Below are 99,328 nucleotides of genomic sequence, written 5' to 3' on the forward strand. Positions count from 1 at the left end.
GGTCTACGACGACCCCACGCCACCGGACGTGCTGGTGGAGCTCCGGGAGGTGGCCGGCGACAAGCTGACCCTCGAGCGGTTCACCCGCCCCTTCAACTACAGCGAGAAGATGAACGTCGGGTGCCTCCGGGCGTCCGGCGAGCGACTGGTCTTCCTCAACGACGACGTCGAGGTGATCTCGCACGGATGGCTCGAGCAGCTGGTCGCGCCGCTTGACGAGCCGGACGTCGGACTCACCGGCGCCCGGCTCTACTTCAGCGACGCCACTGTCCAGCACGCCGGGCACGCCTACGCCGGTGGCCACTACCTGCACCCCTACCGGGACCTTCCGCGCGACTCCTATGGGCCGTTCGGCTCCCTCATCGTCAATCGAGAGGCCAGCGGTGTGACCGCAGCCTGCGCGGCGATGCGCCGCGACACGTTCGTCGAGATCGGAGGCTTCTCGGAGGCCCTCCCGGCCAACTTCAACGACGTGGACCTCTGCTACAAGGTGCGTCAGACGGGCCTGCGCATTGTCTACGTCGCGGCCGTCGAGCTCTACCACTTCGAGTCGCGCTCCCGCGAGCGTGCGGTCCACGACTGGGAGCGCAACCTGGTCCGCGGCCGTTGGGGGATTCCGCTCGACGACCCCTACGTGCCCGGGCTGAGGCGCATCAGGCCTGCGAAGAAGCGCCCCGGCGCCCGCAACGGAGCCAGCGACGAAGCCAGCAAGGGCCGAGCGAAGGGGCGCGCCTGACCGCCGTCGGCGTCGACGGGGTCGCCACCTAGGATCGCGTCTCGTGTCCTCGAGCGATTCGTCCGCGAAACCCAGGTCCCTGGTGCCCGTGCTGGTCGCGGCGGGGACGAGCGGCGTCGCCGGCTACGTGGTGCTGGTGCTCGCCGCACGGGTCCTCGACCCGGCGACGAACGCAGCGTTCCTGGTGTTCTGGGGAGCGATGTTCGCCGTCTTCGGTGCCCTGGTCGGTCTGACGACCGAGACCACGCGTGCGGTCTTCTCGTCCCATGGGACCGGATCCACCGCGGTCCTTCCCGCCGTGGTGGGACTGGCGGTCTCGGTCGCGTTCGCGGTGGGTGCCTCAGGGCTGGCATGGGCCCCGCTGCTGTTCGGCGACCCCTGGCCGGGCCTGCTCGCGGCGATGGTGGTGGGGATCGTGCTGTTCGGCCTGCAGCAGGGCCTCAACGGCGCCGCGGCCGGGACCTCCGCGTGGAGTGCGTACAGCCTCTTCGTGGGGTCCGAGGCCGTGATGCGCCTGGTGCTGTGCGCCCTGGTGGTGGTGGCCGGGGGACACCTGCTCGGCCTCGCCTGGGCCGTCGCGCTGGCGTGCGGCACCTGGGTGGGTTGGCTGCTGCTGAGTCGCGACCACCGCGGTCTCGTGCACGTCCGAGTCTCCGGCACGGCCCGCGGGCTGGTGCGGCGCATGCTCGTGGCCTGCTCGGCAACGGGTGCGTCCGCACTTCTCCTCGTCGGCTATCCCGTCCTGCTGCGGGTCACCACGCCGGCCGAGGTGTTCGCGGGGGCCGCGCCCATCGTCCTGTCGGTCTCCCTGTCCCGGGCGCCGCTGCTGGTACCGCTGGGCATCTACCAGAACGTCCTCGTCACGCGGGTGATCCGCGACGGGCTCCGCGTGCTCCGCCCGATCCTCGGCGGGCTGGTCGTGCTCACCGCCTTCGGCAGCCTGCTCGCCTGGTGGGTGGGCCCGTGGCTCCTCCACGTGATCAACCCGACGTACGACGTGTCAGGGGGCGTCTTCGCCGGTCTGGTGCTGGCCGCGGGTCTGGTCGCCGCACTGACCCTGACGGGCGCGGCCACGGTCGCGCTCGACCGCCATGCCGTCTACCTCGCCGGGTGGCTGGCCGCCACGGCAGCGTCGTGGCTCGTCCTGCTCGCGCCCGGCAGTCTCGAGAGCCGGGTCCTCGTCTCCCTGGCGGCTGGTCCCGCGGTGGGCATCGCCGTGCACGTGGGGTGGGGGCTGGTGCGTGGAGCCGCCGCTGGCACCCGGTCCTCCCGGTAGCCTCGACGAGGAGGGACGGCGCGTCAGCCGACGGCGTGCCTCAGCACCTGTCGGACAGCCCCTGTCCTGTCCTTGCGCGAGCGCAGGGCCGCCGGCAGGAGGGTGAGCCCGTGCAGCCGCGACGTCCATCGGCGTCGAGCCTCGCGCTCGGCGCTGGGCCAGCCCATTGCCCGCATCTGTGCGGCCGCATCGGCGAAGTAGCGCCGATCCTGGGCGAACCTGCTGCCGTCACTCAGGGCGGTGCCTGACAGGCTGGTGGCGTGACGTCGGTAGGCGAAGGTCACGTCGGGATCCAGCACGAGGGCTGAGCCGTCGGCGACCATGTCGAGGACGAGCGCGAGGTCGAGGATGATGGGGAGGTCCTGCCGGAAGGCGTGGCGCTGGACGCTCTTCGTGCGGAACACCAGCGACGGCCAGTAGAGCCAGTTGCCGCGCAGCAGGCTGGCGGCGAGGACCTCGCCCGAGAGGACCAGGGGACCGCGGGTGCGCGGCCTCAGCCACGACTTGACCCGGTCGCCGAGGGGCACCACCTGTCGGCCCGCGGAGTCGATGACCTGCACCCCGGGCTGGAAGATGTCCGCGTCGGGGAACGCGGCCAGGAGCTCGTGCGCCCGAGCGACGTAGTCGGGGAGCATGACGTCGTCGCACCCGAGGAACACCACGGCCTCGCCCGAGGCGAGGTCGAGGCAACGCTGGAAGTTGCCCGCGATGCCGAGGTTCTCATCGTTGCGCCGGTAGCGGATGCGCTGGTCGCTCTCGCGGGCGAACTGCCTGGCGACGGACGGATCGGGGTAGCAGTCGTCGACGACCGTCAGCGTCCACCGCGGATCGCTCTGCGCGCGCACGCTGTCGACCGTCGTCCTCAGGAGGTCGGGATCCCCCCAGTAGGGGACGAAGATCTCCAGTGGTGCAGCGACCGGGCCGGTCAACTCGTCGGCTCGTCGTTCGAGGACGCCTGCGGCTGCCGGGACTCGCGGTCTCGCTCGATCTCGAGCCGCACCAGCGCCAGCTCCTCGGCGAGGGTCCGGGTCCGCTCCTCGAGCCGGCTCAGCTCGGAGCTGTGCTGGAGCGTCAGGACGAGGATCACGATCGCCGCGCAGAAGAAGAGCAGGTTGGTCGGGACCGCCAGCCCGACGGCCTCGGAGGCCTGGTAGAGCAGGATCGGGAACAGCGCCACGGTGATGACCGCCACCGCCACGAGCGCCCAGATCAGCGCGTACTTCTCGCGCAGCCGGTGCCGGCGCATCATCTCGAACAACGTCAGGAGGATGACCGCGGAGCCCGCGATCCCGAGGATGGTGCTGCCGCTCATGGTCGTGCCTCCGGCTGCGCGACGGGCCGCTGGGCGTCGGTGGTGGGCTCAGTGGTGGACGTGCGGACCTCCGCCTCGTCCTCGAACTGCGCGGGCCAGTCGCGGACCAGGGCCAGCAACAGCGCGACCACGGCGCGGCAGAGGTAGATCGCCGCCTTCACGGGGGAGTGCGAGGCGCGGCCGGCGGTGCGGGCCCGCATCGTCACGGGTTCCTGGGTGATCCGGCAACCCGCGCGTGCCGCGATCACGAGGGACTCCACGGTGTCACCGAGGTACTCGGCCGGGTAGTGCTTGGCGAAGAGCGCGATCGCCCGTCGGTTCGAGACACGGAACCCCGAGGTGACGTCGGTGAGCCGGGACTTCGCCAGGCGCGAGAGGACCCAGGCGAGCAGCACCATCGCCCAGCGGCGCGGTCCGCGGACGACGTAGGGGTCGTCCGCCTTGGCGAAGCGGGCGCCGATCACCACGTCGGCGCCGTCGAGCCGTTCGACGAGGGCGGTGAGGAAGCGGGGATCGTGCTGCCCGTCGGCGTCGATCTGCACGGCCACGTCGTAGCCCTGCCGCAGGGCGTAGCGGTAGCCGGTCCGCATGGCACCGCCCACGCCGAGGTTGAACGGCAGCCGGCACACCGTGGCCCCGGCCGCGACCGCCACATCGGCCGTGCGGTCGGCAGAGCCGTCGTCGACGACCAGCAGGTCCGCCCACGGGACACACGCGTGGATCTCGCGCAGGGTCTCGGCGATGCTCGCCTGCTCGTTCCACGCGGGCACGATGACGAGAACTCGGAGTCCCTGCGGTCCTGTGGACACCCGCGCGATGCTACCAAGCGGACGGTGTCGGTCCGGGCCCATCAGGCCTCGCCCATCATCAGCGCCAGGCCCCACGTAACGACTCCGAGGGCGAGGAAGGTGTAGCGCAGCCACGGACGAGGCCTGCCGACGAGCAGTGCGGCCGACAGCAGCGCCCATGGCAGCAGCGAGTGCGCGTAGCGGCTCGGCAGCGGGACGTAGATGTTCTCGACGACGCCCACGACGATCGCCAGGGCCGGGGCAGCCACCACGGCCACCAGCACGGTGCTGACTCCGACGAAGCGGCGCAGCGGGGGCAATCCGGCGGACAGCGCAAGGCCGACGGAGCCTCCGATCGCGAGCGCGGTGGCCACGGTGTACACGGGCAGCGTGGCTGTGCCGGTCGCATAGGGCGCCAGCGCGCCACCTCCGAGAGCCGGCAGGAAATTGCCCAGCTCCACGACCAGGTTCTTGCCCTCGAGCGGCGCGCCGAAGCCGAACTTGGGCTGCTCGCCCACCGCCAGCGCCGACCGCAGCGCGATCCAGCAGGCCTGGGCGACGATGGCGGCGACGACGGTCGCCGCAGCAGAGATGGTGCGGCGGTCGGTGACGAACGTGCGCACCCGGGACTTCGCTCCGCCGGCCTGACGCGAGGCGCCGTACGCCGCGGCGAGCACGAGCACGAGCGCTGCTGCGACGAACCCGGTGAAGTTCTGCAGCTTGAACAAGGTGGCCAGCGCCGCCGCCGCTGGGAGGAGGAGCAGCGGGCGCCGCGCCCCGTCGATCGCCTGCATCGTCAACAGTGCGGCGAGGCCTCCGGACGCGAGTGCGGTGGSGTCCGTGGATATGTAGGTGTTGCCCCAGTAGGCAGCCAGCGAGCCCACCATCACCAGGTTGAATCCCACCGCGACCGGGATCGGGACCTTGCCACGGCGCATGGCGAGATAGAGGAACACGGCGCCGAGCGCGAGCCAGAAGCCACCGACGAGGCGTCCTGCACTCACGAAGTCGACGCCCGCCCAGACGAGCGGCTGGGCGAGCACACGGGTCGCGCCGAAGTACAACGGTGTGTAGAGGTCTGCGGTGGTGCCGCCCTCGATCGGGTACCCCACGCTGTTGGGCTTGCGACAAGCCGCCGGGTTGGGCGGCATCTCGGGAATGTTGCGCACCCCGTTGCAGACCATGTACTTGCGGGCGAAGAACGGCATCGCCTCCCCTCGCCTCACGATGCCGTGGTCAGCGACCTTCGCGTAGTAGCCGACGTACTGGTACTCGTCGATCGGGGACATCATCTCGTGCTCCGTGACCTGGTCGGTCGTGAAGACGAACGACGCCACGATCAGTGCCAGGACGGCGAGGAGGTCGCCGCGCCGACGCCACCAGGGGGTTCTCGGTTCCGACGGGGCCACCGCGTCGGCTTCTGCGCTCATGGGAGGGGACCCTAACCAAGCGGCAGGGCGCCCATGAATTCGCCGTTGCCGGGCCCCGGATTCGTGCACCGTCTCCGACGAACGGTGCCGGTAGGGTGCCGCGCATGAACGGCTCCTCGGCTGAACTGCCCGATCCCCACGTTCCGGACACCCGGTCGCACGAGTACGCCGACCGGCTGCGCGACCTGAGTGGTGCTCGGTGGAAGGAGCTCCTCGACGTCCAGCGTCCGTACCGGTGGAACCTCCGTCGCCAGGGTCTGGGGCGCACCCTCGACGTGGGCTGCGGCATCGGCCGCAACCTGGTCAACCTCCGCCACGACTCCGTCGGGGTGGACCACAACCCCGAGTCCGTCGCGGAGTGCAGGGCACGCGGTCTCGAGGCCTACACGACCGAGGAGTGGCAGTCGGCCCCGGACGTCGCAGTCCCCGAGTCGTTCGAGGGCATGCTCGTCGCCCACGTCCTCGAGCACGTCCATCCCGAGCACTGGGAGGGTCTCGTCACGGCCTACCTGCCCTACCTCAGGCCCGGTGGGCTGGTGATGATGATCTGCCCGCAGGAGAAGGGCTACACCACGGACAGCACGCACGTGCACTTCACCGACGGCGTGCAGATGGCGGACCTGGCTCGACGCGTCGGCCTCGAGGTCGAGAAGAACTACAGCTTCCCCTTCCCGAGGATCGCCGGCCGCGTCTTCCCCTACAACGAGTTCTGCCTCGTCGCGCGCAAGCCGGCCGGGCGGTGACGGCACCCATCGGCGACCTCCGGCGCGTCTGCGTTCCGCGCACGGAGAGATAGTCTCCTCAGCCGTGCCCCAGCAGCAACCCGAGCAGCAGGCCCCACCCGTCCAACGACTCCGCGTGCGCTACGCCAAGCGGGGGCGGATGCGCTTCACCAGCCACCGCGACTTCAGCCGCGCCTTCGAGCGTGCCGTCTTCCGCGCGCGGGTGCCCATGGCCTACTCGTCCGGCTTCAACCCGCACCCGCGCATCTCCTACGCCGGAGCCGCACCGACGGGGTCCGCGAGCGAGGCGGAGTACCTCGAGCTGGCCCTCGCCCAGGTCGTCCGGGCGGACGACGTCCACGCGATGCTCGACGAGGCGCTCCCGCCCGGGCTGGACGTCCTCGAGGTCGCCGAGTCGCCCGGCGGGTCGCTGGCCGACCTGCTCGAGGCCAGCCGCTGGCGGATCGGGCTGAGCGCCGACCACGCCTTGGTCGCGGACGCCGTCGCGCGGTTCCTGGCAGCCGACGAGGTGCTCGTGGAGCGGATGACCAAGAAGGGGATGCGCGAGTTCGACGCGCGCGGCGCAGTCCTCTCGCTGGTGGTCGACGCGGCCGACGAGGCCGCCCCCGGACGTACGTCGATGGACGTGGTGCTGCGGCACGGGACCCCGGCCGTGCGTCCCGACGACGTCCTGCGCGGGCTCGAGGCCGTGGCCGGCCTGCCGATGGACGAGGCGCCGCTGATGACGCGGCTGGCCCAGGGCCCCCTGATCGGGTCGGACCAGGTCGGCGACCCGCTGGCGGATCGGGCATAGCGCCACTCCGGTCGCGGTGTGCGATACTCGCCACGTTCGACGCCCTGACCACCGTCGGGATCCGTCGAGCCGACGACGTTCTCGCCGGCCGCACCAGCGGTCGGCACCCCGGATGGGTGGACGTCACCGGACCGCGACGCGGCCACACGAGTCGGTGACAGCGACTCAGGGGCCCGGCGACCGCGGCGGGTGGCGCACCGGCCGACCGGAGACGCACCCGCGGAGGGGGTCGCCGCCACAGAAGCTTTGCGTCCGCGCCGATCGTCCTGCGAGAGGGGCGGACGCCGTACCGGCACCGTCACGGTGCCCGAGGAGCACCACATGCTCAGTGATGACCAGAACGACCAGCCCGAGCGCACCGAGTCGGAGGCGGGCCAGCCCACCGAGGCCGCCGCGCCCGCCACGCCCGTCGTGACCCGTCGGACGCGCAAGGCGCCTGCGAAGAAGGCGGCCGCCGCGCCCGCCCCGGACGCCAGCGAGACCGGCGACACCGGAGACACCGGCGACACCGACGCCCCGGTCGTGCAGAAGACCACCTCGCGTCGAGCGCCCGCCAAGAAGGCGCCGGCGCGCAAGAGCGCCGCGAAGAAGACCGCCGCGACCCCCGAGCCCGACGCTGCCGTCGCGCCGGCCGAGTCCGTCCCGGCCGACGAGGCGCCCGCCCCGGCCAGGAAGGCGGCTGCCCGGAAGTCCGCCGCCGCCAAGGCGCCGGCCAAGAAGACCGCGGCCAAGCGCACCGCCAAGAAGACGGCAGCCGCACCCGAGCCGGCAGCTGCTGACGCCGACGAGACCGCCGAGGCAGCCGGGACCGCTGAGGCCTCCGACGCCGCCACCGGTCACGCCGTGCTGTTCCAGGCGCCCGTCGTCACCACGACCACCCGCCGCACCCGCAAGAAGGCCGCGCCCGTCGCGGTCGAGACGGCCGACGCCGCGGAGTCCACCGAGACGACCGAGTCCACCGACGCCGCTGGCGTCACCGAGGACACCGAGGCCGCGGCTCCGGCGAAGAAGTCGGCCGCGAAGAAGTCGGCGGCGAAGAAGTCCGCCGCTGACCGGCCGGCCCGGAAGCGGTCCGGCAAGAAGGCCGCCGCTGCTGTCGAGGAGGCGCCCGTCGCCGACGAGGACGAGGAAGCCGCCGCAGCCCTCGCGGAGGCCGAGGCCACCGAGGACGCTGAGGGCGCCGAGACCAGCACGGAGACCAGCACCGAGTCCGACACCGGGACCGACACCGACTCCTCCGAGTCCGCTGACGACACCGAGGGTGACGGCGAGGGCGGCGGCCGTCGGCGTCGCCGCCGCGGCGGCCGTCGTCGCCGCAAGTCCGGCGAGGGTGAGAGCGAGGGTGCGGCCGAGTCCGGCTCCGCCGACACGGCCGACGACCCCACCGAGGCCCCCGCGAGCCCCGCCTCGGCGGACGCGGACTCCGACACGACCGACGGCGCCGGCGAGGGCACCTCGCGCCGTCGACGCCGTCGCCGCCGCTCGGGCGACGAGGGCTCCTCCGACGACGCCGAGCCGAACACCGTGACCCGGGTCCGCAAGACCCGCTCGGCCGAGGACCAGATCACCTCGGTCCAGGGTTCGACCCGTCTCGAGGCCAAGAAGCAGCGCCGCCGCGAGGGCCGCGAGGCCGGTCGCCGCCGGGCCCCGATCGTGAGCGAGGCCGAGTTCCTCGCCCGCCGCGAGTCGGTGGAGCGGATCATGGTGATCCGCCAGCGCAAGGACCTGATCCAGATCGGCGTGCTCGAGGACAAGGTCCTCGTCGAGCACTACGTTGCCCGGGAGTCCCAGACCTCGCTCATCGGCAACGTCTACCTCGGCCGCGTCCAGAACGTGCTCCCGTCGATGGAGGCCGCCTTCATCGACATCGGCAAGGGCCGCAACGCGGTCCTGTACGCCGGCGAGGTCAACTGGCAGTCGCTCGGCCACAAGGAGGGCCAGCCCCGCAAGATCGAGTCGGTGCTCTCGAGCGGCCAGATGATCCTCGTGCAGGTCACCAAGGACCCGGTCGGCCACAAGGGCGCCCGCCTGACCAGCCAGGTCAGCCTCGCCGGTCGCTTCCTCGTCTACGTCCCGGACGGCACCACCTCCGGCATCTCCCGCAAGCTGCCCGACACCGAGCGCAGCCGCCTGAAGACGCTCCTGAAGGAGATCGTCCCCGACACCGCCGGCGTCATCGTGCGCACCGCGGCCGAGGGTGCCAGCGAGGACGAGCTGACGCGGGACGTCGAGCGCCTGAAGGCTCGCTGGGAGGACATCGAGAAGAAGGCGACCCACAAGGGTTCGGGCCCGCAGCTGCTCTACGGGGAGCCCGACCTGACCCTGAAGGTCGTGCGTGACCTGTTCACCGAGGACTTCGCCAAGCTCGTCATCGAGGGCGACGACGCCTGGGACACCGTCCACGGCTACGTCGAGTCGGTCGCCCCGGACCTCGCCGAGCGCCTCGAGAGGTTCGAGCGCGGTGCGACCGGTGGCGACGTGTTCGCGACGTACCGGATCGACGAGCAGATCCACAAGGGACTGGACCGCAAGGTCTGGCTGCCGTCGGGCGGCTCCCTGATCATCGACCGCACCGAGGCGATGACCGTCGTCGACGTCAACACCGGCAAGTTCACCGGGTCCGGGGGCAACCTCGAGGAGACGGTCACCAAGAACAACCTCGAGGCCGCCGAGGAGATCGTGCGCCAGCTCCGGCTGCGCGACATCGGCGGCATCATCGTGGTCGACTTCATCGACATGGTGCTCGAGTCCAACCGTGACCTCGTGGTCCGGCGGCTGGTCGAGTGCCTGGGCCGTGACCGCACCCGCCACCAGGTCGCCGAGGTGACCTCGCTCGGCCTGGTGCAGATGACCCGCAAGCGGATCGGCACCGGCCTGGTCGAGGCGTTCAGCGAGAACTGCGAGGCCTGCCACGGCCGCGGCGTGGTCATCAAGGACCAGCCCGTGGACCCGGACGCGCGCTCCGACGACGGCGAGGGTCGCCGCAGCAACCGTCGCCGCGGTCGTCGCGGCGCGGGCAACGACGACTCCGGCAACGACAACGGCGGCGGCAACGCCGACGCGAAGACCAGCGAGCCGCACCACGCCCACTCGTCCGCCCCGTCGCCCAAGGACGTCGCCGCGATGGCGCGCCACGAGCGCCCGGTCGAGGAGGCGTCGTCGGACGCCGCCGACGTGTCGGGCGAGCAGTCGGGCGACGCCCGGTCGACCGAAGCGGCCGCGGACGAGGTCGCCGAGGCACCGCGCGCCGAGGCTCCGCGCGCCGAGGCTCCGCCGGTCCAGGCACCGCCCGTCGACGCGGCTCCGGCCAGCAGCGAGCCGGCTGCCGAGAAGGCCGCCGAGTCGGCCGACGAGGAGCCTGCCGAGGCGCCGCCGGCCGAGCCCGAGAAGCCCAAGGTGGTGACGCGGACACGTCGCCGGTCCGCCAGCCGCCCCGCCGGTCCGCCGTCGGGAGCGGGCACCGTCCCGCAGACGGGTGTCGTCGAGCCCGGCACCGCGGGCCTCGAGCCCGGCACCGGTACGCCGTCCGGTGACGCCGTCGCGCCCACCCCGGTCGACGGGGCGGACACCGCTTCCGGTGCGCCGGACGAGGCGCCCGTCGTCGAGCACGTCCCGATCAAGAAGAAGGGCTCGCGCAAGCGATAGGGCTCGGAAAAAGGGGGTGGCCGACCTCGTTTTGCCCGGTCGGCACCCGATCCCGTAGTCTTGACCCTCGGTGTTCGACACACCATCCCTGCGCGCCCGCCACGCGGCGTACTCGCCCGAAGTTCCAGGCGGTGTCGTGCGCAGACCCCCAGTTCTGAGACCAGTAGTTCGTATCGAGGAGAGTGACTCGCCGTGTACGCAGTCGTGCGCAGTGGCAGCAAGCAGCAGAAGGTTGCCGTGGGCGACGTCATCGAGATCGACGCGATGGCTGCCGCCGGTGACACCCTCACCCTTCCTGTGGTGATGGTCGTCGACGGCGACAAGGTCACCGCGACCGGCCTCGACAAGGCGAGCGTGACCGTCGAGGTCACCGGCCGCACCAAGGGCCCGAAGATCATCATCCAGAAGTACAAGAACAAGACCGGCTACAAGAAGCGCCAGGGTCACCGCCAGAAGTACACCCAGGTCAAGGTCACCGACATCTCCCTCTGAGCGCCGGCTCGAGGTCGACCACCAACTCTTCGTTCCAAAGGACTGAACAATGGCTCACAAGAAGGGTGCTGCGAGCACCAAGAACGGCCGTGACTCCAACTCCCAGCGCCTCGGCGTGAAGCGGTTCGGCGGCCAGGTCGTCGGCGCGGGCGAGATCATCGTGCGCCAGCGCGGCACCCACTTCCACCCGGGCACCGGTGTGGGCCGTGGCGGCGACGACACCCTGTTCGCCCTGCAGGCCGGCGCCGTCGAGTTCGGCACCCGCCGCGGCCGCAAGGTCGTCAACATCGTCCCCGGCGAGTGACGACGCGACACTGAGCACTTCAGCACTGAGCTCTCTTGCGAGGGGCGTCCCTGTCTGGGGGCGCCCTTCGTGCTTTCACCCCCCGCTCCACACCTGACAGGAACCCCCATGGCCATCCCCACGTTCGTCGACCAGGTCACGCTGCACCTCGCGGCCGGACGAGGTGGCAACGGCGTGGCCTCGGTCAAGCGGGAGAAGTTCAAGCCGCTCGGCGGTCCCGACGGCGGCAACGGCGGCCAAGGCGGGTCGATCATCCTCCAGGTCGACACGAGCGTCACGACCCTCGTCGACTACCACCACAGCCCGAAGCGCCGCGCCGACAACGGTGGCCAGGGCGCCGGTGACCACAAGAACGGCGGCAACGGCAAGGACCTGGTCCTCACCGTCCCCGACGGCACGCTCGTGAAGGCCGAGGACGGCACCGCGCTGGCCGACCTCGTCGGCAACGGGACGACCCTGGTCATCGCCGCCGGAGGCCGCGGCGGCCTCGGCAACGCCGCCCTCGCCTCCTCCAAGCGCAAGGCTCCCGGGTTCGCGCTGCTGGGTGAGCCCGGCGACGAGCTCGTCGTACGCCTCGAGCTCAAGGTCGTCGCCGACATCGGCCTGGTCGGCTTCCCGAGCGCCGGCAAGTCGTCGCTGATCGCCGCGATCTCGCGAGCGCGGCCCAAGATCGCCGACTACCCGTTCACCACCCTCATCCCCAACCTCGGCGTGGTCACCGCCGGCGAGACGACCTTCGTGGTCGCCGACGTGCCCGGCCTGATCGAGGGTGCCGCCGAGGGCCGTGGCCTCGGCCACGACTTCCTGCGCCACATCGAGCGTTGCGCCGCGCTGGTCCACGTCGTCGACACGGCCTCCATCGAGCCCGGCCGCAACCCCCTCGACGACCTCGAGGTCATCGAGGGCGAGCTGGCCCGCTACGGCGGCCTCGAGGACCGGCCGCGGCTGGTCGCCCTCAACAAGGTCGACGTCCCGGACGGCCAGGACATCGCCGACATGGTGGTCGAGGAGCTGCGCGGTCGCGGCCTGCGCGTCTTCGAGGTCAGCGCCGCGTCCGGTGCCGGCCTGCGCGAGCTGACCTTCGCCATGGCCGAGATCGTCGTCGCGTCCCGCGAGGTCGCTCCCGCGGCCGAGCCCGAGCGCATCGTGCTCCGGCCGAAGGCCGTCGACAGCAGCGACGACTTCGAGGTCGTCGCCACCGACGACGGCTGGCGGGTGCGCGGCACCAAGCCCGAGCGCTGGGTGCGGCAGACCGACTTCAGCAACGAGGAGGCCGTCGGCTTCCTCGCGGACCGCCTGAACCGGCTCGGCGTCGAGGTCAAGCTCGCGCGGATGGGTGCCGAGGAGGGCGACACGGTCCTCATCGGGGCCGACGACAACTCGGTCGTCTTCGACTTCAAGCCCAGCGTCGAGGCCGGTGCGGAGATGCTCGGCCGTCGCGGTGAGGACGAGCGGCTGCGCGAGGCCCGTCCCGCCCGCGACCGCCGCCGCGAGATCGCGGAGGGCATGGAGACGAAGGCCGAGGAGGAAGCGCGCGCCGACGTCGCCCGCCGCCTCGACGAGGACCGCAGGAAGAAGGGTCCCAACCGCAGCTCGGGCAGCTCCGGCGTGGGCCCGATGGCCTACGAGATCGGCAGCAAGGACGACCCCGACTGGGACGGCAGTGACGACTGACCGCTCGGCCGCCCGGCTGAGCCTGGTCACCGGTGCCCGACGCATCGTCGTCAAGGTCGGCTCGTCGTCGCTGACCACCGCTGCCGGCGGCATCGACCCGGCCCGCGTACGCCAGCTGGTGGAGGTGCTCGCCGCCGCCCACGGTGGCGGCGCGGAGGTCGTCCTGGTCTCGAGCGGCGCCATCGCCGCCGGCCTGGCCCCGCTCGGGCTGACGAAGCGCCCGCGCGGCCTCGCCGCACAGCAGGCGGCCGCGTCCGTGGGGCAGGGGCTGCTGGCGCACCGCTACCAGGAGGAGTTCGCCCGGCACGGGATCGTCACGGGCCAGGTGCTCCTCACCGTCGACGACGTCACCCGGCGTGCGCACTACCGCAACGCGCACCAGACCTTCGCCAAGCTGCTCGAGCTCGGGGTCGTCCCGATCGTCAACGAGAACGACACGGTCGCCACCTCCGAGATCCGCTTCGGCGACAACGACCGGCTGGCGGCTCTGGTGGCCCACCTCGTGCACGCAGACCTGCTGGTCCTGCTCTCCGACGTCGACGGCCTCTACGACGGCCCGCCGTCGCGCCCCGGCGCGCGGCTGGTCCCGGTCGTGCGGTCCGAGGAGGACCTGGCCGCGGTGACCGTCGGGTCGGCCGGCTCCGCCGGCGTCGGCACCGGTGGCATGACGACCAAGGTCGACGCCGCCCGCATCGCGACCGGCGCCGGCATCGACGTCCTGCTGACCTCCGCCGATCAGGCCGCCGCCGCGCTGGCCGGCGCCGAGGTCGGCACCCACTTCGAGGCGACCGGCAAGCGCCGCCCCACCCGGCTGCTGTGGCTGGCCCACGCCACGTCCGGGCAGGGGACGCTGTCCCTCGACAGCGGTGCCGTGCGTGCCGTCGTCGAGCGTCGCGCCTCGCTGCTGGCGGCCGGCGTGACCGGCGTCGACGGCTCCTTCGTCGCAGGCGACGCCGTCGACCTGCTCGACCCGGACGGCGCCGTGGTGGGCCGCGGGCTCGTCAACTTCGACGCCGACGAGCTGCCCGCCCTCCTCGGCCGCTCGACCGGCGAGCTCAAGGCGGCCCTCGGGGCGGCGTACGAGCGCGAGGTCATCCATCGCGACGACCTCGTCCTGCTCCAGCCATCGCCATGAAGGCGGCGCCCGAGATGATCAGTTGCTGCGCCAGGCGCGGAGCATGCGGTGGGTCAGCCGGGGCTCGATGCCGTTGGCGGCCGTGACGCTCCTGCGCGTGGAGCCGGGCAGGCGGATGCCGCGAACGACGCCCTCGCCGATGGTCTGGCCGGTTCGCGGGGCGAACGCGACCCAACGGATGGCGCGGCGCTCCACTCGCTGGGTCCTGTGGGTGCCGGGGGCCAGCCGGACGCGGCCGTCGGGTCGGTCCTGGTCGAGGCCCCCGTAGATCACGACCGCGCGGCTCGTCCGAGGGTTGGTGAATCGGAGCCTGCCCGGGCGGTCGACCTTGCGCACGGTGACCTCAGGGGTCTTCGTGACCGTCACCGTGACCGTTGCCGGCGTGAGGTGCTCGGTGTCGCAAGCCCAATAGGTGAACTGGTACGTGCCAGCGCGGTTGGCCCAGGACAGAACGACGAGTTGCTCGCGAGCGCCCTCCTCGAACGATCCTCCGCTGACGCCAGAGCTGTAGGCGGCTTCGGGGGTTTCAATGGTGAAACCGCCGTCGGGCTGGGCCTCGGCCACCGAGAGCCCGCGCTCAGGCGCCTGCACGCGGCAGATCTCGAGCACCTCGCCATCTGCAGCGCTGTCGTTGGCAAGGACGTCAATGAGGGTGACGCCACCGAATTCTGTGCTGCGCGCCTCGACGGTGACGACGTCATCGCCGGCAACGGGAGCCGGGCTGTCATCGGCCATCGCGGGCACGGACGTTCCGAGGCCCACCGTGGTGGTCACCACCACCGACGCGGTGGTCAGGACGGCTAGACGCAAGACGCGAAGAGGCACAAGAGGCTCCCAAGAGGTGCGGCCGAAGACGGCGCATGGATGACAGCGCACCCTACGACGCCCTACGGTCCGGCGTCCGGGAAGTCGAGGACATGGCGCACTGGCGTCCTCGTGATTCCACACCTGGACCTCGTCATCGCCACCCAGGCTCATGAAGAACTGGTGACCGGTGCCAGCGTCTGCGAAGAAGACCAGGGCGGAGGAACTAGCGTCACCTCATGCCCATCGTTGAGGTCACCCACGATCCTCTGATCGCGACCGCACTGTTGCGGACCCTCGCCGAGACTCTCCCGAACGCCGTTTCGCTCGCGGTTGAGTGTCCCGAGGAGCCGTACGACGGCATGCTGCAGCCGGGCGACGTGGAGATCCGCTTCCGCCCACGAGGCCCGCACGACCTCGGTGGGCTGGACATCGTCGTCGAGGTGCGGTCGAAGTGGTTCGCCAGTCGTGCCGTGACGCGTCAGGAGCGGTGTGACCAGCTCCGTGACGCGGTGGTCGAAGTCAGCGGAACAAGGGAGGTTGGGGTGTACCTCTCCTTGCCGGTCGCCGCCTGGGCGCAAGGCGACTGACACGCTCGACGTCGAGACCGTCGCTCAGGCACAAGCTGCGGGTCGGCGACTTTCCGCGGTCACTCGGCCGCGGCCCACCCAGTCGCGGATGCGGTCGAGAGGCGAGCACGCGAGCGCCACGTCCGGACAGCAGCTCCGAGGCGGCCAGGTCAGCGAGATCGCTGAGGTGGCCCACGGTGGTTCCGCGCCGGGCTCAGTCCCCGGCGAGCACCTCGTCGAGCTCGTCCATCGTGCTCGTGAAGGCAGCGGCGAGGTCGACGTCGTACGCGTCGGCGAGGGTCAGAATGCTCCACAGGCAGTCGGCGAGCTCGTGGGCCAGCGCCTCGTCGAGGTCCTCGCGCGGCCGGATGCCGGCCTTGCCCTGCACCAGCTTGGCGAGGTCGCCGACATCTCCGAGGAAGCCGAGCATCACCTCCTCGGTCGTCCACGACCGGCCGTACGTCGACGCCTCCACCTCGGCGTACCTGCTCCGCACTGCGCGGGCCCGCTGTTGCATCTGCTCGAACTCCATGGCCCGATCCTGCCTCAGTCGAAGCTGCGGGGCAGGTCCAACGCGGCGGCCAGCCGGTCGGCGTGCGGCCTGCGCTCCTCGGGTGACGGCCACCGGGTGCTCGGGTGCTGCTCGTACAGCCGGTCGCCGGCCCACCGCGGGAAGACGTGGACGTGGAGGTGCCACACGTCCTGGCCGCCGGCCGGCTCGTTGTGCTGGCGGGTCGAGATCCCGTCGCAGTCGTACGCCGACCGCATCGCGACCGCGACGCGCTGGGTCAGGTCCCAGACGGCGTGCCCGACCTCGGCGGGCAGGTCGTAGAGGTTCTCGTGGTGCGGGCGCGGGACGACCAGGACCGCGCCGTCGTTGGCCGGCCACCACTTCGGCGAGATCCGCGCGAACGCGAGCCCGGTGACCGCGACGACGTCCTCCGGCCGGTTGTGCTCGTTGTGGACGCCCCTCTGCAGGCGGCAGAACGGGCAGTCGTACCCCTCGGGCTCGTGTGTGTGCACGGGCGCGACGCTAGCCTGCGGGAATGCACTGGGAGCCCTCGGCGAACGACCTTGCCGAGGAGGCGACGTTCCGCCGGCTCTACGGCGAGTGGCAGGCGCTCGACCCGGCCGGACTGGCCACCTTCATGGCGACGTACGACGGCGAGTGGTGGGTCGTCGGTGGGTGGGCGATCGACGCCTTCACCGGACAGGCACGGCGGCACGAGGACATCGACGCGGTGATCTGGCTGCGGGACCTGCCGCGCTTCCGGGCGATGGTGGGGGACCGGCACCACCTCTGGAGCGCCGGTGCCGGCGCGCTCCGGCCGGTGAACGACGACTTCCCCGGACCGCACGAGGGCTCGGGGCAGGTCTGGCTGCGCGACCACGCGCAGGCACCGTGGTTCCTCGACTGCCTGCTCGCCGAGGACCGCGACGGGCTGTGGGTGTCGCGCCGAGACCCCGACCACGTGGTTCCGCTGGCAGACGTGACATGGGTGGCTGGCGACGGGATCCGCTACATGCGCCCGGAGGTGGTGCTGCACCACAAGGCCCGGCTCAACCGGCCGAAGGACGACGCCGACCTCGCGGTGGCGTGGCCGCTTCTCGGCGCGACGGAGCAGGACTGGCTGCGCGAGGCTGTTCGCAAGGAGCGCGCCGACCACCCGTGGCTCGAGCCGATGGGCTGAAGCCTCAGGCAGCCCGCGCCCAGGCGAGCGCCTGCGCGCTCAGCTCCTTCGTCGAGAGCCCGAGCTCACGGCGTACGACGCCCTCGGTCTGGGCCCAGGAGAAGAATCGGGCCGTGCGGAAGCTGCGGACCAGGTCCCACAGCGCGGCCTCGCCCCTGGTGGTCGCGACGTAGTCGCACACCACCGCAGCCAGGTTGTAGCTGAGGGTGGCATCCCCCGTGTAGAAGCTCCTGGTGGGCTCGAGCGTGCGGGCGGACGCGCCGACGAGCTGGAACGCGGCGATCCGGCGGCGGTCGTCGACGGGCATGGTCGAGCGGGCGACGTACTCCGCGGCGCCCTCCATCAACCAGACGGGGGAGCGGTCGTCGGTGGCACCCAGCGCGACGTGCGCCAGCTCGTGGCGGAACACGAGGCCGCGGGAGACGACGTCACCGACGACGGTGGGGTTGACCGCGAACCGGTACGCGGCCACCGGGCCGTCCGGGCGCGCCAGCACGGGGAACGCCACGCCCGCGGTCTGGTCGACGGTCATGCCGCTCATCTCGGCGATCGCGGTGGTGTCGGAGGCGCCGTAGGCGACGTAGCGGCCCGACCAGTCCGGGAAGTGGCGTCGGACGACCGCCGTGGCGTCGGCGAGGTCGGACATGACATAGGTGGCGTGCTCGCTGGTGTCCTCGTCGAAGACCGCGAGGATGCCACCCGAGCGGCGCACCTCGACGTGGGCGAGGTCCCACGGAGCCGGGATCCACCCGTTCACCAGGTCGACCTCCTCGTTGCGGTCGCCGACGAGGAGCACGTCGTCGTCCCTGTGGACGAACGTCCACACCATCATGTCCGTGACGGGACGGCTGTCGAAGCCGCGCAGCCGCATCGTGAACTCGACGGGGAGCCGCAGCTCGCCGTCGTCGAAGTCGTCGGCGAGGGCGTCCTCCTCGCCGAGCTCGAAGGACACGTCCGCCATGGGGAGCTGGGCCAGGTTGTCGAACCAGCGGGCCTGGGTCGCGGAGAAGCCGAGCTCGTCGGGGTCGACGGTGGCGAGGAACGCCTCGCGGTCGCCGTCCGCCAGCGCCCGTTCGCGCTCGTCGAGGAGCGCGAGGGCCTGCTCGCGCAGCGTCTCGTCCCTCGCGCCCGGTGCCGCGGACCGCTCCTGGCGGTCCGCCGCAGGGGAGTCCTCGGGCGGCTGGCCGCCGGCCCGGCACGCGAGGGTCGGCAGCAGCAGGAGACAGGCGAGCCAGGCCCGGGATGCGCGCACGGAGCGAGCCTAGGTGTGAACGTGGCCACGCGGGGCGGGTTGGCGCACGTCGGCACCGTAGGCTTGGCAGGTCATGAACCACTCGCTCGTCTACCTCGACCACGCCGCGACCACGCCGATGCTGCCGGCCGCGATCGAGGCGATGACGCGCCAGCTCACCGGCGTCGGCAACGCGAGCTCGTTGCACGCCTCCGGACGCGGTGCCAGGCGGGTGGTCGAGGAGTCGCGCGAGACCATCGCCGGGGTGATCGGCGCCCGGCCGGGCGACGTCGTCTTCACCTCCGGCGGCACCGAGTCCGACAACCTCGCGCTCAAGGGGATCTTCTGGGCCCGCCGTGCCGAGGACCCCCGTCGCACGCGTGTTCTCTCCACCGCCATCGAGCACCACGCGGTCCTCGACCCGCTCCACTGGCTCGCCGCGAGCGACGGCGCCGACGTCGAGCTGCTGCCCGTGTCGCCGGAAGGCGTGCTGGACCTCGAGTCGCTGAAGGACTCGGTCGCCAGGGACCCCGAGTCGGTGGCGCTCATCTCGGTGATGTGGGCCAACAACGAGGTCGGGTCGCTGCAGCCGATCGACGAGGTGGTCGCGATCGCCGCCGAGCACGGCATCCCCGTGCACACCGACGCGGTCCAGGCCCTCGGGCAGGTGCCGGTCGACTTCGCCGCCTCCGGCGTCGACGCCCTGACCTTCACCGGCCACAAGGTCGGCGGCCCCTACGGCGTCGGTGCGCTCGTCGTACGTCGTGACCTGGCCGTCAGCGCCCTGGTGCACGGGGGCGGGCAGGAGCGCGACATCCGCAGCGGCACGCTCGACGTGCCGGCCATCGCCAGCCTCGCCGCCGCCGTCGAGGAGTCGGTCAAGAACCAGCACGAGCACGCCGTGCGCGTCGCCGCCCTGCGCGACGACCTGGTGCGCCGCGTCGTCGAGGTCGTGCCCGACGCCCACCTGCACGGGGCGCCGGCCGGGCCGCAGCGGCTCCCGGGCAACGCCCACCTCGGCTTCCCCGGCTGCGAGGGCGACTCGCTGCTGATGCTGCTCGACGCCCGTGGCATCGAGTGCTCCACCGGGTCCGCCTGCTCCGCCGGCGTCCCGCAGCCCTCCCACGTCCTGCTCGCGATGGGCTGCGACGCGGACCAGGCGCGGCACTCGCTCCGCTTCTCGCTGGGCCACACCACCACGCCGGGCGACATCGGTGCCCTCGTCGAGGCGATCGGCCCGGTGGTGGAGCGCGCCCGCGCCGCCAAGGCACGCTGAGGTCGGTCGGGTGGAGTCAGGGATGAAGGTCGTCGCCGCCATGTCGGGCGGGGTGGACTCCGCCGTGGCCGCCGCCCGCGCCGTCGAGGCCGGGCACGAGGTGACCGGGGTGCACCTCGCCCTGAGCCGCAACCCGGCGTCGTACCGCTCCGGGGCGCGCGGGTGCTGCACCATCGAGGACAGCAACGACGCACGCCGCGCGGCCGACGTCATCGGCATCCCGTTCTACGTCTGGGACCTGTCCGACCGCTTCCACGAGGACGTCGTGGAGGACTTCATGGACGAGTACGCCGCCGGGCGCACGCCCAACCCGTGCCTGCGGTGCAACGAGAAGATCAAGTTCGCCGCCGTGCTCGACCGCGCGCTCGCCCTGGGCTTCGACGCTGTCGCGACCGGGCACTACGCGCAGCTGCGCACCGGGGCCGACGGGCTGATCGAGATGCACCGCGCCACCGACCACGCCAAGGACCAGTCCTACGTCCTCGGCGTGCTCGACCAGCAGCAGCTGCGGCACTCCCTCTTCCCGCTGGGCGACACCGACAAGACGGCCGTGCGCCGCGAGGCCGGGTCGCGCGGCCTGCTGGTGGCAGACAAGCCCGACTCGCACGACATCTGCTTCGTCGCCGACGGCGACAACGCCGGCTGGCTGCGCGAGAAGCTCGGCGACCGGGCGCCCAACCACGGCGGCGACATCGTCGACGCGACCACCGGCGAGACGGTCGGCAGCCACACCGGCACCTACGGCTTCACCATCGGCCAGCGCCGCGGCCTCCACCTCGGCGTGCCCGCCGCCGACGGCAAGCCGCGGTTCGTGCTCGACATCGAGCCGGTCAGCGGCACGGTCACGGTCGGACCCCGCGAGCGCCTGGCTGTCGACCACGTCGCCGGCGTCCGCCCGCGCTGGTGCGGCACGGTCCCCGAGCGGGTCGAGGGCACCGTGCAGATGCGCGCCCACGGGGCGGAGCACCGGGCGGTCGTCGTCGTGTCCGGGGACCGCGTGGAGATCGACCTCCTCGACCCCGCCGAGGGGATCGCACCCGGTCAGGCCGCGGTGATCTACGACGGCACCCGGGTCGTCGGCTCGGCGACCATCGAGTCGACGCGTCCCGTCGAGGTCCACGCGTGACGCGAGCCACCGGCGTGGGCTCGATGCCCGGCACCACCGACGCCCACCACGCCGAGGCGACCCGCCTGGTCCTGGGCGAGCTGCCCGACCTCCCGCACGTGGCGGAGGTGCCCGGCCGGGGCGTCACGGCCGCGATGACAGGTCGCGGGCTCGCGATCGTCTCCGGCCTCGGCGCGGACCTCCAGCCCGCCGGCTGGCGGCTGACCGACGCCAGCGGGGTCGACCACCGGCGCGCACGATCACTGCTCGCCCAGGACCTCGACACCGTCGAGGAGGTGGCGCAGGACTACCGGGGCGCGTTCAAGACCCAGGTCGCCGGACCGTGGACCCTGGCCGCCACGGTCGAGAAGCCGCGCGGCGACAAGGTGCTCTCCGACCACGGCGCCCGCCGGGAGCTCGCGCAGGCGCTCGCAGAGGGCGTCCGCACCCACCTCGCCGACCTGCGCCGACGCCTCCCCGGCGTCGACCGCTGGATCGTGCAGGTCGACGAGCCGGTGCTGGCCGAGGTCGTCGCCGGCCAGGTGCCGACCGCCAGCGGCTTCGGCCGGCACCGCAGCGTCCACCTCCCCGAGGCATCGGCGCACCTCGAGTGGGTCGTCGCGGCGGTCGTCGACGCCGGGGGCGAGGCGTGGGTGCACTCCTGCGCCCCGAGCACGCCGTGGTCGCTCGTCGCGGGGACGGGGGTGCACGGCCTGTCCGCCGACCTCGACATGCTCGGCCCGGCCGACCTCGACACGTTCGCGGAGGTGCTGGAGTCCGGCCGCACCGCCGCGCTCGGCGTCGTACCGTCCACGGCGCCGACCGCCGATGCCTCGGAGGTGCGGACCACCGAGCGGGTGCAGCGGTGGCTCGACATGCTCGGCCTGGACCCGGACGGCGTGGGGGAGCACCTGGTCCTCACGCCGACCTGCGGCCTGGCCGGTGCGTCGGCGGAGTGGGCGGGCCGGGCCGTCAGGCTCTCCGCGACGGTCGCCCGGAACCTCTGAGCCCCTGCCCGACCGGCCTGGGCGGGCCGTGGCACGCCCCGTCAGCGGCCGGCGCGCGGGACCTGGGCGGCGACCACGTCGAGCACCGACGCGAGTGCCACGTCGTGCCACTCCTGCGAGCCCGCGAGCATGTAGTGGCCGAGGCCGCCCATGTCGTGGAGCTCGGCGCTGCTCGCCACCGCGCGCGCACGATCGACGTAGCGGGTGGTCTCGCGGAACGACGTGATGCGGTCCCGGCGCCCGTGGGCGGCCCGCAGGGCGCGGCCCGCGAGGGTGGAGACGGGGTCGTCCCCGGACCACCACGGAGCGAGCCCGACGACGCCGACGACCGACGCGTCGTCGGCGGCGTGGACCGCCACCCGGGCACCCATGGAGTGGCCGAGGAGCACCACCGGCACGTCGCCGTGGGCGGCCCGGATCTCGTCGAGCGCCCACCGGGCGTCGGCCACCGGGCCGGCGCCACCGTTCCACCCGCGCACGCGGTAGCGCGCGAGCCAGACGCCGACGCCGGCCTCGTGGGCCAACGGCACGATCGCGCGCTGCAGCCACGCGGCCCGGTGCCACGACGCGCTCGTCGAGCCGATGGCCCGGTCCGACCGGGGCTTGCCCCCGTGGAGGACCAGGACCATCGCTCGCGGGTCGCCCGGGACGTCGTCGGTCGTCAGGAGGGGATCGGTCACGACTCTCCTTCGAGACGGCGACGACGTCGGATGGCTCGGTGTGCCGGCTGGCTCAGTGGACGCCCACACCCTCGGGCGCGGACTCGGTGGCCAGCTCCTCGTGCTTGACGTCGAGGAACAGCCACACGATCGCCGAGGCGCCGAGCATCATCAGCGAGCCCACGAGGAACGCCATCGTGGCGCCCTCGGTGAACGACCCGAGCGAGGCGAGCTGGCCCAGCGCCGCGGAGTCGAGCTGCGGAGCGGCGGCCGCGATGGCCGGCGCGATCTCGTCGGCCCGCGTCTGTGCGAAGTGGAGCGACACCGTGCTGAGCGTCGCCAGCCCGAGCGCGCCACCCACCTGCTGCATCGTGTTGAGCACGCCGGACCCGATGCCGGTGTCCTGCGCGCGCAGGTGGTGCACCGCGACGAGGGTGAGGGGCACGAAGTTGAGCCCCATGCCGAAGGCCATCAGCACCACGAAGGGCAGCACCTGGGTCCAGTAGCTGACGTCGCCGCCCAGCGCCACGCCCTGGCCGCCCATCGACGCGGGGAGCGAGCCGAGGATCGACGCGGGGTCCTCCGGGACGGTGATCCGGCTGAAGCCGTAGAGCGCCGCAGCCGAGAGCAGCGTGCCGACCCCCGACAGGTAGCGCGGGTCGACGAAGGCGATCAGCTTGGAGGCTGTCGTCGCCGAGATGATCATCGCGATCGAGAACGGCAGGAACGCGATGCCCGTGTGGAGCGGGGAGTAGCCCACGACGAGCTGGATGAAGAGCGAGAGGAAGAAGAACATCGCGAACATCGCAGCCGGCACGATCATCATCACTGCGAAGGCGGCCGCGCGGTTCTTGCTCCTGAAGATCCGGAACGGCATCAAGGGGTGCTCGACCCTCGACTCGACCAGCAGGAAGATGGCGAGCAGCACGACACCGAGGACCAGGCTGACCACGGTGCTGGTGGCGTCCCACCCGTAGTCCTGTTGGCCGGCCCGGGAGAGACCGAACACGATCGCCAGCAGGGCACCCGTTCCGGTGATCGCACCGGGGACGTCGAGCCACCCGGAGTGGCGCTCGGACTCGTCGAAGAAGCGGGGGGCGAAGAACGCCGCCGCCAGACCGATCGGCACGACGATGAGGAACGTGTAGCGCCAGCCCTCGAGGCCCAGGATCGGGTCGAGGCCGGTGAGCCAGCCGCCGAGGATGAGGCCGACCGCGGCACCCACGCCCGCCATGGCGGCGTAGACCGCGAACGCGCGGTTGCGCTCCTTGCCGGCGGGGAACGTGGTGGTGATCAGGGCGAGGGCGGCGGGGGAGGCCATGGCGGCGCCGAGGCCCTGGAAGGCCCGGGCCGACAGCAGCATGGCCTCGTTCTGGGCGAAGCCGCCGATGAGCGAGGCGAGTGCGAAGACCAGCACGCCCACCATGAAGATCAGCCGGCGCCCGTAGAGGTCGGCCAGCCGGCCACCCAGGAGCAGGAACCCCCCGAAGGTCAGGGCGTAGCCGGTGACGATCCATTGCAGGTTGGCCTGGTCGATGTCGAGGTCGGCGCCGATGAAGGGGAGGGCGATGTTGGCGATGGTGCTGTCGAGCACCACCATCAGCTGCGCGAGCGAGATGAGCACGAGCGCCCAGCGCAGGCGCTTGTGCTGCTCGGGGGTCACCTCGTCGGCAACCACGGTGCTGTCGGTCATGGAACGTCCTTCTGGATCGTGGTTCAGGTCGAGTCGAGCAGAGGGGTCCGACAGCGGGTGCCGGACGTGGCAGTCAGTCAGTGGTCGTGAGTCAGTGGTCGTGCGTCAGTGGAGGTGGTCAGCGGTCAGGTGCGGAGGGTGCGGGTCCGCGCAGCGCGGCGGGGAGGATGACCTCGTCGAGCACCCGGCCGACGAGCTCGGGCGTGACGGCGTCGCCGAGCAGGAAGGCCCGGTGCAGGACGATCCCGGCGAGCGAGGGGGCGAGGATCGAGAGGTCCACGTCGGGGTGGACCTCGCCCCGCTCGCGGGCCCTCTCGTAGATCGCGCGCGAGGTGGCGACCTTCGGCGCGATGAAGTCGCGGCGGTAGACCTCGGCGAACTCCGGGTCACGGCCCATGGCGGTGACCACGGCCGTGAGGACGGTCTGCGCCATGGGGTCGTTGAGGCCGCCGCTGCCGCAGTAGGCGGCGAGCAGGTCGCCACGCAGGGTGCCGGTGTCGGGGACGACGGCCTCGCCCTTGTGCGCCATGATCGCGGCCACCACGAGCTCGGGCTTGCCCTTCCAGCGGCGGTAGAGCGTGGCCTTGGACGCCTTGGCGCGACTCGCCACGGCGTCCATGGTCAGCAGGTCGTAGCCCACCTCGTCGAGCACCTCGAGGGTTGCGTCGAGGATCTCGAGCTCACGCTCGCCCGCCACGCGGGGGCGGGTGCCGGTCTCGGTCGGGGTCACGCGTGCTCCTCGGTCGACGTGCTCGTGATGAAACGGAACGGTTTCGTTCCACAACGCCACCGTAGGCAGATCCATTCCGATGGAACAAATGAGTTCCATCCGGTCCAGACCGGGGGTGCGTGCCGTGCCGAGCACCTGTCGGACCCGACCGGCAGACTGTGCCCATGAGCACGTCCGAGCAGCCCGACCTCGAGGCCACCGACGCCACGGTGGAGTCCGCCCCACCCGAGGCGCGCGAGCGTCACCGGGAGGTCAGCGAGCAGGTCGACGACGCCCGCTGGCGCTACTACGTGCTCGACGACCCGACCCTGTCGGACGCCGACTTCGACGTGCGGCTGCGCGAGCTCGAGTCGTTGGAGGACCGGTTCCCCGAGCTCCGCACCCCCGACTCGCCGACCCAGAAGGTCGGTGGAGCGGTGTCCACCGAGTTCACCGCGGTCGACCACCTCCAGAGGATGGAGAGCCTCGACAACGCGTTCACCTACGACGAGCTCGAGGGGTGGTACGCCCGTCTGCAGCGTGAGGGCCTCGAGGCGCCCGACCTGCTGTGCGAGCTCAAGGTCGACGGCCTCGCGATCAACCTCCTCTACGAGGACGGCCGGCTGGTGCGGGCCCTCACCCGGGGTGACGGCCGCACCGGCGAGGACGTCACGCCCAACGTCAAGACGATCGACTCCGTGCCCCACCGGCTGACGGCCGCGGACGGGTTCCCGGTGCCCGGGCTGCTCGAGGTCCGCGGCGAGGTGTTCCTGCCCGTGGAGGCCTTCGAGCGCCTCAACGTGTCGATGACGGAGGCCGGTCGGCCCGCCTTCGCCAACCCGCGCAACGCGGCGGCGGGGTCGCTGCGGCAGAAGGACCCGCGGGTCACGGCCAGCCGCGCGCTGGGGATGGTCTGCCACGGCATCGGCGAGCGCCGCGGGTTCGAGCCGAAGGCCCAGTCGCACGCCTACGAGGCGCTCGCGGCGTGGGGTCTGCCCACCTCCGACCAGGTGCGGGTGGTGCCGTCGCTGGCCGACGTCCAGGCCTACGTCGAGAACGCCGGGGAGAAGCGCCACTCGATCGTCCCCTACGAGATCGACGGCGTCGTGGTGAAGGTGGACGACGTCGCGCTGCAGCGGCGCATGGGCTCCACCTCGCGGGCCCCGCGGTGGGCCATCGCCTTCAAGTACCCGCCGGAGGAGGTCAACGCCAGGCTGCTCGACATCCGGGTCAACGTCGGTCGCACCGGGCGGGTCACCCCCTACGGCGTCATGGAGCCGACGAAGGTGGCCGGGTCCACCGTCGAGAACGCCACCCTCCACAACCGCTACGAGGTCGAGCGCAAGGACGTCCGTCCGGGCGACACCGTGGTGCTGCGCAAGGCGGGCGACGTGATCCCCGAGATCGTCGGCCCGGTGCTGGGGCTGCGTCCCGAGGGGCTCGAGAAGTGGGTGATGCCGGAGGACTGCCCGTCCTGCGGCACGCGACTGGCCGAGCAGAAGGAGGGCGACAAGGACCTCCGCTGCCCCAACCACCAGCACTGCCCGGCGCAGGTCCGCGAGCGGGTCTTCCACGTGGCCGGTCGAGGTGCCTTCGACATCGAGGGCCTGGGCTACGAGGCGGCCTCGGCCCTCATCGACGCCGGGGTGATCACCGACGAGGGCGACCTGTTCTCCCTGACCCGCGACCAGCTGGTCAGGGCGCCGCTGTTCACCCGGGCGCCCAAGAAGGACGAGGACGGGCCGCAGCTCTCCGCCAACGGCGAACGGCTGGCCGCCAACCTCGACAAGGCCAAGCAGGTGCCGCTGTGGCGGGTGCTGGTCGCGCTGTCCATCCGACACGTCGGCCCCACCGCGGCCCGGGCGCTGGCCCAGGAGTTCGCGTCGATGGCCGCCGTCCGCGCCGCCAGCGAGGAGGAGCTCGCGGCGGCCGAGGGGGTGGGCCCGACGATCGCCGAGGCCGTGATCGCCTGGTTCGAGGTCGACTGGCACCGCGCGATCGTCGACGCCTGGGAGGCCGACGGCGTGTCGATGGCCGACGAGCGCGACGCGTCGATCGCCCGCACGCTCGAGGGCCTCACGATCGTGGCCACCGGCTCCCTGGAGCACTACACCCGCGACTCGGTGAAGGAGGCGATCATCAGCCGCGGCGGCAAGGCGGCGGGGTCGGTGTCCAAGAAGACCGACTACGTCGTCGTCGGGGACAACGCCGGCTCCAAGGCCGACAAGGCCGAGCAGCTCGGCGTACCCGTGCTCGACGAGGACCAGTTCACGCTGCTCCTGGAGAAGGGACCCGACGCCCTGGCCTGACCGTCCGCGGGCGCCCGGGAGGTTTGAGGTGCCGAGTTCGGGGCCATCAACCCTGCAACGAACCACTTCTTGGGAGTCAGCATGCGCCTCGTCCGTCACCTCCTGCCCGCCGTCGTCGCGACGGTCGGCCTCGCCGCACCGCTCGCGGTCGCGCCGACCGCCCACGCCGCCCCGAGCTGCGCCGGCCTCAAGGCCACGATCGTGGGCAACGACGAGGCCAACTCGATCACCGGCACGCCCCGGCGTGACGTGGTGGTCGCCCGCGGTGGCAACGACACGATCCGCGGCCTCGCCGGCAACGACGTGATCTGCGGGGGCGACGGCGCCGACACGATCCTCGGCGGCGAGGGCAACGACCGGCTCTACGGCGAGACCGACCTGGTGCGCCTCGACCAGTTCGGCCGGGTGGTCAAGAAGGGCGACACCGTCTCCGGCGGCACCGGCGACGACACGGTCGACCTCGGCTACGACCCGCGCCCCGCCGGCGAGGGCACCACCGTGGTGCTCGACGGGGTGACCTACGTCAACGCACCGGCACCGGTGGTCGTCGACTTCCGCGCCGCGCGCACCGTCCCGATCGCCGCCGACGGCAACGACACGGTCACTGGGTTCGACGGCGGCATCCGGCTCGTCGGGTCGCCGTTCGGCGACACCGTCAAGGGCACGAACTCCGCCGACGTGATCGCGGCACGGGGCGGTGACGACACGATCTTCGGTCGGGGCGGCGACGACACGATCACCGCCGACGCCTCAGGCACCCTCGGCAACGACCGGCTCTACGGCGACGCCGGCGACGACCTGCTCGTCGGCACCGTGGGCATCGACACCTTCGTGGGGGGCAGCGGCGGCGACACCTTGTCGACGACGTCGGAGAGCCACCAGGTCTGGCGGGGCGGCAGTGGCAGCGACACGATGACCTTCCCGATCCCGGCCGAGTCCGGGTTCGTCGCCAAGGGCTACGGCGGGCAGGACAAGCTGCGCATCGTCGCCAGCTCCAACCCCGCCCTCAAGCCGACCCTGCGCATCGACCAGCTGAAGAAGACGACCATCCGCGGCCTGCAGCCCTTCACGCTCGAGGGCAAGATCACCGGCTTCAGCGACGTGGTCCTGCCGGCCCGGGCGCTGTCGATCTTCAAGGGCAGCAACGACTCCGAGATCGTCACCGCCAACCCCGACTACCGCGTCAAGCTCTACGGCCGCGGCGGCGCCGACGTGCTGACCGGCTCCGACGAGCCCGACCGCCTCGACGGCGGCAAGGGCTTCGACATCGCGCGGGGACGCGGCGGCAACGACACCTGCAAGGCGGCCGAGAAGCGCTCGAGCTGCTGAGTCGCGGCTGACCGGCCGGTCAGCGCGGCTGCTTCCCCCGCAGGCGCAGACGGGGGCACGATGCCTCCATGGCGCGCACCAGCAGGCTGCTCGTGCTCGCAGTGGCCTGGGCGGTGCCGCTCTGCTGGACCGTCCTCGCGCTGCTGGCCGGGCCGTCCGACGGCACCAGCCTCTCCTCGAGGCTGCTGCCCTCGGCGAGCGAGCGCTGGGGCGACACGGTCCACGTCCGGGCCACCTACGGCGAGACGGCGCTGCGACCGGGTGACGAGGTCCAGGCCGTCGACGGCCGCGCGCTGGCCGACTGGGCGAACGGCACCGGCGACCTCGACGGCGTACGACGCGAGGTGGGCGACGTCCTCCGCTACGAGGTCCGCCGCCCCGGGGCGGGCCTCGACCTGATCCAGCAGGTCGACGTCACGCTGCATCGGTACCCGCTCGCCGCCGCGGTGCGGGCCGCGCCGCACGTGGTGCTCCTGCCGGTCCTGCTGCTCGCGCTGGGCTCCCTCGTCTTCTGGGCGAGGCCGTCGACAGCGCCCGCGTGGGCGTTCCTCGTCGCCGCTGCGCTGCTGCCCGCGACGCTGACGTCCACCCCGCTGGGCCTCGGTGTCGTCGACCTCGCCGGTGCGCGCGGCACCTGGCCCGCGGCCGTCGGCGAGGCGATGGCCGCCCTCGGCCTCGTGGCGCTGATGCTCGCGGTCGCCCTGCTGACCCGGCCGGAGGGCCGCGGCCGGTGGGTGACGGCTGCGCTGCTCACCGCCCCCGCGGTGGGGTACGCCGTCTGGGTGGCCGCGTTCGCCGACGGGTCAGACTCGGCGCTGGAGCAGCAGTGGGTGCTGTCGTCCGTCTGGGCGCCGGCCCTCTGGGCCACCGTCCCGGCCCTGCTCGCGATCGCGACGCTCGCCCACCTGCGGGCCCGCGGGCGGTCCGACGTGCTGGCCACCAGGCTCGCCCTCCTCGGCGTCGGCGCCGGTGTCGGCGCGTGGCTGGTGCTGGGCCCCGTCCCCGACCTCCTCACCGGCGCGCCGTTGCTGCGCGAGGACGTGCTCGTCCTGCTGGGTGGCGGGCTCGCCGTGGCCTGTGTCGCAGCGGCCGCGGGGCGCTACCACCTCGGCGAGATCGAGCCGCGGGTCCGCCGCGGGCTCGTCCAGGCGCTCGTGCTGGTCGTCGTGGGAGCCGCGTTCGCCGGCGCGGTGCGGGCGGTGGATGCCGCGGCCGACATCTCCGCCGGCTCGATGCTGGCCGGCGGGCTGCTGGCGCTGCTGCTCCTGCCCGCGGGCGTCGCGGTCCAGCGGACCGTGCGGCGGGTGGTCTACGGCGACCGCGAGTTCCCGGACCGGGTGGTGTCGGACCTGCGCCGACTCGACGCGCTGACCGCGCCCGAGGACGCGCTGCGCGAGGCCCTCGAGCTGCTCGCCCGGCGCCTCCACCTGTCGTACGCCGCCGTCGACGTGCTGGCCACGCCCACCTCCGGGCCGATCGCCGCCGCCATCGGTGCCCCGACGGGCACGCCCGCGACCGTCGACCTCTCCGTCGGCGGCACCACGGTCGGACACCTCCGGGTCGAGGTCGATGCCGGCCACGACCCGTTCGGACCGGGGGACCGTCGGCTGCTCGAGGACGTGGGGACCCAGGTCGGCGCCCTCGTGCAGGCGGTCACCGCCAACCGTGAGCTCCAGGTCTCGCGGCAGCGGCTGGTCGCGGCGCGGGAGGAGGAGCGGCGGCGGCTCCGGCGCGACCTGCACGACGGCCTCGGCCCCTCGCTCGCGTCGCTCGCGATGCGCCTGGAGGCGGCCTCCGACCTCATCGACGACGACCCGGAGCAGGCGTCGAACCTGGTCTCGCGGCTCTCCGACCAGGCCCGCGAGGGCATCGGCGAGGTACGACGACTGGTGGAGGGGCTGCGACCACCCGCGCTGGACCAGCTCGGCCTGGTCTCGGCGCTGCGCCACCGGGCCGCCGAGCACGGGTCCGCCGGTGCCGGGGTGCCGTGGTCGGTGGAGGCCGGTGACGACATCGAGCCGCTCCCCGCCGCGGTCGAGGTCGCGGCCTACCGCATCGTCGTCGAGGCCGTCACCAACGTGCAGCGCCACAGCGGCGCCGACCGGTGCGTCGTACGACTGGCGCGCGAGGACGGCGACCTGCGCATCGACGTCTCCGACACGGGATCGGGGCTGGCTCCGGACCGGCGCCCGGGTGTAGGCCTGTCCTCGATGCGGGAACGCGCCGAGGAGCTCGGCGGGTCGTTCGAGGCGGGGGACCGCACCGGTGGCGGCACCGTGGTCCAGGTGCGGCTGCCGCTCGACCAGGGACCACCAGTGTGAGCAGAGCAAGCGTGAGCAGAGCAAGGAGGAGCCGATGGACGGCCACCGGGTGTTGATCGCCGACGACCACGACGAGTTCCGGCGCGGGCTGGAGGCCCTGCTGGCCGCCACGCCGGACGTGGAGGTGGTGGGCACCGCCTCCGACGGCGCGATGGCGATCGCGCTTGCCCTGGACCTCCAGCCCGACGTGGTGCTGATGGACCTGCACATGCCGCGGGTCAACGGCATCGACGCGACTGCGCAGATCGTCGCCTCCTCGCCCCACATCGGGGTGCTCGTGCTGACGATGATGGAGGACGAGGAGTCGGTCTTCGCCGCGATGCGGGCCGGCGCCCGCGGCTACCTCCTCAAGGGCGCGCGTCGCGGCGAGATCCTGCGGGCCGTCGAGGCCGTGGGTGCCGGCGAGGTGATCTTCGCGCCCGGTGTCGCCGACCGGGTGATGGACTACTTCCTGGGGGTGCGCAACCGGCCCGTCGCCGACGCCTTCCCGGACCTGACCGAGCGCGAGCGCGTCGTGCTCGGCCTGATCGCGGAGGGCAAGGAGAACGGCGAGATCGCGCGACAGCTCGGGCTGTCGGTCAAGACGGTCCGCAACCATGCCAGCAACATCTTCGCCAAGCTGCAGGTCGCGCACCGTGCGCAGGCGATCGTCAAGGCGCGCGAGGCGGGCCTGGGCTGAGCCCGTCCGGTCAGCCGGACCCGTCGCGGCAGCCGCCCTGGAGCCGCGCGTCGTCCTGGGCGTCGCGCCCCACCGCCCGCGCCTGCTCCACGTCGGGGTAGACCACCGAGGCGCCGTTCTCCACCCCGAACGTGCCGACGATGATGCAGGCGTCCGTGCGATCCGGGTCGACCGTCGTCAGCGCCTGCACGAGCCGGTAGACCTGCGGGGGCGACATGTCGGTCTGCAGCCCGCCCAGCGCGGACAGCGTGACCGCCTCCATGAAGCCGGCCTCGTCCTCGGCTTCCCGGAGCCGCTCGAGCACCCCGAGGAGCAGCCGCTGGTGGTTGGCCGCCCGCTCGAAGTCGCTGCCGCCGGGCAGCGTCTCGCGGGTGCGGGCGTAGTAGAGCGCCTCGTCGGGGTCGAAGGTGTTGGGGCCGCGCCGCACCTGGACGTCGCCCTCCTCGGTGGTGAAGGCCAGCGGCGAGTCCACCTGGACGTCGCCGACGGCGCCCATCATCGACAGGAACCCGTCGAACCCGGTCACCGCGACCACGTCGGGCTCGATCCCGAGGAGGTCGTCGACCTCGCGGGCGACCCCCTCGGGCCCCTCGTCGCGCAGGGCGGTGTTCAGGCGGGCGCGGCCGTCGCTCATCTCGACGTAGAGGTCGCGGGGGAGCCCGATGGCGACGGCCCGGCCGGTGTCGAGCTGCACGCCGATGAGCTGGATCGCGTCGGTCAGGCCGGTCGTCACGTCGTCGCCGGAGGCTGCCTCGGAGCCGAGGGCCAGGACCCAGACGATGCCGTCGCCCGCGTCGACGGCCTTGGCGGTGCCGATGGTCGTCAGGCTGATGCTCGTCGGGTGCACGGAGGCGGCCGGAACGACGACTGCGGCGCCGGCGAGGACCGCCACCAGCACGGCGACGCGCCGCACCCACCTCGTGCCGCGCCGTGCGCTCCAGCTCATGCCCCGTCTCCCGACTCCGCCTCGGCGGGCGTCTCGTCGCCGTCGTCGAACTTCACGTCGTAGCCGAAGATGGACCACGAGCCGTCGTCGTCGGCCTCCAGCATGAAGCGTCCGTCGAGCACCAGCGGTCTCGTGGTGCCGTCCTCCATCGTCGCGTCGAAGGCGAAGTGCACCGCGGCCGTCCCGCCGAGCACCTCGCCCCCCTGGGTCAGGAACGAGATCTTGGCGTCGAGGTCGGTGGCGCGCACGGCGGTCGCGTCGCGCGCCGTGGCCGCGGTGAGGTAGTCGATGTCGCGGGTCGCCTTGCGTGCGGCCACGCTGGTGAACGGCTCGAAGGCCCGGACGAACTCCTGGCGGGGGAACTCGCCGAGGAAGGCGGCCACCACGTAGTCGGAGAGGACGTCGCCGACGGCCCCCTCGACCTCGGTGCGGGTCTGCTGGTCGAGCCGCTCGGCGCCGGTGACCGTCTGCACCCGGAGCGCCGCGGACTCGGCCGTCGGGGTGGGCTCGTCGTCGGGCGGGCTGCCCGTCGAGCAACCGGCGGCGAGCGCCGCCACGGCGACCGCCGCGCCGACGCGCGCGGTCCACCCCGCGCGGCGACGAGAGGAGCCCATGGCGATCATCATGACCGACTCAGCCTGACCTGTCTCAGCTCGCCGGGACCGTGTTGACCGTGGAGAGGTCGAACTCCTCGACGTTGTCCCGGGCCGGGTGCCGGGTGCCGACGGGGCCGCGGGCGAACTCCGTCACCAGGGTGCCGGTCACCGTCCGGGTGAACTCCTGCGTGACGGCGCCCAGCGGGCGCTCGCACCGGTCGACCATCGCGCACCCCCAGCGCAGCGTGCCGGCGTTGAACACCCCGGCCCCCGAGCCGGCCGTGTAGTAGACCGACTGCGTCGTGGTGGTGACGCCCCGGCAGGAGTACGGCGAGTGACTGAGCACCTGCAGCGGCCGCGGCAGCCGGCCGTCCGGGTAGACCCGGTCGGCCTCCGGACCCACCAGGCCGGGGACGTGGTCGCCGCGGCGGACGCCCGTGCCGCGGAACCCCCACCAGCCCGGGCTGGCGACGACGTAGTCGGTGTCGACGGGGTAGCACTCGTACTGCATCCCCAGCAGGTCGTGCTCGGGGCGCGGCACAGGCGGCTCGCGGAACGTCGCCGTTGCCTCGACGGACCCCTGCGCGTACAACGGGTCGAGGTGCGCGGAGTGCCGGTAGCCGACGACCACGCGGGCCGGCCCTTCGGAGCCCGGCTCCAGCCGGATCCGCCAGTACATGGTGTTCGCGCCCAGGAAGGCCAGGTTGGTACCGGCGTCGCGGGCCCCGAGGACGACGTCGCGCATCGTGTTGGTCCAGTACTCGTCGTGCCCCATCGAGACGTAGCCGCGGGCGCCCGCGAGCGCTCCCGGGGTGGTGTGCAGGTCGACGTTGGTGAAGTAGGACAGCGGCACGCCGGTGCTCTCCGCCCGCACGACGACCGGGATGGCGGCCGTGCGGTAGTCGTTGGCCCCGGTCGCCCCGTTGTAGGGCCGGTCGAAGCTCACCGCGTGGCTCGGGGTGTCCCCGTTGGCGCCGGCGTACAGGCTGTAGCCGCCCCACTCGTTGTAGGCCTGCCACGTGGTGACGGGCGCGACCAGCGCGACGGTGCCCTCGGCCGACTCGGAGGTCACGACGTACGGCACCTGGGTCTCCCACCCGGTGTCGGTGCGCAGCCGGAAGACGTAGAAGCCGGGCGTCCACGTCGAGGTGTCGACGGTCAGGTCGCGCTCCCAGGGCGCGACGACCGTGCGCCGCTCGTACGACGAGTAGCGCGGCGCCGACTGCTGCCGACCCCGCCGGAAGCCGGACTCCCAGACGAAGGCCCCGGTGCCACCCTCGTAGGACCCGATCCGGAACGCCGCCGCCTCCCAGCCGCCCTCGGTGGTCGACACCTTCAGGCCCACCCGCGTGCCCGGGACGCCGCTGGCGTGCGTGGTGTACGCCGCGACCTCGCCGTGGAAGGAGGTCCTGCTCACCCGCCAGTCCTCCGACCCGCGCGGCTCGGGGGCGGGCTCGGGCTCCGCCTGCTCGGTGGCCTCCGCGTCCGCCTGCGCCCGCGGGATGCCGATCGCCGCCCCGCCCTCCCCGTCCCGGCCCGCATCCCTGCCCGCGTCCCTGCCCGCCCGCTCGGCCGAGGCGCACCCGGTCCCCAGCACCAGGACCGCCACCACGACCACTGTCCCGAGCCTCGCCCACCGTGTCCGCATCGCCATCTCCTCGGCCGTGGCGTCGGAGGGTCCCGTCGCCGTCATGACGACGTTCGTCCGGGGGCACCTCCCGGCACATGGGGCGGCGATCCCGGGAGGTCGGGACGATCAGGACCACCGTCCCGACCGGGCGCCGGAGCCGAGTGGGCGGGGACCTAGGATCGACCCCATGCCCGAGATTTCCCGGGACGAGGTGGCCCACCTGGCCATGCTCGCCCGCATCGACCTCTCCGACGCCGAGCTCGACCACCTGGCGCCCCAGCTGAGCGTCATCCTCGAGTCGGTGGCCTCGATCAACGGGGTCGCGGGTGACGACGTGCCGCCCACGTCGCACCCCCTCCCGATGACCAACGTGTTCCGGGAGGACGTCGTCGTGCCGGGCCTGACGGCCGAGGAGGCGCTGTCCGGCGCCCCGGCCGTCGAGGACCAGCGCTTCTCCGTCCCGCGGATCCTGGACGAGGAGGCGTGATGAGCGACCTGACCCGCAGCACCGCTGCCGCGCTCGCCGACGGGCTCGCCGCCGGCGAGGTCACCTCCGTCGAGCTCACCGAGGCCCACCTCGACCGGATCGACGCCGTGGACGGCGCCGTCCACGCCTTCCTCCACGTCGACCGCGACGGCGCCCTCGCTGATGCTGCCGACTCCGACGCCCGCCGGGCCCGCGGCGAGGCACGCGGCCCGCTCGACGGCGTACCGATCGCGGTGAAGGACGTCCTCGCCACCCGCGGACTGCCGACCACCTGCGGCTCGAAGATCCTCGAGGGATGGGTCCCGCCCTACGACGCCACCGTCGTCACGCGCCTGCGCGAGGCCGGCCTGCCGATCCTGGGCAAGACCAACATGGACGAGTTCGCGATGGGCTCCTCGACCGAGCACTCCGCCTACGGCCCCACCCGCAACCCGTGGGACCTCGACCGCATCCCGGGCGGCTCCGGCGGCGGCTCCGCGGCCGCCGTCGCCGCCTTCGAGGCGCCGCTCGCCATCGGCACCGACACCGGCGGCTCCATCCGCCAGCCCGGCGCCGTCACCGGCACCGTCGGGGTGAAGCCGACCTACGGCGGCGTCTCCCGCTACGGCCTCGTGGCCCTGGCCAACAGCCTCGACCAGGCCGGCCCGGTCACCCGGACCGTGCTCGACGCGGCGATGCTCCACGACGTGATCGGCGGCCACGACCCGCGCGACTCCACCTCGATCCAGCAGGACTGGCCCTCCTTCACCGAGGCGGCGAGGGCCGGCTCGACCGGCGACATGAGCGGTGTGAAGGTCGGCGTCATCACCGAGCTGGCCGGCGAGGGCTGGCAGGCCGGTGTCATGGCCCGCTTCCAGGAGTCCGTCGACCTGCTGGTCAAGGCCGGCGCCGAGGTCGTCGAGGTGTCGTGCCCCTCGTTCGTGCACGCCCTTGCGACGTACTACCTGATCCTTCCCGCCGAGGCGTCCAGCAACCTCGCGAAGTTCGACGCGATGCGCTACGGCCTGCGGGTGACCCCCGAGGGCAACCCCAGCGCCGAGGAGGTCATGCGGGCGACCCGCGACGCCGGCTTCGGCGACGAGGTCAAGCGCCGCATCATCCTCGGCACCTACGCGCTCTCGAGCGGCTACTACGACGCCTACTACGGCCAGGCCCAGAAGATCCGCACGCTGATCAGCCGCGACTTCGACGCCGCGTTCGCCGACGTCGACGTGCTGGTGTCGCCGACGGCCCCCACCACGGCGTTCAAGCTGGGGGAGAAGCTCGACGACCCGATGGCGATGTACCTCAACGACCTCGCCACCATCCCCGCCAACCTCGCCGGCGTCCCGGGGATCTCCGTCCCCAACGGCCTCGCCGACGAGGACGGCCTGCCCAGCGGCTTCCAGGTGCTCGCGCCGGCGCTGGCCGACGACCGCGTCTACCGTGTGGGCGCCGCGCTCGAAGCCCTGTACGCCGACCAGTGGGGCGGCCCCCTGCTCGACAAGGCACCCGCCCTGGCCGGCGCCGCGACCGCCGAGGTGAAGTGACGTGACCGAGACCCTGATGCCCTTCGACGACGTGCTGGCGGCCTACGACCCCGCCCTCGGCCTCGAGGTCCACGTCGAGCTCAACACGGCCTCGAAGATGTTCTGCGGCTGCCCGGCCGTCTTCGGCGGCGAGCCCAACGCGGGCACCTGTCCGACGTGCCTGGGCCTGCCCGGCGCGATGCCGGTCGTCAACGGCAAGGCGGTGGAGTCGGCGATCCGCATCGGCCTCGCGCTCAACTGCGACATCGCCGAGTGGTGCCGGTTCGCCCGGAAGAACTACTTCTACCCGGACATGCCGAAGAACTTCCAGACGTCCCAGTACGACGAGCCGATCTGCTTCGACGGCTACATGGACGTCGACGTCGACGGAGAGACGTACCGGGTCGAGATCGAGCGCGCGCACATGGAGGAGGACACCGGCAAGTCGCTGCACGTCGGCGGCTCCACCGGCCGCATCCACGGCGCCGATCACTCGCTGGTCGACTACAACCGCGCCGGCATCCCCCTCATCGAGATCGTCACCCGCCCGATCCTCGGCGCGGGGGAGAAGGCACCCGAGGTCGCGAAGGCCTACGTCGCGCAGCTGCGCGAGCTGATCGTGGCGCTCGGCGTCTCCGAGGCCCGGATGGACCAGGGCAACCTGCGCGCCGACGTCAACCTCTCGCTGTCCCCGAAGGGCAGCGGCACCCTCGGCACCCGCACCGAGACGAAGAACGTCAACTCGTTCCGGTCGGTCGAGCGGGCCGTCCGCTACGAGATGCAGCGGCACGCCGTGATCCTCAGTGGCGGCGGTTCGATCCTGCAGGAGACCCGCCACTGGCACGAGGACACCGGCATCACCACGAGCGGCCGGGAGAAGTCCGACGCCGAGGACTACCGCTACTTCCCCGAGCCCGACCTCGTCCCCGTGGCCCCGAGCCGCGAGTGGGTCGACGAGCTGCGAGGGACGCTGCCGGAGAACCCGACCGTGCGTCGCGCCCGGCTGCAGGCCGACTGGGGCTTCAGCGACATGGAGATGCGCGACACGATCGGCGCCGGCGCGCTCGGCCTGGTCGAGGAGACCATCGCGGAGGGGGCGGCCCCGCAGGCCGCGCGCAAGTGGTGGCTCGGGGAGCTCGCCCGCCGCAGCAACGAGGACGGCGTCGACATCGTCGACCTGCCGATCACCCCGGCCGACGTGGCCCGCATCCAGGCGCTCGTCGACGAGAAGGTCGTCAACGACAAGCTCGCCCGCCAGGTCTTCGAGGGTGTCCTCGCGGGCGAGGGCACCCCGGACGAGGTCGTGGAGAAGCGCGGGCTGGCCGTGGTGTCCGACGACGGCGCGCTCGGCGCCGCGGTGGACAGCGCGATCGCCGCCAACCCCGACGTCGCCGACAAGATCCGCGACGGCAAGGTCGCCGCCGCTGGGGCCCTCATCGGCGCGGTGATGAAGGAGATGCGCGGCCAGGCCGACGCCGGCCGGGTACGCGAGCTGATCCTGGAGAAGCTGTCCTGACCCCTACTTTGGTCGGAACATGCACCCCGCGGCGCGGTCTAGACAACTTGTTAGGGTTCTCGCGAGTCCCATTGGTCACATCACCAACCAACGCTCGCAGCATCGGGGGAGTGGTCGGCCGCGGCATGCGGCCGTGACGACCTCGGCGAGCGGGAAGGAAGTCATGCACCATCGCATTCGACCTGTCCGCACGGCTCTGGTCGCCCTGTCGACCGCAGCACTGGGGGTCGGCGTACTCGCCGCTCCCCCCGCGTCGGCCGATCCCTCGTCCGCGCTGCGCTCCGCCAAGGCCGCGGTCAACACCGACAGCACCCCCTCCACCATCGCCGCCGAGTGGATCGCCGGAGAGCTCCGGGACGGCCTCATGGTCGGCTCCTCGGGGCCGGACTTCGGCCTCACCATCGACACCGGGATGGCGCTCACCACCGTCGCCAGCCAGAGCGGGACCGTCACGGCGATCAACAACTCCCTCGAGCCGCGCATCGCCGAGTACGTCGGCGACGGGACCAAGGAGTCCTACGCCGGCCCGCTGGCCAAGGCCGCCGCGTTCTCCCGCGTCGCCAAGAAGAACCCGACGAGCTATGGCGGGATCAACCTGATCACCCGGCTCGAGGAGCGCACCGCCAACGTGCCGGCGGACCCGACCAAGGAGCCGCAGGCGGCCGCGTTCGCGGGGCGCATCTTCGACAAGTCCGAGTACGGCAACTACGCCAACGTGGTCGGCCAGTCCTACGCCGTGCGCGCGCTGACGCTCGCGAACTCCAGCGAGGCCGGTGCCGCACGCGACTTCCTGCTCAAGCAGCAGTGTGCGTCGGGCTACTTCCGCGCCGACTTCGACAAGGCCGACGTGCCCAACCAGTCGTGCACCGAGGGCGTCGCCGGCAGCGCGGCCGACCCGGACGCCACCGCGCTCGCGGTCATCAACCTGGTCGAGTCGGGCGACAAGAGCCCGGCCGTCGTGGGTGCCCTGGCCAAGGCCGGAACCTGGCTGGCCGACCGGCAGCGGGGGAGCGGCGCGTTCCGCGCCGCGGCGCCGGTCAGCAAGATCAACACCAACACCACGGCGCTCGGCGGCTACGCCCTGGGTCTGCTGAAGAACCGCAACGCGGCCCAGAAGGCGGCGCTGTGGATCCGCAAGAACCAGCCGGTCGACAAGTACAAGTGCCGCACCGCGCTGACCAAGGACACGGGTGCCGTCGCCTACCGCAAGGACCGGGCGACCGGTGCCAAGACCAGCGGCATCCCGGCCGACGCCCGTGACGAGTGGCGCCGCGCCACCTCGCAGGCGATCCTCGGGCTGCAGTTCGCCCCGGCGAGCAAGGACCAGCTCCGCATCGTGTCCGTGCGCAAGCAGGCCCGTGCCGGCGAGCGCGTGCAGTTCCGCGTGTTCGGCCTCGCGCCGAGCGAGAGCGCGTGCCTGCAGGTCAAGGGCGACTTCGTCCGCGTGAAGGGCAAGAAGACGGGCGACAAGATCGTCCGCAAGCTGCAGCTGCCCACGGGCAACCAGCGCCGCGTCGCCCTGGTGAAGACCTCGGACGACGAGGCCCGTACGTCGCTCCGCGTGCGCAACTGACGCGTAGCTGACGGCTTTCCACGCACCACCAGCACCACCCCCTCGGCCCGGCGCCCACGGAGCTCATCTCGTGGCGCCGGGCCGAGGTGCGTGCGGGGACCGACGGGGGTTACGCTTCGCAAGCCGCGCCCGTCCGGGCCGGCACCACACACGCCCGAGCTGGGGAAAGCCGGTCCGAAACCGGCGCTGACCCGCAACCGTGGGCACGGGAGCGATCCCGTGCGAGCCGGAAGACCCACCTCGACGCGTCTTGATCACCATCGTTGTCGAGGAATGCAACGGGGCGAGCCGGTGCATTCCGCCTCCCTCGTTGTCGCAGCGAGGGAAGGACACATGAAGATCTCCGCGTCGAGGACCGCCCTGTCGGGTCTCGCTCTCACGGTCGCCGCCACCGCGCTGGCGCAACCCCTGCTCGCTCCCGCGGCCCAGGCCGCGACGGACGTCCCGGCCACGAGCGCCGCGCGCGCCGGCACCGGGTGGCTCGCCACCCAGCTCACCAACGGTGTCATCCACAACGACACCTACGACTTCGACGACCTCGGCATGACGATGGACATCGGGCTCAGCATGGACGAGGTCGGAGGCGACCAGGCCATGGTCCGCCAGATCCGCTCGGCGCTCTCGACGCGGATCGCTGAGTACGCCGCCCCGTCGGCCGGGGAGCGCTACTCGGGCTCGCTGGCCAAGTCGCTCGTCTTCGCCCAGGTCTCCGGCGCCGACCCCCGGACCTACGGCGGGCTCGACCTCGTCGCGGAGACCGAGGCGCGGGTGACCGCCAGCGGTCCCAGCGCCGGTCGTCTCGCCGACCTCTCCGCCTACGGCGACTACGCCAACAGCTTCGGCCAGGCCCTGGCCGTGCGCGGCCTGTCGATGGCCGGCTCCGCCAAGGCCGCCGCAGCGACGGACTTCATGCTGAAGCAGCAGTGCTCGTCGGGCTACTTCCGGGTCTTCTTCACCACCGACGCGGCAGCGGCCGGGCAGTCGTGCGTCGAGGGCACCGACCCCACCGACACCGACACCACGGCGTTCGTCGTCAACCAGCTGGCGGCCACGTCGCCGCGCACCGCAGCCGTGGACGCCGCGATCACCAAGGCGGTCGCCTGGCTCGCGGCCACGCAGAAGGCCGACGGCTCGTTCGTCGGCAGCACCTTCACGCCCGACCCCAACACCAACAGCACCGGGCTCTCCGCGAGCGCGCTCGCGGCGGCCGGGACGTGCGAGCAGGCCGGCCGCGCAGCCGAGTGGGTCACCTCGCTGCAGGTCGGTCCTCAGCCCGCCAGCTCGCCGCTCGCCGGCGAGGAGGGTGCCCTCGCCTACGACAAGGGCGCGATGGACAGCGCCGCCGCCAGCGGCATCGGTGCAGGCCGTGACCAGTGGTGGCGCGCGACCGTCCAGGCCGTCGCCGGCCTGACGCACGCCCGCGGCTCCGCCAAGGCACTCACCGTGACCTCGTCCGGCACCGCGCCCGGCAGCACCGCGACCCTCACCGCGACCGGGGGCGCCGTGGGTGACCGGTTCTGCCTCACCGGCCCCGGCATCCAGGGCAGCCGCACCGTCGTCGTCGGCTCCGACCGCACGCTGACGAGCAAGGTCGTCCTCCCGGCTGCGTCCGGCGCGGCGACGTACACCCTCACCGGCCGTGACGGCGCGACCACGCACCGCGTCGCCGTGCAGCCTGCATCCCAGCCCGACTCCGCCCGCGGCTCGGTCGCCGGGGTCCGCCTCACCGGCCCCGCAGGCTTCCGCAAGGCCGGCAGCAAGGTGGCCCTCGAGGTCGTCGGCGCCGCCCCCGGCGCACGCTTCGTGCTCCGCGGACCCGGCCTCGCGGACACCACGGTCGTGGCGGCGTCGGACGGTGTGCTGACCCGCTCGGTCACCCTCCCGAAGGCCACGACGACCGCGGCCTACGTGCTCGTCGGCTCCGACGGCCAGGTCGGCGTCGACGCCCGCGTGCTCGGCAAGCGCACGCTCAAGGTCTCCACGCTCGCCAGCGACGGTCCCCGCACCCGCGTGCTGGTCCGCCGCCTCGCCGCCCGCGAGAAGGTGAAGGTGATCGTCGCCGGACGGACGCTCGCCAAGGGGCGCGCCAACGCCAAGGGTCGGTTCCTCACCCGCGTCGCCCTGCCGGACGGCCGGGCCAAGGTGCGCGTGCGCGCCGTGGGCCAGTTCCCCGCGCTGCGCTCCGGCTCCACGAGCGTGACGCTGCGATGACGACGTACGCCGTGCGCCGTGTGCTCACCGCTCTCCTGCTGGTGGCCGCCCCGGGGCTCGTCCTCGGGTCGGCCACCGCGGCGAGCGCCGCCACGTGCGCGACCTCGGGCGGCGTCAGCGTCGTGGTCGACTACCGCGAGCTCGGCGGCGGCACCGTCACCGCCTGCTCGGCCGACGGCGGCGGCAAGAGCGCCGCGGCGGTCTTCGCCTCCGTCGGGGTCGACATCACCTACGCGACCCGCCAGCCCGGGTTCGTGTGCCGTGTCAACGGCGTCCCAGCCAGCGACCCGTGCGTCAACACCTCGCCGTCCAACGCCTACTGGGGCCTGTGGTGGGCCGACGGCTCCAAGGCGTCCTGGACGTACTCGTCCTACGGCGTCGGCTCGCTCACCGTCCCGGCCGGCGGCTCGGTCGCCTGGTCGTGGCAGCAGGACCGCGCGGCCGGCTCGAGCGTCCCGCCGGATGTCGCGCCGCCCGTGACCAAGACGTCGACCCCCACCTCGACGCCCACCCCGTCACCCACGTCCTCCCCGTCGCAGACCTCGTCGCCGACCTCCTCGCCCAGCCCGGGCGGTGGCTCCGGCGGCGGCTCCGGCGGCGGCTCCGGCGGCGGCTCCGGCGGTGGCAGCGGCTCAGGGTCGGGCGGCGGGTCCCAGCCCAGCAGCTCGCCCTCGCCCTCGCCGTCCGGCGGCTCGGGCGGTTCCGGCGGCTCGGGCTCCAGCCCGTCGTCGAGCCCGTCGTCCAGCCCGTCGTCGTCCTCCTCGCCGTCTGCGTCCGGGACGCCCTCCGAGTCGCCGATGGCCAGTGAGTCTCCAGGAGACTCACAGCGCAGCGCAGGCCCGGGAGGGGCCGGCGCGAAGGGCGACAAGGGGTCCGACAAGGGTTCCGGCAAGGGGTCCGCGAAGGGCTCCGACGACGATGAGTCTCCCAGCGACTCACCGTCCAGCGCCGCGGACGATCCCTCCACTTCCGGCTCTGAGTCTCCAAGAGACTCAGTGACGAACGCGTCCTCCGAGGCGACCGACCCGCAGGCGGACAGTCCCGCCCGCGTGCCGGCCGCCGTCACCTGGGGCGTGCTCGGGCTTCTCGTGGTCGCCATCGCGGGGAGCGCGGTCGTCGCGCGTCGTAGACGGGGGGTCTGACGCGCGTGACCGGACCGGCGGCCCTGCCGCGTGACCTGCACCCGCTCGCCTGGTGGGCCTGGGCGATCGGGCTGGCCACGGCGGCATCGTTCACCACCAACCCGTTGCTGCTGCTCCTCATCATGGGGTCGGCGACGGTGGTGGTGATGGCGCGTCGGTCCGGTCATCCCTTCGGCCGGTCGTTCCGGCTCTACGTGCTCCTGGCGGTGTTCACCGTGGTGATGCGGGTGGTCTTCCGGCTCATCTTCGGGGGCCAGGAGATCGGCCACGTGCTCCTCGACCTGCCCGAGATCCCGCTGCCGGACTGGGCAGCCGGGATCCGGTTGCTCGGTCCGGTGACGAGCGAGGCGCTGCTGGCCGGCCTGTACGACGGGCTCCGGCTCGCCGCGATCATCATCTGCGTGGGCGCCGCCAACTCGCTGGCCAACCCCAAGCGCGTGCTCGCCTCCGTACCGCCGGCGCTCTACGAGATCGGCACGGCCCTCGTCGTCGCGGTGACGATCTTCCCGCAGCTCGCGGACAGTGCCCGCCGGGTCCGGGCCGCCCAGGCCCTGCGCGGCGGCGCCACCACCGGCGTCGGGCGGCTCCAGCGCTTCCTGGTGCCGGTCCTCGAGGACGCGCTCGAGCGCTCCCTGTCCCTGGCGGCCGGCATGGACACCCGCGGCTACGGCCGTTCCGGCGGTGCGACCGTCCGCGAGCGGTGGATGACCGGGTCGCTGCTGCTCCTCGCCCTCACGGGCATCTGCGTCGGGACGTACGCCTGGCTCGACCCGACGGCCCCGCAGGTCCTCGCACTGCCCATGCTCGGCGCGGGCGTCGCGGTAGCGGTCGTCGGACTGATCAGCGCCGGACGGCGTGTTCAGCGCACCCGCTACCGGCCCGACTCGTGGCGGGGGGCCGAGCTGTTCACGGTCGGTATCGGCATCGCCGTCGCGGTGCTGGGCTACTACGTCAGCCACACGCAGCTCCTCGTCGCCTACCCCGGGGTGACCGTCGTCCCGTACCTGTCGCCGCTCGCCCTCGCGCTCGGCGTGCTCGGCGCGCTGCCCGCCGTCGCGACCCCCGTCCCCGCCACTGCCCCCGTACGACGCGAGGTGACCGCATGAACGGCCACGGCGTGATCGAGCTGCGCGACATCGGCTTCCGCTACGCCCGGCACCAGGTGCTGGACGGCGTCGACCTCTCCCTCGAGGAGGGCGAGCTGGTCCTCGTCTCCGGCCGGACCGGCGTCGGCAAGTCCACGCTCCTCGGCATCGTCACCGGCCTCGTGCCGCGCTTCACCGGCGGGGTCCTCACCGGAGACGTCCTGCTCGACGGGCGCAGCATCGTCGACCAGCCGCCGCGCGAGCGGGCGCACCTCGTCGGGTACGTCGGCCAGGACCCGCTCGCCGGGTTCGTCGCCGACACGGTCGAGGAGGAGCTCGCCTACGGCATGGAGCAGCTCGGCACCGCTCCGGAGACCATGCGCCGCCGGGTCGAGGAGACGCTCGACCTGCTGGGCATCGCCGACCTGCGCGCCCGCGACCTGCGCACCCTCTCGGGCGGCCAGCAGCAGCGCGTCGCCATCGGGGCGGTGCTGACCACCCACCCCCGCGTCCTGGTCCTCGACGAGCCCACCTCCGCCCTCGACCCGACGGCGGCCGAGGAGGTCCTCGCGACCATCACGCGTCTGGTCCACGACCTCGGCCTGACGGTCCTCCTCGCCGAGCACCGGCTCGAGCGCGTGGTCCCGTTCGCCGACCGGATCTGCCTCGTCACCGGCGACGGCGGCATCCGGGTCGACGAGCCCCGCGGGATCCTCGTCGACTCGCCGGTCGCGCCGCCGCTCGTCGAGCTCGGCCGCCTCGCCGCCTGGGACCCGCTGCCCCTGACCGTGCGCGACGCACGCCGGCAGGCACGCTCCCTGCCCGAGATGGCCCCACCGGAGCCGCAGTCGCCACCGGCGAGCGACCCGTTGCTGGTCGCGCGGGGCGTGACGGTGGTGCACGGCTCGCACGTCGCCGTCCGCCAGCTCGACCTCACGCTCTCCCCGGGCCGGGTCACGGTCCTGATGGGCCGCAACGGCTCGGGCAAGTCCAGCCTGATCTGGGCGCTGCAGGGCTCGGGCAGGAGGCGGTCGGGGACGATCAACGTGGCTGGCGACGACCCGGCCGACCTCGCCCCCGCCGAGCGTCGTACGCACGTCGGGTTGGTGCCGCAGACCGCCGCCGACCTGCTCTACCTCGAGACCGTCACCGACGAGTGCGCAGCCGCCGACACCGGCGCCGACGCCGAGCCCGGGACCTGCCGCGGCCTGCTCGACCGGCTCGCCCCCGGCGTCGACGACGCCATCCACCCGCGCGACCTGTCCGAGGGGCAGCGGCTCGCGCTGGCGCTGTCCATCGTCCTCACGGCCCGGCCGCCGGTCGTGCTGCTCGACGAACCGACCCGCGGCCTGGACTACGCCGGCAAGGCGGAGCTCGCGCGCATCGTCGCCGACCTCGCCGCTGACGACCACGCCGTCCTCCTGGCCACGCACGACGTCGAGTTCGCCGCCCACGTCGCCGACGAGGTCGTCGTGATGGCCGAGGGAGAGATCGTGTCGCACGGCACGCCACGACGGGTGCTCGCCGAGTCGCCGTCGTTCGCCCCCCAGGTCACCAAGGTCCTCGGACCGCCGTGGCTGGTCGTCGAGGAGGTCGCGGCGGCGCTGGCGCAGGCAGGGGCGGGACGCGCATGAGCATCCTCGAACGCACACGTTCCACGACCCAGCCGGAGGTCGCCCTGCCGATCGGGCCGCGGACCGCCGCGGTGCTGGTCCTCGCCTCCGTCGTCGGCCTGATGATGCTGTGCTGGCCGCTGCTGCTGGTGGCCCAGCCCGGGGACCGGGTCGAGCCGCCGTTCATGTTCCTCGCGCTGCTCCCGCTCGTGATGGTCGTCGTCCTCGCCGAGATGGGCGAGGGCGGCATGGACTCACGCGTGCTCGCCGTCCTCGGGGTCCTCTCCGCGATCAACGCGGTGATGCGCGGGCTCGGCGCCGGGACGGCCGGCATCGAGCTGGTGTTCTTCCTCCTCGTGCTGGGTGGTCGAGTGTTCGGGGCCGGCTTCGGCTTCGTCCTGGGCTGTACGTCGTTGTTCGCCTCCGCGCTGCTGACCGCGGGCGTCGGGCCGTGGCTGCCGTTCCAGATGATCTGCGCGGCCTGGGTCGGCATGGGCGCGGGCCTGCTGCCGCGACGGGTGAGCGGCCGCGCCGAGATCGTGATGCTGATCGTCTACGCGGTGGTCGCGTCCTACCTCTACGGCATGCTGATGAACCTCAGCTTCTGGCCGTTCACCCTCGGCATCGTGGTCCCCGGCCACGAGGGCGCGCTGGCCTACGTCGCCGGGGCGCCGGTGCTGGAGAACGCCCACCGGTTCCTCGTCTACACGCTGCTGACCTCGACCGGCGGCTGGGACACCGGGCGCGCGATCACCACCGGCATCGCGATCGCCGTGCTCGGCCCGGCGATCCTCACCACGCTGCGCCGGGCGGCCCGTCGCGCCGTCGTACGCCCCGGCTGACGCCACGGGCATCGCCACCCGCCCCGGTCAGGGCTGGATGCGGATGATCCGGTCGTCGTCCGGTGTGGGCTCGCCGCGCCCGTCACGGTTGGAGGTCGTCAGCCAGAGCAGCCCGTCGGGTGCGACGGCCACGGTGCGCAGCCGCCCGTACTCCTCACCGAAGAACGCCCGCGGCTTCGACGCCTTCCCGTCGGCGGAGACCGCGATGCGCCACAGGCGCTGGCCGCGCAGGCCCGCCATCCACAGGTGGCCGTCGGCGAAGGCCAACCCACTCGGCGAGGCCTGGTCGACCGGCCACACCACCTGCGGATCGATGTACGACGCATCGCCGCCGACACCCTCGACCTCCGGCCAGCCGTAGTTGCCGCCCTTCTCGACCAGGTTGAGCTCGTCCCACTCCGAGTCGCCGAACTCCGAGGCCCACAGGCGCCCCTCGTCGTCCCACGCCAGGCCCTGGACGTTGCGGTGGCCGAGCGACCACACCGGAGAGTCGGGGTCCGGGTTGCCGGGGGCGGGGTCGCCGTCGGGCGTGATGCGGAGGATCTTCCCGGCCAGGCTCTGCGGGTCCTGGGCCAGGTCGGGGTTGCCGGTCTCGCCGGTCGTGACGTAGAGGTGGCCGTCGGGGCCGAAGGCGATGCGCCCGCCGTCGTGGATGAAGCCGGCTGGGATGCCGTCGAGGACGACTGTCGTACGTCCGAGCCGAGAGCCGTCGAGCTCTGCTCTGACGACTCGGTTGTCCGTGTCGGTGGTCAGGTAGAGGAACAGCGTCCGGTCGGTCTCGAAGTCCGGGGACACGGCGACGCCGAGGAGGCCGGCCTCGCCCTGGGGCACGGCGCCCGCGACCGTGCCGAGCGGCGTCACCTCGCCGTTCGTCCCGACGCGGTCCACGCGCCCGGAGATCCGCTCGGTGACCACGGCGTCGCCGTCCGGGAGGAAGTCCACGCCCCACGGCACCTCGAGTCCCTCGACGAGCGTGTCGACCACCTCGGGCGGGCCGCCGGGGGAGCCGGACGACGTCCCGGGCCCGGACTCGCTGTCGGTCGGGGTGTCGGTGGGGGTCGGCTGGCTCGGCAGGTCGGTGGGCTGGGTGACGCGCGGGATCGGCTCTGCGTCGGTGCCCGAGCAGCCACCGGCCGCGGCGCCGAGCGCGAGCGCCAGCGCCGCGAGGGCGACCTTGGATGTCCTGTCGCCCCCGGTCATGTGGCCAGTGTGCCGTGGGCCGCCGAATGGTCGTCGTCGTGACGGCCCCGTGGCTCGCTCGGGTTCGCTCCCGAGCGGGTCGCGCCGATCGACGCGGCGACGACGCACCCGATGGCCAGCCACTGGAGGGGGGACAGGTGCTCCTGCAGCACCACGATCGCGGCGAGCGCCGCGGCGGCCGGCTCGAGGCTCATCAGGATGCCGAACACCGCGGGTCGCAGGCTGCGCAGCGCGACCAGCTCGCAGCTGTAGGGGATGACCGAGCTGAGCAGCCCGACGAGCGCACCGATCAGCAGCACGCGGCCGTCCCACAGCGACGTACCCGCGCTCAGCAGCGCGGGCACGGTCATCGCGACCGCGGCGATGATGCTCGCCACGGCGAGACCGTCGAAGCCCGCCCACCGCCGCCCGGTGCTCGCGCTGAGCAGGATGTACGCCGCCCACGCGGCGCCCGCGAGCAAGGCGAACGCGACACCGACGAGGTCGAGCCCGGTCCGCTGGAAGCCGAGGAGGGCGACCCCGACCGCGGCCAGCAGCACCCAGACCAGGTCGCGGGCGCGACGCGAGCCGAGGAGCGCCAGGGACAGCGGGCCGATGAACTCGATCGTCACGGCGATGCCGAGCGGGATGCGGGAGAAGGACTGGTAGATCGCCCAGTTCATCGTCGCGAGGCTAGCGCCGAAGCCGAGCACCACCAACCAGTCGCGCTGCGTCCGGCCGGTGAACCTCGGTCGGGCGACGGCGGCGAGCACGAGCGCGCTGGTCACCAGGCGCAGCCACACCATCGCGGTGGGGGAGATCTCGCCGAAGAGGCCCTTGGCGATCGCCGCGCCGAGCTGGACCGACAGGATCCCGACCATCACCAGGCCTACCGGTCCGAGCAGGGTCGGGCTCGGTCGCTGGGTCACCGGGCAAGCCTATTCAGCCCGCTGCGCCCTCCTCGAGGCTGTCCAGCGCACGGCGGGCGTGGCGTCCCTCGGCGGCGAAGTAGTCGAGCCCCCAGTCGGCGACCAGCGACGGGAACCGGAACGGCTCGCCCGGCCGGTCCGCGCCGCGCAGCGCCTCCCGCACCTCGGCGAGGTCGGTCGTCGCCCGCTCCAGCTCGTCGAGGTAGTCCTCCAGCATGCGTCGGGTCTGCTCGGGCTCGCTCGCGTGGCCGATCAGCAGCCGCAGCAGCACGGTGTGCTTGAGGACCGGGAACCCGGCGGGCGTCTGGTCCATCCAGTCCCGGAGCGCCTGCTGGCCCTCCTCGGTGATGGCGTACGTCGTCACCGCGCGGCCGTCGTCGGGACGCGCGTCCGCCCGCACGAGGCCGAGCCCGGTGAGGCGGCGCAGCTCGGTGTAGATCTGGCTCATCGCGGGGGAGACCCAGTAGAAGCGGAGCGTGAGGTCGGCGCGCTGCTTGATCTCGTACCCCGTCAGCTCGTCGCCGAAGGTGAGGAGGCCGAGGATCGCGTAGCCCGTCACCGGGACGTCTTGACTCATCGCCCTCCGAGAGTAGTGTTCCTAATCGGAATAGTCACCCAACTCGCCGTCGCGGAGGCCCCGATGTCGCGCACCCTGCTCATGGTCGGAACCCGCAAGGGCATGTGGCTCGGGACCTCGGACGAGTCCCGCACCTCGTGGGACTGGACCGGGCCGCACTTCCCGATGGAGGAGGTCTACTCCGTCATGGTCGACACCCGCGGCAGCACGCCACGCCTGCTTGCAGGCGCCTCGTCGAGCTGGCTCGGCCCCCAGGTGTGGCGCTCCGACGACCTCGGCGCGACGTGGGACGAGACGCCCAACGGCGCCGCTCGCTTCCCCGAGGACACGGACACGACGTTGGCCCGGGTGTGGCAGCTGCAGCCCGGCACCTCTGCCGACGGCGGTGACGGCGTCGTCTGGGCGGGCACCGAGCCGGGCGCCGTCTTCCGCTCGGAGGACCGGGGCGAGACGTTCTCGCTCGTCCGCGGCCTCTGGGACCACCCGCACCGACCCGAGTGGAACGAGGGCTTCGGCGGGCAGGCCTTCCACACGATCCTGCCCCACCCCTCCGACCCCTCACGCGTCCTCGCGGCGCTGTCCACGGGCGGGGTGTACACCACCGAGGACGGCGGCACGTCGTGGAAGGCGTCGAACACCGGGGTGAAAGCCGAGTTCTTCCCCGGAGAGCGCAACTACCCGGAGTTCGGCCAGTGCGTGCACAAGGTCGCCCGGGACGCCGCCGATCCCGAGCGGCTCTACCTGCAGAACCACGGCGGCGTCTACCGCTCCGACGACGGCGGCGCGTCCTGGCAGGACATCGCCCCGGGGCTGCCGACCGAGTTCGGCTTCGCCATGGTGGCCCACCCGCACCGCGCCGACACGGCGTACAACTTCCCGATCACGGGCGCCGAGGCCCGCTGGCCCGTCGACGGGAAGGCGCGGGTCTACCGCACCACCGACGCCGGCTCGTCCTGGGAGCCGCTGGGGGAGGGGATCCTGCCCGACGGCTACTACACCGCCGTCATGCGCGACGCCCTCTGCGTCGACGACCACGACCAGCCCGGCCTCTACTTCGGCGGCCGCAACGGCGGTGTCTGGGCCTCGCCCGACGAGGGGGCGTCGTGGCAGGAGATCCACAAGGACCTGCCGGACGTCCTGGTGCTCCGTGCCGCGCGGATCTGACATGACCCTGACGAACGCGCCGACCGAGGTCTAGCCTCACGCCATGGCCGACTTCTCCCTGTCGCGAAGCACCCGCGTCCACGCGTCCCCTGACCGCATCCATGCGCTGCTGGACGACTTCCGCGAGTGGCAGAAGTGGTCGCCCTGGGAGGGCGTGGACCCCGACCTGGACCGGAAGTACTCCGGCCCCGACCACGGCGTCGGGTCGGCGTACCACTGGGCAGGCAACAAGAAGGCCGGCGAGGGCGAGATGGCCATCACCGAGTCCACCCCGACGTCGGTCGTCGTCGACCTGGTCTTCCTCAAGCCCTTCAAGGCCACCAACGTCACCCGCTTCGACCTCGCCCCCGTCGGCGACGCCACCGACGTCACCTGGACGATGACCGGCACCCGCAGCGCGATCATTTCGGTGGGCGGCAAGCTCTTCTTCGACAAGGCGATCGCCAAGGACTTCGACCGCGGCCTCGCCGACCTCAAGACCCAGGCCGAGCGCGGCGCCTGACCCACCCCCTTGCCGGTGAGTCTGTCAGCGACTCAAGGTCCTGGCGGCCTGTCCGGCCTCTGCTGCCGCCGGCAGTTGCCGGTGAGTCTCTGAGCGACTCACCGGCAAGGGAGGGCGGGAGGAGCCGGCGAACCAGGGAGCGCGGGACCGGCCTCGCCGGGCCGGTCGGATGGGGGCCACGAATCGTCCACAGACGACCTCATGACGGGGTCCTGGGTCACGGTTGTGGACGAGGGCCGACCGCTGTGGGTGCCGGTGGGTGTGCTGGGAGTACGAGGTGCCCGACCGCGGGTGCCGGTACGAGAGGTGGGGCAGTGGATCTGGTGAGTCGCGAGGACGAGGACCAGCAGGGCGGTACGGCGGAGGTCGACGGATCGACCTGGGACTGCTTGGCGAACTGGACGCAGGCCGAGAGGGACTACTGGTTCATGGGCCCGTTCGACGGCGGCATGCCGGGCATGGTCCGCCGGATCAGGCGGATCCTGGACGTGTCCCAGCGTGGGCTGGCCGCGATCCTGGAGGTGTCGCAGTCGGTGGTGGCGCGGTGGGAGACCGGGCGTACGAGTCCGCGGGCGTCCATGGTCGAGCGGCTGCTGCGGCTCGCCCACCTGCGGGTCACCGTCCACGACGAGGACGGGAGTGAGGTCGGGCCGATGCGTGCTGACGGGGCGCGGACCTACGGTGGCAGCCGTTTCCCGGCGCACGTCGACCTGCGCGCCACCGGGTGGTGGGTCCCGCGGAGGTTGCGGGCGATGACGTCCGTCGAGGCGTTCACCTGGCGCGACCGGTCCAGGCGGCTGGGGGACCCGGCGATGCGCTACCACGTCTCGCGGTTCCGGAAGGAGATCGAGCGGGAGCTGCACGGCACACCGGACGACCACCCGGCGTCGCACCAGCTCGCCGCCGAGGTGCGCTTCCTGGACGAGCGACGGGAGGCGTGGAGACCGCGGCGGGCGGCCTGACGGACCAGGCGACCGGGATGAGACACCGCGAAGCGGCGACGGGCGCGCCGACTAGCCTGCAGCCATGACCCATGCAGCCGACGGACCCGACATCAAGCCCCGCAGCCGCGACGTCACCGACGGGCTCGAGAAGGCCGCGGCACGGGGCATGCTGCGTGCGGTCGGCATGGGCGACGACGACTGGGAGAAGCCCCAGATCGGCGTCGCGTCGAGCTGGAACGAGATCACCCCCTGCAACCTGTCCCTCGACCGGCTCGCCAAGGCCGTGAAGAACGGCGTGCACGCGGGCGGTGGCTTCCCCCTGGAGTTCGGCACCATCTCGGTCTCCGACGGCATCTCGATGGGTCACGAGGGCATGCACTTCTCGCTCGTCAGCCGCGAGGTCATCGCCGACTCGGTCGAGACCGTGATGATGGCCGAGCGCCTCGACGGATCGGTGCTCCTCGCCGGGTGCGACAAGTCGCTGCCCGGGATGCTCATGGCCGCCGCGCGGCTCGACCTGGCCAGCGTCTTCCTCTACGCCGGCACGATCATGCCCGGGCAGGTCGACGGCAAGGACGTCACGATCATCGACGCCTTCGAGGCTGTCGGTGCCTGCCTGGCCGGCAAGATCACCCGCGAGAAGGTCGACGAGATCGAGCGTGCGATCTGTCCGGGTGAGGGCGCCTGCGGTGGGGCCTACACCGCCAACACGATGGCCAGCGTCGCCGAGGCACTCGGCATGTCCCTGCCCGGCAGCTCGAGCCCGCCGGCGGTCGACCGCCGCCGCGACGGCTTCGCGCACAAGTCGGGCGAGGCCGTCGTCAACATGCTCCGCCATGGCATCACCGCCCGCCAGATCATGACCCGCCCCGCCTTCGAGAACGCGATCGCGATGGCGATGGCGCTCGGCGGTTCGACCAACGCCGTCCTCCACCTGCTGGCCATCGCCCGCGAGGCGGAGGTCGACCTGACCCTCGACGACTTCACGCGCATCGGTCGCACCGTCCCGCACCTGGCCGACATGAAGCCGTTCGGTCGCTTCGTGTGGACCGACTTCGACCGCGTCGGCGGCATCCCGGTGCTGCTCCGCGCCCTGCTGGACGCCGGTCACCTGCACGGCGACGTGCTGACCTGCACCGGCAAGACGATGGCCGAGAACCTCGCGGAGCTCGACCCCAAGCCGCTCGACGGCGAGATCCTGCGCCAGCTCGACCGGCCGATCCACGCCACCGGCGGACTCACCATCCTCAAGGGCACGCTCGCGCCGGAGGGGGCCGTGGTCAAGAGCGCCGGCTTCGACGACTCCACCTTCACCGGCACCGCCCGGGTCTTCGACGGCGAGCGCAAGGCGCTCGACGCCCTGGGCGAGGGCGCCATCACCGCAGGCGACGTCGTCGTCATCCGCTACGAGGGCCCGAAGGGCGGGCCGGGGATGCGCGAGATGCTCGCCATCACCGGGGCGATCAAGGGCGCCGGCCTCGGCAAGGACGTCCTGCTGATCACCGACGGCCGCTTCTCCGGCGGCACCACCGGTCTCTGCGTGGGCCACATCGCCCCCGAGGCGAGCGACGGCGGCCCCATCGCGTTCCTCCGCGACGGCGACCAGATCACCCTCGACGTGGCGAACATGACCCTCGACGTGCACGTCGACGAGGCCGAGCTGGCCGCGCGCGCCGAGGGCTGGGAGCCGTTGCCGCCGAAGTACACCCGTGGCGTGCTCGGGAAGTACCGCAAGGTCGTCCAGAGCGCCGCCCACGGAGCGGTCTGCTACTGACGTACGGCCGGGCCCACTGGAGGGTCCGGGCGGCGGATAGGTTGCCGTGGTGAGCACTCCGATCCAGCTGGGCGCAGCCGAGCGCGACGCCGCCGACCCCCTTGCCCGTTTCCGCGACCGGTTCGTCGGGGCCGCGAGCGACCTCGTCTACTTCGACGGCAACTCCCTCGGCCGCCCCGTCGCCGCGACGGCCGGCCGGCTCGGCGCGTTCGTCGAGCAGGACTGGGGCGGCCGCCTCATCCGCGGGTGGGACGAGCAGTGGATGGACCTGCCGACCACGCTCGGCGACGACCTGGCGCGTGTCTGCCTCGGCGCCACCGCGGGCCAGACGGCCATCGGCGACTCGACCACGGTGTGGCTCTACAAGCTGATGCGCGCCGCCGTCGACCACGCCGTGCGCACGGATCCCGGCCGCACCGAGATCGTCATCGACACCGACAACTTCCCCACGGACCGGTACGTCGCCGAAGGCATCGCCGCCGAGCGTGGGCTGACGCTGCGGTGGATCGAGGTCGACACCTCCGAGGGCGTCACCGCCGACCATCTCCGCGAGGCGGTCGGCGAGCGCACCGCCCTCGTCGTGCTCAACCACGTCGCGTACCGCTCGGCCTGGCTCGCCGACGCCCCGGAGCTCACCCGGATCAGCCACGACGCCGGCGCCCTGGTCCTCTGGGACCTGTGCCACTCCGCGGGCTCGGTGCCCATTGCCCTCGACGAGTGGGACGCCGACCTCGCCGTCGGCTGCACCTACAAGTACCTCAACGGCGGCCCCGGCTCCCCGGCCTTCGGCTACGTCAACGCGCGCCTGCAGGACCAGCTCACCCAGCCGATCCAGGGCTGGATGGGCCACGCCGACCCGTTCCTGATGGGGCCGGGCTACACGCCCGCTCCGGGCATGCGGAGGTTCATCTCCGGGACCCCGCCGATCCTCGGCATGGTCGCCATGCAGGACATGCTCGCGCTGGTCGAGGAGGCGGGCATCGAGGCGATCCGCGCCAAGTCCGTCGCACTGACGTCGTACGCCGTCGAGCTCGCCGACGCGACGCTGCCCGACGTCACCCTCGCCTCGCCGCGCGACCCGGCCCTGCGGGGCGGCCACGTGACCCTCCACCACGACCGGATGCGCGAGGTCACCGCGCTCCTGTGGGAGCGGGACGTGATCCCGGACTACCGCGACCCCGGCGGCCTGCGGCTGGGGCTCTCCCCGCTGTCGACGTCGTTCGACGAGGTAGAGCGCGGCATCGCCGCCGTGGCCGAGGCCCTGCGATGACCGGGCCGGTGGGGGTGCGGTTGTCGGCGACGCGGACCCGGTCGACCAACGACCACGGGCAGCCGCTGGGCCGTCCGGTCGAGTGGACGGGTGCGACCGCGCCGGCGAAGGACGTGGTCCTCGAGGGCCAGGGTGTCCGCCTCGAACCGATCGGCGCCCAGCACGCTGACGACCTGTTCGCGGCGCTGTGCCGCGAGGACGACGACGCGCTCTGGACGTACCTGGCCTGGGAGCGCGCGCGCGACCGCGTGCAGATGGCCGCGCTCGTCGAGCAGCTCGCGACCGACGACGAGCGGGTGTTCGTCGCGATCGTGCCGACCGAGACCGGCCGGGCGGCCGGCTTCTGCGGGCTGATGCGCATCGACCCGCAGATGGGCTCGATCGAGGTGGGAGCGATCGCCTTCGGTCGCCAGCTCCAGCGCAGCCGCGCCGCCACCGAGCTGCAGGCTCTCCTGATGCGTCACGTCTTCGACGACCTCGGGTACCGCCGTTACGAGTGGAAGTGCGACAGCCTCAACGCGCCGTCGCGTCGCGCAGCGCTCCGGCTCGGCTTCATCTGGGAGGGCCGGTTCCGCAACGCCCTCGTCTACAAGGGCCGCAACCGCGACACCGACTGGTTCTCGATCACCGACGGCGAGTGGCCGCGCGTGCGCACAGCGCTCGACGCGTGGCTCGACGACGACAACTTCGACGACATGGGCCGCCAACGCACCCGCCTGGCCGCCCGGGCCCCGCGACCCGACCAGCAGGAGGCCTGAGATGGACCAGCGCGTCAGCTTCATCACCCTCGTCGTGACCGACCTCGACGCCACCCGGCGCTTCTACGTCGAGGGCCTGGGCTGGGAGCCCGAGATCCACGTGCCGGGGGAGGTGCTCATGTTCAAGGTCGCCGACAAGGTCGTGCTGAGCCTGTGGACCGAGAGCGGCTTCGTCGCCGAGGTCGGCCAGGCGCCGGCGCGCGGCGGCGTACCCCCCGTCACGCTGTCCCACAACCTCGCCACCACGCAGGGCGTCGACACCGTCCTCGAGCAGGCCCGGGCCGCCGGGGCGTCGCAGGTCGGCGAGGCGAGCGGGCGCGACTGGGGTGGCTACTCGGGATACTTCGCCGATCCCGACGGCTTCCGCTGGGAAGTGGCCTACAACCCGGGCGAGATCGGGCAGTCTGTGCTCCCGTGAGCACCGCCAGCGCCGGGAGCACCGGACCCGCCGTCCCCGGGTGGGACGACTACTTCCTCGGCATCGCCGACGCCGTCGCCGCCCGGGCCAAGTGCACGCGCCGACGGGTGGGCGCCGTCCTCACCATCGACCACCGCATCATCGCCACCGGCTACAACGGCGCCGCGCCCGGCGAGGACGACTGCCTGGCCGGCGCATGCCCGCGCGGGCAGCTCGGGTACGACGAGGTGCCGGGGCTCGGTGACTACGACCGGCCGGGCACGGCGGGCTTCTGCATCGCCATCCACGCCGAGGTCAACGCCCTGCTGTTCGCGACCCGCGACACCAAGGGTGCGACCGCCTACATCACCGACCCGCCCTGCCCGGGCTGCCGCAAGGCGCTCGCCGCTGCCGGCGTGATCCGCGCTATCTGGCCCGACGGCGAGCACGACCGCGAGGGCCTCACGACCTGGAGTCGGTAGCCCCGGTTGCCCGTGAGTCTCCAGGAGACTCAAGGTCCAGCGCCTTCTTCTCCTCGGCCTTGCGTCGGCGCTTGACCTCGCCCCGCGCGATGAAGAACGCGATCAGGATCGGGATGGCGAACTTCCGTACGGTGTCGACCCACGGCGGCAGGTCGGGCAGGTTCACGTCGGGCCGCGGGATCGCCGGGAGGCGGATGTCGGGCCACGGGATGGAGGGCAGGTCCGGCCACGGGATCGACGGCAGGTCGACGTCGGGCCACGGGATGCTCGGCCACGGGACGAGCGTCAGCAGCCAGATCACCAGGACGGGTACGCCGACGCCCGCCGCCGCAATGGCCGTCTGCCGCGCGGTGTGCAGGTGGGGGTGCGCACCGATCCACTCGGCGCGCTCGGCCGCCTTCGACCCGGCCTCGGGCTCGAGGTCGGTGCCTCCGAGGCCGGTGTGCGCCTCGGTCTCGGAGTCGTGCAGCGTGACACGGCGGGTCGGCCCGGTCACCCCGAACTTGAGTCGGACGGCCCCGCCCACGCCCTTCGGCGCGACGACGAAGGTCTCGTCCGAGGTCTTCTTCCGCCCCGCCTCGACGCCGTCGCGGGTCCAGACGGCCTCGCGGACGAGTGCGCCCCGCTCGACCGCGACGGCGTGCTCGTGGCCGTCGTGGACGAGGTGCCAGCGTTCGGTGTCCCCCATGCGTGCAATACTAGAGCATCCACTCCAAGAAAGGGCGTGACGGGTGGCCCGCACCGTTGACCCCGAGCGCCACCTCGCGCGCCGGCTGGTGATCATCGACGCCGCCCTCACCTGCTTCGCCGCCACCGGCTACGCCGGGACGTCGACCGCGGCGATCTGCCGCGAGGCCGGCATCGGCTCCGGCACGTTCTTCCACTACTTCCCGACCAAGCAGTCGCTGCTGCTGGCGATCCTGGCCCTCGGCACCGAGGAGACCCGGGCGTGGTTCGACGCCCGCGCCGAAGACGCCGACGCGCTCGCGGTCGTCGAGGCCTACGTCGACCACACGGCGGAGGAGATGTCCGAGCCTCGGCTTGCCGGGTTCGTCCGGGCGGTCGGCGCGGTGATGGGGGAGCCGGAGGTCGAGGCCGCCCTGGCGCTCGACAGCCGGGTGCTCCAGGAGGGGCTCGAGCCCTGGGTCGCCCGCGCGCAGGAGGCCGGACAGGTGCGCACCGACCGCTCCGCCCACGACCTGACGGCGTGGCTGATGGTCGTGATCGACGGCTTCCTCGGCCGGCTCGCGGTGGACGCGGACTTCACGGCCGACGCCCAGCGGGCCACGCTCGTCGACGTCGTACGACGACTGCTCGCGCCCGAGGCGCAGTCCTAGCTGGGACGGACCCAGACGATCTCGCCCGACTCCCACATGCCCAGGGCGACGGGGACCAGGCTGCTCATCGCCTCCGACGGCGTCAGCCCCGCCAGGTCCTCGGCGTGCTCGGTGCCGTAGGCCTGGCCCGCCGCGTTGTTCTGCTCGTCGACGCTGGAGTCGCGACGGTTGCGGGTGCCGGCCTCCTGCGCGGCCGCGATCGAGCGGGCGACGTCGACCCCGAAGCGCGCAGTGAGCGTCGCCTGCCACATGAAGTGGCGCATCGCGTTGGTGCGCCCCGGGACGCCGCGGCCGTGGGTCGCGGCCGCCTTCAGGGCGGCCTGCGAGACGCGCAGCACCTCGAAGGCGCCCGAGGGTCCGAGGCCGGCCCTGGTCGCGGCGGCGTACAACCGCGGGACCCCGGTCCCGGCATGGATGGCCTGCTGCACGACGTCACCGAAACCCATGGACACACAGTGTCAGACTCGTGACATGTCCCGACCACTCCGCTTCCCGGCCCCGCTACGCCCCGGTGACCGCATCGCCGTGACTGCTCCGTCCGCCGGCGTCACGGGCGCCTCGGCGGCGCGGATCGAGTTCTGCCTGGACTGGCTGCGTGGTCGCGGGTACGACGTCGTGGTGGGGGAGTGCCTCTACGGTGACGGCCTCACCTCCGCCCCCGCGGAGCAGCGCGCGGCCGAGCTGACCCGCATGCTCGCCGACCCCGACATCCACTGCGTCGTGCCCCCGTGGGGCGGCGAGACCGCGATCGACATGGTCGACCTGCTCGACTGGGACGCGCTCGCCGAGGCCGAGCCCACGTGGCTCGTCGGCTACTCCGACATGTCCACCCTCCTCCTGCCCGTCACGACCCGCCTCGGCTGGGCCACGCTCCACGGCGACAACCTCGCGGACACGCCGTACTCCGTCCCCGACGGCCTGCTGCACTGGCTCGACCTGGCAGGTGAGCCGGGGCCGTTCGTGCAGCGCGACTCCGGCCTGGTCGCGACGTGGGTCCGCTTCGAGCAGGACGCGCGGGCCACCGAGTGGACGCACGTCGGACAAGGCCGCTGGGAGGTGGAGGGCGGGGGTCGGCTGGACGTCGCCGGCCGGCTGATCGGCGGCTGCGCCGAGACGGTCGCCAACCTCGCCGGCACGCCGTACGGCGACGTGCGCGCGTGGGCCGAGGACCTCGACGAGCCCACGATCGTCTACGTCGAGGCGTGCGAGGAGAACGCGATCAACATCTGTCGCTACCTCCACTCCCTGCGGCTGGCGGGGTGGTTCGACCGGGCGGCCGCCGTGCTGGTGGGCCGGACCAGTGCGCCCGACCACGAGGACCTGACGCAGCGCGAGGCGGTGCTCGACGCCCTGGGTCGGCTGGACGTCCCGATCGTGTGGGACCTCGAGATCGGGCACGTGCCGCCGCACCTGCCGCTCATCAACGGGGCGCTCGCCCGGGTCGTCGTCGACGGTGAGACCCGCGAGATCACCCAGTCCATCGCCTGAGGTCGGCGACGGCCGGCGACACGAAGGGGCTGGTCGCCGTCGGTGGACGGTGGCAGGGTCGGTGCCATGAGCGATGCGACCACGGACCCGAAGGCGCGCCTGAGCCACGACGAGATCCTCGAGGCAGGTCTCGACGACTGGCGCAAGGTGCTCAACCGGCTCCGGGCCCGCTTCCGGACCGGTGACTTCGCGACGGGCGTCGCCCTCGTCGACCGCATCGGGGCCGCCGCCGACGAGGCCGACCACCACCCCGACGTCTCGCTGACCTACCCCGAGGTCATCGTCACGCTCAGCAGCCACGACGTCGGCGGGATCACCAGTCGCGACGTCGACCTCGCTCGGCGGATCAGTGGCTTCGCGGCCGAGCTCGGCGCGAGCGCCGACACCTCCGGGCTCACCGCCCTCGAGCCCGGACTCGACACGGCCGCGCCCGAGCGGCTCGGCGCCTTCTACGCCGCGCTCCTCGATGGCGAGGTCGCGGACGGCGAGCCCGTCGACCCGAGCGGTCAGGTGCCGGGGCTGTGGTTCCAGAAGGGCGAGCGCGGCGAGTCCACCCTTCCCCCGCAGGAGCCCGAGCAGCGCTGGCACTTCGACGTGTGGGTGCCCCACGACGAGGGCGAGCGGCGGCTCGAGGCGGTCCTCGCCGCCGGTGGCCGGCTGGTGAGCGACGCCGAGGCGCCGTCGTTCTGGGTGGTCGAGGACGCCGACGGGAACCGCTCCTGCATCTGCACGCCGCTCGACCGCGGGTGACCGGACCGCCTTCCCGGAGCGCGCCGCGCCACATGGCGAGACTCCCGTTCCATATGCTGGGACGCCTGTCACACTTGCTTGACGCCGGACCACCCCGGCGACGACGGTTGTCGCATGCGCACCGAGATTCTTGTACGCACGCGACGCGTGAGCTGAGGCCAGTCGGCCAACGCACGCGCGTCACCCCTCGTCGCCCACCGGGCCGAGGGGTTTTTTCATGGGCTCATCGCCGGACATCGCACACGCAGGAGAGAAGGACATGACACAGCAGGGCGCACAGGGAAGCGGATCGGTCACGGGCGCGCAGAGCCTCGTCACGTCCCTCGAGGCGGCCGGTGTCACCGACATCTTCGGGATCCCGGGCGGTGCGATCCTCCCGGCCTACGACCCCCTCATGGACTCCACGCGGATCCGCCACATCCTGGTCCGCCACGAGCAGGGTGCCGGGCACGCCGCCCAGGGCTACGCCGCCGCCACCGGCCGGGTGGGTGTCTGCATGGCGACCTCCGGCCCCGGCGCGACCAACCTCGTCACGCCCCTGGCCGACGCCCACATGGACTCGGTGCCGATGGTGGCCGTGACCGGGCAGGTCGGCGCCGCGATGATCGGCACCGACGCCTTCCAGGAGGCCGACATCCGCGGCATCACGATGCCGATCACCAAGCACAACTTCCTGGTCACCGACCCCGCCGACATCCCGCACACGATCGCCGAGGCCTTCCACATCGCCTCGACCGGCCGTCCGGGCCCGGTGCTCGTCGACGTGGCCAAGTCGGCCCTGCAGGCGCAGACGACGTTCGCCTGGCCCGACGAGCTGCACCTGCCCGGCTACCGGCCTGTGACGACGCCGCACGCCAAGCAGATCAAGGAGGCCGTCCGGCTGATCCGCGAGGCCCGGCGCCCGGTGCTCTACGTCGGCGGCGGCGTCATCCGCGCCGGCGCGTCGCGCGAGCTGGCGCAGCTGGCCGCGCTGACGGGCATCCCGGTCGTCACGACGCTGATGGCGCGCGGGGCGTTCCCCGACAGCCACCCGCAGCACCTCGGCATGCCGGGCATGCACGGCACCGTCGCCGCGGTTGCCGGCCTGCAGAAGAGCGACCTGATCATCAGCCTGGGCGCGCGGTTCGACGACCGGGTGACCGGCAACCTCGACTCGTTCGCGCCGAACGCGCTCGTCATCCACGCGGACATCGACCCCGCCGAGATCGGCAAGAACCGTCACGCCGACGTGCCGATCGTGGGCGACTGCAAGGAGGTCATCGCCCAGCTGGTCGCGCTGCTCACGACCGAGGGCGCCGACGGCGACTACGAGGCGTGGGTGGCCTTCGTCGCCGGGCTGAAGACGCGCTACCCGCTCGGCTACGACACCCCGGCAGACGGCTCGCTCGCCCCGCAGTACGTCATCGAGCGGCTCGGCGCGATCGCCGGCCCCGAGGCGATCTACGCCTCCGGTGTCGGCCAGCACCAGATGTGGGCGGCGCACTACGTCGGCTACGAGAACCCCAACACGTGGATCAACTCCGGCGGCCTCGGCACGATGGGCTTCGCGGTGCCGGCGGCGATGGGAGCCAAGGTCGGCCGGCCCGACAGCACGGTCTGGGCGATCGACGGCGACGGCTGCTTTCAGATGACCAACCAGGAGCTCGCGACCTGCGCGATCAACGACATCCCGATCAAGGTCGCGATCATCAACAACGAGTCGCTCGGCATGGTGCGGCAGTGGCAGACGCTCTTCTACAACGAGCGCTACTCCAACACCGACCTGCACTCCAAGCGCATCCCCGACTTCGTCAAGCTCGCCGAGGCCTACGGCTGCGTCGGCCTGGCCTGCGAGTCGCCCGAGGAGGTCGACGCGACCATCGAGAAGGCCATGGCGATCGACGACCGGCCGGTCGTGGTCGACTTCCGCGTGCACCGTGACGCGATGGTGTGGCCGATGGTCGCCGCCGGCACCAGCAACGACGAGATCAAGTACGCGCGCGACCTGGCGCCCCAGTTCGACGAGGACGACATCTGATGACGAGCCCCAGCAACAAGCACACCCTGAGCGTGCTGGTCGAGAACAAGCCGGGCGTCCTGGCCCGCATCGCGAGCCTGTTCTCGCGCCGCGGCTACAACATCGACAGCCTCGCCGTCGGCCCGACCGAGCACCCCGAGATCTCGCGGATGACCATCGTGGTCAACGTCGACGAGTCCCCGCTCGAGCAGGTCACCAAGCAGCTCAACAAGCTCGTCGAGGTCATCAAGATCGTCGAGCTCGACGGCGCCGCATCGGTCAACCGCGAGCTGCTGCTCGTCAAGGTCCGCGCCGACGCCACCACCCGTGGCGCGGTGCTCGACGCCGTCCAGCTCTTCCGGGCCAAGGTCGTCGACGTCGCACCCGACGCGGTGACCGTTCAGGCCGTCGGCAACGCCGACAAGCTCGCCGACCTGCTGCGCGTGCTCGAGCCCTTCGGCATCCGTGAGCTCGTGCAGTCGGGCATGGTCGCGATCGGTCGCGGGTCGCGCTCGATCAGCGAGCGCACCCACCGCCCCGTCGCCGTACCCGCCCCCGTTTCCGCAATCGCCAACTGACCCAGATCTCGATACGCCGCTCGTTCCTCGCGGCTACTCGATCACCGAGTGAACCACCAACATGAAGGAGAGCCCCCAGTGGCTGAGATGTTCTACGACGACGACGCCGACCTGAGCCTGATCCAGGGCAAGAACGTCGCGGTGATCGGCTACGGCAGCCAGGGCCACGCCCACGCGCTGTCCCTGCGCGACTCCGGCGTCGACGTCCGGATCGGCCTGCAGCCCGGTTCGAAGAGCCGCGACAAGGCCGAGGCCGAGGGCCTGCGCGTCCTCACCCCGCGCGAGGCGGCGGAGGAGTCCGACCTGATCGTGATCCTCGCCCCCGACCAGCACCAGCGGAAGCTCTACGCCGAGGAGATCGAGCCGGCGCTGACCCCGGGTGACACCCTCGTCTTCGGCCACGGCTTCAACATCCGCTTCGGCTACATCACCCCGCCCGAGGGCGTCGACGTCTTCATGGTCGCCCCCAAGGGACCCGGCCACCTGGTGCGTCGCGAGTACGTCGACGGGCGCGGCGTGCCCGTGCTCGTGGCGGTGGAGAAGGACGAGTCCGGCAAGGCCTGGGACCTCGCGCTCTCCTACGCCAAGGCGATCGGCGGCCTGCGTGCCGGCGGCATCAAGACCACCTTCACCGAGGAGACCGAGACCGACCTGTTCGGTGAGCAGGCCGTGCTCTGCGGCGGCGCCTCCCAGCTCGTGCAGTACGGCTTCGAGGTGCTGACCGAGGCCGGCTACCAGCCCGAGGTCGCCTACTTCGAGTGCCTCCACGAGCTCAAGCTCATCGTCGACCTGATGTACGAGGGCGGCATCGCCAAGCAGCGCTGGTCCGTCTCCGACACCGCCGAGTTCGGCGACTACGTCTCCGGTCCGCGGGTCATCACGCCCGACGTGAAGAAGAACATGGAGGACGTGCTCGCCGACATCAAGAACGGCGCGTTCGCCGAGCGCTTCATCACCGACATGGACAACGGTTCGCCGGAGTTCACGGAGTTCCGCAAGAAGGGCGAGTCGCACCCGATCGAGCAGACCGGCCGCGAGCTGCGCAAGCTGATGGCCTGGGTCAAGTCGCACGACTCCGACTACACCGAGGGCAGCTCCGCCCGCTGATGCGGTCGGCGTAGACCCGCGACGACGCCAGTGACGGCCTCGGAGGTTCCCGTGAGCACCTACACCCACGGGCACGCCGAGGCCGTCCTGCGCTCGCACCGCTGGCGGACCGCCGCCAACTCGGCGGCGTACCTCCTGCCGCACCTGCACGACGGCCAGCGCCTGCTGGACGTCGGGTCGGGCCCGGGCACCATCACCGCCGACCTGGCTCGGCTGGTGCGGGAGGTCGTCGCCCTCGAGGTCGACGACCAGGCGGCAGCGCTCACCCGAGCCGAGCTCGACCGGCAGGGCGTCACCAACGCGACGGTCGTGGTGGGCGACGTCCACGACCTCGACGTCGACGGGCTCGGCGGGGTGTTCGACGTCGTCCACGCCCACCAGGTGCTGCAGCACGTCGCCGACCCGGTCCGCGCGCTCCGCGAGATGCTGCGCGTGACCCGTCCCGGCGGCGTCGTCGCCGCCCGGGACAGCGACTACGGCCACTTCTCGTGGCACCCCGCCAGCGAGGGGCTGGACCGCTGGCTCGAGCTGTACGACGACGCCGCCCGCGCCAACGGGGGAGAGCCGTACGCCGGGCGGCTCCTCCTGGCCTGGGCACACGCCGCCGGAGCTGCCCAGGTGGACGCGAGCTCTGCCACGTGGTGCTTCGCGACGCCCGAGGAGCGCGCGTGGTGGGGCAACCTCTGGGCCGACCGGCTCACCTCGACCGCCCTCGCCCGGCAGCTCGTCGACGAGGGCCGCGCGACGACGCGCGAGCTCGTGGCCGTGGCGGCCGCCTGGCGGGCGTGGGCCGAGCATCCCGACGGCTGGTTCTCGGTGCTGCACGGCGAGGTCGTCATCACCGCGTGACCCGCCCTGAGTTAGGTACGCCTAACCTAAGGTGTAGGGTCCTGCGCTGTGCTGGCGAACTACCTGATCGGGTTGCACGAAGGGCTGGAGGCGGCCTTGGTCGTGAGCATCCTCGTGGCCTACCTCGTGAAGACCGACCGTCGGCACCTGCTCCCGCGGATCTGGGCGGGCATCGCACTCGCGGTCGGCGTGAGCCTCGCGTTCGGCGCTGCGCTGACCTTCGGCCCCCGCGGGCTCACCTTCGAGGCGCAGGAGCTCATCGGCGGAGGCCTGTCCATCGTCGCGGTCGGCTTCGTGACCTGGATGATCTTCTGGATGGCCCGCGCCGCACGCGGCCTGAGTGGTGAGCTGCGCGGCCGCATCGACGTGGCCGCGGAGGGCAGCCGCTGGTCACTCGTGGTCGTCGCCGTGCTCGCAGTCGGCCGCGAGGGCCTGGAGACCGCGCTCTTCCTCTGGGCCGCCACCCAGGCCGGCACCCGCGACGCCGTCGGCGCCGCCACACCGACGTGGCAACCCCTGCTCGGCGCCGCGCTCGGGATTCTCACCGCGGTCGCGCTGGGCTACCTGATCTACCGCGGCGCCCTTTCGATCAACCTGTCGCGCTTCTTCACGTGGACCGGCGCCTTCCTCATCGTCGTCGCCGCCGGGGTGCTCGCCTACGGCGTGCACGACCTGCAGGAGGCCCGCTTCCTCCCGGGGCTCCACGACCTCGCCTTCGACGTGTCCGACTCAGTCGACATGAACACCTGGTACGGCGCCCTGCTCAAGGGGATCTTCAACTTCTCGCCGGCCACCACCAAGCTCGAGGCCGCCGCGTGGCTGCTCTACGCCGTGCCGGTGATGGCCCTCTTCCTGGTCGGCGCCCGCCGACGCTCCACCACCCCGGCCGCGCCGTCGCGTGCGGCTGCCTGAGAAAGAGGCACCTGTCCATGCGCAAGACCTTCGTGGCCGCCCTCCCGCTGCTCGCGGCCTGCACGCAGAACGCCGACACCGGCTCCGCCGGCGGGTCCGGCGACGCGGCCGACCCCCGCGCGCTCACCGTCGACTCCTCGGCCGACTCCTGCACGCTGTCGGCGACCGAGGCGCCTGCCGGAGCGCTGACGTTCGACGTGACCAACTCCGGTGACCAGGTCACCGAGTTCTACCTGCTCGGCGATGACGGCCTGCGGATCGTGGCGGAGGTCGAGAACATCGGCCCCAGCATCTCCCGAGCCCTGACGGTCAACGCTCCGGCCGGGACGTACGTCACCGCCTGCAAGCCGGGCATGGCCGGGGAAGGCATCCGCGGCGAGTTCACCGTCACCGCCTCCGACGAGGACGTCGAGGTCTCCGCCGACGAGCAGGAGCTCGTCGAGCAGGCGGAGGCCAACTACGCGGCCTACGTCGAGGACCAGTCCGCCCAGCTGCTCGAGAAGACGCAGGAGTTCGTCGAGCTCTACGCGTCCGGCAACGACGACGCCGCCCGGGCGCTCTACCCGGTCGCGCGCACCCACTGGGAGCGGATCGAGACGGTGGCCGAGTCCTTCGGCGACCTCGACCCGATGATGGACGCGCGCGAGGCCGACCTCGAGCCCGGCCAGAAGTGGACCGGCTGGCACCTCATCGAGAAGGACCTTTGGCCCCAGCGCGCCGAGGGCTACACGCCGCTGACCGACGAGGAGCGCGCGACCTACGCCGACGACCTGCTCGCCAACACCGAGGAGCTCGACTCGCGGGTGCAGGAGCTCACCTACACCGTCGACGCGATCGCCAACGGCTCGCGCGGCCTCCTCGAGGAGGTGGCCACCGGCAAGGTGACCGGCGAGGAGGAGTACTGGTCGCGCACCGACCTGTGGGACTTCCAGGCCAACGTCGACGGCGCGAAGGTCGCGTGGGAGGGCGTGCAGCCCATCGTCGAGGAGAAGGACCCCGAGCTCGCCGACCAGCTCACCACCCGCTTCGACGAGCTCCAGGCGCTGCTGGACGCCCAGCGTGAGGGTGACGGCTTCGTGACGTACGACCAGCTCACCCCCGAGCAGGTCAAGGAGTTCTCGAACTCCGTGAACGCCCTGTCCGAGCCGCTGTCGCGGCTGACCGCGGCGGTGCTGTCCTGACCGACCAGCCGACGACCACCGGACTCAGCAGGCGCGGCCTGCTGGGCGGGGGAGTCGCGCTCGCAGGCGTCGCGGGCGCCTTCGCCGCCGGTCGTACGACCGCGCATGCCGACGCGGACGTCACGGGGGTCGCTCCCGGCGACGGGCGGGAGGAGTCGTACGCCTTCCGTGGCGAGCACCAGGCCGGGATCGTCACCCCGGCCCAGGACCGCCTGCACTTCGCCGCCTTCGACGTGCTGACCGACGACCGCGAGGCGCTCATCGATCTGCTGCAGCAGTGGACCGTTGCCGCCGAGCAGATGACCGCTGGGCAACCGGCCGGGGGCGGCGCGATCGGGGGCGACGTGCGCCTGCCTCCCGACGACACCGGCGAGGCGCTCGACCTCCCGGCGAGCGGGCTGACGATCACCTTCGGCTTCGGGCCGTCGTTGTTCCGCGACGGCGAGGGCAAGGACCGGTTCGGCATCGCCGCTCGGCAGCCGGCGTCCCTGCGCGACCTCCCGCACTTCCCGGGCGACGTCCTCGACCCGGCGCGGTCGGGCGGCGACCTGTGCGTCCAGGCGTGCGCCGACGACCCGCAGGTCGCGGTCCACGCGGTCCGCAACCTGGCGCGTATCGGCTTCGGCACGGTGGCCGTGCGGTGGTCGCAGCTCGGCTTCGGCCGCACCTCGACCACCTCGACGTCGCAGTCGACGCCGCGCAACCTGTTCGGCTTCAAGGACGGCACCGCCAACGTCAAGGCCGAGGAGGCCGCCGCGCTCGACGAGCACGTGTGGGTCGCCGCCGCCGACGACGAGGCCGGCTCGTGGCTCGCGGGCGGGTCCTACCTGGTGGCGCGCCGGATCAACATGACGATCGAGGTCTGGGACCGGCAGCCGCTGGGCGACCAGGAGATGTTCGTCGGCCGGACCAAGGCCACGGGCGCACCGCTGTCGGGTGGCGAGGAACACACCGAGCCCGACTTCGCGATGCCCGGCAGCAACGACCAGCCGGTCATCCCGGTCGACGCGCACGTGCGGGTCGTGCACCCGGACCAGCACGGCGGCGCACGCATGCTGCGGCGCGGCTACAACTTCGTCGACGGCTCGAACGCCCTCGGCGGGCTCGACGCGGGGCTCTTCTTCATCGCCTACGTCCGTGACCCCGACACCCACTTCGTCCCGCTGCAGCTGGCGATGTCGAAGACCGACGCCCTTGTCGAGTACCTCAAGTTCACCGGGTCGGCGCTGTTCGCGGTCCCGCCGGGTGTCGGCCCCGGCGAGCACGTAGGTCAGTCGCTGTTCGCCTGACCCGCCGCGCTCCGCACCGGCCCCGCTTCTCGCGCTTGGCTCCTGAGCCCCGGGTGCGCGACGATGCCGTCATGAGCAACACGACCACGCCCTCGTCGGGGCTGGAGCAGACCCGTCGGCTCGGTGTCGAGACGACCGGCATCGAGATCATCGAGGAGTCCGAGCGGACGGCGCGTCCGCGGGACCTGTTCTGGCCGTGGTTCGCGGCCAACGTGTCGGTGTTCGGCATCAGCTACGGCTCGTTCGTGCTGGGCTTCGGCATCTCCTTCGTCCAGGCGGTCGTCGTCACGGTCGTCGGCATCGTGGTGTCGTTCGCGTTGTGCGGCGTCATCGCGATCGCCGGCAAGCGCGGTTCGGCGCCCACGATGGTGCTGAGCCGGGCCGCGTTCGGCGTCAACGGGCAGAAGGTTCCCGGCGTCGTCTCGTGGCTGGTGTCCATCGGCTGGGAGACGTTCCTCGCGATCCTCGCCGTCCTCGCGACGGCCACGATCTTCGACCAGCTCGGCTGGTCGGGCGGGACCACGACGCAGGTCGTCGCCACCATCGTCGTCGCGCTCCTGATCGTCTCGGCCAGTGTCGCCGGCTACCACGTGATCATGCGGATGCAGTCGGTGCTGACGTGGATCACCGGCCTCGCCACCATCGTCTACGTGCTCCTCACGCTCGACGAGATCGACTGGTCGGCGGTCAGCGCGATCCCCGACGGCAGCGTGCAGCAGATGGTCGGCGCGCTCGTCATGGTCATGACCGGCTTCGGCCTCGGCTGGATCAACATCGCCGCCGACTGGTCGCGCTACCAGCACCGTGACGCCCCGGGCGCCGCCATCGTCGGCTGGAACACCTTCGGCGGCGCGGTCGCCCCCGTGTTCCTCGTGGTGTTCGGGCTGCTGCTCGCGGGCTCGTCCGAGGAGCTGTCCGCCGGGATCGTCGCCGACCCCATCGGCACCCTCGGCACCCTGCTCCCGACGTGGTTCCTGGTGCCGTTCCTCCTCGCCGCGATCCTCGCCCTCGTCAGCGGCGCGGTGCTCGGCATCTACTCCTCCGGCCTGACGCTGCTCTCGCTGGGCGTGCGGATCCCGCGGCCGGCGGCGGCGTTCGTCGACGGCGTGATCCTCACCCTCGGCACGATCTGGGTCGTCTTCTTCGCCGAGGACTTCCTGGGCCCGTTCCAGAGCTTCCTGATCACCCTCGGCGTCCCGCTGGCCGCGTGGGCGGGGATCATGATCGCCGACATCGCGCTGCGCAAGAGCGACTACGACGAGGAAGCGCTGTTCGACCCCGCGGGTCGCTACGGCTCGGTCGACGTCCCCGCGCTCGCCACGATGATCGGCGCCTCGGTCCTCGGCTGGGGCCTGGTCGTCAACAACTTCGCCACCGACGCCACGTGGAACAACTGGCAGGGCTTCCTCATCGAGCCGCTCGGTCTCGGCACCTACGTCGACGACCCGGCCGGGCCCTACTGGGAGGGTCCGTGGGCCTACGCCAACCTCGGAGTCCTGCTCGCGCTCGTCCTGGGTTTCGGCGTGACGTTCGTGGCCCGGCGCGCGAAGGTCCGCCGCCAGGAGTCCTGAGCGCGACACGCCCGGGACTGGCCGTTGAGTCTCCTGGAGACTCACTGCACAGTCCGCCGGGGAACACGCAGGTCAGACGGCGTGTTGGGGACGACGTGAAGATCGAGATCTGGTCCGACGTCGTCTGCCCGTGGTGCTACATCGGCAAGCGTCGCATCGAGAACGCCCTGGCCGAGTTCGAGCACGCCGACGAGGTGGAGGTGCACTGGCGCTCCTACCAGCTCGACCCGGGCGCGCCGACCGAGCCGACGGAGAGCACCACGACGATGCTGGCCCGCAAGTACGGCCAGTCGCCCGACGGTGCCCAGCAGATGCAGGACCGCGTCGAGGCGGTCGCCGCCGAGGAGGGCCTGGTCTACCGGCTCTCGCAGACGCTGCACCTCAACACCGTCGACTCCCACCGCCTGATCCACCTCGCCCACGAGCAGGGTGGCAACGAGCTCCAGGGCCGGGTCAAGGAGGCCCTCCTCGCGGCCTACTTCACCGAGGGCCGCAACGTCGCCGACCACGCCGTGCTGCGTGACGTGGCGCAGGCCGCGGGCCTCGACGCCGCCCGGGTCGAGGAGGTGCTCGGCTCCCGGGAGTTCGAGAACGACGTGCACGCCGACGTCGCCCAGGCCCAGGCCTACGGCGCCAGCGGTGTCCCGTTCTTCGTCGTCGACGAGAAGTACGGCGTCTCCGGGGCGCAGCCGACCGAGGTGTTCACGCAGGTGCTCGAGCGGGCGTGGGCGGAGTCGCAGCCGAAGATCGAGGTGCTGGCGACCGGTGCCGACGGGCAGGAGTGCGGCCCGGACGGCTGCGCCATCTGACGCCTGCGCGTCACTGCGCCTTGATCCCCTGAGCCGCCTTCTCCGCCGTCGTCGAGATCCGGACGGCGCGCGTCTCCGGCCGCTTCGCGAGCACGATCCACGTCAGGATCAGCTTCTGCGCCGAGGCCGACCACGACTCCCAGTGCTCGCGCGCGCCCGGGTTGCGGTCGAAGGCGGCGGCCAGGTCGTCCGGCACGATGCAGTCCTCGACGTCGTCCATGAGGGTCCACATGCCCGTCTCCTTGGCGGTCGCGATGGCGGCCGCACCGGCGGGCTCCATCAGACCGGCCTCCTCGAGGCGGGCGACGCGCCCCTTGTTGATGCGGGTCCACATGCTGCTCCGTCGGCGCGGGGCGAACCACTGCATCGAGCGGAGCTCGTCGACGGGCTTGACGGTCGAGTCGACCCAGCCGTAGCGCAGCGCCTCCAGCACGGCCTCCTCGTAGGAGAAGGCCCGCTCGGCGGCCTTGCGCGGGCTGACCAGCCACACGCCCTGCGGCTGCGGGTGGTGGTCGCGAAGCCACGCGCTCCACTCCTCGACGGTCGCCGGCTCGAGCCGCTCCGCGTCGTCCATCGCGCCCATGCCTGGATCGTAGGCGTCGGGTACGACGTCCGGATGCTGGGGCGATGGGACTCGTGTCCCACTCGCGGGTAATGTGAGCCGGGCACAGCGTCGTGCAGTCCCCGAACACACCATTGATCACCCGAGGACCCCGCTGTGAACGCACACGCGAAGCCTGTCGTACTCATCGCAGAAGAGCTGAGCCCCGCCACGATCGAGGCGCTCGGCCCGGACTTCGAGATCCGCAGCTGCAACGGTGCCGACCGCGCCGAGCTCCTCCCTGCGATCGCCGACGTCGACGCGATCCTGGTCCGTTCCGCCACCAAGGTCGACGCCGAGGCCCTCGCCGCCGCGCGACGGCTCAAGGTCATCGCCCGCGCGGGCGTGGGTCTGGACAACGTCGACGTGAAGGCCGCCACCCAGGCAGGGGTCATGGTCGTCAACGCGCCGACCTCCAACATCGTCAGCGCCGCGGAGCTCGCCGTCGCCCTCATGCTCGCCGCGGCCCGCCACATCAGCCCGGCCCACGCCGCCCTCCGTGGCGGAGAGTGGAAGCGTTCGAAGTACACCGGCATCGAGCTCTACGAGAAGACGGTCGGCATCGTCGGCCTCGGCCGCATCGGCGTCCTGGTCGCGCAGCGCCTCAGCGCCTTCGGCATGAAGGTCATCGCCTACGACCCCTACGTGCAGGCCGGCCGCGCCGCGCAGATGGGTGTCCGCCTCGTCGACCTCGACACGCTGCTCGCCGAGTCCGACTTCATGAGCGTCCACCTGCCCAAGACGCCGGAGACGGTCGGGCTGATCGGCGTCGACCAGCTGGCCCGCGCGAAGTCGAGCCTGGTCCTCGTCAACGCCGCCCGCGGCGGGATCGTCGACGAGGCCGCGCTCTACGACGCCCTCAAGACCGGCCAGATCGCCGCCGCCGGCCTCGACGTCTTCGCGAGCGAGCCGTGCACCGACAGCCCCCTCTTCGAGCTCGAGAACGTCGTCGCCACGCCCCACCTCGGCGCGTCGACCGACGAGGCCCAGGAGAAGGCCGGCGTCGCCGTGGCCCGCTCGGTCCGGCTCGCCCTGAGCGGCGAGCTGGTGCCCGACGCCGTCAACGTGCAGGGCGGCGTCATCGCCGAGGACGTACGTCCCGGGATCCCGCTCACCGAGAAGCTCGGCCGGGTCTTCACCTCCCTGGCCGGCGAGGTCGCGCAGCAGCTCGACGTCGAGGTTCGCGGCGAGATCACCGAGTTCGACGTCAAGGTGCTCGAGCTGGCCGCGCTCAAGGGCGTCTTCGCCGACATCGTCGAGGAGCAGGTCTCCTACGTGAACGCGCCGCTCCTCGCCGCCGAGCGCGGCACCGAGGTGCGCCTGGTGACCGAGGCGGAGAGCCCCGACCACCGCAACCTGATCACCCTGCGGGGGACCCTCGCCGACGGCACCCAGGTGTCCGTGAGCGGCACGCTCGTGGGGCTCGCGCAGAAGGAGCGGCTGGTCGAGGTCAACGGCTTCGACGTCGACATCGAGCCGACGACCCACCTGGCGTTCTTCACCTACGAGGACCGTCCCGGCATGGTCGGCCTCATCGGAGGCATCCTGGGCGACGCCGACGTCAACATCGCCGGCATGCAGGTCTCGCGCCAGGACAAGGGCGGCGCGGCGCTCGTCGCGCTCAGCGTCGACTCGGCGATCCCGTCCGAGACCCTCACCGAGATCGAGGCCGCGATGCAGGCCGCCTCGGTGCGCGCGGTGGACCTGACCTGACGGATCGCCCCTAGGCGACCATCACCCGGCCGGCAGCGCGACTCACTGCCGGCCGGGCTGCGTCGGTGTTCACGTGCTCCCACGCTGCGGCGAGGCGTCGTACGGCCTCGGTGAGGTCGTCGGGGGAGGCGGTCCAGGGGATCCGCACGAAGCGGTCGAGGCCACCCTCCACGGCGAAGACCGGACCGGGGGCGACGACGACGCCCCGACGCTCGGCCTCGGCCGTCGTCGCGGTGCCGAGCGCCTCGGGCAGCTCGCACCACAGGGCGAGCCCGCCGTCGGGCACGCGGAAGCGCCACGACGGGAGGTGCTCGCGGACGGCCGTGACGAGGGCGTCGCGGCCCGTGACCAGCCGCTCGCGGTGGAGCGGGAGCACCTCGTCGGCGCGGTCGAGCAGGTCGGCCAGCACCAGCTGCTCGAAGACCGGCGCCCCCAGGTCGAGGCCGATGCGGGCCTGCAGCAGCCGGTCCATGTCGGCGAGCGGGGCGCGCACCCAGCCCAGGCGGAGGCCGCCCCAGAACGACTTGCTGGCGCTGCCGATCGTGATCGCGTCGTGGGCATGGGCCGCGAGCGGCCGCGGCATGTCGTCGGCCAGCCCGGGCGCGAGCGCGAGCGCCTGGTGGGCCTCGTCGGCGACGACCGTCGTGCGGGTGCGGGCGAGCGCGTGGGCGAGCTCCTCGCGCTGGCTGTCGCTCATCAGGTGTCCGGTGGGGTTCTGGAAGTCCGGGATCAGGTACGCGAGCCGAGGCGAGGTCTGGCGCAGCGTGGCGGCCAGCGCGTCGAGGTCCCAGCCGTCGGGGTCGACGGTGGCCGCGACGAGCCGGGCGCCCGCGTGCCGCACCGCCTGGGTCGCGTTGGGGTACGTCGGCGACTCGACGACGACCCGCTCCCCGGGAGCGGTGAACGCCTGCGCCACCACCGACGCCGCCGCCAGCGCGCCGGCGGTGACCATGACCTGCTCGGGCACGGTCGGCAGCCCCCGTGCCTCGTAGGCCGCCGCGATGCGGGTCTGGAGGGCGGGCACCCCGAGCGGGAAGTAGCCGGGTCCGCTGAGGTAGGCGGGAAGCTGCTCGGTGGCGCGCTGGTAGGCCTCGACGAGGCCGGGCGGTGCGGAGTGCGCCGCGCAGTTGAGGTCGATGACGTCCTCGCCGCCGGTGCCCGGCATCAGCGACCGGTCGTGGGCGCGGCGCTGCCCGCCCGGCACGGTGGTGAACGTGCCGGACCCGCGGCGCGCCTCGGCGTACCCCGACTCCCGCAGCACCTCGTAGGCACGGGTCACGGTCGTGCGCGAGACGTCGAGGGAGGTGGTGAGGTCGCGCTCGCTGGGCAACCGCACCTCGATGCCGATCCGGCCGTCCCCGATGAGCACGCGCAGGCTCTCGGCGAGGCCGAGGTAGGCGGGGGAGCGGGGGAAGTCACCGACGAGGGTGGCCACGCGCTGGGCGCTGACGATGCGGCTCATGCAGGCCACTGTTCCATCATTGGCTATGTCGGACAAGGCCACTTGGGGATCAGGATGGGGTCATGACCAGCACGACCCCCACCGGAACCGTCCACGCGCCCAGCGGCGTCCTCGTCGACCTGGGCCCCGTCGCCCAGCTGCGCGCCGGACGCCTGGCGCGGCGCCTGCCGCAGCTCTACGTCGGTCTCTTCCTCTACGGCGTCTCGCTGGCGATGATGGTGCGCGGCGCGCTCGGCCTGGCTCCGTGGGACGTGCTGCACTCCGGCTTCATCCGCCACGTCCCGATGACCCTCGGCCAGGCCGTCGTGCTGTTCAGCTTCGTGGTGCTGGTGCTGTGGATCCCGCTGCGGGAGGTGCCGGGGCTCGGCACGATCAGCAACGCGATCGTCGTGGGCCTCTCCGCCGACGCGACACTGGCGGTCCTCGACCGCCCGGAGGCGATGGCGGGCCGGCTCGGCCTGATGGTCGGCGGCGTCCTGCTCTGCGGGCTGGCCAGCGCGCTCTACATCGGCGCGCAGCTCGGCCGCGGGCCGCGCGACGGCCTGATGACCGGCCTGGCGCGGCGCACCGGGCTCTCGCTGCGGCTCGTCCGCACCGGCCTCGAGGTGGCCGTGGTCGTCATCGGCCTGCTGCTCGGTGGCGTCCTGGGCGTCGGGACCGTGGTCTACGCGCTGGCGATCGGTCCGCTCACCCAGCTGATGCTGCCGTGGTTCACGGTCGACGTGATGGGTCCCGACGCGGACTGAGCCGTCAGCGCTTCTGCTTCTGGCCCGGCTTCTGGCCCGGCTTCCGGCCCTGCTTCTGGGCGGGCTGCTGAGGCGGCGGCTGGATCCCGTCGGAGGTCAGGAACGCGATCACGCCGATGCTGATGACCGACGAGAAGAGCATGCCGCCCTGGCCGAACATCAGCGGCAGGGCAGTGATGGCCCACACGTCGAAGCCGCGGGCCACGCTGAAGATGACGCCGGTGGGTGCGCCGCCGGCGGGGGTGCTCACCATCGGCGCCGCGTAGTTCGGCGGCTTGCCGGTGATCCACCGCACGGTCGCCGCGACGGAGGAGAGGCCGCACGCGATCGCGAGGTTGATCGCTCCTCCGCCCTGGACCTCCCCCACGAGCGTCGGTGTCGTCGCCAGCGCGAAGAGCATGAGCGCGCCGCCCGGCACGACGACGTGGGCGAGCAGCAGGGTCTGCCGACGGAACGGCATCATCCGCGCCAGCCCCTCGGTCCTCACGACCACCCGCAGCCCGGAGCAGAGCGCAGGACCACCGAGCAGTCCGGCGAGCGTCGTCGCCAGCACGACCGCGCGGCCGGCGTCGGCCTCCGCGGCGGCGTAGGGCACCAGCACGAGACCGGCCAGAAGGACGTAGGGCTGCGGGGCGCGGATCGCGCGGCGGAGGTCGCGGTGGACCAGGGCGCCCCAGCCGAGGGGACCGCCGGTGTGGCTGCGCACGTGCGCGCCACGCCCCCAGCGGCGCGCGAGCAGGACGTCGTACATCAGGCCGAGGTCGACCGACGACAGCGCGCCCGACAGGCTGGGGGAGAGGTGCTCGGTCTGGCCGAGGACGCGTCGCGAGACCGTGCCGACCGCGAGGGCCGAGCGCCACGCGAGCAGGACGGCCACGACCGTCATCGCGACCGCGACCGCCAGGACCGCACCCGACGGCACGTCCGGCAGCCTCCCGAGCTCCTGGGTCGCGGAGAGCCCCAGCACGGCCCACAGCGCCAATGTGACCAGCCAGGTGAGCCAGCGGGAGGCCTGGTGCTCGCGCACCTGTGACAGCGCGGCCACCCCCACGCACGCCAGCGCGGTCGTGCTGCCGGCGACGACGTAGACGACCGCCTCGTGCCACGCGAAGCCGCCGAGGACCGCCGGGGCGACCAGCAGGAGGGCGGCCCCGACGGTGGTGAGGACGGTGGTCCGCACCCACCCGGGCCGCAGCAGCGCACCGCGGTCGACGGGGGAGCTCAGCACCCAGCTGTTCGCGGCGGGCGGGCTGAAGACGGGTCCGAGCAGGCGGGCCAGGCCGAGCGCGAGCAGCGTCACCGCGAGCGCAACCAGCCAGGGCGCGGCCGCGCGCACCTCGCCGCAGCTCGCGGTGCAGGTCTCGTCGGCCAGGCGCCGGAGGTTGAGCACGACGTTGCCCGCCATCGCGCCGACCATCACGGTGCAGAAGAGTCCGACGTAGGCGTTCGAGAGCACCTCGCCCCACCTGAGCTCCGCGCGACCGCGGCGCCAGTCCCGGATCTCCTGCCGCACCTCCCGTGCCGACGGGACCTCGGTGCGCTCGGGGGCGACGTCAGTCGACATCGGCCGGCTCCGGAGCGGGCCCGAGGCGTACGACGCGGTCGCACACGCGCTCGACGAGCCGGGGGTCGTGGCTCACGAGCAGCACCGCGCGACCGGCCTTCTTCTCCGCGACCAGCTTGTCGCCCAGCCAGGTCACGCCTTCGACGTCGAGCCGGGCCTCGGGCTCGTCGAGCACGAGCAGCTTGCGCGGGCGGACGAACGCGCTGGCCAGCGCGAGTCGTCGTCGCTGGCCGGAGGAGAGCGTCGAGGGCAGCTGCCCGGACACCTCCATCAGGCCGACCTCGTCGAGCACGACGTTGACGACCTCCTCGGCATCCGCCTGCGAGTGCGCACGCGCGACGAGGTCGAGGTGCTCGACCACGGAGAGATCGGGGAAGAAGTCGATGTCGTCCATCACGATTGCCAGGTCGGCACGGATCTCGGGGCGGCGCTCGTCGAGGACGTTGCCCGCCAGCGTCGACTCGCCCGCATCGGCCTCGTCCGCGCCGACGATGCAGCGCAGGAGCGTCGACTTGCCGCTGCCGTTGGGCCCCACGACGCCGACCGCCTCGCCGGCGCGCACGTCGAGGTCGACCCCGCTGAGGATGGTGCGCTCGCCGAAGGTCCGGATGATGCCGCGGACCGTGAGCAGCGCCGGCTTCGCGGCGGCTGCCTTCTTCTTGGCCATGCCAGTCATCCAAGCAGCCGACTACGACCCGGCGCGTCGAGCACCCTCGCGACGCCCTCGCGTCGCGGGTCGGCGACCGCTTCGAGGGTCCCGTCGGCCCGGGTGAGAGCAGCGCCGACGCCGCCGAAGTACATCGTCAGGCCCTCCTCGCGGCGCACGTCCTCGTCCGGCAGGCCCGCGCGGTGGACGTGCACCCGGGGGTGGGCCACGGCGTCCTCGAGGTCGAGGCCGCCGTTGACGAACCCGGCCAGGGCGCAGACGACCGCCGTCGTGATGCGGTCGGCACCCGGCGAGCCGATCGCCAGGGTCGACCCGTCGTCGTGGCGCCCGACGACCGGCGCCATGTTGGACAGCAGGCGCGAGCCCGGTGCCACGTCGCGGGCGGGAGGGTTGAGCTCCTGCTCGCCGAGGCAGTTGTTGAGCCAGATGCCGGTGCCGGCGGCGATCATGCCGGCGCCGTAGCCCGACGACACCGTGAGCGAGCACGCGGCGCCGTCGGCGTCGGTGACCGACACGTGCGCCGTCGAGCCCGACTCGAGGACCGCCCGGTGGTCGGCGTCGACCCGGTCGAGCCAGGCGCGCGACGCGGCCGGGAGGTCGGCGGCGACCTCCAGGACCTCGCGCCGGTGGCCGAGGACCGCGCGCTGCACCCGGACCAGGTGTTCGACGTCGTCGGCGTCCCACACCCCCCGCGGTCGATCCTCGAGGAGCCGCAGCATGGCTGCGAGTACCACGCCGCCCACAGACGGGGGCGTCGTCGTCGCCAGGCTCCAGCCGCCGACGCGGGTGGTCAGGGGCTCGCGGACGACGGGAGCGTACGCCGCCAGGTCGGCGCGCCCGAGCAGGCCGCCGCGGGCGCTGACGTCGGCCGCGATCGCGTCGGCGAGGTCGCCCTCGTGGAGGGCTCGCGGGCCGTCGTTGGCGATCTGCTCCAACGTCGCCGCGAGGTCGGCCACCACGACCCGATCCTCGGTGAGCCGACCCGCCGCGTCGTGCAGCGCCGCGTGGCTCGCCGGGTCCCACCCGAAGATCGACTCGTGCACGTGGCGCAGGTAGTAGCGCGACGCCGAGCCCAGGGCGAAGCCGTCCCGCGCGACGTCGACGGCCGGTGCGACGAGCTCGGCCCAGGGGAGGTGCCCGTCGCGCGCGTGCGCCTCGCCGAAGGCGGCGAGGGAGCCGTGCGTCGCCACCGATCCCGCACCGATCGTGATCTCCACCCCGCCGCCGTACTCCGTCGAGACGTCCCACGTCTCGGGTGTGGGCGCGCCCGGGGCACGCCCGACGCCGGGCCGGTCCATCCACCCGTCCACGGTGTACGCCGACCCGGTGGCGGGTTGCACGGTGACGAAGCCGCCGGAGCTGAGCGAGACGAGCCCGACCTCGGTGACCATCGCCACCAGGGCAGCCGCGATCGCGGCGTCCACGGCGGAGCCTCCCGCACGGGCGATCGCCTCGGCGGCGTCCGCGGCCTCGCGGCTCGGGGCCGCGACGGCGAGGGGTCTCACAGGGGACCGGTCGCGGTGCTCAGCGCCGGGTGGCGATGACGGCGGACGCGTCGGCGGCCACCATCACCTCGACCGCGGTGAACCGCTCGTCGGTGAGCCACTGCTCGCGCAGCGTGTCGACGCGCCCGTAGGTGATCGGCGGCCACGACTCGCACGGCGCGAAGTCGTCGAGCACCACGATGCCGCCGGGCTCGACGAGGTCGATGACGGCGTCGACGCCCACCTCGGACGGGGTGCCGGAGTCGAGGAACAGCAGGGAGAAGGGACCGTGCTCGCGCAGCACGCTCCAGTCGGCGGCGAGCACCTCGACCTTGGCGTCGTCGTCGAAGATCTTGGACGCGGCACCGGCCAGCGACTCGTCGAGCTCGGCGGTGAGGATCCGCGCCCCGTTGCGCACGCCGCTGCGCAGCCAGGCGGTGCCGACCCCGCAGCCGGTGCCGAACTCGGCCATCGTGCCGCCCCTGGTCGCGGCGAGGGTGGCGAGGAGGCGACCGGTCTCGTTGCGGCAGAACGCGACGTAGCCGGCCTGGCGGCAGACGTCGAACGCGCGCTGGACGATCTCGGGGAGTTCCGGAGGAGCAGACATGAGGTCGCCGAGTCTGTCACTCCTCGCGCGCGATCCCACTGGACGGGCCGACATCTCACGATCTGACACGTTCGGCGAAACCGCGTGCGGCGGCCCGTCCGGCAGTCGTACAGTCGTCCCACCATGCGGAGCGTCTTCGTACTTATCGACTGCCGCGGCGAGGCCTGACAGAAGGGCCACCTCGTCGCGGTGTTCGGCGTTGACGAGGTTCCGCCACCCGGCCTTTCGCCCCTCTCGCCGAGCGTCTGCTCGGCAGAGCTCGAAGCCACCGCCTTCGCGGCGGGTCCTCCGCAGTCCTGCGCGACCCGCACGCTCGTCGGCCGGCAGCCGGGCCCGGGCGATCCCCGCCGTCCTGCTTCCCTACCCGCCGCGGTGTCGGCGGCTTCGGGCTCACCCACCGTCACGTACGTAGGAGTGAGATCGATGTACCAGATGTATCCCGACACCTGGGGCCCCGCGGCCCACGACCCGGAGAACCCGCGCAGCGCGGAGAACACGACGGTCGCCGTCCAGACCGCGCTTGACCTGCGAGACGGCGGCGGTCAGCGTCCGGACGACAACTAACGTTCGCCGCATGCCTGACACCGACCAGACCGCCGCCGCCCGCGACACCGGGAGCCCCACCCTCGCCGTCATCCCCGGCGACGGCATCGGCCCCGAGGTGACCGCCGAGGCCCTCAAGGTCCTCGAGGTCGCCTCGCCGGTGAAGTTCGAGTCGACGCGCTACGACCTCGGCGCCGAGCGCTACCTCGCGACCGGCGAGGTGCTGCCCGACTCGGTGCTCGCGGAGATCCGCGAGCACGACGCGATCCTGCTCGGAGCCGTCGGCGGCAAGCCCAACGACCCGAACCTGCCTCCCGGCATCCTCGAGCGCGGCCTGCTCCTCAAGCTGCGCTTCGAGCTCGACCACTACGTCAACCTGCGCCCGTCGCGCCTCTTCCCGGGCTCGGTCTCGCCGCTCGCCGGGCACGTCCTGGACAAGGGCGAGGTCGACTTCGTGGTGGTGCGCGAGGGCACCGAGGGCCCCTACACGGGCAACGGCGGCGCGCTCCGGGTCGGCACCCCGGCCGAGATCGCGACCGAGGTCTCGGTGAACACCGCGTACGGCGTCGAGCGCGTGGTCCGGGACGCCTTCGCCCGGGCGCAGAAGCGGCCGCGGAAGAAGCTCACGCTGGTCCACAAGACCAACGTCCTGGTCAACGCCGGCTCCCTCTGGTGGCGCCTGTTCGAGCAGGTGGCGTCGGAGTTCCCCGATGTCACGACCGACTACATCCACATCGACGCGGCCATGATCTTCATGGCCACCGACCCCGCCCGATTCGACGTGATCGTCACCGACAACCTCTTCGGCGACATCATCACCGACCTCGCCGCCGCCATCACTGGTGGCATCGGGCTGGCCGCCTCCGGGAACGTCAACCCCGACCGGACGGCCCCGTCCATGTTCGAGCCCGTCCACGGCTCCGCCCCCGACATCGCCGGGCAGCAGAAGGCCGACCCGACCGCCGCGATCCTCTCCGGCGCGCTCCTGCTCGATCACCTCGGCCACGCCGAGGCGGCCGCCGCGATCGAGGCGGCCGTCCTGGCCGACCTCACCGAGCGCGACCCCGGCACGAGTCGTCGTACGAGCGACGTCGGGGACGCCATCGCCGCCCGTCTCTGAGCGCCCCTCCGGGCCTCTGGAATAGGTTGACCCCATGCAGATCAGCACCACCGCCAACCCCACGCCCGTCGACCTCGCCCGGCTCGAGGAGATCCACGCGAACCCCGGGTTCGGGCAGCACTTCACCGACCACATGCTGCTGGTCGAGTGGACGCCCGACGCGGGGTGGCACGACGCCCGGATCCAGCCCTACGGACCGTTGACGCTCGACCCGGCGACGGCGGTGCTGCACTACGCGCAGGAGACCTTCGAGGGGATGAAGGCCTACCGGCACGACGACGGGTCGGTGTGGACCTTCCGTCCCGAGCAGAACGCCGCCCGCATGGTGCGCTCGTCGCAGCGGCTGGCCTTCCCTGAGCTGCCGGTCGAGGACTTCGTCGCCTACGTAGACGCGCTGGTCGAGGTCGACCAGCGGTGGGTTCCGGACAACTCCGGCGTCGGCGAGAAGTCGCTCTACCTGCGCCCTTTCATGTTCGCCTCCGAGACGTTCCTCGGCGTTCGGCCGTCCCAGCACGTCACCTTCATGGTGATCGCGTCGCCGGCCGGCGCCTACTTCAAGGGCGGCATCAAGCCGGTCAACCTCTGGCTGTCGGAGACCTTCACCCGCGCCGGTCGCGGCGGCATGGGCGCGGCCAAGACAGGCGGCAACTACGCCGCGTCCCTCGCCGCCCAGCGCGAGGCGATCGAGAAGGGCTGCGACCAGGTCGTGTTCCTCGACGACCAGGAGTTCCGCTACATCGAGGAGCTCGGCGGGATGAACCTCTTCTTCGTCCACGCCGACGGCCGCGTCGTCACCCCCGAGACCGGCACCATCCTCGAGGGCATCACCCGCGCCTCGATCATCGAGCTCGCCGGCAAGCTCGGCCACGCCGTCGAGGAGCGCAAGGTCTCCATCGACGAGTGGCGCGACGGCGTCGCCTCCGGTGAGATCACCGAGGTCTTCGCGTGCGGCACCGCCGCGGTCGTCACCCCCGTCGGCGAGCTCCGCTCGCCCCAGGGCGTCACGCCCGCGCCGTCCAGCACCGAGCTGACCATGCAGATCCGTGAGGCGCTCGTCGGCATGCAGTTCGGCCGCGCGGAGGACACCTTCGGCTGGATGCACCGCGTCGTGTGAGCACGGACCAGGCTGACCCGGACCAGTCCTCCTGCCGGGGGTCCGAGGCGTTCGAGGCGCAGAGCTCGCGCTCGCTGCGCGACTTCATCCGCACCGAGTCCGGCTCCGCCGGCATGCTCGTCATGGCGGCGCTGATCGCGCTGGTGTGGGCCAACTCGCCGTGGTCGCAGTCCTACGTCGACCTGTGGCACACCGAGCTGTCGATCAGGTTCGGTGACGGCGGCCTGACGATGGACCTGCACCACTGGATCAACGACGGCCTGATGGTCGTGTTCTTCTTCGTCATCGGCCTCGAGGTCCGCAAGGAGTTCGCCATCGGCGAGCTCGTCGACCGCAGCCGCGTGGTGGTGCCGCTGGTCGCTGGCGTCATGGGCATGCTCGTGCCGGCGGCGATCTTCCTGGCGCTCAACCCGTCCGGCGAGGCGGCGGCCGGGTGGGGCGCGGTCATCGGCACCGACACCGCGTTCCTGCTCGGCGTGATGGCGCTGGTCGGCCCGGCGGTCTCCACCCAGCTGCGGATCTTCCTGCTGACGCTCACCGTCATCGACGACATCGTCGCCGTCAGCGTGATCGGCGTCGTCTACTCCGACGAGCTGTCCCTCGGGGCCCTGGCCGTCGCAGCCCTCTGCCTGCTCGTGCTGGTCGGTCTCGACCGCGCGGGCGTCTGGCAGGCGGCGCCCTACGTGCTGGTCGTGCTGGTTCTGTGGTTCGCCACCCTGGAGTCCGGCGTGCACGCCTCGATCGCCGGCATGCTGAGCGGCCTGCTGGTCCCCGCCCTCGACCCGCGGCGGTCCGACGTCGAGGACGCGGCGCGCAGCTTCCGCGCGTTCCGGCAGTCGCCGATGCCGGGCGTGCAGCGGGCTGCGCGCCGGTCGCTGACCCGGGCCATCTCCGTCAACGAGCGCCTGCAGGAGGCGCTGCACTCACCGACCAGCCACGTCGTCGTACCCGTCTTCGCGCTGGCCAACGCCGGCGTGGACCTGCGCGACGGCGTGCTCGGCGACGCGTTGGGGTCGCGGCTGATGTGGGGCATCGTGCTCGGCCTCGTCGTCGGCAAGGCGCTCGGCATCTTCGCCGGCGCGTGGGCGAGCGTGCGCCTCGGCTGGGGGCGGCTGCCACAGGGCGTCGGCCTGGGCCACACCCTGGCCGGCGGTGCGCTCTCCGGCATCGGCTTCACGGTGTCGTTGCTCATCATCAGCCTCGCCTTCGAGTCGTCGCGGCTGCAGGACGAGGCGCGCGTGGGCGTCCTGGTGGCCGCCGCACTCGCGAGCCTCGCCGGCTGGCTCGCCTTCCGCTTCGCCGCCCGCTTCCTCGGCCAGCGTGACGCGGCCCTCCCGACGCTCCTCAGCCGACCGGTCGACCCGGCGCGCGACCACATCACCGGACCGGTCGACGCGCCGCTGACGTTGGTCGAGTACCTCGACTTCGAGTGCCCCTTCTGTGCCCGCGTGAGCGGGGTCGGCAAGGAGCTGCGCGCGCACTTCGGCGACCGGCTTCGCTACGTCACCCGCCACCTGCCCCTGCCGGTCCACCCGCACGCCGAGCTGGCCGCGCTGGGCGCTGAGGCGGCGGCACGGCAGGGTCGCTACTGGGACATGCACGACGTGCTCTTCGCCCACCAGGACGAGCTCGAGCTGGAGGACCTCGTCGGCTACGCCGCCGGGCTCGACCTCGACGTGGAGGAGTTCGTGCGCGACCTCGACGACGACGACCTGGCGCGCCACGTCGCCCACGACGTGGCGTCGGCCGAGGAGAGCGGGGTGCGGGGCACCCCGACCTTCTTCATCGGCGAGACCCGCCACATCGGTCCCCACGACGCCCTGACCCTGATCAAGGCACTCGAGTCGTCGCAGGCGGCGCCTCGGCCGATCGGCTGACCCGCTGCGGCCTGCGGGCCGATGCGTCGTACGCCCCGCGCCGCGAGGCTCGTCGTCATGAGCACGACCGTCTCCCGACCGGGCCGACCCGACGCCCCGCCCCGTCCCCGCCGCGAGTGGTGGATCCCCGCGAGCCTGCTGGCCCTGACTTTCGTGCCAGTGGCTGCCGGTGCCGCGCGCCTGGTCGACCTGTCGTCGGGTCGGACGGCCGAGAACGCGCGCTTCTTCGACCTCCCCGTCCCCGTCGTGGTGCACATCCTCGGGGCGACGACGTACTGCGTGCTGGGGGCCTTCCAGTTCATGCCCTCCTTCCGCCGTCGCCGGCCGCGCTGGCACCGGTGGAGCGGTCGCGTGCTCGTCCCGGCCGGCCTCGCGGCAGCGGTGAGCGGGCTGGTGATGGCGGTGTCCGGCCACCTGCCGGCGTACGACAACACCGCCCTGATGTGGCTCCGGCTGGTCTTCGGCACGCTGATGGCGGTGGGGCTGGTGCTGGGCGTCGCCGCGATCCGCGCCCGGGACGTGCGCACGCACCAGCGGTGGATGGCGAGGTCGTACGCCGTCGCGCAGGGCGCCGGCACGCAGGCGCTCGTGCTCGGCCCGATGGTGCTCTTCGTCGACCAGCCCGGCGGTGGCCTCAAGGCCGCCGGGATGGGGTTCGCGTGGGTGCTGAACCTCGCCGTGGCGGAGTGGCTGGTGCGGCGCTCGCAGGCGCGTCAGTCGAGCCGGCGGGTCTGATAGGCCCAGAGCGCGAGCTCGACCCGGTTGCGGACGCCGAGCTTGCCCATGAGGGAGCCGAGGTGCGTCTTCACCGTGCTGAGCGAGATGTAGAGCTCGGCGGCGACCTCGTGGTTGGTCAGCCCGCGGGCCACCGCGACCAGCACCTGCTCCTCGCGCTCGGTCAGCGGTGAGGTCGGCTGGGGCGGCGTGTCCCTGGCCGCGAACCTCTTCAGAAGACGGGTGGTGACCGTCGGCGCGATCAGGGACCCGCCGTGGGCAGCCGCGCGCACGGCGTGGGTGAGCAGCTCGGGACCGCAGTCCTTGAGCAGGAAGCCCCTGGCGCCGGCCAGCAGCGCGCCGTAGACATACTCGTCGAGGTCGAACGTGGTCACCACGACGACCGCCATCGGGTCCGCGACGTCGGGCCCGGCGAGCGCGCGGGTCGCCTCGATGCCGTTGAGCCGGGGCATGCGGATGTCGAGGAGGCACACGTCGGGTCGCAGGTCCCGCGCCTGCTCGACGGCGTCCTGCCCGTCGACGGCCGTCGCGACCACCTCGATGCCGTCCTGCGCGCCCAGGATCATGGCGAGCCCGGTGCGGACGATCTCCTGGTCGTCGGCGACCAGCACGCGCAGTGTCATCGTGCCTCCTCGAGGGGCAGTGTCGCAGTGACCCGCCACCCCACGAGGGGAGCGAGCGACCCGGCCTCGAGGCGACCGCCGAGCAGCACCGCCCGTTCGGTCATGCCGACGATGCCGAAGCCGTCCCCGCTTCCCGTCGAGCCCCGCCCGTCGTCGGTCACGACGAGCTGCACGCCGTCCTCCTCACGGGTGACCCGCACCTGCACGAAGGTGGCGTCGCGGGCGTGTCGGCGGGAGTTGGCGACCGCCTCCTGCGCGATGCGCTGCAGCGCGGCCGCGACGGTCGGGGACAGGTCCTCGAGGTCGTCGTCGACCGCGACCGTCACCACGGGCCCGGGCCCGGGCCCGCCGCTCGCCAGGCCGCGGAGGTCCGCCAGCGGCCGGTCGGGCGCCCCCTCGTCGGTGCGGAGCAGGCGCAGCACCTTGCGGGTCTCTGCCAGCGTGCGCGTCGCCTCCTCGTCGATGCGGCGCAGCGCGTCCGTCGCGGCCACCGGGTCACGCCCGGCGACCGCGAGACCCGCCTGCGCGCTGATCGCGATGGCCGTCAGGTGGTGGGCGACCGTGTCGTGCAGGTCGCGGGCGAGGCGCTCCCGCTCCCCACGGCGTACGTCGTCGAGCTGCCGCGTGTGCAGCATCGACCGGGCGCGGACCGTCGCACCCAGCGCGACCGCCGCCACGATCACCGCGGTGCCGCCGATCCGGTCCGCGGCGGGCAGGTCCTGCGAGACCAGCGAGCCGCCCGCGATGAGGAGGAAGAGGAGGAGGCCCATGACGGCGTCCTCCCCGCGGGCCCAGCGCGCCAGGGAGTAGGGGATGAGGAGCGCCACGATGGCGGTGTTGAGGTCACCCGGTGGAGCTCCGTCGGTCACCCTCGAGACCACCAGGAGGGCGAGGATCACCGCTCCGAAGACCATCACGGTGAGCATCGGTCTGGTCCGTCGGACGAGCAGGGTCGGCAGCCAGACCAGGAAGCCCGCCAGGGACAGCCAGCGCAACGGCAGGTCCGGTCGCAGCACGGCGACCTCGATGACCGCGAGCACGGCGACGACCCCCACGAACGCGTGGTCGAGGCGTCCGGCAGGTCGCGCGTCCGGGGGCGCGGGAAGGCGCCAGACGGACAGCGCGACGGAACGGATCTGCGCGAGCACGGGTGCACGCTAGTGCCCAGAGGTGGCCGATCGGATCGGCCGGATGACCGAGTGCGTCGCACCGCCGGCGTGGGTGGCGGCAGATGGCACGGATCGGGTGGCCCGCGATGCGATGTGCCGCCACCTCGGGCGACGGCCAGACCGAGGTGGCGGCAGATGGCACGGATCGGGTGGCCCGCGATGCGATGTGTCGCCACCTCGGGCGACCCGGTCGGATGGGGCCGAGGCGACGGCCCCTACGCCCGCCGGGAGGCGCACCTGATGCACGTGCGGGCGGCGGGGAGGGCCTCGAGGCGGGGTTCGCCGATGTCGCGGCCGCAGACCTCGCAGACGCCGTAGGTGCCGGCCCCGGCCCGGTCGAGGGCCGCATCCACCTCGGCGACGTGGTGCTGCACCTGGCGCACGAGCGAGCCGATCTGGGAGCGCTCGAAGGCGATGGTCGTGCCCTCGGGGTCGTGCTCGTCGTCGGCGTTGGTGTCGAGGGAGGCGGCCACCATCGCCTCGTGGTCGCCGGTCAGGCTGGCCAGCCGCGCGAGCGCCTGCTCGCGCTCGAGCGTCAGGCGCCGTCGTACCTCGTCCACCGCTCCATCGTCGCCGACGCCTCCGACAGCGGCGCGCGGCGCGTCGTCCGGGATCGGGGGAACGACCGGCTCCAGCCGTATCCTCGTGCCGTGACGACGTCCCCGAAGGCGCCGCCGCCCGGGCTGACCGTCGGCGGCTACGCCCTGCGTGCCCGCCTCGGCGAGGGCGGCATGGGCGTGGTGCACCTCGGGCAGAAGCCGGGGGAGCGCCCGGTGGCGATCAAGGTCCTGCGCCCGGACGTCGTCGGCGACGACGAGGCCCGGCGCCGGCTGGCGCGCGAGGTCAGCTCCCTGAGCCGCGTCCGCAGCCGTCGCATCGCCGAGATCGTCGACGCCGACCCGTTCGGCGAGATCCCCTTCGTCGCCACCCGCTACGTGCCCGGCCTCTCGCTCCACGACCACGTGCAGGAGGAGGGAGCGCTCGAGGGCGACGACCTGCTGTGGTTCGCCGACTGCCTCGCCGAGGCGCTCGAGGCGGTCCACTCGGTCGGCGTGCTCCACCGGGACATCAAGCCGTCCAACGTCATCATGGAGGGGCGTACGCCGATCCTGATCGACTTCGGCCTGGCCCGCGTCGCCGAGGACTCGCGCATCACCATGACCGGCTGGCTGCTCGGCACGCCGGGGTACCTCGCCCCCGAGATCCTCTACGGCGACGACGCCACGATCGCCTCCGACGTGCACGCATGGGCGGCCACGGTGGCGTACGCCGGCACCGGTCGCGCGCCGTTCGGCCGCGGGCCGTCGGTGGCGGTCATGGACCGCGTGCGACGCGGCGAGCACGACCTCGCCGGCCTGGACCCCGACGTCCTCGAGCTGGTCGAGGAGGCGCTCGCCCCGGAGCCCGCCGACCGGCCCACGCTCGAGGAGGTCCGCGACTGGCTCGAGCACCTCGGCTCGCCCGAGCCCGACGAGCGCGAGGAGCGCGCGGCCGCCCCCGTCACGCTGCCCTACGTCGCCGGCATCCGTCAGGACCTCGAGGCGCCGACCCGCGTCGGCACGGCCACGGCGGAGCCGTTCGCGCCGACCGTCGCGCCGGCGTACCCCCAGCCGGTCGGTGAGCCGGTGCACTGGTCCCACGACTGGGACCGACCGGGCGACGACGACCGACACGGCGACCGTGCCTGGCACGACGACGACCCCACCGACGACCAGCTCGACGACCGCACCGACGCCTGGCGCGACCACGACGCGACCGTCGGGTGGGGCGACGCCGGCACGCAGCCGCACCGGCAGACCCGCGTGCTGCCGGACGGCTCCACCGAGTACGTCGGCGACTACGGCCCGCCCGCCCGGCCGCACGTGCCGGCCGGCGAGCGGTTGCGCCGCACGCTCACCCTGCTCGCCGTGGGCGGCGTCGTCGCGGGCGCCATCACGTACGCCCCCTATGTCTCGATCGCCGTCCTCGTCGTCCTCGTCTGGCTGCTCCGCAGCGGCTCGCTGGCCGCGTCGTCCGCGGGCAACCGGCGCGACCGTCGCGGAGCCAGGTGGTACGACGGCATCCAGGTGCTGCTCGCCGCCCCGTGGCACGCCGTGGCCGGCCTCGGCGGCTCGCTGGTGCTCTTCCTGTGGAGCGCGGGTATCGCCTGCGGCGTCGCGCTGCTCTGCTTCGCGGGCTCGCTGTCGCTGACCACGTCGCTCGCCGTGATCGGGGCGATGTTCGCCCTGTCGACCTGGTGGGGCCCGGGCTCCGAGCGGCTCCGCTCGCCCGTCCACCGCGTCGTCGACCCGCTCGCCCGCCGCGGCGTGCCATGGCTGCTCGTCACGCTGCTCGTCGCGGCCGCGGGGTCAGGCCTCGGCGCGGCGGCGTCCGCGCAGGGCACCAGCTGGGCGCCCGACGACTCGGCCCCGTTCTCCGACGTACGGCTTCCCGGCTGGTTGTGACGGACCTCGCCGTTCAGGCAGGCCCGACCGGGGTACCTACCGGGTCCACGCACCCGACAGCAGGAGGACCGATGAGCTCCGACCAGCCCGACAACGAGAGCTACCACGGCTACAGCGTCGACGACGAGGACCAGCCCCAGGGCGACGGCGACAGCCTCGTCGACGACCGCGGCCTCGCTGAGCCGTTGGACGAGGGCTACTCGCCGCCGGAGAAGTGGTCGGCGGCGCAGGGCTACGGCAACACCCCGCTCGAGGAGATCCAGGGCGAGTCGCTCGACCAGCGGGTCGAGCAGGAGGTTGCCGAGCCCGACCCGTACGAGGTCGCCGACGAGGAGGCCGCGCGCGGTGACCTCGCCGCGATGGTGGCCGAGGACTCGAGCGAGGGCGAGGCCGTGCAGGCCGACGTCGAGGAGGCCGAGGGCGAGCGGGCGGGACGCCTGGTCGCCGCGGACGAAGGTGTCCGGACCGACACCGAGAAGGACCTCGTCGCCGAGGACGTGGGCATCGACGGCGCCGCGGCCGGCGCCGAGGAGGCGGCCGTGCACGTGGTCGACGACCCCGAGCCCGCGGACCCGCTGCTCCTCGACGGTGAGGTCGTGGACGAGGAGCCCGACCGACCGTAGCGACGACCCACGAGAGCCCCCGACCCCCCGGGTCGGGGGCTCTCGCGTCGTCAGGACGGCCTGCTCCACCCGAAGGTGGGTCTTCTCCCGGTGTGCCCGGCGGGCTTACGTTCCCTCCACCGACTCACGTGAGGGGACCCCCCATGCACCTTCGCAGCACCCTTGCCGTACGACGCATCGGCGTCGCAGTGACCGCACTCGCCCTCGGGATGGGCATGTCGACGCCGTCCTCCGGGGCGCCGGCGAAGGACAAGCCCACCGACTGCATCGACTACGGCGACGTCACCGCGGCGCCGGCCGGCACGATCCCGCGCGACGACCTGCAGGTCGTTCACCAGGACCCGCTGGCCGGGGCGTTGAAGGCTGCCAGGGCGGCTCGCACGTCCGCGAGGGGCAAGCCGGGCTCCGGCACGACGGCGGCGGCCTTCGCCCCCGTGACCGTCCCGGTCCGCTTCCACGTGATCGCCAAGGACCGCGGCCAGGAGGGCGGCGACGTCTCCGACGCCCGCATCGCCGAGCAGATCCGGGTGCTCAACGCGGCCTACGCCCCGCACGGCTTCTCCTTCGTGCTCGAGCAGGTCACCCGCACCTACGAGCCCCAGTGGTTCAACCTCATCTCCTCCAACGGCGGCGACCCGCGCTTCTACCGCGGCGGCGGCAAGGAGGTGGCGATGAAGAAGGCGCTCTACGGCGACAGCACGTCGGAGACGCTCAACATCTACTCGGCCTCCCTCGGCCAGTCGCTCCTCGGCTGGGCCTACTTCCCCTCCGACTTCGACGCCGCGGCGACGGCCGGCAACCCGCTCCCGCAGTACCGCGACGGCGTGGTCGTCGACTACCGGAGCCTCCCGACCGTGCCCGACGACACCGGCGACAGCCGCGCGTACAGCACCTACGGCGAGGGCGACACGGCGACGCACGAGATCGGGCACTGGCTCGAGCTCTACCACACGTTCCAGGGCGGGTGCTCCGAGCCGGGGGACTACGTCGCCGACACCGCGCCCGAGGCCTCGCCGGCGTTCCAGTGCCCGGTCGGGCGCGACACGTGCGCGGGTGGGGGAGTGGACCCGATCACGAACTTCATGGACTACACCTACGACTCCTGCATGACGCAGTTCACCGCGGGCCAGGCGGCCCGCATGCAGGCGGCGTGGACGGCGTACCGCGAGATCGGCTGACCGACCGGAAGACCGGACGTCCCCCCGCAGGCACCTCCCTACGGGGGGACGGTCCGGTCACACCCTTGGTAGACAGGTCGGATGCACCAGCCTGCTGACCCGACCCACCCGACCGACCCCACCCAGCGACCGTCGTCCGCGGCGGAGCGCGACGACCTGAGCCGCCGCGTCAACGCCGTGCTGGAGGAGCGGGGCGTGCGCTTCGGTGGAGCGGGCGGCCACGCCTTCCGCGCCGACCCCGTCCCGCGCCTGCTCGACCCGGGGGAGTGGGAGCTCCTCGCCGACGGCCTGGCACAGCGCATCCGCGCGCTCGACGCCTTCGTCGCGGACGTCTACGCCGAGCGTCGGTGTGTCTCCGACGGCGTCGTGCCGGCCCACGTCCTGGACGCGACGCCCTACCTCGAGCAGGACCTCACCGGTAGTGCCCCGGTGGCGGGCGCCTGGATCTCGGTCGCCGGCTTCGACGTCGTCCGCGACGAGGACGGCACGCTGCTGGTGCTGGAGGACAACCTCCGCACGCCGTCGGGGATGGCGTACGCCATGGCCGTGTCCGAGGCCGTGTCGGAGGTGCTGGGCGTCGAGCCGTCGTCCGGCCTCGACGAGTGCGCCTCGGCGCTGCGCCGCTGCCTCGAGGCGACGAACCCCGAGGGGGAGGGCGCGCTCGTGCTGCTCACCGACGGCGAGGAGAACTCGGCCTACTACGAGCACCGGCGCCTCGCCGCCGAGGCCGGGCTGGAGCTCGTCGAGCCCGACGGCCTCCGGCGCGACGGGGACGGGCTGCGACTGGCCGACGGGACGCCCGTGCGTGCCGCCTACCGCCGCACCGAGCAGGACGGCCTCGCGCCGCGCGACCCCGGCGTCGACGTGGCGGGCCTGCTGCTCGAGCCCTGGCGTGCCGGTCGGGTGGGCATGGTGAACTGCTACGGCACCGGTGTCGCCGACGACAAGTCCGTCTACGCGCACGTCGACGACATGGTCCGCTACTACCTGCACGAGGAGCCGCGGGTCCGCTCCGTGGCGACCTACGACCTCACGGACGCCGACCGGCTGCAGGAGGCACTGGACCGGCTGCCCGATCTGGTCGCGAAGCCCCGCGACGGGGCCGGCGGCGAGGGCGTCGTCATCGGGCCGACGGCGTCCGCGGACCAGCTGGCCGCCACCCGGCAGGCGATGCGCGACGAGCCGACGCGCTGGATCGTCCAGGACGTCGTCTCGCTGTCCACCCAACCGACGATCGTCGACGGCGTCCCACAGCCGCGCCACGTGGACCTCCGGCCGTTCGTGTTCTTCGACGGTCACGAGGTCACCGTGCCGCGAGGAGGCCTGACCCGCGTCGCGCTCGAGGAGGGGCAGATGGTCGTCAACTCCTCCCAGGACGGTGGCGCCAAGGCGACCTGGGTCGGCTAGCGCGACCGTGGCCTCGGCAGCCGGCGAACTGTACGAGAACTGTGCGGGTCGCTGGCCGTGGCGGCCGCCGTGGCGAGGCGGTGGACTGCTCGTGCTGGCCCGCAGGGGGTCAGCAGGAGGGGTGGAACACATGAGCATCATCACCGTCCGACGCGTCGGCGTCGTCACCGCTGGGGCCGCCGCCGCGATCGCCGTGACCGCGGCCAGCGCCAGCGCGCACCACTGCTTCGTCCCGATGTACTCGCTCGACGGCCCGGCCTCGCCGAACTGGTTCGTCGTCTCCGCCGAGGAGGGGGCGGGCTTCGAGGGCTACACCGCCGCCTGCGACGGCGCCCGCGACGCCGGGTACGCCGCGCTGCGCGACGCCGGCCTGCCGGTCGGGCTCAAGGTCTTCGAGAAGATGACCATCGGCGATCCCAAGGACACCGGCCGGATGAACCCCAACGGGGCCAACGGCAGGGGCTTGGAGTACTTCGGGGCCGGCTCGCCACTCCCGGAGGAGATGGTGGCCACGTACGTCGCCGGGGCGGACGCGTACGACTGCTGACCGGCCGCTGGTACTGGGGGACGATCTGGGGGGACGATCTGGGGGGACGATCTGGGGGGACGAACCTGCCCCGGGTGCTGCTCGTGGGGGGCGGCACCCGGGGCACGTTCGTGTCGACCGGATGGCGAGACGCAGATCTCACCAGCGGGGGATCGGTGGCACCATGAAGGCGTGACCGCCAGCACGATCATCATTGCCTAGCGCGACGGGACTCCCCGCCGCGCCGACCTCCTGCACCCCAGGAGGTTTTTTTCTGCCCCCACACCTCCGAGACCGAGAGACCTCCGATGGACCTGCACGGCTCGTTCCACGTCTACGACACCACCCTGCGCGACGGCGCCCAGCAGGAGGGTCTCAACCTCTCGGTCGCCGACAAGCTGAGCATCGCCAAGCAGCTCGACGGCCTCGGCGTGGGCTACATCGAGGGCGGCTGGCCGGGCTCCAACCCCAAGGACACCGAGTTCTTCCGCCGCGCCCGGGAGGAGCTCGACCTCCGCCATGCACGGCTCGCGGCCTTCGGCGCCACCCGCCGGGCCGGCGTACGTGCTGCCGACGACCCGCTCGTGGGTGCCCTCCGCGACTCCGGCGCCGGCGTCGTCACCCTCGTCGCGAAGTCGCACGACCGCCACGTCGAGCTCGCGCTGCGCACCACGCTCGAGGAGAACCTCGCGATGGTGCGCGACACGGTCACGCACCTGCGCGAGGAGGGGCAGATGGTCTTCCTCGATGCCGAGCACTTCTTCGACGGCTACCGCGCCAACCGGGCGTACGCCCTCGAGGTGCTGCGCACGGCCGCCGAGGCCGGCGCGGAGGTCGTCGCCCTCTGCGACACCAACGGCGGCATGCTGCCCGACTGGGTCTCCGACGTCGTGCTCGACGTCATCGAGACGACCGGCGCCCGCGTCGGCATCCACGCCCACAACGACAGCGGCTGCGCCGTGGCCAACTCGCTGGCCGCCGTCGCCGCCGGGGCGAGCCACGTGCAGGGCTGCATCAACGGCTACGGCGAGCGCACCGGCAACGCCGACCTCGTCACCGTCGTCGCCAACCTCGAGCTCAAGCTGGACCGGAACGTGCTGCCGCAGGGCCTGCTGCGCGAGGCGACCCGCATCGCGCACGCCGTGGCCGAGGTCACCAACGTGCCGCCGGCATCGCGCCAGCCGTACGTCGGCACGTCGGCGTTCGCCCACAAGGCCGGCCTCCACGCCAGTGCCATCAAGGTCGACCCCGACCTCTACCAGCACCTCGACCCGCTCGTCGTCGGCAACGACATGCGCCTGCTTGTCTCCGACATGGCCGGGCGCGCCTCGATCGAGCTCAAGGGCCGGGAGCTCGGCTACGACCTGAGTGACGACCGCGAGCTCGTCACCCGCGTCACCGACCGCGTGAAGGCGATGGAGCAGAGCGGCTACACCTTCGAGGCCGCGGACGCCTCCTTCGAGCTGCTGCTCGCCGAGGAGGTCGAGGGCGCGCGTCCGTCGTACTTCGACGTCGAGTCGTGGCGCGTCATCACCGAGACCCGCACCGACGGCGAGGCCATCTCGGAGGCGACGGTGAAGCTGCGGGCCGAGGGCGTGCGCTACGTCGTCACCGGCGAGGGCAACGGTCCGGTCAACGCCCTCGACGCCGCGCTGCGCGAGGCGATCGGCCAGGCCTTCCCGGAGGTCGCGAAGTTCGAGCTGATCGACTACAAGGTGCGCATCCTCGACCAGGGCCACGGCACCGACGCGATCACCCGCGTGCTCATCGAGACCACCGACGGGGAGTCGTCGTGGGTCACCGTCGGGGTCGGCGCCAACGTGATCGAGGCGTCGTGGGGCGCGCTCGTCGACGGGCTGACCTTCGGCCTGCGACGACACCACCGCTGAGCGGAGGCGCCGCCACCGGACGGGTGGCGGCTCCCTCCCTGCTCAGAGGCTGTCGCGCAGCTCGACCAGCGCCTGGCGCAGCTCGCCCTGGTCACCGGAGGTGCCGAGCACCCGGATGGCGTTGGCGAGCTGGGCCCTGGCTGCGTTGCCGGGGTTGTCGGCGAGCTTCTCCGCCTTGGCGAGGTGCTTCTCGACGGTGTCGAGCGTCGTGCCGGTCAGCTCGCCCGAGCGGACGGCCTGGTCGAAGTAGGCGCCGGCGACGTTGAAGCTCGGCGTCCAGACGATCTGCTCCTGGTGCTGGGCGTTGAACTCGTCGAGCTGCACCTCACGGGCAGCGTCGAGCTCGTTCTCGCTCAGCAGGTCGCTGGTCGTCAGCCCGAAGGTGTCGAAGCCGCGGGCGATCTCGCTGCCGTAGACCTGTCCGTTGAACCAGTAGGTCGACCAGAGGCCGCCGAGGTTGAGACCGGTCGGGTTGGGGGTGTTGATCGGCCCGCGGTCGAAGTAGGCGATCTCGACGGGGTTCGCGGTGTCGCTGAAGTCGATCACCGACAGGCCACCCTGGTACCAGGCCTGCACGAGGATGTCGCGACCCGGCACCGGCACGAGCGAGGAGTTGTGGGCCACGCAGTTCTCCTGCGTGGTCTGCACGGCGGGCATCTTGTAGTAGCTGGCGAACTCCATCTGGTCGCCCTCGAGGTCGAAGAGCGCGTCGGCGCCCCATTCCGGCTTGTCGGTCGCCCGGCAGCGGGCGCTCGTGCCGCCGCCCCACTCGTCGGTGAAGATCACCTTGGTGCCGTCGTTGTTGAAGCTCGCGGAGTGCCAGTAGGAGAAGTTCGGGTCGGACACCGTGTCGAGGCGCACCGGGTTCACGGGGTCCGAGGTGTCGAGGAGGATGCCGTTGCCCTGGCACGCGCCGGCGACCAGCTCACGCGCCGGGAACGAGGTCAGGTCGTGGCAGGTGTTGGTGTTCGGCAGGGGGGAGTACGCCGTACCGCTCGGGTGCAGGGTGCCGGGGGTCGTGTTCTGCAGCCCGTTGTAGGCGCCCGTCGCCGGGTTGGTGAAGATGCGCGGCTGGCTCACGATGGCCGCGGTCTGCGGTGCTGCGAGCGGCACCTTGATCACGTCGATGCGCCACTGCGTCGGGTTGCCCGAGGTGACCGGGGCCGGGTTGTTGGCGTTCGCGTTCTCGCAGCCCGCCAGCTCGGCCGCGGGGCGTACGCCGGACGTGCCGGAGTTGTAGATGTAGATGTTGGCCGGGTCGTCGGGGTCGCTCACGATCGTGTGCGTGTGGGACCCGCGGCAGGTCTGCACGCCCGGCAGCTGGACGGGGTTGCTCTGGTCGCTGATGTCGAAGATCCGCACGCCGCGGAAGCGCTCCGGGTTGACCGAGCCGGCAGCGCCCTGGCTGCCGCAGTCGATGCGGCCGCGGGTCTCCTCGACCGACATGAAGAGCAGGTCGCCGTAGACCGACACGTCACCCTGGCCGCCGGGGCACACGAAGGAGCCGCTCAGGGTCGGGTCGGACGGGTCGGAGATGTCGTAGAACTGGAAGCCGTTGAAGTTGCCCACGACCGCCGTGTCGCCGGTGAAGGCGAGGTCGGAGTTCACGAACCCGAAGTTGCCCGGAGCTGCGTCGAAGGGCGCCACGCGCGGATCGTTGTCGAGCAGCTCGATGTTGCTGCTCGCCTCGGACCAGGGGAGGTAGCCCGGCGCGAGACCCTCACGCGGGTCGTCCTCGGCGGCGTAGGCCATCGCCGGCAGGAGCGCGGCGGCCAGGGCCATCACCCCGGCGGCTCGTAGCACGGACCTGCTCGGACGGGGATGACGCGACATGTGGGTACCCTCCCGTTCGGGTCGCCCCAAAGCCCCGGGCCCGGGATGCCCGCCGCGAGATCGACCTACGATGTCGGACAACGTAGCGAGGGTGGGGGGTGGACCGCCATACCCGCGGCCGACCAGTTGCGGCACCGAGATCGAGCCAGCCAGCCGAACCAGCAAGCATCGAGCGAGTGGGAGACCCGCATGGGGAGCAGGAGCGACAGCGGCACCGGTCGGGTCCGTCGGTGGCCGGCTCTCCTCGTCGGCCTCGCCGTCGCGCTGGGGTCGGCGGCCTGCACGTCCGACGACGACCCGCCCGCGGACGAGGCGGCGCCGGTGGTCCAGCTCGGCGCCCCCGGTGAGGCGGGGAAGACGCTCTCGCCGGACGAGGCCGAGGCGATCGACGAGCCCACCTGGACCGACGCCGACGTCGAGTTCGTCCAGATGATGATCCCGCACCACCAGCAGGCGCTCGAGATGACCGCCCTCGTCGAGGACCGGGCCGCAGACCCCGACCTCGCCCAGCTCGCGGAGCGCATCGAGGTGTCGCAGCAGGACGAGATCGCGCTGCTCGAGAAGTGGCTCAGCCAGCGCGGCGAGATGGTGTCGGGCATGCACGGCGGGCACGGGGAGCACGGCGGTGCGGGCGACCACCAGGAGATGCCCGGCATGCTCACCCCCGCCCAGCTCGACCAGCTCGCGCGGTCGAAGGGCGACCGGTTCGACCGGCTGTTCCTGCAGGGCATGATCCGCCACCACGAGGGCGCGGTGGTGATGGTCGAGACGCTGCTCACCGGTGGCGAGGGCGGCCAGGAGTCCGAGGTGTTCCAGCTGGCCAGCCACATCGGCACCGACCAGCAGGTCGAGATCGCCGCGATGAAGGAGCGGCTGGGCAGCTGACCCCGCGGGCGCCTGCGGTCAGCCGACCACGCGTGCCACGAGGTCGTCCCAGGCCTGCTCGATCTGCGGCAGGCTGACCCCGTCGACCCGCTGCTGCTGGAGCGCCATCGCCTCCAGCGGGGCGAGCAGGGCGAACGCCAGGAAGTGCAGGTCGCCCGTCACCCCGAGCTGGCCGAGCAGGTGGCGCACGTGCATGAGGGCGAACCCGGCGGCAGCCCGGGAGCGGACCGGGTCCATCCCGGTGGCGGCCCGGATCAGGTCACCGTGGGTGACGTTGACCCGCATCCGCGAGTGGCCGAACGCCAGGAGCCGCTCCATCGGCGGTGCGCCCGGGCCCAGGGGAGGCGGGCCCGAGATGACGCTGCCCTGCCACACCGTCTCGGACTCGTTGAGGACCGCGGCCATCAACCCCTCCCGGCTCTCGAAGCGCCGGAACAGCGTGCCCTTGCCGACGCCGGCCTCGGTCGCGACCGTGTCCATCGTCACGCACCCGACCCCCCGGGTCTCCACCAGGCGCAGCGCCGCTGCGAGGATCGCCTCGCGGTTGCGCGCCGCGTCGGCCCGCTCCGGCGCAGGCTCGTCGGCCAGCGGCAGGAGGTGGGTCACGCCCTCAGCCTAGGTCGGAAGAAAGTTTGCCCGCACCGGAATAGAAGCGGACCGCGGTCCGTTTCGACGTTCATGACCACTCAGAAGCAGACCCGTGTCGCTGTCCTCCTCGGTTCCTATCGCGCCGGCTCGCTCAACCGCCGGATCGCCGAGCACCTCCGCGACCACGCCCCCGCGGGTGTCACCGTCGACGTCGTCGAGGGCATCGACGCCGTCCCGTTCTACAACGAGGAGATCGACGGCGAGTCGGCTCCTGCGGCTGCCACCGCCCTGCGCCAGTCCGTCGCCAGCGCCGACCGCGTGCTCGCCGTGACGCCGGAGTACAACGGCACGATGCCGGCCGTGCTCAACAACGCCATCGACTGGCTGTCGCGGCCCTACGGCCAGGGCGCCATCGTCGGCAAGCCCTTCGCGGCCATCGGCGCCACCCCCACGCCGTACGGCGGCAAGTGGTCGCACGAGCACGCCCGCCACTCGGCCACCATCGCCGGGGCCGTCGTCGTCGAGGGCATCGTCGTCGACGAGCCCGCCCTCGAGGGCGACCCGCTGGCCAACGAGGAGGCCGTTCAGCGCTTCCTCGGCGCCCTCGATGCCCTCGTCGCGCACGAGGTCGAGGTCGCGGCCTGACCTGACTCTGCTGCCGAAGTTCCCGCTTGTCGGCCGAAGCATCGGCCGACAAGCGGGAACTTCCCCGGATATCCGGGGAACGCAACGATCGGTAGGTTCGGCGGTGTGCTCCACGACCTGACCGCGCTCGAGCAGGGCGACGCCGTACGCCGCGGCGAGGTGTCGCCGCTCGAGCTGGTCGAGCACTACGCCGGCCGGGCCGACCGGGTGGGCGCGTTCGTCACGCCGACCCACGAGCAGGCGCGAGACCACGCCCGCCGGCTCACCGAAGCTGGACGCCCCGCGGACGCAGGTCCGCTCTGGGGCGTCCCGACGGGCATCAAGGACCTCCACCCGACGGCCGGGGTCCGGACCACCTTCGGCTCCGCGGCGTACGACGACTTCGTGCCCGATGCCTCCGACGACCTCGTCCTGAGCGTCGAGGCGGCGGGGATGCCGAGCCTGGGCAAGACGAGCACGCCCGAGTTCGGCTCGCCCTGCTACACCGAGCCCGACGTCGCGCCTCCGGCGGTCACGCCGTGGGACACCACCCGCACCGCCGGCGGCTCGTCCGGCGGGGCGGCCGCGGCCGTCGCCGCCGGCC

The 99,328-nt window shown here is 72.5% G+C and carries 92 protein-coding genes and 1 pseudogene (1 of these 93 cut by a window edge); 63 read left to right on the plus strand and 30 right to left on the minus strand.

All coding sequences use genetic code 11. The features are described from left to right. Positions 1–736: the 3' end of a glycosyltransferase family 2 protein gene (locus ACXJKB_RS02525; RefSeq protein WP_457185101.1), read on the plus strand. Its footprint begins 908 nt before the window's first position; only the last 736 of its 1,644 coding nucleotides appear in the window; its start codon lies off the left edge, out of view; its stop codon occupies positions 734–736. A 43-nt stretch (positions 737–779) separates the two neighbouring features. Next, positions 780–2,012 carry a hypothetical protein gene (locus ACXJKB_RS02530; protein ID WP_457185102.1) on the plus strand — a complete coding sequence of 411 codons (1,233 nt, stop codon included), beginning with the start codon at positions 780–782 and terminating at the stop codon, positions 2,010–2,012. Positions 2,013–2,035: 23 nt separating this feature from the next. On the opposite strand, the gene ACXJKB_RS02535 is transcribed toward ACXJKB_RS02530, so the two are convergent. From ACXJKB_RS02535 to ACXJKB_RS02550, 4 genes are read right to left on the minus strand one after another with little or no spacing between them, the layout of a single operon-like run. Then, positions 2,036–2,941: a glycosyltransferase family 2 protein gene (locus tag ACXJKB_RS02535; protein WP_457185103.1), complete on the minus strand. Its 906-nt coding sequence runs from the start codon at positions 2,939–2,941 to the stop codon at positions 2,036–2,038. Next, complete coding sequence (locus ACXJKB_RS02540; RefSeq protein ID WP_457185105.1) at positions 2,938–3,324, minus strand: DUF2304 domain-containing protein; 387 nt, start codon at positions 3,322–3,324, stop codon at positions 2,938–2,940. The genes ACXJKB_RS02535 and ACXJKB_RS02540 overlap by 4 nt, the downstream gene beginning before the upstream one ends. Further along, positions 3,321–4,133, minus strand: a complete 813-nt coding sequence (locus ACXJKB_RS02545; protein ID WP_457185107.1) for a glycosyltransferase family 2 protein — start codon at positions 4,131–4,133, stop codon at positions 3,321–3,323. The genes ACXJKB_RS02540 and ACXJKB_RS02545 overlap by 4 nt, the downstream gene beginning before the upstream one ends. A 41-nt stretch (positions 4,134–4,174) precedes the next feature. Next, on the minus strand, positions 4,175–5,542 hold the full coding sequence (locus ACXJKB_RS02550; protein WP_457185109.1) for a hypothetical protein: 1,368 nt from the start codon (positions 5,540–5,542) through the stop codon (positions 4,175–4,177). A 104-nt stretch (positions 5,543–5,646) separates the two neighbouring features. Here ACXJKB_RS02550 and ACXJKB_RS02555 point away from each other — a divergent pair, with 104 nt between their 5' ends. The 7 genes and pseudogenes from ACXJKB_RS02555 to proB all read left to right on the plus strand — a co-directional run bounded on the left by ACXJKB_RS02555 (position 5,647) and on the right by proB (position 14,328). Further along, a complete protein-coding gene (locus ACXJKB_RS02555) occupies positions 5,647–6,285 on the plus strand; it encodes a class I SAM-dependent methyltransferase (protein ID WP_457185111.1) in 639 nt (212 codons plus the stop codon). A 64-nt stretch (positions 6,286–6,349) separates the two neighbouring features. Next, positions 6,350–7,078 carry a TIGR03936 family radical SAM-associated protein gene (locus tag ACXJKB_RS02560; protein WP_457185113.1) on the plus strand — a complete coding sequence of 243 codons (729 nt, stop codon included), beginning with the start codon at positions 6,350–6,352 and terminating at the stop codon, positions 7,076–7,078. 843 nt (positions 7,079–7,921) lie between these two features. Continuing rightward, positions 7,922–10,093 (plus strand): annotated as a pseudogene (locus ACXJKB_RS02565) (Rne/Rng family ribonuclease); the annotation flags it as partial. A gap of 822 nt (positions 10,094–10,915) precedes the next feature. Further along, positions 10,916–11,215, plus strand: coding sequence for a 50S ribosomal protein L21 (gene rplU, locus ACXJKB_RS02570; protein WP_056908626.1), 300 nt, complete (start codon positions 10,916–10,918; stop codon positions 11,213–11,215). A gap of 49 nt (positions 11,216–11,264) precedes the next feature. Beyond that, positions 11,265–11,519, plus strand: a complete 255-nt coding sequence (gene rpmA, locus ACXJKB_RS02575; protein WP_135840891.1) for a 50S ribosomal protein L27 — start codon at positions 11,265–11,267, stop codon at positions 11,517–11,519. A gap of 108 nt (positions 11,520–11,627) precedes the next feature. After that, complete coding sequence (obgE, locus tag ACXJKB_RS02580; RefSeq protein WP_457185116.1) at positions 11,628–13,193, plus strand: GTPase ObgE; 1,566 nt, start codon at positions 11,628–11,630, stop codon at positions 13,191–13,193. Beyond that, the gene (proB, locus tag ACXJKB_RS02585) at positions 13,183–14,328 is read left to right on the plus strand and encodes a glutamate 5-kinase (RefSeq protein ID WP_457185118.1); all 1,146 of its coding nucleotides are present in this window, start codon (positions 13,183–13,185) and stop codon (positions 14,326–14,328) included. Before obgE ends, proB begins: the two co-directional genes overlap by 11 nt. Before the next feature lie 18 nt (positions 14,329–14,346). Here proB and ACXJKB_RS02590 read toward each other — a convergent pair whose 3' ends face one another. Next, a complete protein-coding gene (locus ACXJKB_RS02590; protein WP_457185120.1) occupies positions 14,347–15,153 on the minus strand; it encodes an Ig-like domain-containing protein in 807 nt (268 codons plus the stop codon). Positions 15,154–15,371: 218 nt separating this feature from the next. Here ACXJKB_RS02590 and ACXJKB_RS02595 point away from each other — a divergent pair, with 218 nt between their 5' ends. Next, complete coding sequence (locus ACXJKB_RS02595; protein ID WP_457185122.1) at positions 15,372–15,722, plus strand: hypothetical protein; 351 nt, start codon at positions 15,372–15,374, stop codon at positions 15,720–15,722. A 193-nt stretch (positions 15,723–15,915) separates the two neighbouring features. Here the strand turns inward: ACXJKB_RS02595 and ACXJKB_RS02600 are convergent, their stop codons facing one another. Beyond that, a complete protein-coding gene (locus tag ACXJKB_RS02600) occupies positions 15,916–16,233 on the minus strand; it encodes a nucleotide pyrophosphohydrolase (protein ID WP_457185124.1) in 318 nt (105 codons plus the stop codon). Between the two features lie 14 nt (positions 16,234–16,247). Continuing rightward, positions 16,248–16,724, minus strand: coding sequence for an HIT family protein (locus ACXJKB_RS02605; protein WP_457185126.1), 477 nt, complete (start codon positions 16,722–16,724; stop codon positions 16,248–16,250). A gap of 23 nt (positions 16,725–16,747) precedes the next feature. Between ACXJKB_RS02605 and ACXJKB_RS02610 the strand changes: the two genes are divergently transcribed. Continuing rightward, positions 16,748–17,392, plus strand: a complete 645-nt coding sequence (locus tag ACXJKB_RS02610) for a nucleotidyltransferase domain-containing protein (protein ID WP_457185128.1) — start codon at positions 16,748–16,750, stop codon at positions 17,390–17,392. 4 nt (positions 17,393–17,396) lie between these two features. Here ACXJKB_RS02610 and ACXJKB_RS02615 read toward each other — a convergent pair whose 3' ends face one another. Beyond that, positions 17,397–18,644 carry a hypothetical protein gene (locus ACXJKB_RS02615; RefSeq protein WP_457185130.1) on the minus strand — a complete coding sequence of 416 codons (1,248 nt, stop codon included), beginning with the start codon at positions 18,642–18,644 and terminating at the stop codon, positions 17,397–17,399. A gap of 73 nt (positions 18,645–18,717) precedes the next feature. Here ACXJKB_RS02615 and ACXJKB_RS02620 point away from each other — a divergent pair, with 73 nt between their 5' ends. Genes ACXJKB_RS02620 through ACXJKB_RS02630 form a run of 3 tightly spaced genes read left to right on the plus strand, consistent with a single transcriptional unit; the run spans position 18,718 to position 22,011 of the window. Continuing rightward, complete coding sequence (locus ACXJKB_RS02620; protein WP_457185132.1) at positions 18,718–19,899, plus strand: cysteine desulfurase family protein; 1,182 nt, start codon at positions 18,718–18,720, stop codon at positions 19,897–19,899. A 22-nt stretch (positions 19,900–19,921) separates the two neighbouring features. Further along, on the plus strand, positions 19,922–21,025 hold the full coding sequence (gene mnmA, locus ACXJKB_RS02625) for a tRNA 2-thiouridine(34) synthase MnmA (RefSeq protein WP_457185134.1): 1,104 nt from the start codon (positions 19,922–19,924) through the stop codon (positions 21,023–21,025). Then, positions 21,022–22,011, plus strand: a complete 990-nt coding sequence (locus ACXJKB_RS02630; RefSeq protein ID WP_457185136.1) for a methionine synthase — start codon at positions 21,022–21,024, stop codon at positions 22,009–22,011. Before mnmA ends, ACXJKB_RS02630 begins: the two co-directional genes overlap by 4 nt. 41 nt (positions 22,012–22,052) lie before the next feature. Here the strand turns inward: ACXJKB_RS02630 and ACXJKB_RS02635 are convergent, their stop codons facing one another. The 3 genes from ACXJKB_RS02635 to ACXJKB_RS02645 form a co-directional block, all read right to left on the minus strand. Then, positions 22,053–22,691: an alpha/beta hydrolase gene (locus ACXJKB_RS02635; protein WP_457185138.1), complete on the minus strand. Its 639-nt coding sequence runs from the start codon at positions 22,689–22,691 to the stop codon at positions 22,053–22,055. 52 nt (positions 22,692–22,743) lie between these two features. Beyond that, positions 22,744–24,363 (minus strand): MFS transporter, encoded by a 1,620-nt coding sequence (locus ACXJKB_RS02640; protein WP_457185140.1) that lies wholly within the window; start codon positions 24,361–24,363, stop codon positions 22,744–22,746. 118 nt (positions 24,364–24,481) lie between these two features. Further along, positions 24,482–25,093, minus strand: a complete 612-nt coding sequence (locus ACXJKB_RS02645) for a TetR/AcrR family transcriptional regulator (RefSeq protein ID WP_457185142.1) — start codon at positions 25,091–25,093, stop codon at positions 24,482–24,484. 164 nt (positions 25,094–25,257) lie between these two features. Between ACXJKB_RS02645 and ligA the strand changes: the two genes are divergently transcribed. The 4 genes from ligA (at position 25,258) to ACXJKB_RS02665 (ending at position 31,710) form a co-directional block, all read left to right on the plus strand. Beyond that, entirely contained in the window at positions 25,258–27,381 is a 2,124-nt protein-coding gene (ligA, locus tag ACXJKB_RS02650; RefSeq protein ID WP_457185144.1) for an NAD-dependent DNA ligase LigA, read from the plus strand. An 81-nt stretch (positions 27,382–27,462) separates the two neighbouring features. Then, positions 27,463–28,710, plus strand: a complete 1,248-nt coding sequence (locus ACXJKB_RS02655) for a calcium-binding protein (protein WP_457185146.1) — start codon at positions 27,463–27,465, stop codon at positions 28,708–28,710. 68 nt (positions 28,711–28,778) lie between these two features. Further along, the gene (locus ACXJKB_RS02660; protein WP_457185148.1) at positions 28,779–31,031 is read left to right on the plus strand and encodes a histidine kinase; all 2,253 of its coding nucleotides are present in this window, start codon (positions 28,779–28,781) and stop codon (positions 31,029–31,031) included. A 34-nt stretch (positions 31,032–31,065) separates the two neighbouring features. Continuing rightward, complete coding sequence (locus tag ACXJKB_RS02665) at positions 31,066–31,710, plus strand: response regulator transcription factor (protein WP_191196535.1); 645 nt, start codon at positions 31,066–31,068, stop codon at positions 31,708–31,710. Positions 31,711–31,720: 10 nt separating this feature from the next. Here the strand turns inward: ACXJKB_RS02665 and ACXJKB_RS02670 are convergent, their stop codons facing one another. The 3 genes from ACXJKB_RS02670 to ACXJKB_RS02680 are packed head-to-tail and all read right to left on the minus strand — an operon-like array spanning position 31,721 to position 34,945. Continuing rightward, on the minus strand, positions 31,721–32,656 hold the full coding sequence (locus ACXJKB_RS02670; protein ID WP_457185150.1) for an LCP family protein: 936 nt from the start codon (positions 32,654–32,656) through the stop codon (positions 31,721–31,723). After that, positions 32,653–33,282, minus strand: coding sequence for a hypothetical protein (locus ACXJKB_RS02675; protein ID WP_457185152.1), 630 nt, complete (start codon positions 33,280–33,282; stop codon positions 32,653–32,655). The genes ACXJKB_RS02670 and ACXJKB_RS02675 overlap by 4 nt, the downstream gene beginning before the upstream one ends. A 22-nt stretch (positions 33,283–33,304) precedes the next feature. Further along, entirely contained in the window at positions 33,305–34,945 is a 1,641-nt protein-coding gene (locus ACXJKB_RS02680; protein ID WP_457185154.1) for a N,N-dimethylformamidase beta subunit family domain-containing protein, read from the minus strand. 124 nt (positions 34,946–35,069) lie between these two features. Here ACXJKB_RS02680 and gatC point away from each other — a divergent pair, with 124 nt between their 5' ends. The 9 genes from gatC (at position 35,070) to ACXJKB_RS02725 (ending at position 46,859) form a co-directional block, all read left to right on the plus strand. Continuing rightward, positions 35,070–35,369 carry an Asp-tRNA(Asn)/Glu-tRNA(Gln) amidotransferase subunit GatC gene (gene gatC / locus ACXJKB_RS02685; RefSeq protein ID WP_300046052.1) on the plus strand — a complete coding sequence of 100 codons (300 nt, stop codon included), beginning with the start codon at positions 35,070–35,072 and terminating at the stop codon, positions 35,367–35,369. Next, positions 35,369–36,898, plus strand: coding sequence for an Asp-tRNA(Asn)/Glu-tRNA(Gln) amidotransferase subunit GatA (gene gatA / locus ACXJKB_RS02690; RefSeq protein ID WP_457185156.1), 1,530 nt, complete (start codon positions 35,369–35,371; stop codon positions 36,896–36,898). The genes gatC and gatA overlap by 1 nt, the downstream gene beginning before the upstream one ends. 1 nt (position 36,899) lies before the next feature. Further along, a complete protein-coding gene (gene gatB / locus ACXJKB_RS02695) occupies positions 36,900–38,393 on the plus strand; it encodes an Asp-tRNA(Asn)/Glu-tRNA(Gln) amidotransferase subunit GatB (protein WP_457185158.1) in 1,494 nt (497 codons plus the stop codon). Positions 38,394–38,556: 163 nt separating this feature from the next. Further along, positions 38,557–39,966: a prenyltransferase/squalene oxidase repeat-containing protein gene (locus ACXJKB_RS02700; RefSeq protein WP_457185160.1), complete on the plus strand. Its 1,410-nt coding sequence runs from the start codon at positions 38,557–38,559 to the stop codon at positions 39,964–39,966. A gap of 333 nt (positions 39,967–40,299) precedes the next feature. After that, complete coding sequence (locus ACXJKB_RS02705) at positions 40,300–42,177, plus strand: hypothetical protein (protein ID WP_457185162.1); 1,878 nt, start codon at positions 40,300–40,302, stop codon at positions 42,175–42,177. Next, positions 42,174–43,319 (plus strand): hypothetical protein, encoded by a 1,146-nt coding sequence (locus ACXJKB_RS02710; protein WP_457185164.1) that lies wholly within the window; start codon positions 42,174–42,176, stop codon positions 43,317–43,319. The genes ACXJKB_RS02705 and ACXJKB_RS02710 overlap by 4 nt, the downstream gene beginning before the upstream one ends. A gap of 5 nt (positions 43,320–43,324) precedes the next feature. Beyond that, complete coding sequence (locus tag ACXJKB_RS02715) at positions 43,325–44,425, plus strand: energy-coupling factor transporter transmembrane component T (protein WP_457185166.1); 1,101 nt, start codon at positions 43,325–43,327, stop codon at positions 44,423–44,425. Further along, positions 44,422–46,038: an ABC transporter ATP-binding protein gene (locus tag ACXJKB_RS02720; RefSeq protein WP_457185168.1), complete on the plus strand. Its 1,617-nt coding sequence runs from the start codon at positions 44,422–44,424 to the stop codon at positions 46,036–46,038. Before ACXJKB_RS02715 ends, ACXJKB_RS02720 begins: the two co-directional genes overlap by 4 nt. Beyond that, a complete protein-coding gene (locus tag ACXJKB_RS02725) occupies positions 46,035–46,859 on the plus strand; it encodes an ECF transporter S component (RefSeq protein WP_300046040.1) in 825 nt (274 codons plus the stop codon). The genes ACXJKB_RS02720 and ACXJKB_RS02725 overlap by 4 nt, the downstream gene beginning before the upstream one ends. Positions 46,860–46,886: 27 nt before the next feature. Here the strand turns inward: ACXJKB_RS02725 and ACXJKB_RS02730 are convergent, their stop codons facing one another. The 3 genes from ACXJKB_RS02730 to ACXJKB_RS02740 are packed head-to-tail and all read right to left on the minus strand — an operon-like array spanning position 46,887 to position 49,544. Further along, entirely contained in the window at positions 46,887–48,059 is a 1,173-nt protein-coding gene (locus ACXJKB_RS02730; RefSeq protein WP_457185171.1) for a PQQ-dependent sugar dehydrogenase, read from the minus strand. Continuing rightward, the gene (locus tag ACXJKB_RS02735; RefSeq protein ID WP_457185173.1) at positions 48,056–48,967 is read right to left on the minus strand and encodes an EamA family transporter; all 912 of its coding nucleotides are present in this window, start codon (positions 48,965–48,967) and stop codon (positions 48,056–48,058) included. The genes ACXJKB_RS02730 and ACXJKB_RS02735 overlap by 4 nt, the downstream gene beginning before the upstream one ends. Positions 48,968–48,980: 13 nt before the next feature. Then, entirely contained in the window at positions 48,981–49,544 is a 564-nt protein-coding gene (locus tag ACXJKB_RS02740) for a PadR family transcriptional regulator (RefSeq protein ID WP_457185175.1), read from the minus strand. 63 nt (positions 49,545–49,607) lie between these two features. Between ACXJKB_RS02740 and ACXJKB_RS02745 the strand changes: the two genes are divergently transcribed. The 8 genes from ACXJKB_RS02745 (at position 49,608) to ACXJKB_RS02780 (ending at position 56,835) form a co-directional block, all read left to right on the plus strand. Next, on the plus strand, positions 49,608–50,708 hold the full coding sequence (locus ACXJKB_RS02745; protein WP_457185177.1) for a WD40/YVTN/BNR-like repeat-containing protein: 1,101 nt from the start codon (positions 49,608–49,610) through the stop codon (positions 50,706–50,708). A 43-nt stretch (positions 50,709–50,751) separates the two neighbouring features. Continuing rightward, positions 50,752–51,210 carry an SRPBCC family protein gene (locus ACXJKB_RS02750; protein WP_457185179.1) on the plus strand — a complete coding sequence of 153 codons (459 nt, stop codon included), beginning with the start codon at positions 50,752–50,754 and terminating at the stop codon, positions 51,208–51,210. Positions 51,211–51,524: 314 nt separating this feature from the next. Then, positions 51,525–52,172, plus strand: coding sequence for a helix-turn-helix domain-containing protein (locus ACXJKB_RS02755; protein ID WP_457185181.1), 648 nt, complete (start codon positions 51,525–51,527; stop codon positions 52,170–52,172). Positions 52,173–52,236: 64 nt separating this feature from the next. Then, positions 52,237–53,928 carry a dihydroxy-acid dehydratase gene (ilvD, locus tag ACXJKB_RS02760; protein ID WP_457185183.1) on the plus strand — a complete coding sequence of 564 codons (1,692 nt, stop codon included), beginning with the start codon at positions 52,237–52,239 and terminating at the stop codon, positions 53,926–53,928. Positions 53,929–53,977: 49 nt separating this feature from the next. Beyond that, the gene (locus ACXJKB_RS02765; RefSeq protein ID WP_457185185.1) at positions 53,978–55,198 is read left to right on the plus strand and encodes a kynureninase; all 1,221 of its coding nucleotides are present in this window, start codon (positions 53,978–53,980) and stop codon (positions 55,196–55,198) included. Next, on the plus strand, positions 55,195–55,956 hold the full coding sequence (locus ACXJKB_RS02770) for a GNAT family N-acetyltransferase (RefSeq protein WP_457185187.1): 762 nt from the start codon (positions 55,195–55,197) through the stop codon (positions 55,954–55,956). The genes ACXJKB_RS02765 and ACXJKB_RS02770 overlap by 4 nt, the downstream gene beginning before the upstream one ends. 1 nt (position 55,957) lies before the next feature. Further along, positions 55,958–56,374 carry a VOC family protein gene (locus tag ACXJKB_RS02775; protein ID WP_457185189.1) on the plus strand — a complete coding sequence of 139 codons (417 nt, stop codon included), beginning with the start codon at positions 55,958–55,960 and terminating at the stop codon, positions 56,372–56,374. Then, positions 56,371–56,835 carry a deoxycytidylate deaminase gene (locus ACXJKB_RS02780; protein WP_457185191.1) on the plus strand — a complete coding sequence of 155 codons (465 nt, stop codon included), beginning with the start codon at positions 56,371–56,373 and terminating at the stop codon, positions 56,833–56,835. The genes ACXJKB_RS02775 and ACXJKB_RS02780 overlap by 4 nt, the downstream gene beginning before the upstream one ends. Here ACXJKB_RS02780 and ACXJKB_RS02785 read toward each other — a convergent pair. Beyond that, positions 56,816–57,523: a hypothetical protein gene (locus ACXJKB_RS02785; RefSeq protein WP_457185193.1), complete on the minus strand. Its 708-nt coding sequence runs from the start codon at positions 57,521–57,523 to the stop codon at positions 56,816–56,818. The two genes, ACXJKB_RS02780 and ACXJKB_RS02785, sit on opposite strands and share 20 nt — an antisense overlap. A 43-nt stretch (positions 57,524–57,566) precedes the next feature. On the opposite strand from ACXJKB_RS02785, the gene ACXJKB_RS02790 reads away from it, so the two are divergent. Beyond that, positions 57,567–58,172 (plus strand): TetR/AcrR family transcriptional regulator, encoded by a 606-nt coding sequence (locus ACXJKB_RS02790; protein ID WP_457185195.1) that lies wholly within the window; start codon positions 57,567–57,569, stop codon positions 58,170–58,172. Here ACXJKB_RS02790 and ACXJKB_RS02795 read toward each other — a convergent pair. Then, positions 58,169–58,618: a DUF6973 domain-containing protein gene (locus ACXJKB_RS02795; protein WP_457185197.1), complete on the minus strand. Its 450-nt coding sequence runs from the start codon at positions 58,616–58,618 to the stop codon at positions 58,169–58,171. The two genes, ACXJKB_RS02790 and ACXJKB_RS02795, sit on opposite strands and share 4 nt — an antisense overlap. Before the next feature lie 25 nt (positions 58,619–58,643). On the opposite strand from ACXJKB_RS02795, the gene ACXJKB_RS02800 reads away from it, so the two are divergent. The 11 genes from ACXJKB_RS02800 (at position 58,644) to ACXJKB_RS02850 (ending at position 70,702) form a co-directional block, all read left to right on the plus strand. Beyond that, complete coding sequence (locus tag ACXJKB_RS02800; RefSeq protein WP_457185199.1) at positions 58,644–59,660, plus strand: S66 family peptidase; 1,017 nt, start codon at positions 58,644–58,646, stop codon at positions 59,658–59,660. Positions 59,661–59,726: 66 nt separating this feature from the next. After that, complete coding sequence (locus ACXJKB_RS02805) at positions 59,727–60,410, plus strand: 4a-hydroxytetrahydrobiopterin dehydratase (RefSeq protein ID WP_457185201.1); 684 nt, start codon at positions 59,727–59,729, stop codon at positions 60,408–60,410. A gap of 259 nt (positions 60,411–60,669) precedes the next feature. Continuing rightward, positions 60,670–62,427, plus strand: coding sequence for an acetolactate synthase large subunit (locus ACXJKB_RS02810; protein WP_457185203.1), 1,758 nt, complete (start codon positions 60,670–60,672; stop codon positions 62,425–62,427). Further along, positions 62,427–62,984 (plus strand): acetolactate synthase small subunit, encoded by a 558-nt coding sequence (gene ilvN / locus ACXJKB_RS02815; protein ID WP_457185205.1) that lies wholly within the window; start codon positions 62,427–62,429, stop codon positions 62,982–62,984. Before ACXJKB_RS02810 ends, ilvN begins: the two co-directional genes overlap by 1 nt. Before the next feature lie 78 nt (positions 62,985–63,062). After that, entirely contained in the window at positions 63,063–64,091 is a 1,029-nt protein-coding gene (ilvC, locus tag ACXJKB_RS02820) for a ketol-acid reductoisomerase (RefSeq protein WP_300046014.1), read from the plus strand. Positions 64,092–64,142: 51 nt separating this feature from the next. Beyond that, positions 64,143–64,940, plus strand: a complete 798-nt coding sequence (locus tag ACXJKB_RS02825; RefSeq protein WP_457185207.1) for a class I SAM-dependent methyltransferase — start codon at positions 64,143–64,145, stop codon at positions 64,938–64,940. Between the two features lie 48 nt (positions 64,941–64,988). After that, positions 64,989–65,852: an iron uptake transporter permease EfeU gene (gene efeU / locus ACXJKB_RS02830; RefSeq protein WP_457185209.1), complete on the plus strand. Its 864-nt coding sequence runs from the start codon at positions 64,989–64,991 to the stop codon at positions 65,850–65,852. A 17-nt stretch (positions 65,853–65,869) separates the two neighbouring features. Then, on the plus strand, positions 65,870–67,033 hold the full coding sequence (gene efeO / locus ACXJKB_RS02835) for an iron uptake system protein EfeO (protein ID WP_457185211.1): 1,164 nt from the start codon (positions 65,870–65,872) through the stop codon (positions 67,031–67,033). Continuing rightward, entirely contained in the window at positions 67,030–68,322 is a 1,293-nt protein-coding gene (gene efeB, locus ACXJKB_RS02840) for an iron uptake transporter deferrochelatase/peroxidase subunit (RefSeq protein ID WP_457185271.1), read from the plus strand. Before efeO ends, efeB begins: the two co-directional genes overlap by 4 nt. 71 nt (positions 68,323–68,393) lie before the next feature. After that, on the plus strand, positions 68,394–69,893 hold the full coding sequence (locus ACXJKB_RS02845) for a purine-cytosine permease family protein (protein ID WP_457185213.1): 1,500 nt from the start codon (positions 68,394–68,396) through the stop codon (positions 69,891–69,893). A 95-nt stretch (positions 69,894–69,988) separates the two neighbouring features. Next, on the plus strand, positions 69,989–70,702 hold the full coding sequence (locus tag ACXJKB_RS02850) for a DsbA family oxidoreductase (RefSeq protein ID WP_300046011.1): 714 nt from the start codon (positions 69,989–69,991) through the stop codon (positions 70,700–70,702). A gap of 10 nt (positions 70,703–70,712) precedes the next feature. Here the strand turns inward: ACXJKB_RS02850 and ACXJKB_RS02855 are convergent, their stop codons facing one another. Continuing rightward, a complete protein-coding gene (locus ACXJKB_RS02855; RefSeq protein WP_457185216.1) occupies positions 70,713–71,285 on the minus strand; it encodes a YdeI/OmpD-associated family protein in 573 nt (190 codons plus the stop codon). Between the two features lie 135 nt (positions 71,286–71,420). Here ACXJKB_RS02855 and serA point away from each other — a divergent pair, with 135 nt between their 5' ends. Then, a complete protein-coding gene (gene serA / locus ACXJKB_RS02860; RefSeq protein ID WP_457185218.1) occupies positions 71,421–73,016 on the plus strand; it encodes a phosphoglycerate dehydrogenase in 1,596 nt (531 codons plus the stop codon). A gap of 10 nt (positions 73,017–73,026) precedes the next feature. Here serA and yczR read toward each other — a convergent pair whose 3' ends face one another. Further along, a complete protein-coding gene (gene yczR, locus ACXJKB_RS02865) occupies positions 73,027–74,478 on the minus strand; it encodes a MocR-like transcription factor YczR (protein WP_457185220.1) in 1,452 nt (483 codons plus the stop codon). A gap of 62 nt (positions 74,479–74,540) precedes the next feature. On the opposite strand from yczR, the gene yczE reads away from it, so the two are divergent. Next, positions 74,541–75,224 carry a membrane protein YczE gene (yczE, locus tag ACXJKB_RS02870; protein WP_457185222.1) on the plus strand — a complete coding sequence of 228 codons (684 nt, stop codon included), beginning with the start codon at positions 74,541–74,543 and terminating at the stop codon, positions 75,222–75,224. A gap of 4 nt (positions 75,225–75,228) precedes the next feature. On the opposite strand, the gene ACXJKB_RS02875 is transcribed toward yczE, so the two are convergent. Genes ACXJKB_RS02875 through ACXJKB_RS02890 form a run of 4 tightly spaced genes read right to left on the minus strand, consistent with a single transcriptional unit; the run spans position 75,229 to position 79,546 of the window. Further along, complete coding sequence (locus ACXJKB_RS02875; RefSeq protein ID WP_457185224.1) at positions 75,229–76,788, minus strand: DUF6297 family protein; 1,560 nt, start codon at positions 76,786–76,788, stop codon at positions 75,229–75,231. Continuing rightward, positions 76,778–77,455, minus strand: coding sequence for an ABC transporter ATP-binding protein (locus ACXJKB_RS02880; protein ID WP_457185226.1), 678 nt, complete (start codon positions 77,453–77,455; stop codon positions 76,778–76,780). The genes ACXJKB_RS02875 and ACXJKB_RS02880 overlap by 11 nt, the downstream gene beginning before the upstream one ends. Before the next feature lie 5 nt (positions 77,456–77,460). After that, positions 77,461–78,960, minus strand: coding sequence for a gamma-glutamyltransferase (locus tag ACXJKB_RS02885; RefSeq protein WP_457185228.1), 1,500 nt, complete (start codon positions 78,958–78,960; stop codon positions 77,461–77,463). Positions 78,961–78,979: 19 nt separating this feature from the next. Then, complete coding sequence (locus ACXJKB_RS02890) at positions 78,980–79,546, minus strand: O-methyltransferase (RefSeq protein WP_300045998.1); 567 nt, start codon at positions 79,544–79,546, stop codon at positions 78,980–78,982. A 423-nt stretch (positions 79,547–79,969) separates the two neighbouring features. On the opposite strand from ACXJKB_RS02890, the gene ACXJKB_RS02895 reads away from it, so the two are divergent. Genes ACXJKB_RS02895 through ACXJKB_RS02915 form a run of 5 tightly spaced genes read left to right on the plus strand, consistent with a single transcriptional unit; the run spans position 79,970 to position 84,935 of the window. Continuing rightward, a complete protein-coding gene (locus ACXJKB_RS02895) occupies positions 79,970–80,110 on the plus strand; it encodes a hypothetical protein (protein WP_300045997.1) in 141 nt (46 codons plus the stop codon). A 10-nt stretch (positions 80,111–80,120) separates the two neighbouring features. Next, positions 80,121–81,209 carry a 3-isopropylmalate dehydrogenase gene (locus tag ACXJKB_RS02900; RefSeq protein ID WP_457185231.1) on the plus strand — a complete coding sequence of 363 codons (1,089 nt, stop codon included), beginning with the start codon at positions 80,121–80,123 and terminating at the stop codon, positions 81,207–81,209. 34 nt (positions 81,210–81,243) lie between these two features. After that, positions 81,244–82,323, plus strand: coding sequence for a branched-chain amino acid aminotransferase (locus ACXJKB_RS02905; protein ID WP_457185233.1), 1,080 nt, complete (start codon positions 81,244–81,246; stop codon positions 82,321–82,323). Beyond that, positions 82,320–84,200 carry a Na+/H+ antiporter NhaA gene (nhaA, locus tag ACXJKB_RS02910; RefSeq protein ID WP_457185235.1) on the plus strand — a complete coding sequence of 627 codons (1,881 nt, stop codon included), beginning with the start codon at positions 82,320–82,322 and terminating at the stop codon, positions 84,198–84,200. The genes ACXJKB_RS02905 and nhaA overlap by 4 nt, the downstream gene beginning before the upstream one ends. A 57-nt stretch (positions 84,201–84,257) precedes the next feature. Next, entirely contained in the window at positions 84,258–84,935 is a 678-nt protein-coding gene (locus ACXJKB_RS02915; protein WP_457185237.1) for a DUF2306 domain-containing protein, read from the plus strand. Here the strand turns inward: ACXJKB_RS02915 and ACXJKB_RS02920 are convergent. The 3 genes from ACXJKB_RS02920 to ACXJKB_RS02930 form a co-directional block, all read right to left on the minus strand. Then, on the minus strand, positions 84,914–85,558 hold the full coding sequence (locus ACXJKB_RS02920; protein WP_457185239.1) for a response regulator: 645 nt from the start codon (positions 85,556–85,558) through the stop codon (positions 84,914–84,916). The two genes, ACXJKB_RS02915 and ACXJKB_RS02920, sit on opposite strands and share 22 nt — an antisense overlap. Further along, positions 85,555–86,706 carry a sensor histidine kinase gene (locus ACXJKB_RS02925; protein WP_457185241.1) on the minus strand — a complete coding sequence of 384 codons (1,152 nt, stop codon included), beginning with the start codon at positions 86,704–86,706 and terminating at the stop codon, positions 85,555–85,557. The genes ACXJKB_RS02920 and ACXJKB_RS02925 overlap by 4 nt, the downstream gene beginning before the upstream one ends. Positions 86,707–86,942: 236 nt before the next feature. Further along, positions 86,943–87,287 carry a TraR/DksA family transcriptional regulator gene (locus tag ACXJKB_RS02930; protein ID WP_457185243.1) on the minus strand — a complete coding sequence of 115 codons (345 nt, stop codon included), beginning with the start codon at positions 87,285–87,287 and terminating at the stop codon, positions 86,943–86,945. Between the two features lie 90 nt (positions 87,288–87,377). On the opposite strand from ACXJKB_RS02930, the gene ACXJKB_RS02935 reads away from it, so the two are divergent. The 6 genes from ACXJKB_RS02935 to cimA all read left to right on the plus strand — a co-directional run bounded on the left by ACXJKB_RS02935 (position 87,378) and on the right by cimA (position 94,794). Further along, the gene (locus ACXJKB_RS02935; RefSeq protein ID WP_457185245.1) at positions 87,378–89,171 is read left to right on the plus strand and encodes a serine/threonine protein kinase; all 1,794 of its coding nucleotides are present in this window, start codon (positions 87,378–87,380) and stop codon (positions 89,169–89,171) included. A 71-nt stretch (positions 89,172–89,242) separates the two neighbouring features. Then, positions 89,243–89,794: a DUF5709 domain-containing protein gene (locus tag ACXJKB_RS02940; protein ID WP_457185247.1), complete on the plus strand. Its 552-nt coding sequence runs from the start codon at positions 89,243–89,245 to the stop codon at positions 89,792–89,794. 143 nt (positions 89,795–89,937) lie between these two features. After that, a complete protein-coding gene (locus ACXJKB_RS02945; protein ID WP_457185249.1) occupies positions 89,938–90,972 on the plus strand; it encodes a zinc metalloprotease in 1,035 nt (344 codons plus the stop codon). Positions 90,973–91,053: 81 nt separating this feature from the next. Beyond that, positions 91,054–92,379 carry a circularly permuted type 2 ATP-grasp protein gene (locus ACXJKB_RS02950; protein ID WP_457185251.1) on the plus strand — a complete coding sequence of 442 codons (1,326 nt, stop codon included), beginning with the start codon at positions 91,054–91,056 and terminating at the stop codon, positions 92,377–92,379. A gap of 130 nt (positions 92,380–92,509) precedes the next feature. Further along, complete coding sequence (locus ACXJKB_RS02955) at positions 92,510–92,926, plus strand: hypothetical protein (protein ID WP_457185253.1); 417 nt, start codon at positions 92,510–92,512, stop codon at positions 92,924–92,926. Between the two features lie 287 nt (positions 92,927–93,213). After that, on the plus strand, positions 93,214–94,794 hold the full coding sequence (cimA, locus tag ACXJKB_RS02960; RefSeq protein ID WP_457185255.1) for a citramalate synthase: 1,581 nt from the start codon (positions 93,214–93,216) through the stop codon (positions 94,792–94,794). 42 nt (positions 94,795–94,836) lie between these two features. Here cimA and ACXJKB_RS02965 read toward each other — a convergent pair whose 3' ends face one another. Beyond that, positions 94,837–96,627 (minus strand): LVIVD repeat-containing protein, encoded by a 1,791-nt coding sequence (locus ACXJKB_RS02965; protein ID WP_457185257.1) that lies wholly within the window; start codon positions 96,625–96,627, stop codon positions 94,837–94,839. A 189-nt stretch (positions 96,628–96,816) separates the two neighbouring features. On the opposite strand from ACXJKB_RS02965, the gene ACXJKB_RS02970 reads away from it, so the two are divergent. Continuing rightward, the gene (locus ACXJKB_RS02970) at positions 96,817–97,512 is read left to right on the plus strand and encodes a DUF305 domain-containing protein (protein ID WP_457185259.1); all 696 of its coding nucleotides are present in this window, start codon (positions 96,817–96,819) and stop codon (positions 97,510–97,512) included. 18 nt (positions 97,513–97,530) lie between these two features. Here ACXJKB_RS02970 and ACXJKB_RS02975 read toward each other — a convergent pair whose 3' ends face one another. After that, positions 97,531–98,118: a TetR/AcrR family transcriptional regulator gene (locus tag ACXJKB_RS02975; RefSeq protein ID WP_457185261.1), complete on the minus strand. Its 588-nt coding sequence runs from the start codon at positions 98,116–98,118 to the stop codon at positions 97,531–97,533. A 72-nt stretch (positions 98,119–98,190) separates the two neighbouring features. Between ACXJKB_RS02975 and ACXJKB_RS02980 the strand changes: the two genes are divergently transcribed. Beyond that, positions 98,191–98,745 (plus strand): NAD(P)H-dependent oxidoreductase, encoded by a 555-nt coding sequence (locus ACXJKB_RS02980; RefSeq protein ID WP_300045966.1) that lies wholly within the window; start codon positions 98,191–98,193, stop codon positions 98,743–98,745. A gap of 105 nt (positions 98,746–98,850) precedes the next feature. Continuing rightward, the coding region (locus ACXJKB_RS02985) for an amidase family protein (protein WP_457185263.1) at positions 98,851–99,328 on the plus strand (478 nt) is incomplete at its 3' end.

This window comes from Nocardioides sp. P5_E3, from assembly GCF_054049275.1.

What these genes read in the sequence shown, in the direction of transcription:
- ACXJKB_RS02540 (WP_457185105.1), bottom strand. Translation starts at nt 3,324, where the DNA reads ATGAGCGGCAGCACCATCCTCGGGATCGCGGGCTCCGCGGTCATCCTC.
- ACXJKB_RS02555 (WP_457185111.1), top strand. Translation starts at nt 5,647, where the DNA reads ATGAACGGCTCCTCGGCTGAACTGCCCGATCCCCACGTTCCGGACACC.
- rpmA (WP_135840891.1), top strand. Translation starts at nt 11,265, where the DNA reads ATGGCTCACAAGAAGGGTGCTGCGAGCACCAAGAACGGCCGTGACTCC.
- obgE (WP_457185116.1), top strand. Translation starts at nt 11,628, where the DNA reads ATGGCCATCCCCACGTTCGTCGACCAGGTCACGCTGCACCTCGCGGCC.
- ACXJKB_RS02595 (WP_457185122.1), top strand. Translation starts at nt 15,372, where the DNA reads ATGCCCATCGTTGAGGTCACCCACGATCCTCTGATCGCGACCGCACTG.
- ACXJKB_RS02600 (WP_457185124.1), bottom strand. Translation starts at nt 16,233, where the DNA reads ATGGAGTTCGAGCAGATGCAACAGCGGGCCCGCGCAGTGCGGAGCAGG.
- ACXJKB_RS02610 (WP_457185128.1), top strand. Translation starts at nt 16,748, where the DNA reads ATGCACTGGGAGCCCTCGGCGAACGACCTTGCCGAGGAGGCGACGTTC.
- ACXJKB_RS02620 (WP_457185132.1), top strand. Translation starts at nt 18,718, where the DNA reads ATGAACCACTCGCTCGTCTACCTCGACCACGCCGCGACCACGCCGATG.
- mnmA (WP_457185134.1), top strand. Translation starts at nt 19,922, where the DNA reads ATGAAGGTCGTCGCCGCCATGTCGGGCGGGGTGGACTCCGCCGTGGCC.
- ACXJKB_RS02640 (WP_457185140.1), bottom strand. Translation starts at nt 24,363, where the DNA reads ATGACCGACAGCACCGTGGTTGCCGACGAGGTGACCCCCGAGCAGCAC.
- ligA (WP_457185144.1), top strand. Translation starts at nt 25,258, where the DNA reads ATGAGCACGTCCGAGCAGCCCGACCTCGAGGCCACCGACGCCACGGTG.
- ACXJKB_RS02655 (WP_457185146.1), top strand. Translation starts at nt 27,463, where the DNA reads ATGCGCCTCGTCCGTCACCTCCTGCCCGCCGTCGTCGCGACGGTCGGC.
- ACXJKB_RS02660 (WP_457185148.1), top strand. Translation starts at nt 28,779, where the DNA reads ATGGCGCGCACCAGCAGGCTGCTCGTGCTCGCAGTGGCCTGGGCGGTG.
- ACXJKB_RS02665 (WP_191196535.1), top strand. Translation starts at nt 31,066, where the DNA reads ATGGACGGCCACCGGGTGTTGATCGCCGACGACCACGACGAGTTCCGG.
- ACXJKB_RS02670 (WP_457185150.1), bottom strand. Translation starts at nt 32,656, where the DNA reads ATGAGCTGGAGCGCACGGCGCGGCACGAGGTGGGTGCGGCGCGTCGCC.
- ACXJKB_RS02675 (WP_457185152.1), bottom strand. Translation starts at nt 33,282, where the DNA reads ATGATGATCGCCATGGGCTCCTCTCGTCGCCGCGCGGGGTGGACCGCG.
- ACXJKB_RS02680 (WP_457185154.1), bottom strand. Translation starts at nt 34,945, where the DNA reads ATGACGGCGACGGGACCCTCCGACGCCACGGCCGAGGAGATGGCGATG.
- gatC (WP_300046052.1), top strand. Translation starts at nt 35,070, where the DNA reads ATGCCCGAGATTTCCCGGGACGAGGTGGCCCACCTGGCCATGCTCGCC.
- gatA (WP_457185156.1), top strand. Translation starts at nt 35,369, where the DNA reads ATGAGCGACCTGACCCGCAGCACCGCTGCCGCGCTCGCCGACGGGCTC.
- ACXJKB_RS02700 (WP_457185160.1), top strand. Translation starts at nt 38,557, where the DNA reads ATGCACCATCGCATTCGACCTGTCCGCACGGCTCTGGTCGCCCTGTCG.
- ACXJKB_RS02705 (WP_457185162.1), top strand. Translation starts at nt 40,300, where the DNA reads ATGAAGATCTCCGCGTCGAGGACCGCCCTGTCGGGTCTCGCTCTCACG.
- ACXJKB_RS02710 (WP_457185164.1), top strand. Translation starts at nt 42,174, where the DNA reads ATGACGACGTACGCCGTGCGCCGTGTGCTCACCGCTCTCCTGCTGGTG.
- ACXJKB_RS02720 (WP_457185168.1), top strand. Translation starts at nt 44,422, where the DNA reads ATGAACGGCCACGGCGTGATCGAGCTGCGCGACATCGGCTTCCGCTAC.
- ACXJKB_RS02725 (WP_300046040.1), top strand. Translation starts at nt 46,035, where the DNA reads ATGAGCATCCTCGAACGCACACGTTCCACGACCCAGCCGGAGGTCGCC.
- ACXJKB_RS02730 (WP_457185171.1), bottom strand. Translation starts at nt 48,059, where the DNA reads ATGACCGGGGGCGACAGGACATCCAAGGTCGCCCTCGCGGCGCTGGCG.
- ACXJKB_RS02740 (WP_457185175.1), bottom strand. Translation starts at nt 49,544, where the DNA reads ATGAGTCAAGACGTCCCGGTGACGGGCTACGCGATCCTCGGCCTCCTC.
- ACXJKB_RS02745 (WP_457185177.1), top strand. Translation starts at nt 49,608, where the DNA reads ATGTCGCGCACCCTGCTCATGGTCGGAACCCGCAAGGGCATGTGGCTC.
- ACXJKB_RS02750 (WP_457185179.1), top strand. Translation starts at nt 50,752, where the DNA reads ATGGCCGACTTCTCCCTGTCGCGAAGCACCCGCGTCCACGCGTCCCCT.
- ilvD (WP_457185183.1), top strand. Translation starts at nt 52,237, where the DNA reads ATGACCCATGCAGCCGACGGACCCGACATCAAGCCCCGCAGCCGCGAC.
- ACXJKB_RS02770 (WP_457185187.1), top strand. Translation starts at nt 55,195, where the DNA reads ATGACCGGGCCGGTGGGGGTGCGGTTGTCGGCGACGCGGACCCGGTCG.
- ACXJKB_RS02775 (WP_457185189.1), top strand. Translation starts at nt 55,958, where the DNA reads ATGGACCAGCGCGTCAGCTTCATCACCCTCGTCGTGACCGACCTCGAC.
- ACXJKB_RS02785 (WP_457185193.1), bottom strand. Translation starts at nt 57,523, where the DNA reads ATGGGGGACACCGAACGCTGGCACCTCGTCCACGACGGCCACGAGCAC.
- ACXJKB_RS02795 (WP_457185197.1), bottom strand. Translation starts at nt 58,618, where the DNA reads ATGGGTTTCGGTGACGTCGTGCAGCAGGCCATCCATGCCGGGACCGGG.
- ACXJKB_RS02800 (WP_457185199.1), top strand. Translation starts at nt 58,644, where the DNA reads ATGTCCCGACCACTCCGCTTCCCGGCCCCGCTACGCCCCGGTGACCGC.
- ACXJKB_RS02805 (WP_457185201.1), top strand. Translation starts at nt 59,727, where the DNA reads ATGAGCGATGCGACCACGGACCCGAAGGCGCGCCTGAGCCACGACGAG.
- ACXJKB_RS02810 (WP_457185203.1), top strand. Translation starts at nt 60,670, where the DNA reads ATGACACAGCAGGGCGCACAGGGAAGCGGATCGGTCACGGGCGCGCAG.
- ilvN (WP_457185205.1), top strand. Translation starts at nt 62,427, where the DNA reads ATGACGAGCCCCAGCAACAAGCACACCCTGAGCGTGCTGGTCGAGAAC.
- efeO (WP_457185211.1), top strand. Translation starts at nt 65,870, where the DNA reads ATGCGCAAGACCTTCGTGGCCGCCCTCCCGCTGCTCGCGGCCTGCACG.
- ACXJKB_RS02845 (WP_457185213.1), top strand. Translation starts at nt 68,394, where the DNA reads ATGAGCAACACGACCACGCCCTCGTCGGGGCTGGAGCAGACCCGTCGG.
- ACXJKB_RS02855 (WP_457185216.1), bottom strand. Translation starts at nt 71,285, where the DNA reads ATGGGCGCGATGGACGACGCGGAGCGGCTCGAGCCGGCGACCGTCGAG.
- yczR (WP_457185220.1), bottom strand. Translation starts at nt 74,478, where the DNA reads ATGAGCCGCATCGTCAGCGCCCAGCGCGTGGCCACCCTCGTCGGTGAC.
- yczE (WP_457185222.1), top strand. Translation starts at nt 74,541, where the DNA reads ATGACCAGCACGACCCCCACCGGAACCGTCCACGCGCCCAGCGGCGTC.
- ACXJKB_RS02875 (WP_457185224.1), bottom strand. Translation starts at nt 76,788, where the DNA reads ATGTCGACTGACGTCGCCCCCGAGCGCACCGAGGTCCCGTCGGCACGG.
- ACXJKB_RS02880 (WP_457185226.1), bottom strand. Translation starts at nt 77,455, where the DNA reads ATGGCCAAGAAGAAGGCAGCCGCCGCGAAGCCGGCGCTGCTCACGGTC.
- ACXJKB_RS02890 (WP_300045998.1), bottom strand. Translation starts at nt 79,546, where the DNA reads ATGTCTGCTCCTCCGGAACTCCCCGAGATCGTCCAGCGCGCGTTCGAC.
- ACXJKB_RS02895 (WP_300045997.1), top strand. Translation starts at nt 79,970, where the DNA reads ATGTACCAGATGTATCCCGACACCTGGGGCCCCGCGGCCCACGACCCG.
- ACXJKB_RS02900 (WP_457185231.1), top strand. Translation starts at nt 80,121, where the DNA reads ATGCCTGACACCGACCAGACCGCCGCCGCCCGCGACACCGGGAGCCCC.
- ACXJKB_RS02905 (WP_457185233.1), top strand. Translation starts at nt 81,244, where the DNA reads ATGCAGATCAGCACCACCGCCAACCCCACGCCCGTCGACCTCGCCCGG.
- ACXJKB_RS02915 (WP_457185237.1), top strand. Translation starts at nt 84,258, where the DNA reads ATGAGCACGACCGTCTCCCGACCGGGCCGACCCGACGCCCCGCCCCGT.
- ACXJKB_RS02920 (WP_457185239.1), bottom strand. Translation starts at nt 85,558, where the DNA reads ATGACACTGCGCGTGCTGGTCGCCGACGACCAGGAGATCGTCCGCACC.
- ACXJKB_RS02940 (WP_457185247.1), top strand. Translation starts at nt 89,243, where the DNA reads ATGAGCTCCGACCAGCCCGACAACGAGAGCTACCACGGCTACAGCGTC.
- ACXJKB_RS02945 (WP_457185249.1), top strand. Translation starts at nt 89,938, where the DNA reads ATGCACCTTCGCAGCACCCTTGCCGTACGACGCATCGGCGTCGCAGTG.
- ACXJKB_RS02950 (WP_457185251.1), top strand. Translation starts at nt 91,054, where the DNA reads ATGCACCAGCCTGCTGACCCGACCCACCCGACCGACCCCACCCAGCGA.
- ACXJKB_RS02955 (WP_457185253.1), top strand. Translation starts at nt 92,510, where the DNA reads ATGAGCATCATCACCGTCCGACGCGTCGGCGTCGTCACCGCTGGGGCC.
- cimA (WP_457185255.1), top strand. Translation starts at nt 93,214, where the DNA reads ATGGACCTGCACGGCTCGTTCCACGTCTACGACACCACCCTGCGCGAC.
- ACXJKB_RS02965 (WP_457185257.1), bottom strand. Translation starts at nt 96,627, where the DNA reads ATGTCGCGTCATCCCCGTCCGAGCAGGTCCGTGCTACGAGCCGCCGGG.
- ACXJKB_RS02970 (WP_457185259.1), top strand. Translation starts at nt 96,817, where the DNA reads ATGGGGAGCAGGAGCGACAGCGGCACCGGTCGGGTCCGTCGGTGGCCG.
- ACXJKB_RS02980 (WP_300045966.1), top strand. Translation starts at nt 98,191, where the DNA reads ATGACCACTCAGAAGCAGACCCGTGTCGCTGTCCTCCTCGGTTCCTAT.